At 36.9% G+C, this 115,343-nt stretch carries 96 protein-coding genes (2 of these 96 running past the window's edge); 61 read left to right on the top strand and 35 right to left on the bottom strand.

What is annotated here, in order from left to right:
• The 9 genes from B0E34_RS16205 to B0E34_RS16165 form a co-directional block, all read left to right on the top strand.
• Positions 1 to 191, top strand: the end of a protein-coding gene (locus B0E34_RS16205; RefSeq protein WP_087711129.1) for a hypothetical protein. Its footprint begins 196 nt before the window's first position; the window shows 191 of its 387 coding nt (coding positions 197-387); the start codon falls outside the window, past its left edge; it ends in the stop codon at positions 189 to 191.
• A 75-nt stretch (positions 192 to 266) separates the two neighbouring features.
• On the top strand, positions 267 to 710 hold the full coding sequence (locus tag B0E34_RS16200; RefSeq protein ID WP_087711127.1) for a thioredoxin family protein: 444 nt from the start codon (positions 267 to 269) through the stop codon (positions 708 to 710).
• Positions 711 to 719: 9 nt separating this feature from the next.
• Positions 720 to 1,646 carry an FAD:protein FMN transferase gene (locus B0E34_RS16195; protein WP_087711125.1) on the top strand — a complete coding sequence of 309 codons (927 nt, stop codon included), beginning with the start codon at positions 720 to 722 and terminating at the stop codon, positions 1,644 to 1,646.
• A 97-nt stretch (positions 1,647 to 1,743) separates the two neighbouring features.
• Positions 1,744 to 2,100 (top strand): DUF4266 domain-containing protein, encoded by a 357-nt coding sequence (locus B0E34_RS22555; protein WP_442547608.1) that lies wholly within the window; start codon positions 1,744 to 1,746, stop codon positions 2,098 to 2,100.
• 35 nt (positions 2,101 to 2,135) lie between these two features.
• Positions 2,136 to 3,326, top strand: a complete 1,191-nt coding sequence (locus B0E34_RS16185) for a DUF3570 domain-containing protein (protein WP_087711123.1) — start codon at positions 2,136 to 2,138, stop codon at positions 3,324 to 3,326.
• Positions 3,327 to 3,396: 70 nt separating this feature from the next.
• Entirely contained in the window at positions 3,397 to 4,092 is a 696-nt protein-coding gene (locus B0E34_RS16180; protein ID WP_087711121.1) for a VIT1/CCC1 transporter family protein, read from the top strand.
• Positions 4,093 to 4,404: 312 nt separating this feature from the next.
• Positions 4,405 to 7,188, top strand: coding sequence for a SusC/RagA family TonB-linked outer membrane protein (locus tag B0E34_RS16175; RefSeq protein ID WP_087711119.1), 2,784 nt, complete (start codon positions 4,405 to 4,407; stop codon positions 7,186 to 7,188).
• A gap of 11 nt (positions 7,189 to 7,199) precedes the next feature.
• Positions 7,200 to 8,612 carry a RagB/SusD family nutrient uptake outer membrane protein gene (locus B0E34_RS16170; protein ID WP_087711117.1) on the top strand — a complete coding sequence of 471 codons (1,413 nt, stop codon included), beginning with the start codon at positions 7,200 to 7,202 and terminating at the stop codon, positions 8,610 to 8,612.
• Positions 8,613 to 9,156: 544 nt separating this feature from the next.
• A complete protein-coding gene (locus B0E34_RS16165) occupies positions 9,157 to 10,320 on the top strand; it encodes a cytochrome-c peroxidase (RefSeq protein WP_087711115.1) in 1,164 nt (387 codons plus the stop codon).
• A 194-nt stretch (positions 10,321 to 10,514) separates the two neighbouring features.
• Here B0E34_RS16165 and B0E34_RS16160 read toward each other — a convergent pair whose 3' ends face one another.
• Entirely contained in the window at positions 10,515 to 10,859 is a 345-nt protein-coding gene (locus tag B0E34_RS16160) for a MerR family transcriptional regulator (RefSeq protein WP_076392608.1), read from the bottom strand.
• Between the two features lie 166 nt (positions 10,860 to 11,025).
• Between B0E34_RS16160 and B0E34_RS16155 the strand changes: the two genes are divergently transcribed.
• Entirely contained in the window at positions 11,026 to 11,907 is an 882-nt protein-coding gene (locus B0E34_RS16155) for an AraC family transcriptional regulator (protein WP_087711113.1), read from the top strand.
• An 84-nt stretch (positions 11,908 to 11,991) separates the two neighbouring features.
• Here B0E34_RS16155 and ccoG read toward each other — a convergent pair whose 3' ends face one another.
• Positions 11,992 to 13,434 carry a cytochrome c oxidase accessory protein CcoG gene (ccoG, locus tag B0E34_RS16150; protein WP_087711111.1) on the bottom strand — a complete coding sequence of 481 codons (1,443 nt, stop codon included), beginning with the start codon at positions 13,432 to 13,434 and terminating at the stop codon, positions 11,992 to 11,994.
• 261 nt (positions 13,435 to 13,695) lie between these two features.
• Between ccoG and B0E34_RS16145 the strand changes: the two genes are divergently transcribed.
• On the top strand, positions 13,696 to 14,589 hold the full coding sequence (locus B0E34_RS16145; RefSeq protein WP_076392558.1) for an SMP-30/gluconolactonase/LRE family protein: 894 nt from the start codon (positions 13,696 to 13,698) through the stop codon (positions 14,587 to 14,589).
• Positions 14,590 to 14,676: 87 nt separating this feature from the next.
• On the opposite strand, the gene B0E34_RS16140 is transcribed toward B0E34_RS16145, so the two are convergent.
• Positions 14,677 to 15,984, bottom strand: coding sequence for a DEAD/DEAH box helicase (locus B0E34_RS16140; protein WP_087711109.1), 1,308 nt, complete (start codon positions 15,982 to 15,984; stop codon positions 14,677 to 14,679).
• A 200-nt stretch (positions 15,985 to 16,184) separates the two neighbouring features.
• Here B0E34_RS16140 and B0E34_RS16135 point away from each other — a divergent pair, with 200 nt between their 5' ends.
• The 6 genes from B0E34_RS16135 (at position 16,185) to B0E34_RS16110 (ending at position 27,688) form a co-directional block, all read left to right on the top strand.
• Positions 16,185 to 18,074 (top strand): site-specific DNA-methyltransferase, encoded by a 1,890-nt coding sequence (locus tag B0E34_RS16135; protein WP_087711107.1) that lies wholly within the window; start codon positions 16,185 to 16,187, stop codon positions 18,072 to 18,074.
• Between the two features lie 4 nt (positions 18,075 to 18,078).
• Complete coding sequence (locus B0E34_RS16130) at positions 18,079 to 20,631, top strand: DEAD/DEAH box helicase family protein (protein WP_087711105.1); 2,553 nt, start codon at positions 18,079 to 18,081, stop codon at positions 20,629 to 20,631.
• Between the two features lie 225 nt (positions 20,632 to 20,856).
• The gene (gene rpsA, locus B0E34_RS16125) at positions 20,857 to 22,653 is read left to right on the top strand and encodes a 30S ribosomal protein S1 (RefSeq protein ID WP_087711103.1); all 1,797 of its coding nucleotides are present in this window, start codon (positions 20,857 to 20,859) and stop codon (positions 22,651 to 22,653) included.
• A 223-nt stretch (positions 22,654 to 22,876) separates the two neighbouring features.
• Positions 22,877 to 25,519: a T9SS-dependent M36 family metallopeptidase gene (locus B0E34_RS16120; protein ID WP_185117466.1), complete on the top strand. Its 2,643-nt coding sequence runs from the start codon at positions 22,877 to 22,879 to the stop codon at positions 25,517 to 25,519.
• 123 nt (positions 25,520 to 25,642) lie between these two features.
• On the top strand, positions 25,643 to 26,620 hold the full coding sequence (locus tag B0E34_RS16115) for an EamA family transporter (protein ID WP_087711101.1): 978 nt from the start codon (positions 25,643 to 25,645) through the stop codon (positions 26,618 to 26,620).
• Between the two features lie 72 nt (positions 26,621 to 26,692).
• Positions 26,693 to 27,688, top strand: coding sequence for an alpha/beta fold hydrolase (locus B0E34_RS16110; protein WP_087711099.1), 996 nt, complete (start codon positions 26,693 to 26,695; stop codon positions 27,686 to 27,688).
• Between the two features lie 290 nt (positions 27,689 to 27,978).
• Here B0E34_RS16110 and rplS read toward each other — a convergent pair whose 3' ends face one another.
• Positions 27,979 to 28,335, bottom strand: coding sequence for a 50S ribosomal protein L19 (rplS, locus tag B0E34_RS16105; protein WP_034709455.1), 357 nt, complete (start codon positions 28,333 to 28,335; stop codon positions 27,979 to 27,981).
• 298 nt (positions 28,336 to 28,633) lie between these two features.
• Here rplS and B0E34_RS16100 point away from each other — a divergent pair, with 298 nt between their 5' ends.
• Positions 28,634 to 31,372 carry a fibronectin type III domain-containing protein gene (locus tag B0E34_RS16100; protein ID WP_087711097.1) on the top strand — a complete coding sequence of 913 codons (2,739 nt, stop codon included), beginning with the start codon at positions 28,634 to 28,636 and terminating at the stop codon, positions 31,370 to 31,372.
• Positions 31,373 to 31,658: 286 nt separating this feature from the next.
• Here the strand turns inward: B0E34_RS16100 and B0E34_RS16095 are convergent, their stop codons facing one another.
• The gene (locus tag B0E34_RS16095) at positions 31,659 to 32,036 is read right to left on the bottom strand and encodes a DoxX family protein (RefSeq protein ID WP_076393154.1); all 378 of its coding nucleotides are present in this window, start codon (positions 32,034 to 32,036) and stop codon (positions 31,659 to 31,661) included.
• 129 nt (positions 32,037 to 32,165) lie between these two features.
• On the opposite strand from B0E34_RS16095, the gene B0E34_RS16090 reads away from it, so the two are divergent.
• Positions 32,166 to 32,867 (top strand): CoA transferase subunit A, encoded by a 702-nt coding sequence (locus B0E34_RS16090; RefSeq protein ID WP_029297233.1) that lies wholly within the window; start codon positions 32,166 to 32,168, stop codon positions 32,865 to 32,867.
• Between the two features lie 208 nt (positions 32,868 to 33,075).
• Here the strand turns inward: B0E34_RS16090 and B0E34_RS16085 are convergent, their stop codons facing one another.
• Positions 33,076 to 34,869 carry an ABC transporter ATP-binding protein gene (locus B0E34_RS16085; RefSeq protein WP_087711095.1) on the bottom strand — a complete coding sequence of 598 codons (1,794 nt, stop codon included), beginning with the start codon at positions 34,867 to 34,869 and terminating at the stop codon, positions 33,076 to 33,078.
• Positions 34,870 to 34,990: 121 nt separating this feature from the next.
• Between B0E34_RS16085 and B0E34_RS16080 the strand changes: the two genes are divergently transcribed.
• Entirely contained in the window at positions 34,991 to 35,644 is a 654-nt protein-coding gene (locus B0E34_RS16080) for a CoA transferase subunit B (protein ID WP_087711093.1), read from the top strand.
• A 55-nt stretch (positions 35,645 to 35,699) separates the two neighbouring features.
• Here B0E34_RS16080 and B0E34_RS16075 read toward each other — a convergent pair whose 3' ends face one another.
• The 3 genes from B0E34_RS16075 to B0E34_RS16065 form a co-directional block, all read right to left on the bottom strand.
• Entirely contained in the window at positions 35,700 to 37,346 is a 1,647-nt protein-coding gene (locus tag B0E34_RS16075; RefSeq protein ID WP_087711091.1) for a RagB/SusD family nutrient uptake outer membrane protein, read from the bottom strand.
• A 10-nt stretch (positions 37,347 to 37,356) separates the two neighbouring features.
• A complete protein-coding gene (locus tag B0E34_RS16070) occupies positions 37,357 to 40,470 on the bottom strand; it encodes a SusC/RagA family TonB-linked outer membrane protein (RefSeq protein WP_087711089.1) in 3,114 nt (1,037 codons plus the stop codon).
• Positions 40,471 to 41,366: 896 nt separating this feature from the next.
• On the bottom strand, positions 41,367 to 42,176 hold the full coding sequence (locus tag B0E34_RS16065) for a DUF4197 domain-containing protein (RefSeq protein ID WP_087711087.1): 810 nt from the start codon (positions 42,174 to 42,176) through the stop codon (positions 41,367 to 41,369).
• Positions 42,177 to 42,279: 103 nt separating this feature from the next.
• Between B0E34_RS16065 and B0E34_RS16060 the strand changes: the two genes are divergently transcribed.
• From B0E34_RS16060 to gldG, 19 genes are all read left to right on the top strand, one after another.
• The gene (locus B0E34_RS16060) at positions 42,280 to 44,550 is read left to right on the top strand and encodes a beta-N-acetylhexosaminidase (protein ID WP_087711085.1); all 2,271 of its coding nucleotides are present in this window, start codon (positions 42,280 to 42,282) and stop codon (positions 44,548 to 44,550) included.
• Positions 44,551 to 44,566: 16 nt separating this feature from the next.
• Positions 44,567 to 45,196 carry a Crp/Fnr family transcriptional regulator gene (locus B0E34_RS16055; RefSeq protein ID WP_087711083.1) on the top strand — a complete coding sequence of 210 codons (630 nt, stop codon included), beginning with the start codon at positions 44,567 to 44,569 and terminating at the stop codon, positions 45,194 to 45,196.
• A 394-nt stretch (positions 45,197 to 45,590) separates the two neighbouring features.
• Positions 45,591 to 46,385: a sulfite exporter TauE/SafE family protein gene (locus B0E34_RS16050; protein ID WP_087711081.1), complete on the top strand. Its 795-nt coding sequence runs from the start codon at positions 45,591 to 45,593 to the stop codon at positions 46,383 to 46,385.
• Between the two features lie 566 nt (positions 46,386 to 46,951).
• The gene (locus tag B0E34_RS16045) at positions 46,952 to 48,364 is read left to right on the top strand and encodes an MBL fold metallo-hydrolase (protein ID WP_087711079.1); all 1,413 of its coding nucleotides are present in this window, start codon (positions 46,952 to 46,954) and stop codon (positions 48,362 to 48,364) included.
• A gap of 216 nt (positions 48,365 to 48,580) precedes the next feature.
• On the top strand, positions 48,581 to 49,144 hold the full coding sequence (locus B0E34_RS16040; RefSeq protein WP_087711077.1) for a YeeE/YedE family protein: 564 nt from the start codon (positions 48,581 to 48,583) through the stop codon (positions 49,142 to 49,144).
• Between the two features lie 9 nt (positions 49,145 to 49,153).
• A complete protein-coding gene (locus B0E34_RS16035; RefSeq protein WP_087711076.1) occupies positions 49,154 to 49,636 on the top strand; it encodes a DUF6691 family protein in 483 nt (160 codons plus the stop codon).
• A gap of 97 nt (positions 49,637 to 49,733) precedes the next feature.
• Positions 49,734 to 50,729 carry an isoaspartyl peptidase/L-asparaginase family protein gene (locus B0E34_RS16030; RefSeq protein WP_087711537.1) on the top strand — a complete coding sequence of 332 codons (996 nt, stop codon included), beginning with the start codon at positions 49,734 to 49,736 and terminating at the stop codon, positions 50,727 to 50,729.
• 106 nt (positions 50,730 to 50,835) lie between these two features.
• The gene (locus B0E34_RS16025) at positions 50,836 to 51,498 is read left to right on the top strand and encodes a copper homeostasis protein CutC (protein ID WP_087711074.1); all 663 of its coding nucleotides are present in this window, start codon (positions 50,836 to 50,838) and stop codon (positions 51,496 to 51,498) included.
• 203 nt (positions 51,499 to 51,701) lie between these two features.
• The gene (locus B0E34_RS16020; RefSeq protein WP_087711072.1) at positions 51,702 to 52,079 is read left to right on the top strand and encodes a GxxExxY protein; all 378 of its coding nucleotides are present in this window, start codon (positions 51,702 to 51,704) and stop codon (positions 52,077 to 52,079) included.
• Entirely contained in the window at positions 52,079 to 54,559 is a 2,481-nt protein-coding gene (locus B0E34_RS16015; protein WP_087711070.1) for a beta-mannosidase, read from the top strand. Before B0E34_RS16020 ends, B0E34_RS16015 begins: the two co-directional genes overlap by 1 nt.
• A 199-nt stretch (positions 54,560 to 54,758) precedes the next feature.
• A complete protein-coding gene (locus B0E34_RS16010; protein ID WP_087711068.1) occupies positions 54,759 to 55,673 on the top strand; it encodes an AEC family transporter in 915 nt (304 codons plus the stop codon).
• A gap of 1,042 nt (positions 55,674 to 56,715) precedes the next feature.
• Positions 56,716 to 59,163: a replication restart helicase PriA gene (gene priA, locus B0E34_RS16005; protein WP_087711066.1), complete on the top strand. Its 2,448-nt coding sequence runs from the start codon at positions 56,716 to 56,718 to the stop codon at positions 59,161 to 59,163.
• A gap of 159 nt (positions 59,164 to 59,322) precedes the next feature.
• Positions 59,323 to 60,795: a D-alanyl-D-alanine carboxypeptidase/D-alanyl-D-alanine endopeptidase gene (dacB, locus tag B0E34_RS16000; RefSeq protein ID WP_087711064.1), complete on the top strand. Its 1,473-nt coding sequence runs from the start codon at positions 59,323 to 59,325 to the stop codon at positions 60,793 to 60,795.
• An 87-nt stretch (positions 60,796 to 60,882) separates the two neighbouring features.
• Positions 60,883 to 62,805, top strand: a complete 1,923-nt coding sequence (locus B0E34_RS15995; protein WP_087711062.1) for a M1 family metallopeptidase — start codon at positions 60,883 to 60,885, stop codon at positions 62,803 to 62,805.
• An 87-nt stretch (positions 62,806 to 62,892) separates the two neighbouring features.
• Entirely contained in the window at positions 62,893 to 64,089 is a 1,197-nt protein-coding gene (gene kbl, locus B0E34_RS15990; protein ID WP_059136536.1) for a glycine C-acetyltransferase, read from the top strand.
• A gap of 177 nt (positions 64,090 to 64,266) precedes the next feature.
• Positions 64,267 to 64,749: a hypothetical protein gene (locus tag B0E34_RS15985; protein WP_123956658.1), complete on the top strand. Its 483-nt coding sequence runs from the start codon at positions 64,267 to 64,269 to the stop codon at positions 64,747 to 64,749.
• A 9-nt stretch (positions 64,750 to 64,758) separates the two neighbouring features.
• Positions 64,759 to 65,307 (top strand): CopD family protein, encoded by a 549-nt coding sequence (locus B0E34_RS15980; RefSeq protein WP_087711058.1) that lies wholly within the window; start codon positions 64,759 to 64,761, stop codon positions 65,305 to 65,307.
• A gap of 115 nt (positions 65,308 to 65,422) precedes the next feature.
• Entirely contained in the window at positions 65,423 to 66,151 is a 729-nt protein-coding gene (locus B0E34_RS15975; protein ID WP_087711056.1) for an ABC transporter permease, read from the top strand.
• Between the two features lie 4 nt (positions 66,152 to 66,155).
• Entirely contained in the window at positions 66,156 to 67,826 is a 1,671-nt protein-coding gene (gene gldG / locus B0E34_RS15970) for a gliding motility-associated ABC transporter substrate-binding protein GldG (protein ID WP_087711054.1), read from the top strand.
• 73 nt (positions 67,827 to 67,899) lie between these two features.
• Here gldG and B0E34_RS15965 read toward each other — a convergent pair whose 3' ends face one another.
• From B0E34_RS15965 to B0E34_RS15940, 6 genes are all read right to left on the bottom strand, one after another.
• Positions 67,900 to 68,964 carry an adenylate/guanylate cyclase domain-containing protein gene (locus B0E34_RS15965; RefSeq protein WP_087711052.1) on the bottom strand — a complete coding sequence of 355 codons (1,065 nt, stop codon included), beginning with the start codon at positions 68,962 to 68,964 and terminating at the stop codon, positions 67,900 to 67,902.
• Between the two features lie 97 nt (positions 68,965 to 69,061).
• The gene (locus tag B0E34_RS15960; protein ID WP_087711050.1) at positions 69,062 to 69,976 is read right to left on the bottom strand and encodes a helix-turn-helix domain-containing protein; all 915 of its coding nucleotides are present in this window, start codon (positions 69,974 to 69,976) and stop codon (positions 69,062 to 69,064) included.
• Positions 69,977 to 70,240: 264 nt separating this feature from the next.
• Positions 70,241 to 71,080, bottom strand: a complete 840-nt coding sequence (locus B0E34_RS15955) for an SDR family oxidoreductase (protein ID WP_087711048.1) — start codon at positions 71,078 to 71,080, stop codon at positions 70,241 to 70,243.
• A gap of 162 nt (positions 71,081 to 71,242) precedes the next feature.
• Positions 71,243 to 72,064 (bottom strand): DUF2314 domain-containing protein, encoded by an 822-nt coding sequence (locus tag B0E34_RS15950; RefSeq protein ID WP_076393210.1) that lies wholly within the window; start codon positions 72,062 to 72,064, stop codon positions 71,243 to 71,245.
• 830 nt (positions 72,065 to 72,894) lie between these two features.
• Positions 72,895 to 73,209 carry a hypothetical protein gene (locus B0E34_RS15945; RefSeq protein ID WP_087711046.1) on the bottom strand — a complete coding sequence of 105 codons (315 nt, stop codon included), beginning with the start codon at positions 73,207 to 73,209 and terminating at the stop codon, positions 72,895 to 72,897.
• A 34-nt stretch (positions 73,210 to 73,243) separates the two neighbouring features.
• A complete protein-coding gene (locus B0E34_RS15940; RefSeq protein ID WP_076393214.1) occupies positions 73,244 to 73,672 on the bottom strand; it encodes a DUF4268 domain-containing protein in 429 nt (142 codons plus the stop codon).
• A 140-nt stretch (positions 73,673 to 73,812) separates the two neighbouring features.
• Between B0E34_RS15940 and B0E34_RS15935 the strand changes: the two genes are divergently transcribed.
• The 6 genes from B0E34_RS15935 to B0E34_RS15910 all read left to right on the top strand — a co-directional run bounded on the left by B0E34_RS15935 (position 73,813) and on the right by B0E34_RS15910 (position 78,834).
• Positions 73,813 to 74,220, top strand: coding sequence for an RrF2 family transcriptional regulator (locus B0E34_RS15935; RefSeq protein ID WP_087711044.1), 408 nt, complete (start codon positions 73,813 to 73,815; stop codon positions 74,218 to 74,220).
• An 89-nt stretch (positions 74,221 to 74,309) separates the two neighbouring features.
• The gene (locus B0E34_RS15930; RefSeq protein ID WP_087711042.1) at positions 74,310 to 75,002 is read left to right on the top strand and encodes a phosphoadenylyl-sulfate reductase; all 693 of its coding nucleotides are present in this window, start codon (positions 74,310 to 74,312) and stop codon (positions 75,000 to 75,002) included.
• Between the two features lie 16 nt (positions 75,003 to 75,018).
• Entirely contained in the window at positions 75,019 to 75,927 is a 909-nt protein-coding gene (gene cysD, locus B0E34_RS15925; protein WP_087711040.1) for a sulfate adenylyltransferase subunit CysD, read from the top strand.
• A gap of 276 nt (positions 75,928 to 76,203) precedes the next feature.
• Complete coding sequence (locus B0E34_RS15920; protein ID WP_087711038.1) at positions 76,204 to 77,445, top strand: sulfate adenylyltransferase subunit 1; 1,242 nt, start codon at positions 76,204 to 76,206, stop codon at positions 77,443 to 77,445.
• 121 nt (positions 77,446 to 77,566) lie between these two features.
• Entirely contained in the window at positions 77,567 to 78,451 is an 885-nt protein-coding gene (locus tag B0E34_RS15915) for a sulfite exporter TauE/SafE family protein (protein ID WP_087711036.1), read from the top strand.
• 92 nt (positions 78,452 to 78,543) lie between these two features.
• Positions 78,544 to 78,834: a putative quinol monooxygenase gene (locus tag B0E34_RS15910; RefSeq protein WP_087711034.1), complete on the top strand. Its 291-nt coding sequence runs from the start codon at positions 78,544 to 78,546 to the stop codon at positions 78,832 to 78,834.
• Between the two features lie 159 nt (positions 78,835 to 78,993).
• Here B0E34_RS15910 and B0E34_RS15905 read toward each other — a convergent pair whose 3' ends face one another.
• Entirely contained in the window at positions 78,994 to 79,794 is an 801-nt protein-coding gene (locus B0E34_RS15905; RefSeq protein WP_087711032.1) for a T9SS type A sorting domain-containing protein, read from the bottom strand.
• Between the two features lie 96 nt (positions 79,795 to 79,890).
• Between B0E34_RS15905 and B0E34_RS15900 the strand changes: the two genes are divergently transcribed.
• The 9 genes from B0E34_RS15900 to B0E34_RS15860 all read left to right on the top strand — a co-directional run bounded on the left by B0E34_RS15900 (position 79,891) and on the right by B0E34_RS15860 (position 89,827).
• Entirely contained in the window at positions 79,891 to 82,008 is a 2,118-nt protein-coding gene (locus B0E34_RS15900) for a TonB-dependent receptor plug domain-containing protein (RefSeq protein ID WP_087711030.1), read from the top strand.
• A 14-nt stretch (positions 82,009 to 82,022) separates the two neighbouring features.
• Entirely contained in the window at positions 82,023 to 83,111 is a 1,089-nt protein-coding gene (locus B0E34_RS15895) for an HmuY family protein (protein WP_087711028.1), read from the top strand.
• 27 nt (positions 83,112 to 83,138) lie between these two features.
• Positions 83,139 to 84,014 carry a heme/hemin ABC transporter substrate-binding protein gene (locus B0E34_RS15890; RefSeq protein WP_087711027.1) on the top strand — a complete coding sequence of 292 codons (876 nt, stop codon included), beginning with the start codon at positions 83,139 to 83,141 and terminating at the stop codon, positions 84,012 to 84,014.
• The gene (locus B0E34_RS15885; RefSeq protein ID WP_087711025.1) at positions 83,998 to 85,041 is read left to right on the top strand and encodes a FecCD family ABC transporter permease; all 1,044 of its coding nucleotides are present in this window, start codon (positions 83,998 to 84,000) and stop codon (positions 85,039 to 85,041) included. The genes B0E34_RS15890 and B0E34_RS15885 overlap by 17 nt, the downstream gene beginning before the upstream one ends.
• On the top strand, positions 85,038 to 85,808 hold the full coding sequence (locus tag B0E34_RS15880) for a heme ABC transporter ATP-binding protein (protein ID WP_087711023.1): 771 nt from the start codon (positions 85,038 to 85,040) through the stop codon (positions 85,806 to 85,808). Before B0E34_RS15885 ends, B0E34_RS15880 begins: the two co-directional genes overlap by 4 nt.
• 1 nt (position 85,809) lies before the next feature.
• A complete protein-coding gene (locus tag B0E34_RS15875) occupies positions 85,810 to 86,460 on the top strand; it encodes a class I SAM-dependent methyltransferase (RefSeq protein WP_087711021.1) in 651 nt (216 codons plus the stop codon).
• 4 nt (positions 86,461 to 86,464) lie between these two features.
• The gene (locus tag B0E34_RS15870; RefSeq protein WP_087711019.1) at positions 86,465 to 87,493 is read left to right on the top strand and encodes a hemin-degrading factor; all 1,029 of its coding nucleotides are present in this window, start codon (positions 86,465 to 86,467) and stop codon (positions 87,491 to 87,493) included.
• Between the two features lie 604 nt (positions 87,494 to 88,097).
• A complete protein-coding gene (locus tag B0E34_RS15865) occupies positions 88,098 to 88,970 on the top strand; it encodes a ChaN family lipoprotein (RefSeq protein ID WP_087711017.1) in 873 nt (290 codons plus the stop codon).
• Positions 88,971 to 89,197: 227 nt separating this feature from the next.
• The gene (locus B0E34_RS15860; protein WP_087711015.1) at positions 89,198 to 89,827 is read left to right on the top strand and encodes a peptide deformylase; all 630 of its coding nucleotides are present in this window, start codon (positions 89,198 to 89,200) and stop codon (positions 89,825 to 89,827) included.
• A 1-nt stretch (position 89,828) separates the two neighbouring features.
• On the opposite strand, the gene B0E34_RS15855 is transcribed toward B0E34_RS15860, so the two are convergent.
• The 5 genes from B0E34_RS15855 to B0E34_RS15835 form a co-directional block, all read right to left on the bottom strand.
• Entirely contained in the window at positions 89,829 to 90,143 is a 315-nt protein-coding gene (locus B0E34_RS15855; RefSeq protein WP_087711013.1) for an aminoacyl-tRNA hydrolase, read from the bottom strand.
• A gap of 167 nt (positions 90,144 to 90,310) precedes the next feature.
• The gene (locus tag B0E34_RS15850; RefSeq protein ID WP_087711011.1) at positions 90,311 to 91,432 is read right to left on the bottom strand and encodes a lactonase family protein; all 1,122 of its coding nucleotides are present in this window, start codon (positions 91,430 to 91,432) and stop codon (positions 90,311 to 90,313) included.
• Positions 91,433 to 91,779: 347 nt separating this feature from the next.
• Positions 91,780 to 92,202 (bottom strand): organic hydroperoxide resistance protein, encoded by a 423-nt coding sequence (locus B0E34_RS15845; RefSeq protein WP_076393248.1) that lies wholly within the window; start codon positions 92,200 to 92,202, stop codon positions 91,780 to 91,782.
• The gene (locus B0E34_RS15840) at positions 92,203 to 92,637 is read right to left on the bottom strand and encodes a MarR family winged helix-turn-helix transcriptional regulator (RefSeq protein WP_076393251.1); all 435 of its coding nucleotides are present in this window, start codon (positions 92,635 to 92,637) and stop codon (positions 92,203 to 92,205) included. It abuts the gene before it with no gap.
• A 23-nt stretch (positions 92,638 to 92,660) separates the two neighbouring features.
• Complete coding sequence (locus B0E34_RS15835; protein WP_087711009.1) at positions 92,661 to 93,293, bottom strand: NAD(P)H-dependent oxidoreductase; 633 nt, start codon at positions 93,291 to 93,293, stop codon at positions 92,661 to 92,663.
• A gap of 182 nt (positions 93,294 to 93,475) precedes the next feature.
• Here B0E34_RS15835 and B0E34_RS15830 point away from each other — a divergent pair, with 182 nt between their 5' ends.
• Positions 93,476 to 94,228: an SDR family oxidoreductase gene (locus tag B0E34_RS15830; protein WP_087711007.1), complete on the top strand. Its 753-nt coding sequence runs from the start codon at positions 93,476 to 93,478 to the stop codon at positions 94,226 to 94,228.
• 15 nt (positions 94,229 to 94,243) lie between these two features.
• Here the strand turns inward: B0E34_RS15830 and B0E34_RS15825 are convergent, their stop codons facing one another.
• The 11 genes from B0E34_RS15825 to B0E34_RS15775 all read right to left on the bottom strand — a co-directional run bounded on the left by B0E34_RS15825 (position 94,244) and on the right by B0E34_RS15775 (position 104,917).
• Positions 94,244 to 94,555 carry a hypothetical protein gene (locus tag B0E34_RS15825; RefSeq protein WP_123956656.1) on the bottom strand — a complete coding sequence of 104 codons (312 nt, stop codon included), beginning with the start codon at positions 94,553 to 94,555 and terminating at the stop codon, positions 94,244 to 94,246.
• Between the two features lie 66 nt (positions 94,556 to 94,621).
• Entirely contained in the window at positions 94,622 to 95,581 is a 960-nt protein-coding gene (locus B0E34_RS15820; RefSeq protein ID WP_087711003.1) for a protein-glutamine glutaminase, read from the bottom strand.
• An 801-nt stretch (positions 95,582 to 96,382) separates the two neighbouring features.
• Positions 96,383 to 97,111, bottom strand: a complete 729-nt coding sequence (lipB, locus tag B0E34_RS15815) for a lipoyl(octanoyl) transferase LipB (protein WP_087711001.1) — start codon at positions 97,109 to 97,111, stop codon at positions 96,383 to 96,385.
• Positions 97,112 to 97,143: 32 nt separating this feature from the next.
• A complete protein-coding gene (trpA, locus tag B0E34_RS15810; protein WP_087710999.1) occupies positions 97,144 to 97,878 on the bottom strand; it encodes a tryptophan synthase subunit alpha in 735 nt (244 codons plus the stop codon).
• Positions 97,879 to 98,241: 363 nt separating this feature from the next.
• The gene (gene trpB, locus B0E34_RS15805) at positions 98,242 to 99,420 is read right to left on the bottom strand and encodes a tryptophan synthase subunit beta (RefSeq protein WP_087710997.1); all 1,179 of its coding nucleotides are present in this window, start codon (positions 99,418 to 99,420) and stop codon (positions 98,242 to 98,244) included.
• Positions 99,410 to 99,973, bottom strand: a complete 564-nt coding sequence (locus B0E34_RS15800; RefSeq protein ID WP_123956654.1) for a hypothetical protein — start codon at positions 99,971 to 99,973, stop codon at positions 99,410 to 99,412. Before B0E34_RS15800 ends, trpB begins: the two co-directional genes overlap by 11 nt.
• 249 nt (positions 99,974 to 100,222) lie before the next feature.
• Positions 100,223 to 100,897, bottom strand: a complete 675-nt coding sequence (locus tag B0E34_RS15795; RefSeq protein ID WP_087710993.1) for a phosphoribosylanthranilate isomerase — start codon at positions 100,895 to 100,897, stop codon at positions 100,223 to 100,225.
• A gap of 10 nt (positions 100,898 to 100,907) precedes the next feature.
• Positions 100,908 to 101,687: an indole-3-glycerol phosphate synthase TrpC gene (gene trpC, locus B0E34_RS15790; RefSeq protein ID WP_087711535.1), complete on the bottom strand. Its 780-nt coding sequence runs from the start codon at positions 101,685 to 101,687 to the stop codon at positions 100,908 to 100,910.
• Between the two features lie 11 nt (positions 101,688 to 101,698).
• Entirely contained in the window at positions 101,699 to 102,685 is a 987-nt protein-coding gene (trpD, locus tag B0E34_RS15785) for an anthranilate phosphoribosyltransferase (RefSeq protein WP_087710991.1), read from the bottom strand.
• Positions 102,686 to 102,723: 38 nt separating this feature from the next.
• Positions 102,724 to 103,335 (bottom strand): anthranilate synthase component II, encoded by a 612-nt coding sequence (locus B0E34_RS15780; protein ID WP_076393270.1) that lies wholly within the window; start codon positions 103,333 to 103,335, stop codon positions 102,724 to 102,726.
• A gap of 157 nt (positions 103,336 to 103,492) precedes the next feature.
• Positions 103,493 to 104,917 carry an anthranilate synthase component I family protein gene (locus B0E34_RS15775; protein ID WP_087710989.1) on the bottom strand — a complete coding sequence of 475 codons (1,425 nt, stop codon included), beginning with the start codon at positions 104,915 to 104,917 and terminating at the stop codon, positions 103,493 to 103,495.
• A 538-nt stretch (positions 104,918 to 105,455) separates the two neighbouring features.
• Between B0E34_RS15775 and B0E34_RS15770 the strand changes: the two genes are divergently transcribed.
• Genes B0E34_RS15770 through rlmF form a run of 3 tightly spaced genes read left to right on the top strand, consistent with a single transcriptional unit; the run spans position 105,456 to position 106,966 of the window.
• Positions 105,456 to 105,677 (top strand): hypothetical protein, encoded by a 222-nt coding sequence (locus tag B0E34_RS15770; protein WP_076393272.1) that lies wholly within the window; start codon positions 105,456 to 105,458, stop codon positions 105,675 to 105,677.
• On the top strand, positions 105,677 to 106,051 hold the full coding sequence (locus B0E34_RS15765) for a c-type cytochrome (protein ID WP_087710987.1): 375 nt from the start codon (positions 105,677 to 105,679) through the stop codon (positions 106,049 to 106,051). Before B0E34_RS15770 ends, B0E34_RS15765 begins: the two co-directional genes overlap by 1 nt.
• A 3-nt stretch (positions 106,052 to 106,054) precedes the next feature.
• Entirely contained in the window at positions 106,055 to 106,966 is a 912-nt protein-coding gene (gene rlmF / locus B0E34_RS15760; RefSeq protein WP_165763003.1) for a 23S rRNA (adenine(1618)-N(6))-methyltransferase RlmF, read from the top strand.
• Between the two features lie 69 nt (positions 106,967 to 107,035).
• Here rlmF and B0E34_RS15755 read toward each other — a convergent pair whose 3' ends face one another.
• Positions 107,036 to 108,742, bottom strand: coding sequence for a beta strand repeat-containing protein (locus B0E34_RS15755; protein ID WP_123956652.1), 1,707 nt, complete (start codon positions 108,740 to 108,742; stop codon positions 107,036 to 107,038).
• 230 nt (positions 108,743 to 108,972) lie between these two features.
• Between B0E34_RS15755 and lysS the strand changes: the two genes are divergently transcribed.
• The gene (gene lysS / locus B0E34_RS15750; RefSeq protein WP_087710981.1) at positions 108,973 to 110,670 is read left to right on the top strand and encodes a lysine--tRNA ligase; all 1,698 of its coding nucleotides are present in this window, start codon (positions 108,973 to 108,975) and stop codon (positions 110,668 to 110,670) included.
• 114 nt (positions 110,671 to 110,784) lie between these two features.
• Entirely contained in the window at positions 110,785 to 111,603 is an 819-nt protein-coding gene (locus B0E34_RS15745) for an OmpA family protein (RefSeq protein WP_087710980.1), read from the top strand.
• A gap of 56 nt (positions 111,604 to 111,659) precedes the next feature.
• Here the strand turns inward: B0E34_RS15745 and B0E34_RS15740 are convergent, their stop codons facing one another.
• Positions 111,660 to 112,664, bottom strand: a complete 1,005-nt coding sequence (locus B0E34_RS15740; protein ID WP_087710978.1) for a cytochrome d ubiquinol oxidase subunit II — start codon at positions 112,662 to 112,664, stop codon at positions 111,660 to 111,662.
• Entirely contained in the window at positions 112,661 to 114,004 is a 1,344-nt protein-coding gene (locus B0E34_RS15735) for a cytochrome ubiquinol oxidase subunit I (RefSeq protein WP_087710976.1), read from the bottom strand. Before B0E34_RS15735 ends, B0E34_RS15740 begins: the two co-directional genes overlap by 4 nt.
• A 232-nt stretch (positions 114,005 to 114,236) precedes the next feature.
• On the opposite strand from B0E34_RS15735, the gene gyrB reads away from it, so the two are divergent.
• Positions 114,237 to 115,343, top strand: the 5' portion of a protein-coding gene (gene gyrB / locus B0E34_RS15730) for a DNA topoisomerase (ATP-hydrolyzing) subunit B (protein ID WP_087710974.1). The gene runs 828 nt beyond the window's last position; 1,107 of the gene's 1,935 nt are visible here — the first part of the coding sequence; the start codon lies at positions 114,237 to 114,239; its stop codon lies beyond the right edge, outside the window.

Raw genomic sequence — 115,343 nt, 5'->3', positions numbered from 1 at the left:
GAAAACTGCCGTTTGTAATTCATTCTGCACCGCTGAATTTGGTTTTTACCATCAATCCGGGCTTTTATTTTGAAACAAAAACGGAAAATTTCAGATCACTGAAATCGCATAAAATTCATTCAAAAGACGAAGATTTCTGCTACAAAGGATTCGCGGGATCAGTCTGGGAACCGCCGAAATCATTTTCTTAATCCATTTACAATCTGATTATATCATAATCAGAACACATCATTTATTCTAAAAAATCATTATAACATTTTACAGTAATGAAAACAATAGTTTCAGCCATACTTATGGTTGTATTTTCCTTTGGTTTCCACGCACAAAACAGACTGGAAATCGCAAAAAAAACCGCTGCAGAAAACAAAGAACTTATTCTGCTTAATTTTTCCGGTTCAGACTGGTGTATTCCGTGCATCAAGCTTCATAAAAACATCATTGAAACAGAAGATTTCAAAAAACTGGAATCCGATAAAGTGATCGTGTACATCAATGCAGATTTCCCGAGAAATAAGAAAAATCAGCTTTCTGCCGATCTTAAAAAAGAAAACGCTTCTCTTGCCGATGTTTACAATAAAAAAGGCTTGTTTCCGTACACGCTTTTATTAAATTCAGAAGGAAAAATTCTGAAAAGCTGGGAAGGACTGCCTTCTGAAAATGCACTGGCTTTCAGTAAAGAAATCAGAGAAATTAAGGAACATCAAAAATAATTGAAAAGTATGGTCAGAGAATTTAAAAGACCTCAGAAACTGATGGGGAACGCTTTTGAAATTACCGTTGTAAGTAATAATGAAAAACTTGCACAAGATCACATTGATGCAGCCATTGCCGAAATCAGAAGGATAGAAAAACTGCTGACAACCTTCAGCGATGACAGTCAGACTAATCTCATTAATCAAAATGCGGGATTAAAACCCGTGAAAGTAGACCGTGAGATTTTTGACCTCATTGAAAGAAGCTTACGAATCAGCAGAATTACAGACGGTTACTTCGATATTTCTTACGGCGGAATCGATAAAAGTTTCTGGAATTTCGACCGTGAAATGAAAGAACTTCCCAATCCTGAAAAAATAAAAGATCATCTGAAACTCGTTAATTATCAGAATATTATTCTCGATGGTGACAATCAGACCGTTTTCCTCAAAGAAAAAGGAATGCGCATCGGTTTTGGAGGAATCGGGAAAGGATATGCCGCAGAAATGGCGAAAAGAATTCTTCAGGAAAGAAATGTACACTCCGGAATTGTAAATGCTTCGGGCGATTTAACGACTTGGGGAAATCAGGCGGACGGAAAACCCTGGACTATAGGAATCGCCGATCCCGACAATGCAAAACAGCCTTTTTCTTATATGAATATTACGGATATGGCGGTCGCAACTTCAGGAAATTACGAGAAATTCGTGGTCATCAATGGTAAAAAATATTCTCATACCATCAATCCGAAAACAGGAATGCCGGTCTCGGGCGTAAAAAGTGTTACCGTATTTTGTCCCAACGCAGAAATTGCCGACGCAATGGCGACTCCCGTCAGTATTATGGGAATCGATGCCGTGCTCGGTATGATCAACCAGATCAATCATCTGGAGTGCATCATTATCGACGATGAGGACAGAATTTATTCATCTCAAAACATTAATTTAAAATAAAATGCTTTGTTATCAGAACAAAATTGAGTTAAATAAACACACAGTATCTGATTCAGAGTAAGGCAATTAAATCAACTTTAAAAACAGATCAATACAAATGACAGACCTTATAAAAAACAGTCAGAAGCTTTTCGGATATTTATTTGGGCAGCTTTCACCGTTTTCCACTCCCGCTTTTTTGCTCGTTCCTCACAAAAAGAGCTCCGTTCAAGCCGGGCTGCGAAGATTCAACGCTTTAAATTACAGAACAATTGCAGTTCTTTCGATATTGACAATTCCGTTTTTGAATTCCTGTACCACCGTAAAAGAATACGAAAAAAATAAACTCAACGATGCCGAAATGGTGCTCGGAAACCGAACAATCGAAAAGACCGAACTGAGCTTTCAGTCTTACAGAGAAGGTTCTTCAGGAGCCAATGCCGGAAAAGTGGGCGGTGGTTGCGGATGCAATTAAGAAAAGAGAATGGTAAAAATTTAATGTGATCTACAATGAAAAAAATAATCATAAGTGTTGTTGCTCTTTTCGGAATTTTTAATGCAAAAGCACAGGAAAACACAAATAACGAACAGCCCAAAAAGCTGACTTTTGATGAAGCTAATTTAGTTTCAAGTTACTACAAACAGGACGGAAACAATTCTGCCGTTACAGGAGGAATCGGCTCAGAAAAACTGACCGATGTTTCCAACACGATTGATGTAACGATGGTAAAATACGATAAAAAAGACCGTAAAAATAAATTCAATGTAAGTGTCGGGATCGATCATTATACTTCCGCATCTTCGGATATGATTGATCTGAAAGCGAATTCATCGGCTTCGCATGCAGACAACAGAATTTATCCTGCATTAAGCTGGAGCCGCGAAAATACCGAAAAAGGAACGACTTTAATGGCGGGAGTTTCTACCTCTTTCGAATTCGATTATGCATCTTACGGTGCAAACATCGGGTTTTCGCAAAAAACAGCGGACAGAATGGGAGAGTTCACGGCGAAATTTCAGACCTATCTCGATCAGGTAAAACTCATTGCTCCGATTGAATTGAGAACCAACGGAAGCACAGGCGGCGAACACGAAAACTACGGAACCAGCGGAAGAAATACCTTTGCTTTATCTTTAGCGTACTCACAGATCATCAATCAGAATTTTCAGGTTGAATTTCTGGCAGATGGAGTTCAGCAGACCGGATATTTAAGTTTACCTTTCCACAGGGTTTACTTTAATGATAAATCGGTTCATCAGGAAGCTTTGCCGGATAAAAGATTTAAAATTCCTTTGGGAGTAAGAGCCAATTATTTCTTGGGAGACAAAGTGATTCTGAGAGCGTATTACCGTTATTATACCGACGATTGGGGCTTGAAATCCAATACTTTCAGTCTGGAAACGCCTGTAAAGATTTCTCCGTTTGTTTCGGTAAGTCCTTTCTATCGTTACTATTCGCAGACTGCAGCTAAATATTTTGCGCCTTATCAGCAGCATACCGCTTTTGACGATTTCTACACCAGTAATTACGATCTGTCCAAATTCGACAGCCATTTTTATGGGGCAGGAATCAGAATCAGTCCGAAGAACGGTTTATTCGGCGTAGAAAGACTGAATATGCTGGAAATACGATACGGACATTACACAAAATCCATCGGAATGAAGTCTGATATTATTTCGTTAAATTTAAGGTTTAAATAAAAAATCAGTTTAATTTTGACTTGTTAACACATTTAGCAAGTCATTTTTTTTAACTTAAAAACTAAAGCATATGCATCATCAGTTGGAAAAACATTATGTAAACAGAGTAGGCTGGCTTCGTGCAGCGGTTTTGGGTGCGAATGACGGATTGTTATCAACCACAAGTATCGTTATTGGTGTTGCCGCTGCTTCACCGGACAGAAATACGATTGTCCTTGCCGCACTTGCCGGAATGATTGCAGGAGCCATGTCTATGGCTGCAGGCGAATATGTATCGGTAAGTTCGCAGGAAGATACCGAAAAAGCAGATCTCCTTCGCGAAAAACGTGAACTTGAAGAAATGCCCGAAGTTGAACTTCTGGAACTGGCTAAAATTTATGAAAAAAGAGGCGTAAGCAAAGAAATAGCTTTGAAAGTAGCTACAGAACTTACGGAACACGATGCTTTGGCAGCTCACGCTCATGACGAACTGGGAATTAATGAAATTACACAGGCAAAACCATTACAGGCAGCTTTGGCGTCATTCGGTTCTTTTGCTTTGGGAGCGTTACTGCCGTTTATCGTTTCACTGGTGGCTCCCTTAAAGGAAATGGTGTATTTTCAATATGGCTTTTCTATTATATTTCTGATGATTCTGGGCGCTATTTCAGCAAGAACAGGAGGCTCAAAAATAGGAATCGCCGTTCTCAGAATTTGTTTCTGGGGAACGGTTGCGATGGGAATTACGGCTTTAATAGGGCATCTTTTCGGGGTTACGGTAGCTTAAAAGAAAAAAAAAGATGAGGGTTGGATTTTTCCAGCCCTTTTTTTGATTTAAAAAATCAGAAAATTAAAAATATAGCCTCATCACTTTTATCAAGTAATTTGATTTTAGCGTATTCAGATTTAAAAATTAAATCATAGTTTTTGTACATTCAACCAAGATAATTCTGCTCTGAAATAAAGAGACTTAAGATGAAACATGATAATTTTCATGTTCTTTTATTGTAAAGTGTAAAACTTTTCACAGAATAATAATTATTTTTGCGTGTTAATTTTATTAATTCTAAATAAATTTAGTTTACACTTTGGCTCCCAAATGAAAAGAAAAATTGCAAGCGCTATACTGATATGTGGACTGACGTCTTTAAAAGCTCAGGATCTTAAGGCTGATAACGATTCGGTAAAAACCCAGATGATTACAGAAGTAATTGTAACATCCTCTTACGGAACAAAGAAGTTAAAGGAAGAGGTAGTGGGATCTATCGTGAGTTTAACCGAAAAAGATATTGTAACAACTCAGCCTTTTGAAAGCATTGATAAAATGATTATGGGACTTACGCCCGGGGTTCAGATTGTTAATAATACGGAATTGGGGAAAGCCGTAAACATCAATATCCGTGGTTTGGGAAGTATCATTTCATTGAACGGATTAACCGGTACATCAACACAGCCGCTGATTATTGTTGACGGAATTATCATCAGAGAAGATATGGCGTTTGATGCTTCGTATTTTAACGGAGGATCTATTGCTGAAATGAATATCAATCCTTTGGCAAGATTTAATTCAGATAATATTGAAAGCATCAATATCCTGAAAGATGCAGCTGCAGTAGCTTTGTATGGAGCAGAGTCTGCTAATGGGGTGATTCTCATTACGACCAAGAAGGGAAAGAAAGGAAAGCCTTCCTATACATTTAGTACGCAATACGGAGTTTCCCAAAGCATCAATAAAATTAAATATCTCAACGGGCAGCAGTACGCCCAGGTGTTCAGCGATTACAATAAAAATAACAGTGCCAACGGAACAGGCAGCTATGTCTGGAACGGAACAGATGTAGACTGGTTCGAGGTAATGAATGGAAACGGAGATTTTTTCCGAACCAATTTTACGGCCAGCGGAGGAGGAAAATATTTTAATTATCGGGTAGGGCTGGATTATTCAAAAAACAATGAGTCTAAAATTCTCAATTCGCTGGAAAAAAAAGGAATTGACGTTTCTTTGGGATTTAACTACAAAAAGCTGAAGATAAATCTTTACGCTGCCTATAACAATTTTTTTAAACAGCAGCCCAATACATATTTTAATTTTATACTGGCTCCGGACAGAGCGATATATCAGACAAACGGAGACTATGCACTTTCCGGAAATAACGGAGTTCCCAATCCTCTGGCTGCAGCCAATCAGAATATCCTGAATGTTGATAATAATTCTCTGCTTTCCAGTCTTAATGTCAGTTACGATTTGGCAAAAGGGCTAAAAATAAGCAGTCTATTCGGAGTGGATATATCCAAAAAAAATAATGTCGACTGGAAATCAGGACTTAACCAAAGCGGAATTTCAAATAATAATTATGGGAGAAGCCGTTTGTATATTTCAGATGCTTTTAACTGGAACTGGAGTGCCCACATTTCTTATGAGAAAAACTTCGCAGGAAAAAATCATATTGACGGTATTGCAGGTTTTGAACTTAGAAAGAATAAAGACTCTAAAACAGCTCATATAGGAAGCAATTTTTCCGATTACTCCACTTATCAGGAACCTATGATCGGAAAGACATACACCTATAGTTCGCTAACGCGCCAAAATACGGGGAGAAGTACTTTCGGACAGCTTAACTATGATTATGATAAAAAATACTTTCTTTCTGCCAGTATCAGAAGGGATGAAAGCTCCACTTTTGGTCCGGATACCAATGCCTCTACCAATGGTGCAATAGGAACCTCATGGGTTTTATCGAATGAAAATTTTCTTAAGTCCAATAATATCATCAGCTTCCTGAGGCTGCGTGCATCTTGGGGAATCACAGGAAATTCGAGAATAGGAAGTTACCGCTCTTCAGGGCTTTATACAGTTTCTCAAAACGGATTTATTTACGATTACGATTATGCATATCCTGAATCTTCATCGCCTCCCAACAGGCTTCTTTCGTGGGAAAAAAATGAAAAATGGAATATGGGTCTGGACTTCAGTTTTTTCAAAAAGGTAGATTTTACCGTTGAGGTTTTCCGGAATAATCTTTCAGATATTATTGTTTCAAGAGAAGTTCCGCTGGAGACAGGATATTCTTCAGCAGAAATTAACGGTGCGGCAATGTACAACAAAGGGTTTGAAATTTCTATGCGCGGAAACTGGATCTCCAACAAAAATTTCAGATGGAATACTTCATTCAATATTTCAAAGGTTGAAAATAAAGTTACGGATATGCTGGGTTTGGAAGATAGCTTTTCCAGTGCATCACTAGCCAGAGCCCAAAAAATCGGAGCGTCAACATCGGCAATCTGGGGATATCAGTGGCTCGGAATAAATCCGGCAAACGGACAGGATATGTTTTTGGTAAACGGAGAAGTGAAAGATGCCAATCAGTTCACGCCGGATTCTTCTACTTATACAATCATTGGAAATTCTCAACCGGATTTTATCGGCGGTTTCAGTAATTCTTTAAGCTATAAAAGATTCACGCTGTCTTTTCTCGTTAATTTTGAAATAGGAGGAGATGTTTTGGTACAGGGTGAACTGATAGATAAATACAGTATTCTTTTCAACAGGAACATGAGTGTAAATGCACTTGATTATTGGAAAAATCCCGGAGATAATGCCCTGAATCATAAACCTACAAGCAAGGCAACTATTGCCAACAGCAGCAAATATGTTTATGATAATACCTTTGTGAAACTTCAGAACATCAGCCTTAATTATCAGCTTCCTGTTAATGTCATTAAAAAAAGTTTTATAAAATCTGCAAGTATATTTATGGACTGTACCAATGTGCTGTACTGGTACAGACAAAAATCGCCGGAAGGAAGAAATGGCATCAGAGAGTTCAGATATTTATATCCGGAAATGAAAACATTCAGCTTTGGATTCAAAGTTAATTTTTAATTATCAGCATTATGAAAAAAACAATTTTTACCATTATATTCTTAATCAGTTTATCGTCATGCAGAGATTTTCTTTATAACGAACCGGTTGAGAGTGTTTCTATCAATGAGCAGCTCGGAACAAAAACCGGAATGCTCGAATCTTTAAACGGAGCCTATTATCAGCTAAGATCCACCTATTTTCTGGAACCGGCTATTACTTACGGAGACCTGTTGTCTGGTAATTTCAAATTTTCTCCGGCTACATCCGGGAATATTTCAATAGATTCCCAAGTTTCCAATATATATCAGTTTGATGATCAGAAGACAGAAAGTGATCTAGCCTATTTCTACAGCAATATGTATCAGCTTATTAATAATGTGAATCTTATTCTGCAGTATGCAGACAATTTAACAGATGCAACCCTTTCTGAAATAAGCGAAATAAAAGCGGAAGCATTGGGAATGAGAGCTTTTGCGCATTTTCAGTTGTATAAATATTACGCTCAGAATTACAGCTACACAGCAGATGCCTCTCACCTCGGAATCGTTTATAACTTAAAACCGCTGAAAGTGGGAGTAGACTATCCGTCCAGAAAAACCGCAGCAGAAACATTTGTTCTGTTGGAAAATGACGTTGAGCAGGCTCTATCACTTTTTCAGTCCGAAAAAGCAATTCCGGCAGGATTAAAGAAAAACTTTCTCACCGCAAATGCGGTTAAACTGTTAGCTTCAGAAATTGCCCTTTGGAAAGGAGACTGGCAAAAAGCCATTAATTACAGTAATGATTTGATTACAAATTCTTCATACACTCTTACTCCAGGCAACGAAATGGCGGATAATTGGGCTGTCTCGGAATCTATCTTTGAACTTGCCAATGACAGTAATAATGATTTTCCTGCTTCACAGCTCTATAACTTTATAAGTTCCGGAAGCAAATCCAGCTATGTAGCTTCTCATGATGTTTACAACCTATTTTCTTCTTCAGATAAAAGAAAAACTCTTTTTGAAACCAAAAATCTTGCAACAAAGATTTCGGGAGTATCGGTATCTCTTCCTTACCACTTTACAAGAAAATATAAAATAAAAACCGGTAGTTTAATCTATCGTCTCACGCTGGCTTATTTTATTCGGGCAGAAGCAGCATTTCATGCAGGAAATAATATACAGGCACTTAATGATATCAATACCATTAGAAACAGGGCAGGACTCACAAGTCTTACCAATATCTCTCTCGATGCCATTCTCGAAGAAAAAAGAAAAGAATTTATTTTTGAGAATCAGTATTTCTTTGATCTGATGAGAAATCATAAAAATATTGTGAGAAATGATGGCTGTATATCCTTAAACTGTAATCCTGCCTATCCCAATAATAAATTTGTAGCTCCTATTCCTCAGGCAACAATAAGTGTTAATTCTGCTATGCAGCAGAATCCGGGATATTAAATAACGGTTTTTTTTAGAGCCTTTCTCATATTCTGTTAGACGTTGAAACGGTTGTCCAAAATTTTTTATATCAGGAAAAAACAGATGAACTTTACAGCGACAGTAAGAATCATGATGAAAACTTGTTTAAACTAATTTCAGAATTAACCGCAAAAGGGACAAAAGAAAATGTTAAAGCGAGTTTCCAGAATAATCAAAGCGCTCAAAAGAATAAAAATCAAAGATTTTTAAAAACTATTGTGAGCTTTTTCATTTATAATGATCAGCTTTAAATAAAAAAATAGTAGATCTTTTGTGACTTTTGAGGTTAAATAAAAGTTTAAGCTAAGCAGACTTTTAATAAAAATAAACAGAAGAAATATTTTAATTCATCAATTTTCAATGTTACTTTAAACGTTATTTATTCAGGAAAGAACTGCTTTTAAAATTAAAATTAAAAATCTAAAAAGATTTATATTATTAAAAATTACCTACGCAAAATTAAACTTAAGGTGGAAATATCACCGTTTATAATCATTAATTTTGCTTAAAATTATCAGGAAAAATGAAGAATGCATTGAGTTGGACATTAATTGTATGTGTAAGTATTTTCTTACTTAATAATTGTAAAACCACGCTACATAAAGATATTTCTCAGGATCAGTCATTTATCAGCAAAATCAGAAAGCTGTATTCCTCCGGAGATCCTTCTTTGTGGCCGAAGCCCGAGCTTAACGAACTTGCTGTTCCTCATTTTTCAGAAATCGGGCACCTTCCCAAAGTTAAGTTTCCTGAAAATAATCCCTATTCTAAAGAAAAAGTCCTCCTCGGAAAAACACTTTTTTATGATCCCAGACTTTCCGGTTCCAACCAGATTGCCTGTGCTTCCTGTCATGATCCGGAACTGGGATGGACGGATAACAAAACACAGTCTTTTGGCCATGACCGACAGTTGGGAACCAGAAACGCTATGACCATTATGAACATCGCATTTGCGAAATCATTATTCTGGGACGGAAGAGCTGAAAGCATAGAACAGCAGTCTCAGATGCCCATACAGGATCATAAAGAAATGAATGAGCATATTGATATTGCAACAGACAAGATTGCAAAAATTAAAGGATATGAATCGCTTTTTGAAAGAGCATTCGGTACCAAAACCGTTACAAAAGAAAAGATTGCAATGGCAATAGCTACTTTTGAGAGAACATTAATGAGCCCTCAGACAAAATTTGATAAATTCATTGATGGTCAGTCAGATGCATTTACAGATGACGAGGTTGCCGGAATGCATCTTTTCAGGACAAAAGGACAATGCATGAACTGTCATAATTCAGGATATTTTTCCAATAATCAGTTTGAGAATGACGGAACCGGTCTTCTGGGATCCAGACAGGAAGATTTGGGAAGATATAAAGTAACCGGTGATCCTTCGGATGCAGGGAAATTCAGAGTGCCTACTTTGCGGGAGATCACCAGAACAGGTCCCTGGATGCATAACGGAGCTTTTGGTACTTTAAGAGATGTATTGACATTTTACAATGGAGGAAATCCGGAGCCGCCTAAAAAAAGAGCAACTGTACACAATGGAGTACAGTTGGTTTCGAAAAAATCGGCGATGCTGAAACCTTTACATTTAACCGAGAAAGAAATAAGTCAGATAGAAGCATTTCTAGCTACCCTGAGTACAAGAACTCAAAGATTGGTTCCTCCCGGCTTACCCAAATAATTTAACTGAATTTATAAATGTGAGCTTTTATAATTATTACAAACTATTGAATATCTTTATTTTTTGATAATCACTTTTTAATGGTTGTGAAATATCATCAGGACAAGTTTGGAGCTTATCTCCAAAAAAATGATATTTCAAAATAAATAATGAGCTACTCATAAAGTAGCTTTTATTGTAATTTTAAAATTCAATTATTCCTCATCCCTTTCCGCCAAAGACTCCTTCAGTTTCAGCAGTTCAGCCTTCACAAATTCCAGCCTGTCGATGATGGTAATGGTTTCGGAGATCTTGCTGTTGGTGGTTAAAGCGATTTTGGCACCGTCCAAAGTGTAGCCCTTTTCTTTTACGAGATGATAAATGATCTGAAGATTTTTGATGTCTTCCGGAGTGAAATACCGGTTGCCTTTTTTGTTCTTTTTAGGCTTAATGATAGGGAATTCCTGTTCCCAATAACGTATTAATGAAGTATTTACATCAAAAGCTTTCGCTACTTCTCCTATTGAATAATACAGTTTATCAGGTAAATTTATCTTCATTTTTAGAATCGTAATGGTCAAAGATAAAAATTTTTTAAATCCCACAGCAAATTCAGAAGCCAAAAGTTCTTTTTTTACTTTGTAAATCAGGGGATAAAAGTCATTTTTATAGTACAGGAAGTTTTATTGTTTTTGTTATTTTTGAAGGATAAAAATTTCTAAAAAATTGAACTCTATCTCTGTTCTGCATATCAATCTTTTTCAACCGGGTAAAAACACTTCGGATTTTTATTTTAACCGAATGAAAGAACATCTGGTTTTGGGACACAGGCATATTGAAAAACCGCACCGTCATGATTTTTATGCCACAATTCTCTTTACCAAAGGAAGCGGAACGCATGAAATCGATTTTCAAAGATATGACGTTTCGGCAGGAAGCTTATTTTTTATGTCTCCGGGACAGATTCACAGTTGGGAACTCTCTGAGGATATCGACGGATATATTTTTTTCTGCTCACAGGATTTTTACGAAATGCATTACGTCAATCAGAAGCTCAGAAGTTTTCCCTTTTTCGGATCGGTTAATTTCCCCAGAAAATTGCAGCTTACTGAAACGGAACTAAGTGAAAATAATCACCTTTTTGCAGTATTAGAAAAAGAATATCATCTTCAAAACGTGATGAAAAATGGTTTTATCCTTTCACTGATGTCACAGATTTTTATCCACGCAACAAGAGCTTTTTCAAAAGAGCTGGGAAAAGAAAATTCTGAGGTTAATATTTCTTACTTTAAACATTATCAGCAGTTTGAAAATCTTATTGAAGAGTATTTTGCAAAAGAAAAATCCGTTGCTTTCTATGCTTCTTTATTGGAAATTTCATCCAAACATTTAAACAGAATTACCAGAACGGTCGTTCAGAAAACAGCGACTGACGTTATTACAGAAAGGATAATTCTGGAAGCCAAAAGAATGCTTATGTATCTTGATGAAAGCCTTACAGAAATTGCCTTTCGCCTTGGTTTCGAAGAATATTCCTATTTTGTGAGAGTCTTCCGGAAAACTTCTGGCATGACTCCCACGCAATTTATTAAAAAATATAAAGCTTAATTTTTGTTGATGATTGTCCGTTTTTCGTTGTGAATTTTAACTCCAAAATCTTCTCTCAAACTCTCAAACTCTCAAACTCAATACCTACAATACCAATTGAAAAGGTCCTTCAAATACCGTGTCGAAAGAATCTACGAGATTTCCTTTTTCGTCAAAAACGCCAATCGTCATATTCTGTTTCGAAAACCGGATCTCTTTTTCAGGGAAAGAAATATTGATATTTCCTTTTAAGATCTGATCCCCTTTCAATATAATTTTTTCATTGCCAAAGAAATTGATTTCCGCATTCTTAGGATTCAAGACTTTTATGGTGAGTGTTTTCTTTTCGTTGGATTTGTTTAAAAGCGTATAAATAAAAGTATTTGTAATTTTTCCGTTTTTAATGAAAAATGTTGATCCTGCCGGTTTTATGAATTTCGCTTCCATGGAACCTCTGTCATACATCAGAAATCCTAAAAATCCGATCAGTAAACCTAAAATCACCGTTGTTGCCTTCATTCTTCCGGTAAATTTGAATTTTTCCTGATTTTCAATTTCCGCTTCTGTGGCATAACGGATCAGCCCTTTCGGAAGACCTACTTTTACCATAATTTCGTCACACACATCAATACAGGCGGTGCAGTTTACGCATTCCAGTTGCTGTCCGTTTCGGATGTCAATTCCTGTAGGACAGACAACAACACATTGATTACAGTCTATACAATCTCCTTTTCCGAAGGCTTTTCGGTCTTCGTCTTTTTTCCATTTGGAGCGGTTTTCACCTCTTTTAAAATCATAATAAACGTTGATGGTCTGTTTATCGATCAGAACGCCCTGCAATCTTCCGTACGGACAAACCAAAGTACAAACCTGCTCTCTCAGCCACGAAAAAACAAAATAGAAAACCGCAGTGAAACAGATCATCGCAAGAAACTTCAGCGGATTTTCTGCGGGACCTTCGGTGATGATTCTGAAAACTTCTTCATAACCAACAATATACATGAACATGAAATTCGTAATCACCACAGAAAGAACGGCGTAAACAGACCATTTGGTGAGCCTTTTTCTTATTTTTTCGCTGTTCCATTCCTGTCGGTCCAGCTTCATCTGTTTATTACGGTCGCCCTCGATCCAGTATTCTATTTTCCGAAAAACCCCTTCCATAAAAATGGTCTGCGGACAAAGCCAGCCACAGAAAATCCTTCCGAAAACAACGGTGAAAAGCATCACAAAAATAACGGAAGTGACGGCTCCAAGTGCTAAAATGAAAAAATCCTGCAGATAAAACGGCTGTCCGAAAATAAAAAATTTTCTGTCGATAACATTAAATAAAAGAAAAGGATTATGGTTGATTTTCACAAAAGGTAAAGTGAAAAATACTGCTAAAAGCAAATAAGTTACATAATCTCTGTAGTTGGTGAATTTTCCTTTGGGTTTTCTGGGATAGACCCATTTTCTTCTTCCGGTTTCGTCCATTGTTCCTACGGAATTCCGGAAGCTTTCCTCATAAAGTTCCAGAGCCTGAAAATTGCTGTTTTGTGTGTTCATCGTTTCGGTATTATCTGAAAATTCGGGTGAGAAACATTTAAACCCTGTTAAATGCTCATTTCAAATATTTTTTACTTGAATCCTGTAGTGTTTTTCACTGATGCAAAGCTCTGCAATAATTGTTTCCGGAACTAATATGATCTGCTTCTGAAATAGTACAATTCGGACATTTTAGGTTTCGTTTTTATTTGATCAAAAAGAGAAAATAAACTTTGGATCTTGTTCTGCATATCGTAAATTGCTGACTTTAAATTGTGCGGAATGAAAAATATTTTAAAAACCGGCTCGCTTGGTTTGATTTTAGCAGTATATAGCTGTCAATCAGTAAATACCACTAAAATGTTTTATGAAGATGTAAAGCCCGAAAAAGTTTCGGATCAGTTCAGTTTTACGGAAGGTCCATCCTCGGATAAAGAAGGAAATGTGTACTTCACTGATCAGCCGAATGATAAAATTTATTATTGGGACTGGAAAACCAATAAAGTGATTGAGTTCATGAATAAAACAGGAAGAGCCAACGGAACACATTTCGATAAAGATGATAATTTAATCACCTGCTCCGATGATCAGGGTGAAATCTGGAAAATTTCAAAAGATAAAAAAGTACAGGTTCTGCTGAAAGGTTTTGAAGGCAAAAGACTGAACGGACCGAATGATGTCTGGAATGACGAGTTTGGCGGAATGTATTTTACCGATCCTCTTTATGTAAGAGATTACTGGGTGAATTTTAAGCAGGAAACTCCGCATAAAAGTTTATACTACAGAAATAAAGACGGACAGATTTCCAAACTTGAAACCTTTACACAGCCGAATGGAGTGGTAGGAAGCGAAAAATTCAGAAAATTGTATGTTTCGGATATTGATGCCGGAAAAACATATGTTTATGATATTTTGGGCGAAGGAAAATTATCCGAGAAAAAACTTTTCTGTGAAATGGGTTCCGACGGAATGACGTTAGACAAACATGGAAATCTTTATTTGACAGGAAAAGGAGTTCATGTATTCAACAGAGAAGGGAAGAAGATTTATCATATTCCCATCGAAGAAGACTGGACTTCCAACGTGACTTTCGGAGGGAAAAATAACGAAGTTCTGTTCATCACTGCTTCAAAATCTGTTTATACTTTACCGACACGAGTAAGAGGAGTGAGATAAATTTAAGGTTGAGGTTAAGATTTAGATTAAGATTAAGGCTGAGATTAAAACATAACGCTTATCTAAACCTTAGCCTTAACCTCAATCTTAATACGCCACTTCCATTTTCACTTTCTTGCCCTTTAGTTTTTCATTGGCAAGTTTTTTCAGCAGCGCATTCACTTTATTTCTCGATACAGCAACATAAGAAGTTGTGTCTTTTACTTCGATCAAGCCGACATCTTCTTTCTGGAGTTCTCCTTTTTTCAGCAGATAACCAACAATATCCACTTTATTCACTTTGTCTTTTTTTCCAGCACTGATGTACACGGTCTGGAAAGGCGTTTTTTCCGGAACTTTGGTAAATCCGGCAACGTTGTCTTCCGGCGTATTGCTTTTAATGAAAGGGAAATTTTCATCTTCCGTCATAATAAGATACGCAAAACCTTTCGCGTTCATTCTTGCTGTACGACCGTTTCTGTGGATAAAAGCATCCTCTTTCGGCGGTAACTGATAATGAACGATGGATTCTACTTCCGGAACATCTAACCCTCTTGCAGCCAGATCAGTGGTAATTAAAATTCTTGCGGAATCGTTTCTGAATTTCAGCAGGGCGCGTTCTCTTTCATCCTGTTCCATTCCTCCGTGGAAGGTTTCTCTGTCGATTCCTTTCTGGCGGAGAAGCTCGGAAATCCGGTCAACCGCTTCTCTGTGATTGCAGAAAATTAAAGTTCTTTTGTTCCCGATTTTACAGATTAAATTGAATAAAGCATCCAGCTTTTCTTCCGGCGTAGTCATTACTTTTTTAAACTGAATGTCGGGTTTCGCCTCGCTTAATTTTAGAAAGTTAATGATTTTCTCGTCTTTTAGTCCGGTAAATGCAGGAATTTCGTCCATTGCCGTTGCGGAAGTTAAAATTCTCTGAGACAAACCCTTCAATGAATTGGAAATAAATTCCATATCATCATGAAAGCCAAGTTCAAGCGCCTTATCAAACTCATCCAAAACCAGAGTTTGGATGGTTTTCGGATCAAAATTATTATTTCTCAGATGATAAACCACTCTTCCCGGTGTTCCGATTAATACAGCCGGAGCTTCAATCAGGTTATTTACCTCAATTTTTTTGTCGTGACCGCCATAACATACGGAAACTTTAAAATCGGTTCCCATCGCTTTAAAAACCTGCTCGATCTGTAAAGCCAGCTCTCGCGCCGGAACCAGAATAAGAGCCTGAATTCCTGAACTGTTTTTCTTTAAATTTCGCAGTACAGGAAACAAAAAAGCCAGTGTTTTTCCCGAACCGGTAGGAGAGAGCAGAACAACATCCTGATTGTTTTCTGTCGCTTTGTATGTAGATTTCTGCATCTGATTCATGTCCTGAATCTGCAGTTTTTCGTAGATAGATTCTAATTCCATGGTGCAAAGATAGTTATTTCGCGGATGAAGAATATTGCTGTTTGATGATGGTTTGATATTTTAGGATATTTTTCTCAATAATAAAAGATGTGGAGAAAATTCAGAAGCTTAAAATGATATTTCAAACTTATTGGAATTACGGAAATCCGTAATGTGGAAGCTTAAGTAGATGATAAATTTGGCTCAATAAATTAATCACCATGAAACTCTATCAAACTCTTGAAAATCAAATTAAAAAGGAGCCTAATTACGTTTCCGACAACGGAGAAGTTAAAAAATGGGTCGTTCTCAGCAAAGCACAGAATCTGGATGAAGAATTAATTGAACTGCTTCTGCAAGATCCGGATCTGAAGGAAAATTTTTTCATTAAGGTAAAAGATGTTATGGTCTTTAAGCAAACTCTGTTCATTCAGTTTCTGGAGCAGAAAAATTATCTTAACGACAGCTACACCCAGTTTAAAAATAAGGTTGGACTCACCATTGGAAATCAATACTTAAAGCAGAGGAACGAAGTGTCCTTAGTTTGGCCTTTTAAGGATTGTGTTCTGGAAGGCGGACAAAGCAGGGAAGAGGATAAAAGGGAAGAAATCTTTTTCAATGAAACATTGGCGCAGGACGAAATTACCGAATTGTTCGATCCTAAAGTCTTAACCAATGCCAAAAGAATTGACCAAAACGGTGAAAATAATTTTGATGAATTCAATCGTAATGAAAACGGAACGATTACCGATAATCTGATTATCAAAGGAAATAATCTTTTAGCGCTTCATTCCCTGAAAAAAGAATTTGCCGGTAAAGTAAAGCTGATTTATATTGATCCGCCTTACAATACGGGGAATGACGGGTTTAAATATAACGATAGATTCAATCATTCTACCTGGCTGACTTTTATGAGGAACAGGTTAACAATAGCAAAGGAATTGTTAAGAAATGATGGGGTAATTTTTGTTCAATGTGATGATAATGAACAGGCATATCTAAAAATATTAATGGATGAAATTTTTAAAAGAGAAAATTTTATAAGCAATATTGTTTGGAAAGGTCGTGGTGGAAGGCAGGATAGTAAATTCATTGCTCAAATTCATGAAACAATTGTTTGCTTTTCAAGAAATATTAATGAATTGGAACTCTTTAAAACAACTGTCGAGGATCTATCTAACTATAAATTTAAAGATGAAAAAGGTAATTATAAGATTCAATTAATTAGAAAATGGGGGAGTAATAGTAGAAGAGTTGATAGACCTAACTTATATTATGGAGTTGAATTTAAAAATAAGATTATTTTTCCTATTCTTCCAGACGGAACAGAGGGATGTTGGAGATGGAGCAAAAATAAAATAGAAAAATCAATTGAAAATGATTTGGTGGTTTTATTGGAAAAAGACGGAAGAACAGAGCTATATGAAAAAATATACGAGGCAGATGGTACAAAACAAACTGTTTTCAATTCGTGGATAGATGAATCTTTCTCTGGAAAAGGGGCAAAGACAGTTCAGAATATTTTCAAAGAAAAAGTATTTGATTATCCTAAACCAGAAGAATTAATATCAAAAATTATTGAAATATCAACTTCTGAAAAAGATATCGTTCTGGATTATCATCTAGGTAGCGGAACAACAGCATCAACAGCTCATAAAATGAACCGTCAATATATCGGAATTGAGCAGATGGATTATATAGAAACGGTTGCTAAAGAACGTTTGAAAAAAGTTATTGAAGGAGAACAGGGCGGCATTTCCAAATCCGTCAACTGGCAAGGTGGCGGTTCCTTCATTTATCTTGAACTAAAAAAATACAACCAGACTTTTATTGAAAAAATAGAAGCTGCGGAAGACACAGCAGAACTTCTTCAGATTTGGGAAGAAATGAAATCCAGATCCTTTCTTAATTATAATGTGGATCTCAAAAAGCAGGAGCAGCACATCGATGATTTTAAAGCATTAAGCCTGAAAGAACAGAAACAGCATCTTTGCGAACTGTTGGATAAAAACCAGCTCTACGTTAATCTTTCTTCTTTGAATGATGAAAATTTCAAATGTACTGAAGAGGAGAAAATAGTGACTCAAGATTTCTATAAAATTAAAAACTAAAGCCATGGAATTTTTACACGAGATCTTTAATAATCCTATTGCGAAAAAGTCTTTAGCGCAGGTTGTTATTCCCAACGAAATTACAGACAATTTAAAATTTAAAGTTCGTCCGTATCAGGAAGAGGCATTCAGGCGGCATCTTTATATTGAACAGGAGAATTTTGAAGGAAAACCCAACAAGCCGATTCATCTGCTGTACAATATGGCAACCGGAAGCGGAAAAACGATGGTGATGGCGGGTCTTATGCTTCATCTATTTGAAAAAGGCTACCGTAATTTTCTGTTTTTTGTCAACAGCAATAACATCATTCAGAAAACGAAAGATAATTTTCTTAATTCACAGACTTCCAAATATTTATTCACAGATAAAATTATCATCAATGGAAAAGAGGTTTTACTGAAAGAGATTGACAATTTTGACGAATCGGATCAGGAAAATATCAATATTAAGTTCACGACGATCCAACAGCTTCATACAGATTTAAATAATACCAGAGAAAACAGCGTTACGTATGAAGATTTTAAAGATAAAAAGATTGTTCTGATTGCTGATGAAGCCCATCATCTCAACAGCGGAACCAAAAGCGGAAATCTTTTCGGAAGTTGGGAAGAAACCGTTTTGCAGATCCTGAATCAGAATTATGAAAATATTCTGCTCGAATTTACGGCAACTCTGGATTATGAAAGCCGGGAAATTATGAATAAATACAGGGATAAAGTCCTTTATAAATATGATCTCGCACAGTTCAGGAAAGATAAATTTTCCAAAGAAATTAATCTTGTGCGCTCAATGTACAATGAAAAAGAAAGGATTATTCAGGCACTGATTCTCAATCTTTACCGTCAGGAACTGGCTGCAAAACATGGTATTAATATAAAGCCGGTGATACTTTTCAAAGCGAAAAAAACAATTAAAGAATCTGAACAGAACAAAGAAAATTTCCACAAGCTCATCGATGAATTTTCTGAAACGATGGTAACCAGCATCAGGAAAACTTCGTCCGTCTCGGTTGTACAGAAAGCTTTTCAGTTTTTTGAGTTAAGAAATATCTCGGAAAATGATATTGCACAGAGAGTAAAATCCTGTTTTCGGGAAGAAAACTGCCTAAGTGCAAACAATGATTCGGAAGCGGAGAAAAACCAGATCCTTCTGAATACACTTGAAGATGAAAATAACCCGATCCGTGCCATATTTGCCGTTCAGAAGCTGAATGAAGGATGGGATGTTTTAAATTTATTTGATATTGTACGTTTGTATGAAGACCGCGACGGAAAAGACGGCAATCCCGGCAAAACTACACTCTCGGAGGCGCAGTTGATCGGTCGCGGTGCGAGATATTATCCTTTTGCACTGAATGAAGGTGAAGACAAGTTCACCAGAAAATACGATGATGACATTTCAAATGATCTTAAAATTCTGGAAGAACTTTATTACCATACAAAAGAAGACAGCCGCTATATTTCCGAACTTAAAAAAGCACTGGTAGAATCCGGAATTTATGAGGATGAAGCCCATCTCGAAACAAAACAGTTAAAGCTGAAGCCCCTATTTAAAACCTCGAAATTATATCAGAAAGGAGTCGTTTTTTCCAATAAAAAAGTACCGAAAAATTTTGATAATATTAAATCTTTTGCAGATTTGGGAGTGAAAAAAACAAATTACCGTTATCAGCTTTCTTCGGGCTTCGGAAGGATCTCTAAGGTCTTTTCTGAAAATGAAAAAGAAATATCCGGTGAGGAAAAGATAAAGTCAAAAGATATAAAGATTACGGAAATACAGAATCATGTGGTAAGATATGCGCTCAGCAGAAATCCGTTTTACTGTTTTAATCGTCTTTCTCATTATTTTCCCAGTCTTGTTTCCATTTTTGAATTTATTGAAAGTGAGCAATATCTGGGAGGTCTGGAAATCACTTTTACAGGAAGCAGAAACCGTCTAGATGAGATTTCTCATTTTGATTATCTTCAGGCGCTCAATGGTTTACTGCAGGAGATCGAAACAGAGATCAAAAAGAATTCTACAGAATATGAAGGCTCGGAATTTTATGCGCGGCCTGTTCAGGATGTCTTTAAGGATAAAGAAATCAGAGTAAGTAAAGGCAGTGTAAGAGCAAATGGGCAGGAAGAGCTTGTTCTGGATGAACCATGGTATGCTTATAATGCCAATTACGGAACCGAAGAGGAAAAAAAGTTTGTTGAACTGTTTGCGAGACGTTTTGAAGGACTCAATAAAAAATATCAGAACATTCACCTGATCCGGAATGAAAGGGAAATTAAAGTTTTTGATCAATTGGGACGGGCTTTTGAACCGGATTTTATTCTTTTCTGTACCCGCCGTGAAGAAGAGGAGCTTACTTTTCAGGTATTTATAGAGCCGAAAGGAAAACATTTAACAGGACATGATAAATGGAAAGAAGATTTTCTCAAACAGATCGGAAATCAGCAGAAATCTGTGAAGATTCATACGGACAACTATTTAATTACCGCTGTACCTTTTTACAATTACAGCAATGAGAATGAGTTTAAGGAAACCTTAGAAAAGACTTTAATGGAGTAAAAAGTTATTTTGATGAAATTAAATGGTTTGAAATTCAGTTGTTTATGTTGGATTTTTTGAGCTTTGAAATAATTGTTTGTTTCAAATAAATTTCATATCTTTGCACCCACTTTTGTGGCGAAAAGGTTTGAAGAGTAAATAACTAAAAATTAATTACTTCCGTATTTTTCAATTCACATTTATTCAGACCGTTGAAAGAGAAGGAATACAAATTTTATTAGAATTATGTCAAAAGAGACAAATTCAGCTGAATTATTATTAAATCAAAACGTAGCACCTGAACAATTTGACTGGGATTCTTTCGAATCTGGTCTTGATGCTGATGCTAGAAAAGAGAAAAGCGATTTAGAAGAAATCTACAACGGATCTTTAAACAACTTAGACGATAACGACGTTCTAATTGGTAAAGTAGTAAGATTAACTGATAAAGAAGCTATCGTAGACATCAACTTCAAGTCTGAAGGTGTTATTTCTCTTAACGAATTCCGTTACAACCAAGGTCTTAAAGTAGGAGACGAGGTAGAAGTAATGGTAGACAGAAGAGAAGACAAAACAGGACAGTTACAGTTATCTCACAGAAAAGCAAGAACGCTTAAAGCTTGGGATAAAGTAAACGAACTTCACGAAACAGGTGAAATCGTTAACGGTTTTGTTAAGTCTAGAACTAAAGGAGGTATGATCGTGGACGTACACGGAATCGAAGCATTCTTACCTGGTTCTCAGATCGACGTTAAGCCAATTAAAGATTACGATCAGTTCGTAGGAAAAACTATGGAATTCAAAGTTGTGAAAATCAACCCTGAGTTCAAAAACGTAGTAGTTTCTCACAAAGCATTGATCGAAGCAGATATCGAAGGTCAGAAAAAAGAAATCATCGCTCAGTTAGAAAAAGGACAAGTTCTTGAAGGTACTGTTAAGAATATTACTTCTTACGGTGTGTTCATCGACTTAGGAGGTGTTGATGGATTGATCCACATTACAGACCTTTCTTGGTCTAGAGTGAACCACCCATCTGAAATCCTTGAGGACGGACAGACTGTAAAAGTGGTTATCCTTGATTTTGATGATGAGAAAACAAGAATCCAGTTAGGTATGAAGCAGTTAGAAGCTCATCCTTGGGATGCTCTTTCTGCTGACTTAAAAGTTGGAGATAAAGTAAAAGGAAAAGTAGTAGTTCTTGCTGACTATGGTGCATTTGTAGAAATCGCTCCTGGTGTAGAAGGATTAATCCACGTTTCTGAAATGTCTTGGTCTACTCACTTGAGATCTGCAGGAGACTTCGTAAAAGTAGGTGATGAGGTAGAAGCTGAAGTACTTACTTTAGACAGAGAAGACAGAAAAATTTCTTTGGGTATCAAGCAATTAAGCAAAGATCCATGGGAAAATATCGAAGCTAAGTATCCTGTAGGATCTAAGCACGTAGGAACTGTAAGAAACTTCACTAACTTTGGTGTATTCGTAGAGTTAGAAGAAGGTATCGACGGTTTAATCTACATTTCTGATCTTTCTTGGACTAAGAAAATCAAGCACCCATCTGAATTCTGTGCAGTTGGTGATAAATTAGATGTTGTAGTTCTTGAACTAGACATCCAGGCTAGAAGATTATCTCTAGGTCACAAACAATTAACAGAAAACCCTTGGGATGCATTCGAAACTAAATATGCTGAAGGAACAATTCACGCTGGTAAAGCGGTAGAAGTACATGATAAAGGTGCTTCTGTACAGTTCGAAGATGCTGAAGTTGAAGCATTCTGCCCATCAAGATTATTAGAGAAGGAAGACGGATCTAAAATCAAGAAAGGTGAAGAGGCTGATTTCAAAGTAATTGAATTCAACAAAGAATTCAAGAGAGTAGTAGTTTCTCATACAGGAATCTTCAGAGACGAAGAGAAGAAAAACGTAAGAGAAAACTCTAACAACAGATCTAATAATGTTTCATCATCTTCAAACGAAGAAAGATCTACTCTTGGAGATATCGATGCATTAGCAGAATTAAAAAGAAAAATGGAAGAAGGGAAATAATACCTGATTCATTTTAAATATTAAGCCACTCATTTGAGTGGCTTTTTTGCTTTTGAATAATAGACGATAATACCTCTAATAATGCGGAAATTTAAATTTGATTTATTCACAAAATGATGAAAATTTATTTACTGTTATCAAATTAAATATCTATTTAAATAATTTTAAATATAATATTGTTTTATTGTTAATTATATGTAAATTAGCGGCTTTATTAGTGTATATGAAAAAAGTAGCTTTACCCCTTTTATTTGTAGTTTCTGCAATGTTTCCTTCTGTTCTTTTCGGACAGGATAATGAGAAGTTAATTAAGGATTATATTTCTCAAAATAAGATCAGAGAATATAAAAAGTCAGATCTTGCTAATTTTAAGATTGATAATGTAGATGAGTCAAAGTCATTAAATGGAAATGTAATTAAATTCCAACAGACTTATAACGGACTTCCCGTTTACAATGCGGAAGGTACTGTTTTGGTAAGAGATAGTAAGGTAATTTATTATACAGATACTTTTTTGAAAGATTATACTTCTTCTGTATCAAATACCGCTTCTATTACGAAGGCTACTGCTCTTCAGAAAATAGCTGAAAATTTACAGAAAGATAAAATTCAGAATTATCCTATTTTAGGGTATAATGATGCAGATTTAAATAATACACCGGCTGCAAAACAGAGATTGGTATATGTACAAGATAATGGAGCTTTAAAATTAGCATATCAGTTTTCTTTTCCGGAACCGAATTCTCCAAGCTATTGGGATATTTTAGTGGATGCAAACACAGGAAATATTATCAGCAAACTAGATTTAAATCTATCTTGTAATTTCCATAATGATGCCTATTCTCATGATTATAGTCATGTTCATAATGAAACTATTGCAACAGGACCGTTAAAGCAAGAAGAAAGTAAAAATAGTTTTTCACTTTTAGCACCCGATAACGCTTCATATAATGTTTTTGCTTTACCGATAGAGGCTCCTACTTTTGGCTCCCGATCCATTGTAAGTAACCCATGGATTTTGGCAGCTTCTCCGGAAGGTTGGCATTATGATGGTACTACCCGTTATACAATTACCAGAGGTAACAATGTACATGCTTATGAGGATACATCAGCTTTAAATGTGCCAGGTTTTTCACCAGATGGAGGAGCTACAAGAAACTTTAATTATCCTTTTAACATTAATGATGATCCATTTAATAATCAGAGTGCTGCAATAACGAATTTATTTTATATCAATAATAAAATTCATGATATTTTCTATATGTTTGGATTTACTCCGGCAGCAAGGAACTTTCAGAATACTAATTTTGGATTAGGAGGTGCTGGAGGCGATTATGTACAGGCCGAAGCACAAGATGGAGGCGGTACGAATAATGCGAATTTTAATAGTCCTAGCGATGGAAATAAACCAAGAATGCAAATGTATCTTTGGTCAACTGTTAACAGGCTGTTTTATTACAATGCGCCAAGTTCGGCTGTACCTCGTCAACCAATTGCAGGGACAGCTTCATTTGGAAATGCTTTAGATGCAACGGGTGTTACAGGAAATGTTCAGTTATCCTCAGTTCTGGATGGCTGTACAGCAATACCTGCTGGATCTTTGACAGGTAAGATTGGTTTGGTAGAAAGAGGAACCTGTAGTTTTACTGTTAAGGTTAAAAATGCGCAAGATGCGGGTGCTACAGCAGTTATTATTTACAATAATACAGCTAATGGTAATACGGTTGGAAATATGTCAGGAACAGATGCGACAATTACGATTCCATCAGTTTTAATTTCAAATACAGAGGGTGAATATATTAAAAGCCAGCTTTCAGCTAATACAACTGTAAATGTAACTTTAAAAAATGATCCTGCGAGCAGTGTTACTCCAGATGGAAGTTTTGATAATGGAATTGTAGTACACGAATATGGACATGGAATTTCCAATAGATTAACAGGAACGGGTGCTGGTTGTTTGAATTTTGATGTCTCTAATGAACAAATGGGAGAAGGTTGGTCAGATTTCTTTGCTCTAATGTTAACTAATAAAGTTGGAGATAATGCTTCTGTACCAAGAGGTATCGGAACTTATGCTGTTGGACAGGCTATAACTGGAGGAGGCATTCGACCAGCACAGTATTCTCCGAATTTTACCATTAATAATTTTACATATACAGCTACAAATGGATTAACATATTTTAATACTCAATATCAACGACAGGTACCTGATGTACATTCTATAGGATTTATTTGGGCTACAATGCTTTGGGATCTTCACTGGCAGTATGTTGCTAAATATGGTTATTCTTCTGATGTAATGGCAAACACAACAAATGGTAGTTCAAGAGTTTTACAATTAGTTACGGATGCATTGAAACTTCAGGTTTGTAATCCTACATTTATTGACGGAAGAAATGCTATAATAGCTGCGGATCAGGCTAAAGGAGGTGCAGACAGATGTATGATCTGGAGAACGTTTGCAAAAAGAGGGTTGGGAGTAAATGCATCTGCAGGAAGTAAGACTCCAACAAGCTTAAGCAATGCTGCCGCTGTTAATGCAGCTCTTAACGATCAGGTAGAAGATTTTACTGTTCCTGCGGACTGCGTGTTAGCTACAGACGAAGTAAATGTTGTTAAAAATAACATTTCAATTTACCCTAATCCTGCGAAGAATGAGTTCTTCATTAATTTCCCAAGCAATACATTAGGTAAAGTAAGTGTTGAAATTTATGATATGTCTGGAAAACTAGTTTCTTCAGAAGATAAAATTTCTCCGGATGCTAAGAAATCAATTTCGACAGACAAGTTGATTAACGGAACTTACATGGTGAAAGTAAAAGGCATCGGTATTGATGCGGCATCAAAAGTTATTGTTAAAAAATAATCTGAACATTTATAAATTTTAGTTACGGCGCGAGCTTCGCTCGCGCCGTAACTTTTTTACATTAATCCCATCTCATTAATTTAATAATATATCCGTACCTTTGCGGGCTGTAAAAAATGAATTATGCAGAAGAGAAATATATTAAAGGGAGTTTTATTTGTAGGGATTGGAGCCAGTATATACGGAATGTTGGCAACGTTTGTTAAACTCGCTTATCAGGATGGGTACACCACTTCAGAAGTTACAACATCACAGTTTTTATTGGGAATCGTTGGTCTTTTAGTCTTAAATTTTATTCAGACAATCACCTCTAAAAAAGCATTACCGTCGCCAACATCAAAAGAAGTAATAAACTTAATGTTGGCTGGAACTTCATTAGGTTGCACCAGTTTGTTTTATTACATTGCCGTACAATATATTAATGTTTCGATTGCGATTGTTTTGCTGATGCAGTCGGTCTGGTTCAGTGTAGTGGTGGAAAGTTTTCTGACAAAAAAAATACCCAATGCAAGAAAAATTGTTTCTGTAATTATTGTTTTGGCGGGAACTATTTTAGCAACCAATTTAATCAACGAAAGCTTGGATTTGGATTGGAAAGGCATTTTTTGGGGATTATTGGCAGCAGCTTCCTATACGCTTACTATGTTTACTTCCAATACATTAGCGACACATTTGCCTGTTTTCAGAAAAAGTATTATAATGCTTTTGGGTGGTTCAGTTGTTGTTTTTGCATTCTTGTTTTTTGCACAGATCGGGCCGTTGCATTTCGAAGGATTAAAATCTTTTTACCTAACTTTTACAGACAATACAGAACATATCCATTCCTTTAATTATTCAATTTTATGGAAATATGGTTTAATTTTATCACTTTTCGGAACCATAATTCCACCGATTTTATTTAATGTCGGATTTCCGAATACAGGACTCGGATTGGGAAGTATCGTTTCTTCTTTGGAACTGCCGGTTTCCGTAACAATGGCATTTGTTTTATTGGGAGAAAAAGTTATTTTTATTCAGTGGGTGGGAATTATATTGATTCTTTTTGCCATTGTTTTAATGAATCTTCCCAAAAAAGACAAACAACTAGCCGAAATATCTTAAATAAATCATCATTAATACTTGAAAACCGTTTCTTTTGGAATGGTTTTTTAATTTCAGTAAATAAAATGGTTTATGAAATATTACAGAAATATATTTACCGCATTAATTTTTGTTATAAGTACGAATCTTCTATTATCACAGGTGAGACCACTGGATGCGGAATTAACGAACTATCAATATCCTTTTGAAGTTCAGTTTTTAAATTTCAAATCTCAGAAAAACGATCTGAAAATGGCCTATATGGATGTTCATCCTAAAAAGTCAAACGGTAAAACCATAATGCTTCTTCATGGTAAAAATTTTAACGGAGCTTATTGGGAAAAAACAGCAAAAGACCTTTCAGATAAAGGTTTTAGAGTAATAATTCCGGATCAGATAGGATTTGGAAAATCTTCGAAGCCTCAAAGTTACCAGTTTTCATTTTCGCAGTTGGCAGAAAATACAAAAGCCATTCTGGATAAATTACAAATCGATAAAATTATTGTTTTAGGACATTCGATGGGAGGGATGGTTGCAACAAGGTTTACTTTACAATACCCCGAAAAAGTCGAAAAATTGATCATGGAAAATCCAATCGGATTGGAAGATTATAAAACATTTGCCACTTATCAAACCATCGATCAGGCATATCAGTCGGAATTAAAGAATACCGCAGAAACTTACAAAAATTATCAGCTTAAATTTTATTATGATAATAAATGGAAAGCAGAATATCAACCCTGGTTAGACTTAATTGCAGGATGGACGTTGCATCCTGATTACCCGAAAGTTGCATGGGATGCAGCCTTAACTTCAGATATGATTTACAATCAGCCGGTTTGCTATGAATTTAAAAACATAAAAGTTCCCACTTTGCTCATTATCGGAACAAGAGACAGAACAGCAATCGGGAAAGACCGCGCTCCAAAAGAACTGCAGCCCAAAATGGGGCAATATCAGGAATTAGGAAAGAAAACACAACAACAGATTGTTGGTTCCAAGCTAGTCGAAATTGAAAACGTAGGTCACCTTCCGCATATTGAGGTCTATGATAAATTCTGGAATGCGCTGTATGAATTTATTAAGTAAAGAAGCTTAAAGTTACATGATAGACGTTTATATAAAGGAATGGAAAATTATAAAGCGTTTTTTTTGTGTAAAATTCCCCTCCTCTGGAGGGGTGGCGAAAATTTCCTGAAATTTTTGACGGGGTGGTTTTAAAATGCATCCTTTTCTTAGCCCCGATTGAAGTGAAAATCCTTTTTTTGAAAAAAAAAGATTGCAGCGGAAAGCGGGAAATAGCTCCAAATAATAGTAATTCAAATAAAAAGAGACCGCTAAAAATTAGCAGTCTCTTTTCGTATGTATTGTTGTCTGAATTATTTCTTCTTGTAAGCAGCGTCTTTAATTCTCGCTTTTTTACCTCTAAGGTCTCTGAAGTAGTAGATTCTAGATCTTCTAACTCTACCTCTTCTGTCAACTTCAATTTTTTGAAGAGCCGGCATGTTGATTGGGAATACTCTTTCTACACCTACATCACCAGACATTTTTCTGATCGTGAAAGTTTTTGTAGAACCAGTACCTCTCAATTGGATAACTGTTCCTTTGAAGAACTGAGTTCTTGTTTTTTGTCCTTCTTTAATTTCGTAGTAAACAGTGATCGTATCACCCGCTTTGAATTCAGGGAATTCTTTTTTTGTAATGTACTTGTCTTGTACGTACTTTAATAAATCCATTATTAATAAATAAAATGTTAAAGCTAAGCAACTTACACGGACTTCGTCAGAGGTTGAATAACAGGTTGCAAATGTACAAAACATTTTTGAAATTTTCCAAACAATTTTATATTAAATATCATGAAATTTTCACCCCGTTTTTCGGCTCAGATTTAATATTTCCTTCAACTTCCCATCAGACACAGTTTACATGTGAACTCTACTTTTGCACGAAAATAAAATCAGACAATAAAAATTTCGATAATTCATTGATATACAATTTTTAATCTCAATAAATCTAATAAAAAGTAAACTAAAAATGAAACATTGTTTTTTCTTTTTCCTTTTCGTCGTCCAGATGGTTTTGGGGCAGACTTTGTATCCTTACTTACAAAATCCTACGCCAACTTCCATGATTGTCAACTGGAAAACCTCTTCCAATAATGAAACTACCGTTTTTTACGGAACAAGCCCCAATAATCTGAATGTTACTTTTACAGGAACAACGAATATTTTTTCAGATACCGGGTATAACAACAATTATTTTTATCACACCGCAAAAATTGCCAATCTTCAGCCCAACACAAAATATTATTATAAAATTAAAACAGGAACCAGCGAATCTGCGGTGTATAATTTCCGAACACTTCCTTTACCGGGACAGGCGGCAACAGCCAACGGAAAAATTCGTTTTCTCATCATGGGAGACAACCAGATTAAAGCAGAACCGAGATACGATACCTTAACTTTAAATGCGTATAAAAAATTAAAGGAAAAATTCGGCGCAGCTTCTGATCCTTCAGATAATATTGCTTTGACCTTTATGGTTGGAGATCAGGTAGATGTGGGAACTTTGGATCATTACGAAAATGTTCATTTCAAAAAAAATATTAATTTATCGCCTTATCTTCCGATTCAGACTACAGTGGGAAATCACGAAACATACGGAAGTCTGGGAATGAATTCCTATTACGCACATTTTTACATCGATGAAATTCAGTATAAAAACATTAGCTCGGGAAACGAAAATTACTATGCACAACAGGCTGGAAACGTTCTGTTTATAAGTTTGAGTTCCGAACATACAGGCTCTGCACAAATGATGTGGCTGCAACAGGTTTTAAATGCTGCAAACGGTGATTCTACTGTCGACTGGATCATTTCTCTGAGCCACAGACCGTATCAGGCGGAGCAATATGTAGGAGACATTTCTACGTGGGTAAGAAACAGTGCTGTTCCCCTTTTAACCACTTCTTCAAAATATTTAATGCACGTCGGAGCGCATCACCATTTATACCACAGAGGTCAGTTGAAAAATACACCGAATTACCAGATTATTTCCGGTGGAGTTGCATGGGATCAGTATTGGGGAATGTCGACCGAACAGGACTTTGATGATGTTCAGAAAACATTAACAGACTGGACGTATCAGATCGTGGAAGTAGATGTAAACACGGGAAAAGTAGATGTGGAATCCTATTCTATCGGAGGGGTTTATCATAAAAAATATAATGAGCTGATCGATACATTCCACCGCTATAAAAATCAGCCCAAACCTGCAAAACCTTCCATTTCCAATACATTTACGGCGCCGGTTACTTTACCGCTAACTTTAAACGGAAGTACATTTTCAGGCTCAAACGGAGAATTGCTGAACACCACTCAGTTCTTAATTAGCAAAGCAGCTGATTTTTCCATCATTGAAAAAGAATTTTACAGAGACTATGAAAACTGGTTCGGAAAAGACGGAAGCGGAACTCCCGATATCACAAAAAACCTGAATGCAGGAGTAGACATTACCAAAGCGACCATTGCCGCCAACTCAATTACCAACGGAAACTATTATGTAAAAGTGCGTTACAGAGACCGCAATATGGAGTGGAGCGACTGGAGCGATGTAAAACAGTTTACAGTAACCGGAAGTGTGGTTTCCAACCCTACATTCACTTTAAATAAAACAGAATATCTTCAAAACGAGCCCATTATTGCCAATTTTACAGACGGTCCCGGAAATAATCAGGACTGGGTTGGAATTTATAAAAAAGGACAGAATCCTTCTGCCGTAACTTCTCAGGCTTTTATGTACACTAACGGACAAACCGCAGGAACAGCCACTTTCCCGAACGGAATTGCTGCCAAAGGTCAGTATTTTGCAGGATTTTTTGCCAATAATGGTTACACGGAAATTACGCCGAGAAAAAATTTCTACGTAGGTCCGAAAGTTAATTTAAGCACAACTTCAGATGTTTATCCTGTTGGCGGAACTGTAACCGTAAATTTCTCCAACGGACCGAATCTAAACAAAGACTGGATCGGAATTTATAAAATGGGACACACTCCCGGAACCATAAATTCTACACAGTGGAGTTATGTGACAACCGCTTCGGGAACGCTTAATTTTACAGGACTTGCCAAAGGATATTATTATGCACAGTACTTCTTGGAAGACGGTTATACAACGGTTGGTGAGAAAGTTTTCTTTAAAGTAGGGGATGTGGTAACCGAACTTTGGATCAACAAGCCGGTTTACAGTTTAGGAGAAAATATCACCGCTTCATGGACGGATTCTCCGGGAATCATCAAAGACTGGCTCGGAATTTATCCTCAGAATATTTCGGTTCCCGATGATCAGTTTGTTTCGTATACTTATTTTGACGGAATTACACAGGGAACCAAAACAATCACCGGAACAGCAGTTCCTGCAACGCCGGGAAATTATTATATGGTGATGTTTACCAACGATTCTTACACGGAAGTTTCAAACAGAGTTCAGTTTCAGGTAACCGGAACAACTTTAGGAACGGAAGAAACAAAAAGTACAGAAAAAAATGTGGTGCTTTATCCCAATCCTACAAAACCGGGTGAACCGACTTTCATCAAAAGTGATTATCCGATCGAAAAAATAGAACTTCTTTCTGCCAACGGAGACCTTTTATATCAGTCGAAAAATGTTAATAACCAGCGTTTTTCTCTGGTCAACGAAAATCTTCCGAAAGGAGTGTATTTTGTAAAAGTATACACAAGAAAATTATTTACCTTAAAATTAGTCATTCAGTAAAACACTTCATTTTCTTATAAATCAACAAAAACGGGCTTAGAAAAGTCCGTTTTTGTTATTTTGGTAATTTTTACATCAACTATATATTGACCCATCGCTCATCAATTATCAATCATCAATTATTGATTATCGATCATTCAAATTGGAGCTGTTTCCAGCTTTCGCTACTCGCTTTTTTTTGTTTTCGGCGGCTGCGAAGCAGCCGCCGAAAACAAAAAAAAGCTCAGACATGCCGCTCAATCTGGGCTAAAACATTCTCCGTAGCTCAATATTTGACATTCAAAAATCAATCATCAGTAGATTTCAGTGCCCATGCAATCAGCGGAGCCTGCATAAAAAGTCTTCCCAATCTCTGATTATCCGTGTTCAGTCCAAAAGAATCCCTTCTGTTCTTGTATTGGGCAATATTCCCGGGAAAAACAGCCGCGAAAAATCCCGCAACAATTCTTCCCATATTTTTTCTGTATTTTTTAGGCGTTGCGATCATTGCCGTTCCTAAAGCGATTTCGGCAACTCCCGAATAAACAACAGTATCATCTTTATCCAGAGGAACCCATTCCGGAACCTGTGCCTGAAACTCTTTCCTTGCGAAAGTAAGATGTCCTATTCCTGCGGTAATTAAAAATGCGCCGAGTGCAATTCTTGAAATATTTTTTGCTTCCATAATATAGATATTTGTGGGGTGATGATGTAGACTATCCAAATTTTAGACCATGAAAAAATCTAAAAATCCTGAACACCGGATATATGAGAAAAATTATTAAATTTAGCCAACAGAAAAATCTAATATTTCATGATAGATAAAAGAGTAAAAAATGCAAAGGAAGCCATCGAAGGCATTAAAGACGGAATGACATTAATGTTAGGCGGATTCGGACTTTGCGGAATTCCTGAAAACTCAATTAATGCTTTGGTAGAGAGTGATGTAAAAGACTTAACCTGTATTTCAAACAACGCCGGAGTAGACGATTTCGGTTTGGGATTACTGCTTCACAAAAGACAGATCAAAAAAATGATTTCGTCTTATGTGGGAGAAAATGCAGAATTCGAAAGACAGATGCTTTCAGGAGAATTGGAAGTAGAACTTACTCCGCAGGGAACTTTGGCAGAAAAATGCAGAGCGGCACAGGCAGGAATTCCCGCTTTCTATACACCGGCTGGTTTCGGAACGGAAGTAGCGGAAGGAAAAGAAGTAAAAGATTTCAAAGGAAAACCCCACATTCTGGAATATGCTTATGAAGCAGACTTCTCAATTGTAAAAGCATGGAAAGGAGATCACGCCGGAAACCTTATCTTCAAAGGATCGGCAAGAAACTTCAATCATCCGATGGCGGGAGCAGGAAAAATTACCATTGCAGAAGTAGAAGAATTGGTAGAACCGGGAGAATTGGATCCCAACCAGATTCACATTCCGGGAATCATGATCCAGAGAATTTTTCAGGGTGAAAAATTCGAAAAAAGAATTGAGCAGAGAACCGTTAGAAAAAGAGATTAATTTTAAATTTCTTCATAAAAATAATACCCCGAAATCAACATTCGGGGTAATTTATTTTAGTTATAAAAGCCTAATTGTCATTTAGGAAATAATAATGAAAAGAGAGTAAAGAATAAGGTTATCAATTGTCATTAGCCATTATGAACAAAAGTGAAGAATCTCACAATCATGTCAACTTCCATCATCCCGCTTCCAACTTCCACCTCATCTACACCAAAGTTTTTCTCTCCCCGATCTGCTGTCTCCACATGGCATAATACAAACCTTTTTCTTCAATAAGATTAAGATGAGAGCCGGTTTCTACAATTTGTCCGCGTTCTAAAACGTAAATTCTGTCGGCGTGCATAATCGTGCTTAAACGGTGTGCAATAAGAACCGTAATCTGCTCTTTTTCCTTTGAAATTTCTTTAATGGTTGTTGTAATTTCCTCTTCGGTAATACTGTCCAGTGCAGAAGTAGCTTCATCAAAGATCAGCAAATGAGGTTTTCTCAGTAACGCTCTTGCAATGGCAATTCTCTGCTTTTCACCGCCGCTTAGTTTTAGTCCGCCTTCACCAATCACGGTATTAATTCCGTTTTCAGCACGCTCCAGAAGAGCGGTACAGCTTGATTTTTTTAAAGCCAATTGCAAATCTTCTTCCGTTGCGGATGGATTTACAAACAAAAGATTTTCTTTAATAGTTCCAGCAAAAAGCTGAGTGTCCTGCGTTACAAATCCGATCTGGTTTCTCAGTTCATCAAAATCAAATTCTTTTCCGTTGATATTGTTGTATAAAATAGAGCCTTCCTGCGGTCTGTATAATCCCACCAACAGTTTTACCAAAGTACTTTTTCCCGAACCGCTTGGTCCTACAAAAGCAATGGTCTCTCCGTTTTTTACGTTAAATGAAATAGAATTTAAAGCCTTATAATGCGCAGTCTGATGCTGAAACGAAACTTTTTCAAACTCAAGCTCCTCAATAGCTCCGATTTTCTTTGGCTTTAAAGGTTTTGGTTCCACTTCTTTCTTCATCACCCGGTCGAAATTATTCAGAGAAGCCTGAGCTTCACGATAAGAAATGATGATGTTTCCAATTTCCTGCATAGGTCCGAAAATAAAGAATCCGTAAAACATTAACGATAAATACTGTCCCGGAGTTACAATATTTTTAAAAATTAATAACAACAACGTAAATGTGATGATCTGCTGTAAAAAATTAACCAGAGTTCCCTGTACAAAGCTTAAAGAACGGATGCTTTTAACCTTTCTCAGTTCCAGATTCAGAATTTTGTAGGTATTGTTGTTCAGACGTTCCACTTCCTGATTGGTCAGTCCCAGACTTTTTACGATCTCAATATTTCTGAGACTTTCCGTGGTACTTCCCGCAAGATTGGTTGTTTCGGTAACAATATTTTTCTGAATGGTTTTTATTCTCTTGCTTAACAAATTCGTTACCACTGCAATAAAAATAATTCCCACTACATAAACCGGCATAATCGACCAGTGCAGACGAATCGCGTATACAGAAACGAAAATGATACTCACTAAAATTCCAAAAAAGACATTAATGAAATTATTGATAAACCTTACAGAATCTTCACGTACTTTTGTTAAAATAGAAAGCGTTTCACCACTTCTCTGGTCTTCAAATTCCTGAAAAGGAAGTCTCATCGAATGCTTCAGACCGTCCGTAAAAATTTTAGCCCCGAATTTCTGAATAATCACATTCACCACATAATCCTGAAACGCTTTGGCGATACGGCTGATCATCGCAGTACCGATTAAAAGCCCTAAAAAGTAGAAAACACCATGGTAAATATCTGTTCCGTAGAGATATTCTTCCATATTTCTCGGAAGGGTTTTCTCTTTATCGAAAAAATTGGGATGGGTAACAAGTTTGTCTAATATATTCCCTGTAATGGCAGGTGCAAATAAAGAAAATACCTGATTTACAGCAGCTAAAAAAAGCGAAATAATAATCAGCCACTTATAAGGTTTAAGGTAATGTAATAAAATTTTCATCGTTTAAATTAAAGCGTACAAATTTACAACAATTTAAGAAGTAACATTTATCATAGGATAAGAAAGAAAATTATTTCATAATTCTGAAAAAATGGCTAATTTGGCAGGATAAGATTAAGCTATGCTGACTAAAGAACAAATTGCACAAAGAATTTCAAGAGAAGTAAAAGACGGATATTATGTAAATTTAGGAATCGGAATTCCAACATTGGTTGCCAACTACGTTCCGGACAATCTTTCGGTAGAGTTTCAGAGTGAGAACGGAGTTTTGGGAATGGGACCATTTCCTTTTGAGGGAGAAGAAGACGCAGATGTCATCAATGCCGGAAAACAGACGATTACCATCTTAGACGGAGGTTCCTTCTTCGATTCGGCGTTCAGTTTCGGGATGATCAGAGCGCAGAAAGTCGATCTTACCATTTTGGGAGCCATGGAAGTTGCCGAAAACGGAGATATTGCCAACTGGAAAATTCCGGGAAAAATGGTCAAAGGAATGGGCGGGGCAATGGATCTTGTAGCTTCGGCAGAAAATATTATCGTTGCGATGATGCACGTAAACAAAGCAGGAGAAAGCAAAATTCTGAAAAAATGTACCCTACCTTTAACCGGAGTAAACTGCGTGAAAAGAGTGGTTACAGAATTAGCAGTTTTAGATGTTACGCCTCAAGGTTTTAAACTTGTTGAAAGAGCTCCGGGAGTTTCTGTGGAGCACATCATACAATCTACAGAAGCTGATCTGATTATTGAAGGAGAAATTCCGGAAATGCAGTTTTAACATAATAAAAAAATAATCCGTCTCATAAAGGCGGATTATTTTTTTGAATAGTGTATTAATAAGCTGGGTTTTGCGGAAAATTTTTATTCTGATTAAGATCTAAAACCGTCTGCGGAATAGGTCTTAAAATTTTCTTGGCTCCGTTATTACCATTGAAGTTAGAAGCACTTGTAATTTTATAATTGTACTGTACAGTTCTCGTAATAAGAGTTCCTGTACGCTTAAGATCAAACCATCTGTTGTATTCTCCAAGCATTTCTCTGCCGCGTTCATCAAGAATATAATCGATGTTAAATTCTGCCGGTGTAGCATCCGGAACTCCCGCTCTTGCTCTTACTGCATTCAGTCTTAAAAGTCCTAAAGCAGAATTTCCTGATTTCAAATAGGCTTCTGCTGCAATAAGATACGTATCTGCAAGTCTTGAAACAATAATATCTCTCGTACTTACTGCTCCCGTACTGGATGGAGTTGAAGGGGAAGGATCATCAAACTTTTTCACAGGAATGGTCTGGTAATCCAGATTCTTCACCAAAGTATAAGCCGCATCAAAAGTTCCTTTGTCGTGGTAAACAAATCCCGGAGCGAGTTTTGAAGCATTGGCAGACAGCCACGCTGTTTTATCTGCTGCGGTATACCATAAAGGTTCATAAAAATGTTTAATTCTCAGCGTAGATTTATCTGCTACTCTGAAAAAGTCGTAATATCTTTCATACACAACGTTCATAAAGGTAGACTCCCATCTCAGATCTCCTTTTTTAAATAAATTCAATGCGTAAGATGTCGGGCAAAGATTATAACTTCTTAACGGAGCGTTACCATTAGTTTCTGCACCGCCAAGATATGAACTGAAGTAGTAAAACTGCTTGTTTCCAAGGGTAGTAGGAGATGTACTGGTAGAAGCAAAATCATACTGTACAGAAAAAATAGTTTCAGCATTAAGATCTTTACCGGGGTAAAATAAATCAGCAGGAGCAATTGTTAATCCCTGTCCTGCGATGGCTGCATCTGCATACGTTGCCGCAGTTGCAAAATCTGAAGCCGAACCGAAAGTCTCATAGCCTCGGGTAAGGTATACTTTTGCCAAAAGATCATTCACTGCTCTTTTATTAACTTTTCCGCTGGTAGAATAAGCTTGTGTTCCTACCGCTGCAAGTGAAGCTTTCAACTCATTGATGATGTACGTATATACTTGTTCTGCTGAATTTCTATCAAACTGAAGAACTGGCAAAGTAAAGTTCTCTTCTACAATCGGTACTCCGCCATACGTCTGCACCAGCAGAAAATATGCATTGGCTCTTAAAAACCTTGCTTCTCCCACCAATACCGGAACATTGGCGGTCTGTTCTGTAATTTTGGAATAATATACAGTCTTGTTTACCGCCTGAATAAGTTGATAACAGGATGTATATAACTGATCCACACCTTCTGAAGCGGGAATAAGTTGAGTATATTGGCTGAGACCTGCCGGTTCCGGCGTTCTTCCTTCCGCATACATATCTGTACCGGCTACAAAAAGCCAAGGATCTCCACCATAGATACTTTTTAACCATGCATAATCGGTGTTCACAAGTAACTGAAATCCTACCGCAGTCTTATAGGCGTCGTCTGCAGGAGCATTAGACAAACTTTCTTCTTCGAGAAAATCGCTGCAGGAATTGAAAATCGAAGCGGCGAAAATTAATGTTAAGAATATCTTTTTCATGATTGTAGAATTAAAATTTAGCACTTAGTCCTAATTGTGTAGTAATTGAAGCCGGTCTGTTGATCCCGATATTTGCGGCTGCCCATTCAGGATCATATCCGTCGAATTTGGTAAATACAAAAGGATCGAGAACATTAATGTAAACTCTGAGATTGCTCATCTTTATTTTGCTGAGGAATTCCGAATCAAAGGTATATCCAAGTGAAATGTTTTTTACCTTCACAAAAGAAATATCTCTGTAATACCCGAATCCTGTAGACCAAAATGCTCCTGCTCCTGTAGCAACCGGACCCGGTCTTGGATTTGTCGTATTGGCATTAGCAGCAAGTCCTGCACTATTAGTTGGTACAAAATATTCCATCGCCATTTTCTGACGACCTCTGTCTGAAACATCAGCAAAATTTTGATGAAAAGTACTGAGAACCGTTTGTCCCTGACTGGTAATAATAGAAAAATTGAAATCGAATTTCCCTACCGTAAGTCTGGAGTAAAAACTTCCCTGCCATTTCGGAACCGAACTGCCGATAACCGTTCTGTCATTTGCATCAAATTTTCCGTCGCCATTAAGATCTTTCGGACGTGCCATTCCCGGAGCCTGCCCGTAAGCGGCTGCCTGCGCTGCCTCACTTTCCTGCCAAACTCCGTCGTACACATAATTGAAATTCGGGTTTAAGCTGGAACCTAAAATAAGAAGATTTCCCTTATCGCTTACCTGATCCTGATTGTAAATAGATTCGAGTTTATTTACGTTTTTCGTAAAGGTAAAAGTCGTCTCCCAGTTTATGAGTTTACTTTTAATATTTTTTGTGGTCAGTAATACTTCAACCCCTTTGTTGCTTACAGATCCTACATTCGAGTAGGTATATTTAATCCCCATTTCTGCGGGAAGCTGTTGTCTGTAGATCAGATTATCGGAAAGCCTGTCGTATACATCAACAGTACCGCTGATTCTGTTTTTTAAAAATCCGAAATCCAGCCCGAAATTAAGCTCCCTTGTTTTTTCCCATGTAAGGAGCGGATTCGCGAAAACGGAGGATTGTAATCCCGGAACGAGTGTACTGCCATTAGCATAAAAAGTCTGCTGATCCAGTAATGCAAGCGACTGATAAGGTGCAACATTGTCGTTTCCGGTATATCCGATACTTGCTCTTAGTTTTAATTCTGAAATAGAAGATACATTTTCAAGAAAAGATTCCTTACTTATTTTCCATCCCAATGCTAGAGAAGGAAAAGCAGTCCACTTATTGCCTGTGGATAATACCGAAGAACCATCCCATCGGGTAGATGCCGTCAATAAATATTTGTCTTTAAACCCGTAATTCAGTCGTACAGCATAAGAATTAAGAGTTCTCTTCATGTAAGGAGCCGCCTGAAGCTGATAACTGCTCTGAAGTCCGAAGCCCAGATTATAAAATTCAGAATTAAAAGGCTGTCCGTTAGAATAGCCATAGGAAGATTCCTCTTCATTAGAGTAAATACTTTGCAGCAACAGTAGACTTACATCATGAACATCTTTAAAAGTATGTTTTATGTCAATCTGATTATCCCACGTATAATTGAAATTTTCGGTTTTGCCTACAGAAGCAGAGTTGAGTCTGTTAAGCGCAATACCTACATTTGTTTCCGCTGTGTTGGAGATTCCAAGTCTTGAGTTTGAAAATCCTGCAGAAAATGTAGTTTTTAAAGAAAGCCATTTTTTAGGCTGATATTGAAAAAATAAATTTCCCAAAGTCTGCCACACCCTTTCATTTTGTCTGGAGTTGGCAATTTCCAGAAGAGGGTTGATGGTACTTGTTTTATTAATTACCCAGGATCCGTCCGGATATGTAAGTTTTCCGGGTAATAAAAACAGTTGTCCCGGAATATCGTTTCCATTTGCATCTACTGCGTAAGGCGAAATAAGCGGACTGAAACTGAATGCCGATCTCATGGCAAGATCACTTCCGTATTCTGTAACAGTTCTTGCAACCGTTATATTAGCACCAGTTGTAAATTTAGAATTGATCTTATGATTAATTCCCAGTTTAAAAGTATACTTGTCGTTAGAATCATTGGCAATAATCCCTTCATTTCCCTGAATACCGAAAGATAAATTATATCCCAGTCCTCCTTCAGATCTTCCCGAAACATTAATGTAATGATTTTGGGTAGAACCCGGCTGAAGTACCGCATCATACCAGTCGAAATTATAGCCGTTATTGGCTCTCTGTACAAGAAGAGGACTCTGGTTTCCGGCAAGTGTTGCCAGTTGTGCAGGAGTCTGGGTCATAGGATTTGCGCTGAGATATGCTGCCTGATGAAAGCGCCACCATTCTTCTCCGGACATCATTTTCGGTAAACGGGCGGCAGTTCTTACACCATAAGAAGTTTCCAGAGAAACACTTACTCCGGATTTTACGGTAGCTCCGTTTTTAGTGGTTACCAAAACCACTCCGCTCGCTCCTCTGGAACCGTATATTGCAGCAGAAGAAGCATCCTTAAGAATGTCCATTCGGGCAATATCCTGAGGATTCAGAAAATCGATATTATCCGTAGGAACTCCGTCTACAACATATAATGGATTTCCGGATGAGATGAGAGAGTTATTTCCGCGGATCGTCATTTTAAAACCATCGCCCACTCTCCCAGAATTCGAAGTTATCTGTACTCCGGGCATACTTCCCTGAATACCTTCCAGTGCACTTGTAGTATTTCGTTCTATAATTTTGTCGGTACTTAAAGTATTTACAGATCCTGTAAGATCTGATTTTTTAACGCTGCCGTAACCTACCAGTACAATCTGCTCGATGCTTTTCGTTTTTTCTTCCTTTAGCGGAACCGCGATAAAAGAACGGTTGTTCACTGGGATAATCTGCGACTGAAATCCTTCATTTTCAACAGAAAGCGAAGACTGATCCTTAAGCAGTTTGATGATGAAATTTCCTTCAGCATCTGTAGTAACAGAATTTTCTGTACCTTCTTCCTTCACCGTTGCGTTAGGAACAGGAGCCTGTTTGTTGTTAGTAATCTTTCCGCTTACCTCTTTACCCTGCTGCGCAAAAACTGCTACAGAGGAAAACAGAAACAAAACAGCAAGCTTTTTTCGAATCAGAAAGCCGGATTTTGCTATTTTTTCAGATGACATAATTTTAGTTTTTTTTTGAATTAAATGTTTTTCTTTTCAATAAGAATCAGAGCTTAGCTACTTCCCGAAATTCTGTTGAAAAAACGAATTAAAAACTTTTGTGTAATCGATTGCGCAATTTGATTTTATTATCTGGCTTCTATATTAAACTTTTTTTAATAAAAATTTTATTTTTTTTAATATAATGTTAACTTTAAATTTTAAATAATTGATATTCAGTAATTTATTTTATTAATTGTGTATTTTAAAATGTGATTTTTATCATGTTTTATAAAATATTCTTCTTTTTAAATCTCCCAAAATCAATAGCAAGAAGGATGTTTTTTCTTAATTCTGTGAAAAAAGAAACATTTGAAAAAGTAAAAATGATTGAAAAAAAAGATCTTGCAAAAATTAGAGTTATTTTTCAGTTTCATGTTAAAATTCGTCTAACATTTCCACAACATTTTTAATGTCCTAAAAGTTCAAAATAATAACGATACAAGATTCAATAGGAGAAGGCTTTATTTCATTTTAACAATTAGGAACCAATTGGCTTTAGTCTAAACTTATCAGCATTTAAATTAAAAACAATTTAGATCACAAATCTTTGTACTGAATTAAGTCTAATATAATTAATTAACGTGAGTTCGGGATAAGTCTTCTTAACCGCAATGGTTAAACAAATAGATTCAATTATCAGGAATTCAGCTTTTAAGATATACAAAGTCATAGAACTTATCAAAGTAATACCATTTTGTCTGAAGGTTAATTAATGAAATGCAATAGTTTGATTATCAGTTAGTTTTTAAAAAAAACCGTGTAAATCTTTATCAGACATAAAAAATCCATCCTGCAGTCTGCAAGATGGATGGTATTTTTGTATTAAAAGAGAATAAAGTCTCAGTTAGCGTATATTATTTACCGTCCTGCGCTCCGAAAACCTTCTGCAAAATACTTGTGGTTCTCATGGCAGGAGTATTTCGGATTCCGCTTTCTTTTTCTGCCACCATTTTGAAAACCCCGTTGATGGTTTCTGTGGTTACATATTCATTAAGATCCGTGGTTACAGCCTGTCCGGTAAAAGTATTGTATTTAGAAATAATATTGCTCCAGACCTTATCGGCTCCCACTTTTCCCAGTGAAGCTTTTACTTTTGGCTGAAACGCTGTAAATAATTGCGATTGAGTTTTAGTCTGTAAATAGTTTGTCGCTGCATTATTACTTCCCAGTAAAATATTTTTAGCATCTGTGATCGTCATTGAAGTAATCGCTTTTGTAAAGATTGGGGCAGCTTCCGTTACGGCATCTTCCGCAGCTCTGTTCAGCAATTTTACGCCCTGGTCTGCAAGACTTCCCAACCCGATAGAGCGTAAAGTAGTGTCGATTTTTCTCAGTTTTTCGGGCATTAAGATTTTTACAGCTTCATTTTTCAGGAAACCGTCTGTAACGCCCAGTTTTTTTACTCCTTCATTTACACCCAGACTTAATGCTTCCTTTAGTCCCGAAGAAATTTGGGTTGATGTAAGACTTCCGAGATTGATTGGAGATGTGGTCGTGGTTGTTTTTGGCGTGGTTGCCGTTCCGCTGGTTTGAGCCGGAACTTTAGGATTGTTAAGATCAATTCCTGTCTGATCTTTCACGGTAGATTTTATAACATCTAAAATTTGTGCCTGTGCGGAAACTGAAAATAAAAGTCCGCCTATCAAAAGAAATGTTTTTCTCATCGTTTATTTTTTGCAAAATTAGATGTTTTGTTTCTTAATAAGTTAAATCATCTTTAAAATTTTCAGAAAATAAGTATATTCGCTTAAATCTTAAATCCACAAAATGCAGCGTTTTTTACTGATACTTTCTGTGCTTTTTTCAAGTCTCTTTTTTACTCAAACCAGATTAAATTTAATTCCCTATCCGCAAAAGGTTGAATTAAAAACAGGGAATTTCGAGATAAGCGGGAATACACTTTTCGTGGGAGACAAAAAATCGAATGAATACAAATATTTTATGGATAATTTTAAAAAAATCTATCCAAAAAATTCATCTCAAAACATAAAAAAAACAAAGCCAAATTTTATTTCGCTACTGTTAAATAAAGATTTAAAAATTGATAATAAACGAGAGTTTAATTCAAATTACATTATAAATATCAGCAACGAAATGATTATGGTTGTTGGGAAGAACCCTGAAGGTCTTTTTCAAGGCATTCAAACTCTTCTACAATTAATAAAAACTTCAGAAGACGGAAAAATTCCTGCTCTCGAAATCCATGATTCCCCAAAATTTCAATGGAGAGGAATGCATTTGGACGTTTCCAGACATTTTTTCACCGTTGAAGAAGTAAAACAATACATTGATTATCTTGCCATGTACAAACTCAATACTTTTCACTGGCATTTAACCGATGATCAGGGTTGGAGAATCGAGATCAAAAAATATCCTAAATTAACGCAGATCGGTTCAAAACGTAAAGAATCGATGATCGGAGCGTATGTTGACAATACCTTCGACGGAAAACCTTACGGACCTTATTTTTATACGCAGGATCAGATTAAAGAAGTGGTAAAATATGCTCAGGAAAGACATGTTACCATAGTTCCCGAAATTGAAATGCCGGGTCACGCTTTAGCTGCATTGTCCGCCTATCCGGATTTAGCCTGTACAAAAGGACCCTTCGAACCTGCCACAAAATGGGGCGTTTTTGATGATGTTTTCTGTCCGAAAGATGAAACTTTTACATTTTTAGAAAATGTTTTAGATGAGGTAATCGCTCTTTTTCCTTCACAATACATTCACATCGGAGGCGATGAATGCCCGAAAACAAGGTGGAAAGAATGCCCTCATTGTCAGGAATTAATCAAAAAAAATAATCTGAAAGATGAGCATGGTCTGCAAAGCTATTTTATCCAAAGAATTGAAAAATACGTGAATTCAAAAGGCAGAAAAATTATCGGCTGGGATGAAATTCTTGAAGGCGGGCTGGCTCCGAATGCCGCGGTAATGAGCTGGACAGGAATTAAAGGCGGGGTAGAAGCTGCCAAATCCGGTCATTTTGCCGTCATGACTCCCGGTTCTTACTGTTATTTCGATCATTATCAGGGAGATCCGGCGACGGAACCCAATGCTTTCGGAGGATTTACCCCTTTGGATAAAGTCTATTCTTACAATCCGATTCCCGAAGAACTGAATGCAGAACAGGCAAAATACATTTTAGGAGTTCAGGCAAATCTGTGGACGGAATACATTCTTGATTTCAACCATGTTCAGTATATGATTTTCCCAAGATTACTGGCACTTTCGGAAGTAGGTTGGGGAACTTCTGATCCTAAAAATTACAAAGAATTCGAAGGAAGAGTAATTAATGAATTCAGAAATCTGGATAAAATGGGGGTGAATTATGCGAAAAGCATTTACAATGTTTCAGGTAAAGTAATTTCTTCCGAAAATGGTGTTGCCTATGAACTTTCAACCTCACAAAATCCGGATGGAATCCGATATACAGTGGACGGAACGGATCCTTCAGCTAATTCTCAGACCTATAAAAATCCTGTTCAGATTTCAAAATCAATGACGGTTAAATCTGCCTATTTCGAAAATGGACAGCTTAAAAGCGCTGTATCTTCCCAAATTTTCACGATATCCAAAACAACCGGAAAAAAAATTACATTAGAAGAACAGCCAAGTGAAAATTATTCTTTCGGCGGAGCTTTTACTTTAATCGACGGAATTACTGGAAACCAAAAACAATTGGGAAAAACATGGCTCGGTTTTAATGGAAAAGATGTGGTGGCAACCATTGATTTCGGACAGAAAAATCAGTTTTCGGAAGTCTATTTCAATACTTTAGACAACAAAGGAAGCTGGATTCATTTCGCTAAATCGGCTCAGATTTTTGTGTCTGAAAACGGAACAGATTTTAAATTAATCAAAGAAGTCGGAAAAGAAGAAGTCCTTTCAGCAAAAGGAAAAATTAAAGTGAATGTAGGAAGCCAGAGTTCAAAATTTATTAAGGTTAAAATAGAAAATGCAGGCATTATTCCTGCGGGAAATCCTGGTGCAGATTCTAAAGCGTGGCTTTTTGTTGACGAAATTGGTGTAAATTAGCCTTAGAAATTTTATTATGCAGGATTCAGTGCTTTCTTCAGAATTTACTTCTTCGCCGGAACTGGTGGAAAAGCTTTACAGATACGGAGTGACGAAAACTTATAAGGAAGGTGATATTATTCTCGATGAAAATTCGTCCATCCGTTCCATTCCGATTGTAATGAAAGGGATGATGAAGGTGATCCGCACCGAAGAAGACGGGAGGGAAATTCTTCTGTACTACATCAAAGCAGGAGAAAGCTGCATCATGTCTTTTCTGGGCGGAATGCATAATGAAAAAAGCATCGTAAAAGCGGAAGTAGAAGAAGATACCGAAATTCTGTTTCTACCTGTTGACAAGGTTTCATTGTTTATTAAAGAATATCCGGAATGGCTCGATTATATTTTCAGGCTGTATCATAAACGCTTTGAAGAACTCTTGGATATCATCAATGCGATCGCTTTCAAAAAAGTAGATGAAAGACTGCTGAATCTTCTCCATAAAAAATCCGAAATTCTGAATTCCAAAACCATCGTCATCACCCACGAACAGCTTGCCAATGAACTCGGAACAGCCAGAGTCGTCGTTTCCCGACTCCTGAAACAGCTCGAAGACTCCGGAAAACTCCAGCTCGGACGAAATAAAATTACAATTTTAAAAGATTAGACAAAACTCTTCGCGATCTTATCTAAGTGAAAAGTTTATGCTGAACTTGTCGAAGTAACTTCGCGAACTTAAAAACATTGAGTAGTCAAAAAATCTTAGCGAACTTCGCGATCAAAAAAAATATTAATATCCTTTCAACATAACAAACGTAATTCTGTTAAATGTTTACAAAGGTTCTATATTACTTCCCTGAATTTCTTAGCGGTCTTATCTAAGTGAAACGGCTTTGCGAACTTAAAAACATTTAGTAGTCAAAAAAATCTTCGTGAACTTCGCGATCAAAAAATCTTACAAGTTCGCAAACATAAAAACACGCTATAAAAAATCCTTCTGTAACAAAAGTAGCGGTACACCTTTCCCGATATCTTCAATTTTGCATCATAAAGTTGAAAACATGGAAATTTTTGGATATCTCGCTTCTGTTTTAATAGGAATTTCGTTAGGTTTAATCGGTGGCGGCGGAAGCATTCTTACCGTTCCCGTTTTGGTTTACCTTTTCGGATTAGATGCTTTTCTGGCAACAGAATATTCCCTTTTTATTGTGGGGATCAGCAGTGTGGTCGGTTCAGTTTCCTATTTTAAAAAAGGTCTGGTAAATTTTAAAACCGCCCTTGTTTTCGGCATTCCGTCTATTATTTCTATTTTCCTGACGCGAAATTATATTGTACCCTTAATTCCCGCTAAAGTTTTTACCGTCAGCAACTTTGTGGTGACGAAAGATATTTTACTGCTTTTAATTTTTGCAGGATTAATGATTTTGGCTTCCTACAAAATGATTCAGAAAACTACAGATTGTGTTACCAAAACATCAGACTTACAGAAAAACAGTACCCTTTTGGCAGCAGGAGAAGGATCTGTTGTAGGAATTTTAACAGGTTTAGTCGGTGCAGGAGGAGGATTTATGATTATTCCCGCACTCGTTAATCTTCTTAAAACTCCAATGAAAGTAGCCATCGGAACTTCACTGGTAATCATTTCGCTGAATTCGCTTATCGGATTTTTCTCATCTATGGATGCTGTGAAAATCGATTGGAAATTATTAGCCACCATTTCATCAATTGCCATTGTAGGCATCATCATCGGTTCGCAGTTGTCCAAAAAAATCGACGGAAAAAAGCTCAAACCAGCTTTCGGATGGTTTATTCTCGTGATGGGAATGTACATCATCGTCAAAGAAATTTTCTTTTAATTTGGGCAGCTATTTCCGCCTGTAATTTATCCTGAGTTTATCGAAGGGTACCCAATCTTTTTGTTTTGTAAAAAACAAAAAGAGCTCCACTCAGGTCGGGCTGCGAAAGATTCGGGGTAAAAAATGTCAAAGTTTAAATTTCTGAATGTAGAAAATAAAATATCATAAAGTCCAATCATTTAAAAGTGTTAGCATCTTTATGATACTCAAAAAAGCCTAGTAGTTTAAAAATCTTTGGGTACATAGTGTTTTAATGTGAGTTTGATGTAAAAACAGTGCAAAAGTATCAATAGGAATGGGCTTCTGCCCATTTTAATAATCAAGAAAACAATAGGCTTTAGCCAAAACTTATACTTAAAGTTAATTTTAATTAGAATAACCATGAATTTCAATCTCTTATAAGCGTTAGCGGCTTTGTGAAGCGCAAAAATCACAATAGTTAAAAAAATCTTCGTTGTCTTTGTGTTCAAAAATAAAGCCCTTCTGTAACAAAAGTAGCGGTACAGAAAATTCCAAACCAAGAAATTTGTATCAGAAAAAATAAGTAAAATTTAAAATCATAAAAAATGAAAATAGAACAGATTTATACAGGATGTCTTGCACAGGGAGCTTATTACATTGTTTCCAACGGTGAAGCGGCAATTATAGACCCGCTAAGAGAAACCCAGCCTTATATTGAGCGTCTTGAAAAAGATAATGTTACGCTGAAATACATTTTTGAAACCCATTTTCATGCAGATTTTGTCAGCGGACATCTCGATTTAAGCAGAAAAACAAGCGCACCCATCGTTTACGGTCCCACTGCAAAACCGGAATTTGAAGCCATCATTGCAGAAGACAATCAGGTTTTTGAGGTAGGAAATATAACCATAAAAGTTCTTCACACACCCGGTCATACCATGGAAAGCTCATCTTTTCTTCTGATGGACGAAAACGGCAAAGAAACAGCCCTTTTTAGCGGAGATACTTTGTTTTTAGGTGATGTAGGCCGTCCCGATCTGGCACAGAAAGCAGCAAACATGACGCAGGAAGAATTGGCAGGCTTACTTTATGAAAGTCTTTACAGCAAAATTTTACCTTTGAATGATGATATCACTGTTTATCCTGCACACGGAGCAGGTTCTGCATGCGGAAAAAATATGCAGAAAGAAACGGTAGACTCACTTGGAAATCAGAAGAAAACCAATTACGCCTTGAATCAGAAAGATAAGGAAAGTTTCATCAAAGCGGTTACAGACGGACTTCTTCCGCCTCCTGCGTATTTTGGAATGAACGTGGCAATGAACAAAAAAGGCTACGACAGTTTCGATGAGGTCTTGTCAAAAGGTTTACAGGCATTTTCTCCTGACGAATTTGAAGAAATGGCAGAACATTCTGGTGCTTTGATTTTGGATGTACGAAATAACGAAGACTTCGCAAAAGGATTTGTTCCACAATCCATCAATATTGGATTGAATGGCGATTTTGCACCTTGGGTCGGAGCTTTGATTGTAGATGTAAAACAGCCGATTCTGCTCATAACCAACGAAAACGAAGAGGAAGAAACCGTAACCCGATTAAGCCGTGTAGGATTTGACAATGTCCTCGGATTTTTAAAAGGCAGTTTCAACGCATGGAAAGACAGCGGTAAAGAAACAGATTCTGTCAACAGAATTTCAGCGCAGCAATTTGAAAAAGAAATCAAAGGAAAACAAGCAAAAATTATTGATGTCCGCAAAGAAAGTGAATACAATGCAGAACATATAGATGAAGCATTCAACAAACCTTTGGCATACATCAACGAATGGATCAGTTCAATCGATCCGGCAGAACATTTCTATCTTCACTGTGCAGGAGGTTACAGAAGTATGATGGCTGCAAGTATTCTTCAGGCAAGAGGCTACCGCAATTTTAGTGAAATTGAAGGCGGGTTCAGCGCAATTTCTCAAACAGACATTCCGGTAAGTGATTTTGTTTGCCAGAGTAAAATTTTAAAATAGATTTAACAAAGAAAGAGACAAAAGATCTTTGGAGATCCAAAATCAGGCAGAATAAAAATCAACAGAGTTATTTTGAAAAGAAAACTTAGCGTTCCTGGCGTTTAGATCCAAAAATAGGTCAATTTCTGGTGAAGTCGATTTTATTTGCAATCTTTACATCAAACTCACGTTAAAATCATTAATCAGAATATAAAACAGTTTTAATACAAATACTTAATGTTAGAAATCATAAAAGAACCTTGGCCGTGGTACGTTGCAGGACCGTTAATCGGGCTTATTGTTCCTGCTTTGCTGATTTTGGGAAATAAATCTTTCGGGATCAGCTCATCACTCAGACATATTTGTGCAGCCTGTATTCCTGCGAATATCGGCTTCTTTAAATACGATTGGAAAAAAGAACTATGGAATTTATTCTTCGTGTTTGGAATTTTTTTAGGCGGAATGATTGCCGCCCAATTTTTAATGAACTCACAAGAAATTACCGTTAACCAGAATCTCAAAACAGAATTAGCAACCTACGGAATTACGGATTACAGCAATCTCGTTCCGACCCAACTCATGAATTTTACCAGTCTTTTTACTATAAGAGGATTTATTATGATGGTTGTCGGCGGCTTTTTGGTAGGTTTCGGAACGCGTTATGCGGGAGGATGTACAAGCGGACACGCCATCATGGGACTTTCCAACCTTCAGGGCGCTTCCTTAATTGCAACAATCTGCTTTATGGTAGGCGGTTTTTTAATGACAAATGTTATTCTGCCTATAATTCTTTCACTTTAAAATTTAAAAATGAAACAGGAAAAAGAGATAAGACATCAGGACAGTATTTGTACCAACGAAAGTCAGCTTCATCATAAATGGTACCACAATTTAAAATATATGATGGTAGGAATATTATTCGGGATCATCTTTGTAAAAGCAGAAATTATAAGCTGGTTCAGAATTCAGGAAATGTTCCGGTTACAGTCTTTTCACATGTACGGCGTTATCGGAAGTGCCGTTTTAACGGGAATGATTTCCGTATTGATCATTAAAAAATTTAATATCAAAACCATCTATGGCGAAAAAATTTCCATTGCTCCAAAGAAATTTAATAAAGGCCAAATTTATGGCGGACTGATCTTCGGATTTGGATGGGCAATTACAGGAGCCTGTCCCGGACCGCTTTTCGCACAGATCGGAACCGGAGCTTTTGCGGTAGCCATCACTTTGCTGAGTGCCATTTTCGGAACTTGGGTGTATGGATATTTCAGGGAAAAATTACCTCATTAATTTCAATAAAATCATTTTGAGCGGTAGAAAATCTACCGCTTTTTTTATTTCATCTTCATTCGAAAAATCCTTAATTTGGAGCCAAATAAATCTGAGTATGCAAAGTAGAAGAAAGTTTCTGAAAAAATCTGCCGTCGCTTCACTGGCTTTAGCGGTAAATCCGTTGGATCTGTTAGCTAAAAATCAACCTGAAAACAACAATACAATCATTAATAAACCGATCGTTCTTTCCACATGGAATTTCGGTTTAAAAGCCAATGAAGAAGCCTGGACGATTCTCGGAAAAGGAGGAAGAGCTTTGGATGCAGTGGAAAAAGGAGTCCGCCTTGTGGAAAATGATCCTGAAGAGAGAAGCGTCGGTTACGGCGGTCGTCCCGACAGAGATGGAAGAGTGACTTTAGATGCCTGTATTATGGACGAAAACTACAACATCGGATCTGTTGCCTGTCTTGAAAATATTAAAAATCCAATTTCCGTAGCAAGAGCTGTGATGGAAAAAACACCTCACGTGATGTTGGTTGGAGACGGAGCTTTGCAGTTTGCCGTTTCGCAGGGATTCAAAAAAGAAAATATTCTCACTCCGGAATCCGAAAAAGAATGGAAAGAATGGCTGAAAGACAGCAAATATCAACCGATCGTCAATATCGAAAATCACGATACAATCGGAATGATCGCTCTGGATACAAACGGAAATCTTTCCGGAGCCTGTACAACGAGCGGAATGGCTTTCAAAATGCATGGAAGAGTCGGAGATTCACCGATTATCGGGGCGGGTTTGTTTGTTGATAACGAGGTGGGTGCAGCAACGGCAACCGGTCATGGCGAAGAAGTGATCCGAACCGTAGGAACACATTTGGTGGTAGAATTAATGAGACAGGGAAGAACGCCGCAACAGGCTTGTAAAGAAGCGGTTGAAAGAATTGTAAAAATTACACAGCGTAGAAATAAAAATCTGAAGGATATTCAGGTGGGTTTTATTGCCCTTAATAAAAAAGGGGAATATGGCTCCTACTGCATTCAGGATGGGTTTAATTTTGCGGTATATGACCAGAAAGGAAACCGTCTGGAGAAACCAGGTTTTGCATTAAAATAAATAATTTCCGTAATCAAACAGTTAGTAGATATCAATAGGAACGGGCTTTAGCCCGTTTTTCAAAATAAAAAATCCATTGGCTTTAGCCAAAACTTAAATTAAAAAAATGTCAAAAATAGAAATAGCGTGCTTCAATCTGGAATCTGCATTAATCGCTTTTGAAAACGGTGCAGACCGAATAGAATTGTGTGACGGATTAAGCGAAGGCGGAACCACACCGGATTTTGAAACCGTACAACAGCTTAGAGAAAAAATCAATATTCCAATCTTTGTGATGGTTCGTCCCCGTGGCGGAGATTTTACTTACACTGATGAAGAATTTGAGCAGATGAAATCAGATCTGGTTCAATTAAAATCTTTAAACGTAGACGGTTTCGTGTTCGGAATTTTAGATGAAAATGATGAGGTGAATAGTGAGCACAATAAAATTTTGGTGGAACTGGCAAAACCTTATCCATGTACTTTTCATCGTGCCTTTGACCGCGCAAAAGATTTAGAAAAATCATTGGAAAAAGTTATTGAATGCGGCTTTACAACCATTCTGACTTCAGGACAAAAACCTAAAGTTTCGGAAGGAAAGGAAAATCTTAAAAAATTAGTAGAGTTATCCAATGGCAGAATCGAAATTCTTGTCGGTGGCGGACTTCGGTCATCCAATATCGAAGAAATCAGAGAACTTACCAAAGCTGGATATTTTCATTCTTCCGCAATTACGGACGGCGGAGCTTTTGCGAATGCTGAAGAGATTATTGCTTTGAAGAATAAATAATAAAATGAATTTTAACGCAAAGATTTATTTAACTGTATATTTACTTAAGGGAGCAAAGTATTGCGACAAAGTCGCTGATTAAGCTGAATGGCTAAAACCTTAGCTTCATAAAATCAATTTTTAATTGATTCTTCTTTGCCCACTTAAAATTTAATAATTACTAAAATTAAATCTTTGCGTAAAAAACAAAAACACAATATCAAATGTTAGAAAATGAATTATCCTATAAAATAATAGGATCAGCAATCGAAGTACACAAAAATCTTGGAGTTGGTTTATTAGAAAGTACCTACGAATCAGCTTTAGCATATGAATTGAAAAGGTCAGGATTCAATGTGAAACGGCAAATTTATCTGCCCTTACAATATAAAGAAATGAATATTGAAAATGCTTACAAAATTGATTTGCTTATCGAAGACAAAGTAATCGTTGAAGTAAAATCTGTACTGGAAATACATCCTGTTTTTAATGCCCAGTTATTAACTTATTTAAAATTGGCAAACATAAAACTTGGACTTCTTATTAACTTCAATACACCACTTATTAAAGATGGAATTCATAGAATTGTAAATAAATTATAATGAACAAAATTTTACTTTTTACTTTCCTTTTCTTACAAATCTTGACCAACGCACAATTCTCTGAGCGCAATTTATCCTCTGAAAAATGGAAATTCAAAAATTCCAAAGAGAATAATTGGTTAACTGCTTCTGTTCCGGGAACTGTTCATTTGGATTTGATGAATAACAAGATCATTCCCGATCCTTATAAAGATGAAAATGAAAAAAAAGTACAATGGATAGAAAATGAAGACTGGGATTATCAGACTTCATTTAACATTTCTTCAAAAGATTTAGAAAATCAAAATATTGAATTGATTTTTAATGGATTGGATACGTTTTCCGAGATTTATTTAAATGGGAAATTAATTCAATCAACAGATAATATGTTCAGAAAATGGACAATTCCGGTTAAACAAAGTTTAAAAAAAGGTGAAAATATTTTACAGGTAAAATTCAGATCTGCGGTAAATGTTGGAAAAGAACTAGCCCAAAAAGTTCCTTTCACCATGCCGGAATCTCCGAGAAGTTTTGTGAGAAAAGCGCAGTATCAGTTCGGTTGGGATTGGGGACCGAGACTGGTGACAGCAGGAATCTGGAAAGACGTTAAGTTGAATTTCTGGAATGCTGCAAGACTTAATAATGTAAAAATCGAACAAAAAATTTTAACAAAGCAAAAAGCAGATTTAAATATTCATGCTGAAATTTTCGCTACAGAAGAAGGGAAATACAGTTTTTCAATTAACGGAAAATCTCAAAATATTTCTTTAAAATCCGGATTGAATTTAATTTCAATTCCTTATCAGATTCAAAATCCGAAATTATGGCAACCCAACGGTTGGGGCGATCCGAACTTATACGATATCAAAGTTTCTTTGCAAAAAGATTCAAAAATGATTGCTGAAAAATCTGAAAGAATCGGACTGAGAACAATGGAATTAATTCAGGAAAAAGATGCAAAAGGAAAATCGTTTTATTTCAAGGTGAACGGAAAACCAATGTATGCAAAAGGAACGAACTGGATTCCCGGCGACAGCTTTTCTCCGAGAATGATCAAAGAAAAATACCAAAAACTCATCAAAGACTGCAAAGATGCGAATATGAATATGATTCGCGTTTGGGGCGGTGGAATTTATGAAGATGACGAATTCTACAAAGCCTGCGACGAAAATGGAATTCTGGTTTGGCAGGATTTTATGTTTGCAGGAAGCTTTTATCCGTCCGATGAAAACTTTCAGAAAAATGTAGAAATGGAAGTGAAAGATCAGGTGGAACGGCTTCAAAATCATCCGTCATTGGCGTTGTGGTGCGGAAACAATGAAATCGATGAAGCGATTGTCAATTGGGGGTATCAGAAACAATTTAAATATTCAAAGGAAGATTCTTTGCAGGTTTGGAAAGATTACAAGAAAATTTTTCACGAAGTAATTCCCAATTCCATTCAGAAATATGCGTCTTCCGATAAGCTAATCTATTGGGAAAGCTCACCGTCCATCGGATGGGGACATAAGGAAAGCCTTACGGAAGGCGATTCTCATTATTGGGGCGTTTGGTGGGGAGAACAGCCGTTTGAAATTTACAATGAAAAAGTTCCGCGTTTTGCTTCGGAATATGGTTTTCAGGGAATGCCGACGTTGGAAACCACAAAATCCATGTTTTCAGGAAATCCTGATTTAAGTTTACAAAATGCTACCATCAAAGCTCATGAAAAACATTCCAGAGGCTGGGAAATTATTGAAAATTACATGAAGCGTGATTATAAAGTTCCGACAGATTTTGTGAAGTATAATTATGTTTCGCAATTGCTTCAGGCTCGCGGAATGCAGATTGCCATTGAAGCACACCGCAGAGCAAAACCTTATAATATGGGAACTTTATACTGGCAACTCAACGATTGTTGGCCTGTCGTTTCATGGTCTTCCATAGATTATTTAGGAAACTGGAAAGCATTGCATTATCAGGTGAAAAGGAGCTTTGAAAATCAGGTGATTTTAGTGGAAGAAAAGGAGGGAATTCTAAATTTTTACGGAATTAATGACGGATCTGATACAATTAAAGACGTAAGCTTAGAGTTTGAAGTTAATAATTTTAAAGGTGAGAATATTCTTGCTGCAGTTTCAACCCCGAAACAGAATAGGGAAGGAGCTGTAAAGTTTGATTCTTCATCTATCAATGAACTAGTCGGTGAGGCTGATAAAAATGAACTGTTTTTAAATGTAATTTTAAGAGGAAGAGGTGAAAAAATAATTGCCGAAAGCAACTATTTCTTTGCAAAGCCAAAAGATTTAAAGTTAACAAAACCCAACCTCAAAATCAGGAAAATATCTGCCACTGAAATTGAAATTTCCACAGATGTTTTGGCAAAAGACGTTTATCTGATAGGAGATACCCATTTCAGCGATAATTTTTTCGATTTGCTTCCAAAAACATCCAAAAGAATTACCCTTTCAAAAGCATTGGAGAAAATAGAGGTGATGAGCTTATTTGATACGATGAATTGATATTAGATTTATATAAAGCTGCTATTCTGAATATATACAGAAAGTTTACAAACGGAGTTCAGAATCGTAATTAAAAATACTTTGTAGCCAATGCAATAGATTCTTCCTTCGTCAGAATGACAAAAATAAAGTTTTTTGATAATGGGAAATAAGCGATTAAAAAGAAATCAACCGTAAATTTGCACAATAATTCAAAACTATGGTAAATTTTGTTCTGATTGCAGTGTGTATTATTGCGGGAATGGTTTTCAAGGCAACAAAATCCATCCATCCCGATGCGCATAAAGGAATCAACACATGGATTCTTTATCTTGCACTTCCGGCTGTTTCATTCAAATATTTACCGAAAGTTCACTGGTCGGCAGAAATGCTGTTTCCGGTGTTGGCGACTTTTCTTACGGCAGTTTTCTGCTTTTTCTTTATGATGTTTTACAGCAGAAGCAAAGGCTATTCACGGCGTTCCCGAAGCACTCTGGAACTCGTAAGCGGCTACAGCAATACTTCGTTTATCGGTTTTCCGCTCATTTCGGCTTTTTACGGAGAAAGTTTACTGAGTATTGCCATTATCTGTGATCAGACCATGTTTTTTGCACTTTCAACGTTAGGCATTATTGCCGCTTTAAAAGGCGGAAGCAAATCCGGAAAGATCAGCGCAGCATTTATTCTGAAAAGATTGGTTACATTTCCGCCATTAATTGGCTGTATCGCTGCATTGGTTTTGTCTCAATTCGTCGATTTCACTCCTGCAGAACCTTTTTTCGATAAACTGGCAGCTACAGTTAGTCCGTTGGCTTTATTTTCAGTCGGATTACAACTGAAATTCAATGGCTGGAAAAAACTGATTCCCCAAATGTCGGTTTCCATGTTTTACAAACTTATTCTGGCTCCGGCAATAACGCTCGGATTAGCACTTTTACTCGGAATAAAAGGAAATATCGCCAGAATTACCATCTTCGAATCGGCAATGCCTACAGTCGTTACCTCAAGCATTATTGCGGAGCAGTACCGATTAAATACAAAACTTACCAATTTAACGATCGGTTTCAGTATTATTGCAGCGTTTTTCACTTCTGCAGTCTGGTTTTACATTATCGATTACTTCTTTGGTGGATAATGGCAACTATTGTTTTTAATGTAAAAACTGTACAAAAAAATAAGTAGCAATTTAGCCAAAACATATGCTGAATTTCGGTTAAAATCAATTTTGATTAGAAATCTTTACATTGAACTAAAGCTTAACTTTCTCAAACCCTCAAACCCTCAAACGCTTCAACATTTTTTTGGAGCTTTTTCCGGCTTTCCACTGTATCTTTTGGGTTACGGGCTCCTGAACTACGTTCGTAAACCTCCGGTTTATGCTCCGCCCGCAACCCAAAAGGATGCCGTTGCAATCCGGGCTAAATAAAACTCATATCAACGAACAACACGACGAAAATAATCTCCAATTGAACAGATAAATTTTAAAAATTTTGTATGGTTTAGATTCTTTCAGAACGAAAAAAATGATGTTTATTTGACCTGATCGGGATAAGTCTTCTTAACCGCAAGGGTAAACAATGAGATTCAATTATCAGGAATTTAGCTTTTAAGATATACAAAGTCGTAAAACTTCTCAAAGTAATACCATTTTTGTCTTTTTTAAATAAACGAAGTGCCTTTGTTTAGCTTGCAAACTTTCAATAAGTAGAAAAATCTTTTGTTTTTCTTTGCGATAAATTAATATAATGCTATAAATCAATTATCTAAATTTATTTCTTATCCCGAACTCAGGTTTATTTAAGTAAAATAGCAGAAAACTCAATAGAGTTTTATCTGTGTAGACATCATATTCGGGAAATATTCAGCGTTCCGTAGGAACGCTATCTTTAGACAATTTATCGTATTTACAGATATCAATCCTACGGATTGATGGATAGATTTATTCTTATTTCCACACAGATTCTGCTCCCAAAGAATCAAAACTCCTTTTGATAATAAGCTTTAAATATTTCATATCATTTGCTGAGTCAAACGCCTTTGCGAACGAAAAAATATACATAATCATTTAAAGAAAATCTTAGCGGTCATAGCGTTTAAAAGTATCCCATAAAAACACACCATCAAAAAAATTGCAGTTCACAAAAGAAAAAATTAATTTTACACTTTAAATCTTTCCCTTGAATTACGCCCAGATTGTTTTACCGTTAAACCTAAAAGGATCTTTCACCTATAAAGTTCCCGAAGAACTGCAAACAGGAATTCAGACAGGAATGAGGGTTTTGGTTCCTTTTGGCGGCAAAAAAATCTATACGGGAATTATTTTTGAACTTCACAACAATGCGCCAGAAACTTTCGTAGCAAAAGAAGTCATCAGTCTTCTCGACGATCAGCCGATTGTTCCGCAGGAGCAGATTAAATTCTGGAACTGGCTTTCCGACTATTACTTGTGCGGTTTGGGAGAAATTTACCGTTTTGCATTTCCTTCGTCTTTGAAACTTGAAAGTGAAACCTACCTTAAACTGAAACCGAATGTAAAAGTTGACTTTGAGAACCTCGATGTTAACGAAATGTATCTCATTCAGGCTTTGGAAGTAAGGCAATTGATTAATCTGACTGATATTGAGGCATTTATTCCCAAGAAAGATATTATTAAAACTGTCAATTCTTTAATCGATTTGCAGTACATTGAAATCGACGAAAAAATTGCCGAAAAATACAGAGCTAAAGAAATTGCGTACGTAAAAATCAATGATGAGGTTTTACAGCGGCAAAATCTTACGGAAATACTTTTATCCTTAAAAAGAGCGCAAAAGCAGAAAGATCTTTTCCTCCATATTTTAGAAAAGCAGACCGAAAATCCTGATTTGCCCATCAAAAAATCAGAGCTTTTTGAAGATGGATATTTCGGAAGTTCGCACTTTAAGGCTTTGGCAGATAAAAATCTGATCGAAGAATATTATATGCAGAAAGACCGTATCGAAAGCTATGAAGGTGAAATAGAAGAGATCGAAGAACTTTCGGAAGCCCAGAAAGAAGCGAAAAATGAAGTGGATGAAGCCTTTGAAGAAGGAAAAAATGTTCTGCTTCACGGAGTAACTTCTTCCGGAAAAACACATATTTATTTAGAAAAGATCGAAGAATGCATCAGCGAAGGAAAAAATGTGCTGTTTTTACTTCCCGAAATTTCTTTAACTAAACAGATTACCCAAAGACTGGAAAAAAAATACGGTCGGCAGTTGGGATTTTACCATCAGAAACTTACGGATTTTGAGAGGGTGGAAGTCTGGAGAAGAATCAGGCAGAATGATATTAAAGTTTTAATCGGAACACGGAATTCTCTGTTTTTACCTTTTCAGAATGTGGGATTGGTTATTGTGGATGAAGAACACGATTCTGCGTACCGTCCGAGAGAAGTTTCTCCTTATTTCAATGCAAAAGATGCTGCGCTGGTTTTTGGGAATTTTTATGGGGCAAAAGTCATTTTAGGCTCTGCAACACCTTCTGTGGAAAGCTATTACAACGCCAGAAAAGATAAAATGAAATATGTTTTTCTGGAAGAACGCTTTGGGAATGTCAATCTTCCTGAGTATGAACTCATTAATTTCAAAGAAGCTCAGGAGTCCAAAAAAGTATCCGGGAATTTTTCTTTGCAGTTGATTGACGAGATTAAAAAAGTGGTGGAAGAAAAAAATCAGGCAATTGTTCTTCATAACCGCCGCGGTTACGCCAATGTTGTGGAATGCGAAACCTGCGGTTACGTAAACTACTGTTCCAACTGCGATGTGGTGATGACGTATCATAAAGCTGCTAATGAAATGAAATGCCATTACTGCGGACAGAGAGCCTCAAAACCCAAAGTTTGCCCGAAATGTCATTCTGAAAACCTGAACGAAAGAGGAGTAGGAGTAGAGCAGATCCATGAAGAAGTTTCCAAACTATTTCCCGATCATGAAGTGGACCGAATGGATGTGGATTCCATGAGAAAGAAATTTGCCTACGAAAAATTATACGAAAAAATTGAAGATCGGGAGACCGATATCGTTGTCGGGACACAGATGATCTCAAAAGGTCTGGATTTTGATCACATCGAGCTGGTTGCCATTCCGAAAGCGGATTCCTTATTATATGTTCAGGATTTCAGAGCAGAAGAAAGAGCTTATCAACTCATTACTCAGGTTTCCGGAAGAGCGGGAAGAGTTTCCGGAAAAGGAAAAGTTTTAATACAGACTTTTAATCCGGATCATTCTGTTTTTCAGTTAATTAAAATGAATAGCCCGGCAAAAATTTACAAATATATTTTAACGGAACGCCAAAAATTCCATTATCCGCCTTTTACAAAGCTTATTATGATAGAACTGAAGCACAGGAGAGAGGATAAAGCCAACCGCGCTTCCCAGTTTTTAGGATCCATCCTTAGAAAATATCTTCCCGAAGATTGTGTTTTGGGTCCGGAAAAAGCTCAGATTGCGCGACTTAACAATCTCTATCAGTTCCAGATCATGCTAAAACTTCCCAAAGGTAAAAAGTATGAAGAGTATAAAAAAAGGGTTTTAGCAAGTCTGAAAGAATTCGATGAAATTACTGCGTACCACAGCATCAGAAAAGACGTTTTTGTAGATTTTTAACAATTTTTAACAAACTTTATACTCTTTTTATAATAGTCTACTGAACTGCCATACAACAATATTTTCTACATTTGATCGTTGATTATATGTTTGGTGTTTTGCATTTCAATTTAACCCGTTGATTTTTAAACCATCCAAACTATAGCAAAAGTAAAATAGATGGTAAATTTCAGAAAGTATATTTCAGGTGTTGCGGTGCTGGCTTCAGGATTTTTTCTTGCACAGTCTGCCGTTTCTACAGTTCTGTATTCTCCGGCTTACGACAATCAGAAGAGCAGTTTAAACTTACCTTCTCCCATCACTTCCATGGTGGAAAAAACTATTTTGTCGCCGAAAGAACTTGTGGACATTAATGTAAACACTATGATGACCGATCCTGTGCTGAAAAATGCAACTTGGGGATTCGTAGTGTACGATCCGAAAACGAAGAAAGTAATTTCTTCGTATAACGAAAATACTCCTTTGGTTCCTGCTTCCACAACGAAATTATTAACTACCGAAACAGCTATGAACATGCTGGGCGAAAGTTATCGTTGGAATACCCAATTAGAATATTCAGGAACAGTGGACGAAAACGGAGTGTTAAACGGAAATCTTTACATCGTCGGAAGCGGAGACCCTTCTTTAGGAACCAATAAAGGCGGAGCTTGGGCTTACAGAGACATTATTACAGATTTCAAAGAAGGACTTTCTCGTGAGGGAATCAAAAAGGTAAATGGGGATATTATTATCCAGACAGCGCTTTTCAAAGGCAATATTTCGAAGCTTCCGGAAAATGTTGTATGGTTGGAAAACAATAATTACTATTTGCCGGTTGGTACAACGAAAGAGATCAATCCTGCCAATGAAAAACTGATTGTAAAGAAAGGAAACAACTTTTCAACCGATAAAAAGTTTTTCTATGTTTCTCCGTACAACAACCAGATGGTGTATGCAGACAAATACGAAGGCGACGGAATTTTAACGACAAAATTACCTGATGCACCTGTTTTTCTTGCAAACTCTTTCAAAACGACCCTTGTAAAAAGCGGAATTTCTGTAACCGGAAAAGTGACTCCGAAAATGACGGATGCCAATCCTGAAGCAAGAAAACTCGTTTCCGTGTATAAATCTCCTACTTTAGCGGACATTATTTATTATACCAATCAGCACAGCGATAACGGTTTGGCTGAAGCGTTATTAAAAACAGTTGGTTTCCAGAGTCTTGGAGATCAGACGACAGAATCCGGAAGAAAAGTAGTAACGGAACATCTTAAAAATGAGGGTTTTGATATGCTTGGTTTAAATTATATCGACGGAAGCGGACTTTCGAGAAGCAATAACGTAACGCCGATTGCTCAGGCAAAATTCTTAACCTCTTTAATGGATGAAAAATATTATAAAACGTATTTAAATTCATTGCCGATTGGAGGACAGTCCGGAACGTTGAAAAGAATGTTCAACGGTCTTGGAAACGGACAGGTTTTTGCAAAAACAGGAACGCTGAATAAAGTAAAAACATTAGCAGGATACCTGAAAACGAATACAGGAAAAACGCTGGTTTTCTCTTTAATGGTGAACAACTACGCAGGATCTGTAGACATGGTAAAGAAAAGAATGGAAAAAATTCTTGAACCTGCTTTAGATTTATAGAATTGTTAAAATTTAACGAATAATAAAACCTTTTAATCATCGATTGGAAGGTTTTTTTATATCTTTGATATATTTTTTAAATTGAATATGAAAAAGTTTTACTTTTTAGTTTTGGGTATGCTTACTTTTCAGCAAATAAGTGCTCAAAACGATAATGTCGAAAGAAAAGCGATGATGGCGAAAGAAATGAAATCTTTCGCTCACAAAATGGCAGTCGGAAATGTCAACCCGAATACCCTGAATTACGATCTCCAGTATCAGAGGCTGGATCTTACTATTAATCCGGCGGTGTATAATGTTTCGGGTTCCGTAACTTCTCATTTTAAACCCAATCAGAGTGTAAGCTCTATTTATTTTGATCTGGATAATCAGATGACAGTTTCGGGAGTGCAGTATCACGGAACGCCGCTTACTTTTCAACAGTTGTCTACCAAAGAACTGAAAATCAACTTTCAGTCTGCTCTTGCGGCAAATGTTCTGGATTCTTTAACAGTTACGTATTCAGGAGCGCCTTCAACAACCAACAACGCTTTTTTTAACGGAACACAGGGCGGAACTGCGGTTTTATCTACTTTAAATGAACCTTACGGAGCGCAGGACTGGTTTCCTACAAAACAGAGTCTGAACGACAAAATCGAAAGAGTAGATATAAAAGTAACCACCCCTTCACAATACAGCGTTGCTTCCAACGGAAAGCCCATGTCTGAAACTATTTTAGGGAATGGTCAGAAACTGACGTTCTGGAGAACGCAGTATCCGACTGCAGCATATCTTATCGCTCTTTCCATCACCAATTTCGTAAAATTAACGGATACAATGGGAAATCCTCCTTTTCCGTTCATTAATTATATCTTTCCGGCAACGTCTACGAATACGACAAGTATGAATAACATCAACTGGACAAAAACGGTGATGAATACTTTTGAAACCTACTTCGGACCTTATCCTTTCAGAAATGAAAAATACGGACACATGGAATTTCAGGCGGGTGGCGGAATGGAACATCAGACCATGTCTTCCATGGCGGGATGGAGCAGAAGTCTCATTGCCCATGAGTTGGCTCACCAGTGGTTTGGCGACAAAGTAACCTGCGGTGCGTGGAACGACATCTGGCTGAATGAAGGTTTTGCCACTTTTGGAGAACATGTGGCGAATGAAAAATTGCTGATGACGAGCACAGATTTTTTAAATTATCTGCTGACTCAGAAAAACTTTGTTACAGGTTCGCCAACAGGAAGTGTATATGTTGCTGATGCCAATCTTACCAGTGTAGGAACTATTTTCAGCAGCAGACTGTCTTATTCAAAAGGAGCGTATGTGCTGAGAATGCTGAAATGGATTTTGGGAGATGCTGTCTTTTATCAGGCAATTCAGGATTACCATTCCAGACCGAATTTGGCTTATAACTATGTAAGAACTCAGGATCTGAATGCGTCTTTATTAACGTCTACCGGAAAAGATTTTACAGAATTCTTCAACGACTGGATTTACGGACAGGGTTATCCTACGTATGATATCCGTTGGAAGCAGGTAGGAAATACCGTTACTTTCAGAGCATCTCAGACGCAAAGCAGTTCAACGGTAAGTTTCTTCGAAATGCCTTTACCGATCAAAGTAAACGGAACAGGAGGGCAGGTTGCTTATTTTGCGTTGAATAATACGACCAACAACCAATATTTTACGCAGTCGGTAACATTTCCGGTGGCAAGTGTAGAATTTAATTATGAATATCAGATTCTGGACAGAAATTCTACGGTAACTCAGGATAACACATTGGGAACTGCAGATTTAGTTAAAGAAGAATTTGCTTTATATCCGAATCCTGCTAAAAATGAACTGAACTTAAAAGGCATTACTAAACCTACAGATTTTACGATTTATTTCACAGACGGTAAATTGGTAAGGCAAGGAGTTTATCAGCCCGAGAAATCAATCAATATTTCAGAATTGGTTCCGGGAACATATATTTTTAAAATTAACGATAAGAACGTGAAGTTTTTAAAGAAGTAAAAATATAAGGCAATAAATAACAAAGCTGTTTCATCATGGTGAAACGGCTTTTTTTATTAAATTAGCGCATCTTAAAAATTATTAGAAATGATCTCTAAAAAGTATCTTGAAAATTTACAGAACGAACTTCAGAATATTGAAAACGACGGACTTTACAAAAGAGAAAGAATCATCACTTCTCAGCAGAGTGCCGAAATAGAAGCCAACGGAAAAAAGCTGCTGAACTTCTGTGCGAACAATTATCTGGGATTATCCAACCATCCTGAAGTGATGAAAGCTTCACAGGAAATGATAGAATCTCACGGTTACGGAATGTCTTCGGTTCGTTTTATCTGCGGAACTCAGGATATCCATAAACAACTGGAGCAGAAAATTGCAGACTTTTTAGGTCTTGAAGATACCATTTTGTATGCTGCCTGTTTTGATGCGAACGGAGGAGTTTTTGAACCTTTATTTACGGAAGAGGACGCGATTATTTCAGATGAACTGAACCACGCTTCCATCATCGATGGTGTTCGTTTGTGTAAAGCAGCGAGATACCGTTACAAAAACAACAATATGGAAGATCTGGAAGCTCAGTTAATTGCAGCTTCCGAAAAAAATCACCGTTTTAAAATCATTGTTACAGACGGCGTTTTCTCAATGGACGGAATTGTTGCAGATCTGAAAGGAGTTTGTGATCTTGCCGATAAATACGATGCTTTGGTAATGGTAGATGATTCTCACGCAACAGGTTTCATCGGAAAAACAGGTCGCGGAACGCACGAAGCCAACGAAGTGATGGGTAGAGTAGACATCATTACTTCCACGCTTGGAAAAGCTTTGGGCGGTGCTTTAGGCGGATTTACTTCCGGTAAAAAAGAGATCATTGATATGCTTAGACAGCGTTCAAGACCGTATTTGTTTTCAAACTCTTTGGCTCCGGGAATCGTGGGAGCAGCTTTGAAGGTTTTGGACATGATTTCTGAAGATACCTCTCTTCGCGATAAAGTAATGGAAAATGCAGAATATTTCAGAGCGGAAATGAAATCTAAAGGTTTCGATATTCCGGATGGTGATGCTGCCATTGTTCCTGTAATGCTTTATGATGCGCCCTTGGCTCAGAAAATGGCTGAAAAGTTAATGGACGAAGGAATTTATGTCATCGGGTTCTTCTATCCGGTCGTTCCGAAAGGAAAAGCGAGAATCAGAGTTCAGCTTTCTGCGGCACATACAAGAGAACATCTGGATAAAGCAATTGCTGCGTTTGAAAAAGTTGGAAAAGAATTAGGCGTAATTTCTTAATTAATACTATTAAATGTAATGCTTCCACAAGTTCAGTGCGACAACGCTACAAAATAACCGCAAATAAAAGCTGTTAGTATTAGGATTGTCATGCTGAGCCTGTCGAAGCATCTTTTATAAAATTATATTTCCGAATCAAAAAGAATTTATTTTTAAAAATTATATAAAAACTTATCTTTGCGCATTATTTTTAATGAAATGTTTTTTAAATCCAAGTATATAATTGAATTTTCAAAACCAAAAGCGGAAATTTTAGATGATATAGATAAAAATTTATATAAGAAATTCTTTGATTGGAACAAGCGTTTCGCGGGAAAGGTGTCTGACAATAGTTTTGATGTTAAGTTTTTTCAGGATAAAATGTCTCCTTACTTTAAAGGGAGGTTTGTTGGAAAAGAAAATAAACCGGAAAGTATCGAATTGACTGTATATTCAGATGTTTTTTCCATTTTTGGAAGCATATTTGAAATCGTGATTTTCTTGGGATTTGCGATTGCATTTTTTCTACAAGCATATTATTTATGGACTACCGCCATGGTTATCATTTATATTTTAATTGTTTTATCACATCGGGTTAGGATTAATAATGCAAAAGATAATTTTTTTGAATATTTAAAGAAACTGGATACATTTAGTAAGATTGTTGCTGTTAAAAAATAGAATTAATACATGCTTTACACCATAATAAAAGCGCTTCATATTATCTTCATGGTAAGCTATTTTGCGGGAATTTTTTATCTCGTAAGAATTTTTGTGTACTATAAAGATACCGATGAATTTGCGGAAGAAAAGAAGAAAATCCTCAGAGAACAATATACGTTTATGGCCCGAAGGCTCTGGAACATCATCACCGTTCCTGCCGGAGTAATTATGACGGTTTGCGGACTTACGATGATTTTCCTGAATCTCGGATTGATGAAAATGCCATGGTTTCATTTAAAACTTACCTTCCTGATCGGTTTAGCGGTTTACCATTACTGGTGCTGGAAAAAAGTTTTAAAACTGAAGGAACTCAACGTAAGTACACTTGAAACCGCCAATATAAAACTGAGACAGGCAAATGAAATCGCTACTTTCATTTTGTTCCTTGTTGTTTTCACCGTGATTTTAAAAGCTCAGGTTATTGAATACTGGTGGCAATTAATCGCCGGATTTTTCGTTCTGGTATTTTTAATCATGATGACGGTGAAACTGGTAAATAAGAATAAGAAAAAGTAATGATTCGGTTGATGGTTGTGTGTTTATAGTTGCTGAATAGATTTTTACATCAAAAAAAGTCAGCTAAAAACAATCAACAATCAACTAAAAACAATCAACATTTGACAATAAAACTATGATTGCAATTTTAAAAAAAGAACTTTGGAGCTACTTCGGAAACTGGAGCGCGTGGGTAATCATCGCGGCTTTCAGTCTGATCGCGACGCTGTTTCTGTTTTTTTTCGACAACGACTCCAACATTTTTGAGATCGGAATGGCTTCACTGCAAAGTTATTTCGTTCTGGTTCCGTGGTTACTGATGTTTATTATTCCCGCACTTTCCATGAAAACTTTTGCGGAAGAGCAGCAGACCGGAACCTTAAACTGGCTGTTTTCCCAACCGCTGAAAGTTTCAGATCTGGTTTTCGGAAAATTTCTTTCAGTTTGGATTGTTGGAATTTTATGCCTGATTCCATCGTTAATTTACCTTTATACAGTATATGTTTTGGGCGTTCCTGCCGGAAATGTAGATCTGGGAATGACGTTCGGAAGTTACATCGGCTTAATTATTTTAATTGCAGCATTTTCCGGAGTGGGAATTTTGGCGTCTTCGCTTTCCCAAAACCAGATTATGGCTTATCTGTTGGGCGTTTTCATGTGTTTCATCATGTATTTCGGGATCGAGCAACTGGCAAGTTACAAATTGTTGGGAGGCGCAGATTTTATTTTGCAAAATGTTGGCTTTTACCAACATTTCTTAGGCTTTACAAGAGGGCTTATTGATTTTAAGGATGTGGCTTATTTTGCTTTAATCATCGGTGTTACATTAGTTTTGTCCAATCATTTCATTAATAAAAAGAAGTAGAATAATGAAGAAGATACAGTTCAAATCTCCGTTAGGAATTTTACTTTTCGTGGTGTTGCCATTGGTGGTTATTCTTGCCATTTCAGGAATAAGGTTGGATTTAACCAAAGAAAAAAGATATACGCTTTCCGATAATACCGTTAAGGTTCTGGAATCGGTAAATAAACCTTTAGTAGTCGATGTTTATCTGGAAGGAGACTTTCCGGCAAGTTTCAAGCAGCTTCAAAGCGAAACGAAATTTATGCTGGAAGAATTCAGAAAAATTAATCCGAAGATCGATTTTAAATTCATCGATCCGATTAAAACCAAAATGTCTAAAGATACTCTGATGGCGATGGGAATGCAGCCTTCCATGCTTCCAGACATCAAAGACGGCAAAGTTTCTCAGATCATGCTGTTTCCTTATGCAGTAGTAAAATATGATAAGAGGGGAGTTTCCATTCCTTTGGTAGTTCAGCAGACTGGAATTGATGCCGATCAGCAGCTTACGAAATCCATTGAAAATTTAGAATACAATCTGGTTTCAAACATTAAAAATATTGCGGCGCACAAAAGAAAGAAAATCGGGATTCTGGTAAATCAGGATGAGCTGAATCCAAGAGAATTTCAGGGGTTCATGCAACTGGCAACGGAAAGTTATGATGCAGGTCCTATTATTCCTAAAAATCAGACCGAACTTACCATCGCAGATATTCCGACCTTAAAACAAATGAACGCTTTGGTGATCGCAAAACCAAGAAAAGCTTTCACAGACGGTGAAAAAGTAATTCTTGACCAATACATCATGAACGGCGGAAAAACTTTGTGGATGATTGATGCCGTAAATGCGGAAATGGATACACTAATGAGGTCTCAAAAGGTAATGCCTTTTCCTGTAGACATTAACATGACTGACTTTTTCTTCAACTATGGAATCAGGATCAATCCGGCTTTGGTAAAAGATGTGAAGAAGTTTGCGCTGTTGCGATTAGTAACGGGAGAAGTGAGCGGAAATCCACAGTACACCAGTCTTCCGTGGCCATATTTTCCTTTGGGAATCGCAGAAAGCAACAATCCGATTACGAAAAATATCAATCCTGTAAAGTTTGAGTTCCCGACTTCCATCGATACACTGGGCGGAAGAAAAAACATCAAAACGAACGTTCTTTTTGAATCCAGTGAAAGAACTTTATTAAAGCAGGTTCCAAATTATGTGGATCTCAAAGAAATTTCCAGTGTCGACAGTCTCGGACAAATGGAGAAACCAAGCACACCAAAGATTTATGCAGTATCTCTGGAAGGGAAATTCAATTCTGCATATGCTTCCAGAATCGAAAGAAAATCCTACCCGAATTTCAAAAGTTCGAGCCCTGAAAATAAAATGATCGTGATCGCCGACGGAGACGTAGGAAGAAATAAAGTTCTGAAAGGCGAACCGCTTCCTTTAGGCGTAGATCTGCTTACCAACGAACAGTTTGGAAACGAACAGTTCCTGAGAAATGCATTAGATTATCTTCTGGACGACAGCAATCTTATGGATCTCAGAAACCGAAACATCGAAGAAAGGCTTCTTGACCGACAGAGAATTACGGAAGAGAAAAACAACTGGCAATGGTTTAATTTGCTGCTTCCTTTAGTGATTATCGGTATTTTGGGAGGGTTGTTCTTCTGGCTGAGAAAGAAGAGGTTTGGATAAATGATATAGAAAAAGAGAAGTTTTTGCTTCTCTTTTTTGTTTCTTTTTAGAATTTTTAATTGTTAGTCAATATTTATTGAATTTTTAACCAATCGGGTTTTTCTGTCTGAAAAGATTCATGTAATTCTATCATATATGCCAAAGCATTACCTTCATTTTTGATATTAATTTCCGAATCCGTAACTTTGATATAATTCTCACATAATCTATGAATTTCTTCTTTTGCAGGTTGATTCAATAAAGTCTGACCAGCTTTTGCTCCGCCCATTCTACATGCGTAAACAACAGGAATGCCAACAACAGTCAACTCATTTCTTGTGTTTACAAGTGTTACATTACCATAATCTATTCCAATTCCTAGACCGACATCTTTAATAAAGACATTAAAACATTCTCTTGAGTTTTCATAATGTTCTTTAAATATTTTATGACATTCTTGTGCTGCTTTCAAAGCATAAACTACAGCTTGTTCTCCACTATAAAATTTTGGAAAAAATGCAAGAATACCATCTCCTGTGAATTTATCAAAAATACCAAAATTTATTAATATGATTTCACTTAACTTTTGACTAAGTTCAGTAATGAATTTAGAAAATAATTCAGGTCTTCTAGCTTTTAACATAAGTTCTGTGGAACGTCTTATATCAATCGAAACCACAACTGCCTCGCAACTTTCACCATCTTTAAATAAATTTTTGAAATTATCATCAGATAATAACAATTCTCTTGCTTCTTCACAAATTCTAGGAATGATATGGCTAATTTTTTCTTTTGATTTAAGATTTTCCTCTAGTAACTTAAACTCCTCAATCTTTTTATCTTTATCTGAATTAGCTTTTTTTAATTCATTATATGATTCTCTTAATTGAGCTTTTAAGGTACTGATTTCGGATTCGAGCTCTATTCTTTTTAAACTACTATCTTCATCTAACCAACTATTATTTTTATATAACATCTCATCAAGACTTCTCAGATTGTCATTTTTAAATAAATTAGCATAAGTTCTTAATCCTCTCGTTTTTATCAATTCTGGATCCACATATACGTTAGTGCTTTTTTCACGTTCTATTTCTATAGGCTTTAAAATATTATTCAAATTTTTTTGATCATCTGGAAGATTTTTTTTTTCTTTGCTCATAATGAATTTATATTATTAGTTTTTCTAAATATATCAAAAATAATCGCAAAACTATATATAACATAAAAAAGGAAAACCGTAAAGATTCCCTTATATTCTAATTAAACAACCTCCTAAACTCCCCCGGAGACTGATTCGTCTTCTGCTTAAATAACTTACTAAACGACTGCGGATGCTCAAAACCCAGTTCATACGCAATTTCACTTACCGATAAATTCGTTGTACTCAGACGTTCCTTTGCGAGAGCAATCAGCTTATTCTGTATGTGTTGCTGCGTGTTCTGCTGCGTATGAATACGTAATAAACTTCCCAGATAATTGGGTGAAATATTCAGTTGTTCAGCAATGGTTTTCACAGAAGGAATACCATTTTCGAGAAGATTTCCGCTGTTGAAATACTGCGAAAGAACTTCCTCAAATTTATCCAGCAATTCGTGACTCGATTTTTTTCTGGTGAAAAACTGTCTTTCGTAAAAACGTTCAGAATAGATTAAAAATAATTCCAGTTGCGCAACAATAAGCTCCTGCGTGAATTTATCAATATTTGTCTGATACTCCTTTTCAATATTTTTAAACAGATCCACAATAATTTTTTCTTCCTTATCCGATAGAAAAAGCGCTTCATTGATCTGATAACTGAAAAATTCGTAGGATTTCATTTTTTTGATGAGCGAGGTTCCCCAAAGAAAATCAGGATGAATCAGCAAAAGATATCCGGTCGGTTCAAACTCAACATCTGGCTTCATCTCAATTCTTAGAAACTGCATCGGCGAAACAAAACACAGCACGCCTGAATCAAAATCATATTCCTGCTGCCCATAATTAAACTTCGCGTTTACATTCCTTTTCAGCCCCACCGAATAAAAATTCTGGGTCCATTTCAGTTCCGTATCATTTACGGGATAGCGAACCTTGCTGTAATCAATCAAGCTGATCAGCGGATGATCCGGACTCGGCAGATTACAGAAAGCATGAAAATCGGAGATCGAATGAAAACGGAAGGTCTCTTTCATAATAACGAAGTTAATTGTTTTTAGTGTTTTTTTATGAAATACATGTTCTTTTGTCTTGAAACAAAAAAACCAAAAATTCAAGACTTGGAACCTTTCACTAAAAATTTAAATTTAATCCTAAAATTCCCAAAACTCGCGCGGATTACTATAGATGTTTCGGTTCAAAAAAGTACCCGCGCTCAAACAGTGGAAATTTTTTAACGGATTAAATTTAAATTTTCTTAACGCTTCAGTTTCCTATGTCGTCAGCTAAAATGAAAATAATTAAATTCCAGTAGAATTTGCTAAAACCTCCCATTTCCTTGCATCCCCTGTAATCGCATCTACTTTATTGGTAAGAAATTCCATGGTTCCTACGCCTAAAAGGAAATGAACCGGCGGATTTTCCTCTTTGCTCAACTGAATCAGAACATCTGCTGCTTTTACAGGATCATTCGGCTGGTTTCCGTTGATTTCGTCAAGATGTGCCTGTTCCGAACTTCTTGCCGCTTCATAAGCCTGAATAGGATTTGCCGGAGTTTTTACCGAATCTTTAGCTAAAAAATCTGTACGGAAATATCCCGGATAAACTACCGTTGCATGAATTCCGAAATCTTTCGCTTCTTCAGCCAAAGCTGCTGTAAATCCTGCTACTGCAAATTTAGTAGAGCAGTAAATTCCCCAACCCGGAAAATTTCCCGGAAAACCTCCGATGGACGAAATATTGAAAATATTTCCCGATTTCTGCTCACGAAGATAAGGTATTGCATTTCTGATGACGTTTAAAGTTCCGAAAACATTCACCGCATAATTTTCTCTTGCTTCCTCATCCGTAAGCTCTTCCAGCGTTCCGATCTGTCCGTATCCTGCATTATTAACCACAACGTTAATCTGTCCAAAATGCTCTGTGGTTTTTGCAATGGCAGATTTTACATCATTATTGTCCGTAATATTTACACTTAAGGGCAGAAAGTTTTCCGAAGCCTCTCCGAAAGCAGAAATTAAAGAATTTACAGTGCGGCTTGTTGCAGCCACCTGAAATCCTTCGGATAATAATTTTTTAACCAGTTCAAATCCTAAACCTTTTGACGCTCCCGTTACGAACCATACTTTTTTTGTTTCCATTTTTAAATGTTTTATTGTTTTTAATTGATGGTACAAAGATGGAAAGTTGTGCAGTGGGAAATGTAGCCGAATCGGGAAAGAATGTATTCAGATCGTGAATGATATAAAAACAAAAAAGAGAAACTTTTCAGTCTCTCTTTCCGTATAATAATTAAGATAAAATCAATCTTCCAAAACAGGAATAATATGTTCCCAATTCAGTTGTCGGGCAAAGTCCAAAGCTGTTTTTCCTGATTTTGTCTTTAAATTTTTATCACCTCCTGCTGCAAGAATCACTTCCACAGAACTTAGATTTCCGGCAATCGTTTCCGCATGAAGCATAGAATAGCCGTTAATATCCTGACCTGTAATCTCATCCGGATTTTCGCTGACGAATTTTACCAGCTCTTCCTTCATATTTCTGCTCATCGGATGCTCCACAAGATTTTCAGGATGCTCTTTCTGTTCATAAACGATTTCAATATCATTAAAATCTCCGAAATCCATTTGCCATGCATTGTCATGTGCTTTTCTTTCCGCCGGAGACATATCCGAACGCATTTTCTGGATCGTAAATCCGCCATAAGCTTTCGGAGGAAGAGATTCTGAAGAAGATGAAAACAGTTTTGAAAGTCCTTTCGTTTTTTTTGCACGTTGGGGCATTGCAAAAAGCCAGTCGCTGATTTCGTTTACAGGAATTTCCACATAATCTCCGACTTCAACATTGGTGAGTTTATTCGGTTTGTTGATGAGGTAGCCTTTGATAAGATCGCCATCGAAATGGATGTCATTGATCCACATATGTTCTACAATAGGTGAGTCTGAAGAAGGATCTTCCTGAGAAAAAGCCACTTTCACGCATGAAACACTCAGTGCCGGAATAATTCTTCTGTATTCCCAAGATTGCTCTCTCCAGAAATATTTAAAAGTTTCCTGCGCTTTTTTATAAGCTTTAGACATTTCAGGATCTGCTGCGTCTGCGAAAAATATTTTATTTTCTGACATTTTGTTTTAATTATTAGTTTTTATTTTGCTGAAAATTTATTCTGTTGTTTTTATTTCGACCAAAATACAGAAAAATATAAGAACATAAGGTTGAATTTTATACAAAAATCTGTTTAAACTTTTATTTAACCGAAAAAGCTGAACTAAACGTTTATTGAAAGTTGGTGATTATAAATAAGAAGATCACAACAGTTTTTAAAAATCTTTGATTTTTATTCTTTTAAGTGCTTTGATTATTCTTGAAATTCGCTTTATCATTATCTTTTGCATCTTTTGCGGTTAATTCTGAAATTAGTTTAACCACAAGTTTAAAAATATTTAAGCGGATTCCGATCCTGATTTGAATTAAAAATTCACGATTCATCTTCTTGACACAAAATTAAACTTGAAATCTGTTTTCAAGCTTCGAACAGCAAATTTCATTTGCCTTTGCCCTCTCAAAATTATACTGATAAAAATAATCTTTGCGTTAAAAAAATAAAATTGAGAAAAGTCCTTAAATTTTTCTTTTGTTACCGCATTTCAGAATCAAAATAAGCTAATCTTAAATTAATACGATCTGTTTTCAAGCTTCACGCGGCAAATTCATTTGCCTTTACCTTCTCAAAATTATACTGATAAAAATAATCTTTGCGTTAAAAAAAATCAAATTGAGAAAAGTCCTTAAACTTTTCTTTTGTTACCGCATTTCAGAATCTAAATAGCTAATTTTAAATTAAATAAGATCTGTTTTCAAGCTTCGCGAGGCAAATTTCATTTGCCTTTGCCTTCTCAAAATTGTATTGATAAAAATAATCTTTGCGTTAAAAAAATCAAATTAAGAAAAGTCCTTAAATTTTTCTTTTGTTACCGCATTTCGGACAGAATGTAGCGGTTCCCGTTCGGTAAGGTTTTCCGCAGTTTTCACAGTCAGGACCATACATATCGATGAAATGATGCATGATGGCATTAGGATTTGTTTCTTCAAAACCGGTTAAATTATTGTAATAATCCAGCAGTTTTTTGAAATTTTCGTTTAAAGGCGTTTTTCTGGCTGTTTTAAATTCCTGAAATCCTTCAGCTAATAATTTCGAAGCGATTTTTCCCTCTTCTTCATCAAGCATGGGAACATCCATTCTGCACCTCCAGCAATATCTTATTTTCATAAAATGCTTTTTTGTAATCTTTAGGAACTATTCACTAAACATCCTTTATAAAATCCTCATATTCATAATAAAACCGTTCAAAGCCATCCATTTTTTCAACAAAAAATTCAAAAGCTTCCCGCCATGTATTTTTATTGAAAACAGAAATACCGTGCTTTTCAACCCAGATCCGGCTGATAACTTTTCCGTTTTCCAGCGTATAAAATTCTTCCTTGTGAAAATCGCCGATAAAATCCTTCAAAATATCTTCCAGTGACCATATTTTGTTGTAATACGCATCTCTGAAAACTTCATCCTTCATTTCGATATCCAGAGAAACTTCCGCTTTTTTCTTATCCGCATAAAATTTAAACGACATATCCTTGATTTTGGTATCGTACAAAATCCATTTTCTTGGAAAAGACTTTCCGAAAGCCGTCCAAAACTCTTTCTTTAACTGCTGTGCTTCCTGTTTACTGAACATAACGCAAATTTAGGGATTTTGGACGGAAGAAGGAAGCGAGAAGAGGGAAGTTATGCGGTGCCTGAAAACTCCCAGCCTCCATCTTCTAACTTCCAGTCACCCTATTATACATATCAAACAATTTTCTTATTTTTGTAGTAATGCTGTCTAAAAAATCTCAATACGCTTTCAAGGCACTGTCATATCTTGTAGAAAAGAGAAATGACGGACCGATTCTTATTTCCGAAATTGCCGAACACAAGAAAATTCCTTTAAAGTTTTTGGAAAATATCCTGCTTGAGCTTAAAAAAGCGGACATTCTCGATAGCAAAAAAGGAAAAGGAGGAGGCTATTTTTTCAAAGAAAAGCCGGAAAATGTAAAGCTGGCGAAAATTATTCGTCTCGTGAACGGACCCATCGCACTGCTTCCTTGTGTAAGTTTAAATTTTTACGAAAAATGCGACGACTGCAGTGAAGATCATTGCGGTCTGCACGACGTTCTGATTGAAGTTCGTGATGCTTCGCTGAATATTCTGGAGAAAAGAACGTTAATGGATTTGGTAGATTAATCAGATCCTTTTTTTTAAAATAATTAGTCTACTTTTTTGGTAGGATAATTATTTTATCTGATATTTGCATTACTTCAAATGAACAAAATATGATTTCAAAAGAAGATGCAGAGTTACTGAAACAGCTTTCCGCAGAAGAGGGACTGAAATTTATTTCTTCAAAAATTTCTGAAGGGGTTGTTTTCTCCACCTCACTCGGTCAGGAAGATCAGGTAATTACGGATATGATTTTCAAAAATCATCTGCCGGTAAAAGTGTTCACGCTTGATACAGGAAGACTTTTTTACGAGCACTACGAGTTGCTTTCCCAAAATAATTCCCGATACAAAACAAAAACCGAAGTCTATTTTCCGGAAAGTTCAGACGTAGAAAAATATGTGAATGAAAAAGGAATCAATGCGTTTTATCATTCCATAGAAAACAGAAAAGAATGCTGTTTTATCCGTAAGGTTAAACCTTTAAACCGCGCGTTGGAAAATGCAAAAGTCTGGATTACAGGATTGCGCTCCGAACAGTCTGAAAACAGAGAAAATATGCCGGTCATCGAATGGGACGAAGACCGGAAACTATACAAATATAACCCCTTAATTCACTGGAATTACCAGAATGTTTTAGATTATCTGAAAGAAAATAAAGTTCAGGAATTGTCTTTACACAAAAAAGGATTCATCAGTGTCGGTTGCCAACCCTGTACAAGAGCAATCGAAGAAGGAGAAAATCCGCGCGCCGGAAGATGGTGGTGGGAAAGTTCACAGAAAGAGTGCGGTCTGCATTCTCATTAATTCAAAAAAATAAAAAATGACGACACATACGTTAGATTATCTGGAGCAGTTGGAAGCAGAAAGTATCTACATTATGAGGGAAATTGCTGCTCAGTTTGAAAAACCTGCGCTGCTTTTCAGTGGCGGAAAAGATTCTATTACTTTGGTTCATCTGGCAAAAAAAGCTTTTGCTCCGATGAAAATTCCTTTTCCGTTGGTTCATATCGATACAGGACATAATTTTCCTGAAGCATTGCAGTTCAGAGATTATTTAGCAGAAAATATCGGCGCGGAACTGATTGTAAGAAAAGTGGAAGATACCATTAAAGCTAAAAATTTAACCGAACCGAAAGGAAAATTTGCTTCCAGAAACTGGCTGCAAACCCACACTTTATTAGATACAATTGAAGAATTCGGATTCGATGCATGCATTGGCGGAGCGAGAAGAGATGAAGAAAAAGCAAGAGCCAAAGAACGTTTTTTCTCTGTTCGTGATGAATTCGGACAGTGGGATCCGAAGCTGCAGCGTCCGGAATTGTGGAACATCTACAACGGAAGAATCAATAAAGGTGAAAACGTAAGAGTTTTCCCGATTTCTAACTGGACGGAGCTTGATGTCTGGAATTATATTAAAAAAGAAAATATCCAGTTGCCATCCATTTACTTCGCACATGAACGAGAGGTGATTGAATATGACGGACAGTTAATTGCCGTATCAGATTTTATTCAGATTGATGAAAATGATACAGTTGTGAATAAAAAAGTCCGTTACAGAACCGTCGGAGACATGACCTGTACCGCCGCAATAGAAAGTGCTGCCGAAACTTTGGATGAGGTTGTGAATGAAATCACCGCATCCAGAATTTCCGAGCGCGGCGAAACCCGAATCGACGATAAAGTGACGGAAGCCGCGATGGAAGACCGGAAGAAAGGAGGTTATTTTTAGGATGGAAGATGGAGGCAGGAAGATGGGAGCTAGAAGCTAGAAGATGGAAGATAGAAATTGGAGGTTGGAAGATGGAAGATGGACGTTTTGTAGTAAGTTTTCAGTCTCAGCCTTAATCCCAACCTTTATATTTAGGCAGGAAGTTGGAAGATGGAAGACAGAAGTTGGAGGCTTGATGTTGGAAGATGGAAGTTTTTTTAGTAAGCCTTTAATCTTAATCTTAATCTTAACCTCACTCTCAACCTCACTCAATTACTCATTATTAATAAAACAAACGTGGACATATTAAGATTTATCACTGCAGGAAGTGTAGACGACGGGAAAAGTACCCTGATCGGAAGACTTCTGTACGACAGTAAAAATATATTGATCGATCAGCTTGAAGCACTCGAAAAACAGTCAAAAAATAAAAACGAAAACGGAGTAGACCTTGCTATTTTAACGGATGGTTTAAGAGCAGAAAGAGAGCAGGGAATTACCATCGATGTTGCGTACCGCTATTTTTCGACGCCGAAAAGAAAGTTTATTATTGCCGATGCACCGGGACATATTCAGTATACAAGAAATATGATTACGGGAGCTTCCAATTCGCAACTGATTGTTATTCTGATTGATGCAAGACAGGGTGTGATTGAGCAAACAAGAAGACACTCCATTATTGCTTCTTTATTGAAGATGAAAAATGTGGTGGTCGCCATCAATAAAATGGATCTCGTTGAGTATTCTGAAGAAGTTTTTAAGGATATAAAAGCTCAGTATGAATTGGTTGCAGAAAAACTAGGGTTAAAAAATGTAAATTATTTCCCGATTTCGGCATTTCATGGCGACAATATTGTTGAAAGATCAGAAAATATGGCTTGGTATGAAGGTTCTACGCTGTTGGATTTCCTCGAAACGGTTGAAATCAATTCAGATCAAAACTTTCAGAGTCCGAGATTTCAGGTTCAGTATGTCATTCGTCCGCAAACGGAGGATCTGCACGATTACAGAGGATATGCAGGAGAAGTTCTTTCGGGAATTTACAAAAAAGGTGACGAAATTACGGTGCTACCTCAGAATATTCAGACTAAAATTTCAAAAATAGAAACAGGGGGCAAAGAAGTGGAATTTGTTTTTGCCAATCAGCCCGCAGTTCTGCATGTTGAAGATGATATCGATATCAGCAGAGGCGATTTTTTAGTAAAAACCGAAAGCCTTCCGAAAGTTGAAAATGAAATTGAAGCCATTGTCTGCTGGCTGGATAAAAAGGAATTAAACGAAGGAAACAAATATTTCATTCAGCACAAAAGCAAACTTTTAAAAGCGATTATCAAAGAAATCGAATACAAAATCGACGTTAATACTTTAGAAAAAACGCCGGTTTCTGAAAGCATAAAATTAAACGAAGTCGTAAAAGTCCTTTTAAAAACAGCTTCACCCCTGGTTTTCGACAGCTTTGAAGAAAGCAATGCAACAGGCAACGCTATATTGATCGACGAGACAGGCAATTCAACGGTGGGAGCCGTAATGATTTTGTAAATTAAACAAACATAATCTGAGTCATTTAGGAAAGATTTAAAAAGCTAAGCTGATTTAAAGTGAATTTTCTTAACTGCATAAATATTTCAGTAATGGTTTAAAACGATAGAAAACAGAAAAAATGGTTATTTCAAGAAAAGTTCAGTTCAGGTTAAATGTATTTTTTGTGACGATCGCACTTCTGTCGGTTGTTGCCTTTACCATGTATGAACTGGGCTATTTGGATGAACTGTTCACTGTTTTAGCCAAAGACAATTACATTTTCTACTGGATGATGTTGGTCGGAGTTTTGGCAGAAATCGTTGCAGGATCGATGGGAATGGGATACGGCGTAATTTGTACGACCACGCTTTTGTTTCTCGGAATTCCGCCTCATGCGGTGAGTGCGAGTATTCATTCTGCGGAAAGCTTTACAACAGCAGCCGGAAGCATCAGTCATATCAGACTGAAAAACGTAAGCAAAAGTCTGGTGAAAAGACTCGCCATTCCTGCGGTTTTCGGCGCAGTGATCGGGGCGGTTTCACTCACATATCTCGGAGAATATTATTCAAAAATTACCAAAACAATTATTTCCTTCTACACATTATATCTGGGAATTCAGATTTTATCCAATGCTTTTAAAAATAAGCAGGACAAAAAATTAAAACAGAAAACAAATTTAACGCGTTTGGGAGTGATCGGAGGTTTTATCGATTCCTTTGCAGGAGGAGGATGGGGACCGTTGGTAACAGGAACTTTAATTAAAAATTCCTTTACGCCGAGATTTGCGGTGGGAAGTTCTACGGTGGCAAAATTTATTTTAACCTTAACGGCAGCCATTACTTTTATTTTCACATTGGGAATTCAGCACTGGAATATTATTCTCGGACTTCTGATCGGAGGAATTTTTACCGCTCCTTTTTCTGCGATGTTAACGGCAAAACTTCCTGTGAAAAGTATGTTTATCATCATCGGAACTCTGGTCATCGTGATGAGCTCAATTACCATTTACAAATCTGTTTTTTAGTGATAAAATCTGTTAAATGTGGAAAAATAAAAGCATGAAATATCTTTTCGGTTTTGAAAATATTCTACATTTACACCACTAAAAAAATAACAATGAACATAAACGTAGTTGCGCTTTTCAGATTTAATGAGAATTATCTGATGGAAGCAGTTGAACTTTTCCAGATTCTGGTAAGAGAAACCAGAAAAGAAGAGGGATGTCTGCAGTATGATCTTATTGAAGACAAAGATAACAAAGGAACTTTTTTCATGGTGGAATTGTGGGAAAGTGAAGAACACCTGAACCGCCACAACGGGCAGGATCATTTGCTGAATTTCAGAAGAGACGTTTCTAAAATGCTGGAAAGTTCTACTCAGGTATTTAAAGGATTTAAAACTCTGTAAACTGTAAGAAGAAAGTTAGTCACTTAAAAATAACTTTACTCTTCCTGAGGGAAGCATAAAACTAAAAGGCTGTTCACTATTGCGGACAGCCTTTTATTAGAAAAAATAGAAAGTATTATCAATAAAGCTCCTGTGAACTTTTGTGATCCTGTGAAAAGTTTATTTTTTAATGAATTTTGATTTTACGATTTCTCCATCCGCCGTTTCAATCAAGATGTAATAAACTCCGGTTTGAAGCGTACTGATGTCAAACGATCTTCCGGATAATTTTCCTTCGGCTGTTTTCTGACCTCCCGCTGAATAGATCTGAATTTTTTTCGGTTCTTTTTTAGCAACAAACTGCAATGCGGTATTGTCGGAATTTACGGCAAACTGTACACTTTCCTTTGATTTTGCCTGATCTGAAACCGCAAGTATCGAACTTACCGCGTAAGAAATGTCATCCAACTGAATCGCTGTGTGATTAAGACTTCCTACAATTCTGAAGGCAATATATTGTTTATTGGATGCAGGAATCGGTACGGAATACTGCGTATCTGTTGAAGTAAGCGTAATCGTATTTCCAATCTTTGTAAAACTTGCCATATCTGCTGTTGTAACGCCGTCCACAAATCCAACTTCAATGGTTCCGGTGCTTCCTGCGGAAGATCCTGCTGTAAGGGAAGACTTGAACGTAAGTGTCTGACTTCCATTAGGTGCAACAATTTGCGGGGCAATAGCATAACCTGGTGTATTCGTTGTGAAAAAGCTGTAATACTGGATATGTTTGTCCGCTGCATTCGAATTATCAACATATACCCATGGTCCGGAACCACTTTGTACACGGTTCCAGTTATTTTGCGGCCACGCTGCGCCTGTTCCTGCAGTGAAAGATTCAAAATTCTCATTAATCGTTGTTACCTGTGCATTTCCCGAAATCGCTGTAAGCAGTAAACCTCCAATAAGTAGTCCTAGTTTCATAACATTATTTTTATTTAGAATTATTCTACAAAATTATATAATTATTTTTAATTGTTCTAAATAAAATATTATATTTGTCAAAAATTTTTTGATCCTATGAAGAAGAAATTGCTTTCTGTTCTTGCTTTAACGATGATTTTGTGGATGGACGCGCAGAAAAAAGATTCTGTAAAGCTGGAAAAAATTGAAGAAGTTGTACTTACCGGACAGTATACTCAGCAATCCATAAATAAATCAATTTATAAAGTGGAGGTTATTGATGCGCAGCAGATCAAAAATATGGCAGCAACCAACGTGGCAGATGTTTTAAACCAAAGCTTAAACATCCTGATTACTTCAGACCGCAATTCAGGAAATTCAACGGCGAGTTTACTGGGACTGGGTGGAGAATACACCAAAATCCTTATTGACAATATTCCTGTGGTGGGAGATGTAGGATTGGGAAACAATATAGATCTCACCAAACTCAATATCAATAATGTAGAACGTATAGAAGTGGTAAGAGGTTCAATGGGAGTGGATTACGGAAGCAATGCCGTTGCCGGAGTCATCAATATCATTACCAAAAAAAGCACTCAGAAAAAATTAACGTTAAATGCTTCCGTTCAGGAAGAAACCGTAGGAAAAGAATACAACTGGTACAAAAAAGGAGAGGGAAGACATATTCAAACGCTGAATGCAGGATATAACCTGAATGAAAACTGGTATATCGGAGCCAATATCAATCATAACGATTTTCAGGGATTCAAAGGAACACAGGAAGGATATAAATATTTTGAACAGGACGGAAAAAGAGGATATCTGTGGCAGCCGAAAGATGTGCTGAATATCGACGGAGTAATTCGCTACAGTAAAAATAATACTTCCGTTTTCTATAAGTTCGGATTCGTTAATGAAAAACTCAATTTTTACAGCCCGATTGTTTCAGAGCTTTACTTAGGCGAAGGAAACAGAACTTATACTTCTGCCGACAGAGATTACCTCACCACAAGATACGTCAATCAGTTAAATGTTCAGACCAAATTAGGCAGCATCAATTATACTGGAGATTTTTCATATCAGACTCAGGACAGAAAATACAGAGATTTTACCTATGATATTCCGAACAGGAAAGTAATGGGAACGAAAGAAGCATATCAGTCCTATAATAAAGCAGATGTCATTTATTCACGAGGAGTTTTCAGTAATTTTATTGATGATAAAAAAATAGATTTCCAGTTGGGTTATGAATTCGATCATACCAAAGGATACGCAGGTTTTATTGCAGGAGATTTTGCAGGAAATAATGTAGACCGAAAAATTTTCAATTACGCCAATTTTATTTCTGCAGAATGGAATCCCACAGATTGGCTTTCATTAAGACCCGGTTACCGTTTGGCGCTGAGTGATAAATTTGATACACAGCACAATTATTCCTTAACGGTAAGAGGAAAAATAGATGATTCCAGTAATATCCGACTCGTTGCAGGAAGCGCGAACCGATTTCCGAATTTTGATGAACTCTACACTTATTTTGTAGACAGCAACCACGACATCAGAGGAAATGAAGATTTAAAACCGGAAGAAGGAATCACGATCTCTTTAAACGGAGACAAAAAATTCACCACCAATTCAGGATGGAATGTTCAGGTAGGAGCTAGCGCAACGTACATGGATCTCAAAAACAGAATAGAAGTTCTGCAGATCAATCAGAGTCCGTTGCAGTACAAATACATCAACATCAATAAATTCAGATCATTACTTTTTGAAGCCAATTTTAAACTTCAGAAAAACCAGTTCAGCCTTGCAGCCAATGCCTCTTATTATGGCATCGGAAAAGAACTCTTTTCGGGAACTCTGGTTTCTCCAGATGATTTCTTTTATACATTCGAAGGAAAACTGGCTGCAAACTATACCCTCCCAAAAACCGGAACCAATGTTTCGTTGTTTTACAGACACGTCGGGAAACTTCAGATGTTTGTCTTAGACAGTCAGGATATTGCCCATCCTTTTTATTATGTGGGAGAGCGCGGCAATTTTAACATGATGGATTTCGTGGTAAGTCAGCCCTTTTTCAAAAATCATTTTGAACTCAGTGCAGGAATCAAGAACATTTTTGATGTTTCATCCGTAAGAGACACCACCGTTGCAGGAACCGCGCACGGAACCACCGATCCGAACTCGAATCTTTTCTACGGCAGAAGCTACTTCACCAGACTTACCTACAACTTTTAAAAATAATCATTGAAATGAAAAAAATACTGCTTTACCTCTTCATCGGGACATCATTCATCACCCAGTCCTGCATTAATGATAATGAAGATCCCGTTGCCATATCAAAAATTGAAGGTTCCATCGTGAATCCTACCGTTGGCGGACCTACACAGCCCAATCAGGTCTGGTTTGATCTGGGAACGGATTCTGAAGTGCTGACCAAAAGAACCGATTGGGATCTCGCTTTGTATTCAGGAAGCAACTTTAAAGTCATTCTTAATTCTTCTCTGATGATGGCAGCAGGAAAAATCCCGAATGCTGCGAATATCGATCTGGTCACAGAAGCTGAGGTTTCCGGTTTGCAGGATCTTGTACAGGTTGCGAATTTTAACCCTTCCAACACCATTTATATTGATGATGTGAAAGGAAACTTTCCTTCAGGTTATACCGCAATTGAAGAAATTAAACCCAATGAATCTGAAAATGCAGTATATCTTCTGAACATGGGAAAAGGAATTTACACAGGAAATGTTCCCGCAGGAAGCGTTACCACAGCCGGAGAAAGCAGAGGATGGATGAAAATTCAGATCTCGAGAACTTCAAACGGAGGATATAAAATAAAATATGCCCCAATAAACTCAACCTCTCACAAGGAATTAACCATCAATAAAAACTCCGCGTACAATTATAATTTTGTTAGTTTGAAAAATGAAAAAGAACTCTTCATTCAGCCTGAAAAAAAGAAATGGGATCTTTGCTTTTCGGTCTTTACCAATACCATTACAGGAGCTGGAAGCTATGTATATGCAGACTTTATTACCATCAATAATGTAGGTGGAGCAGGAGCTTATGAAGTAAAAGCTTCAGGAACCACAACCGGTGTTGAAGCCTACAATAATTTTAAAGTTTCGGATATCGATCAGTCGAAATTCATTTACAACGATCAGCGTGTTATCGGAGGAAACTGGCGGGAAGTCGGACCTTCCGGATATCAGGTGAAAGGCGATGTATTTTATGTCATCAAAGATCCGGACGGATATTACTTTAAGCTGAGATTCACCAGACTTACGAGCAGCAGCGGCGAAAGAGGCTATCCGCAGTTCGAATACAAACCCTTGTTCTAAAAATTTTAAATCAAATAAAAAGATATCATGAAAAAATTCATTCTTGCCGCATCTGTATTAATGGCAGTCTATTCCTGCAAAAAAGAAGGAACTGCTGCTGAAAATAAAACAGAACAAAGCTCTGAAGCTCCAAAATCTGCTCATAAAATCGTAACGCTGAATGGCGGAATCACCGAAATTGTAGCTGCTTTGGGTCACGAAAAAGAAATCGTGGGAACCGACGTGACAAGTACTTTTCCCGAATCTCTTAAATCGACAGCTAAAGATCTGGGACACGTAAGATCAATGACCATCGAGCCGATTATGGCAGTTTCTCCCACCTTAATTTTGGCTTCCGATAAAGACATCAATCCTGAACTGATGGGGAAAATTAAATCTTCCGGCATCAAAACAGAAATTTTTAAACAGGAATTTACCGTCGACGGAACTAAAAGACTGATCGCCGAAGTAGCGAAAGCAGTCGGAAATACAGATTATCAGAAACTGAATAATAAAATTGATGCCGATCTGAAACAGATTCAGCCGATCGCTAAAAAACCGAAAGTCCTGTTCATCTACGCAAGAGGAAATATGCTTATGGTTTCAGGAAAAAATACACCGATGGCTTCTTTAATTGAAATTGCAGGCGGACAAAATGCCATTAATGATTTTGAAGATTTCAAACCTTTAACGCCGGAAGCAGTTGTAAAAGCAAATCCGGATGTGTTATTCTTCTTCACGAGCGGACTGCAGGGAGCGGGAGGAAACGAAGGCGCGTTAAAAATGCCGGGTGTTTCCCAAACCAATGCCGGAAAAAATAAAAAAATTATTGCCATGGACGGCGGTCTTGTTTCCGGTTTCGGACCAAGATTAGGACAGGCAGCAGTAGAATTAAACCAACTTCTGATTGAAAGCACCAGGTAAATTATCCGTTTACATCATCATAAGCACCGTACTGCTTTGCATCATTGCAGTAGGGTCGCTTAACACCGGAGTTTACGATTTCGGAGGTCAGTCTGCATTCACTGTTTTACAAAAAATAATGAACGGAGATCAGTCACTCACAATGAGCGATAAATATGTAGTCTGGGACGTAAGAGCAGCCAGAATTGTGATGGCGATTCTTATCGGAAGTATGTTGGCGGTTTCGGGAACCGGTTTGCAGGGATTGTTCAGAAATCCTCTGGCAACGGGAGATTTAATCGGTCTCACTTCCGGAGCAACCCTGCTTGCAGCCATTACCATCGTTTTGGGAGGATATTTCAGAGAATTTCTTCCTGAAGCCGTACAGTTTTCATTGGTGGGGATTGCTGCTTTTATCGGATCTTTTATTTCCATGCTTCTGGTGTACAGAATTTCAACCAGCGGCGGTAAAACCAATGTCGTGATGATGTTATTATCGGGAGTTGCCATTACAGCGATCGGATTTTCCATTACAGGGTTCCTGATTTACATCTCAAAAGACGACCAGTTAAGAGATTTAACGTTCTGGAATTTAGGAAGTTTAGCTGCTGCAACATGGACGAAGAATATCATTTTGGGAATCGTATTGGTTATTTCATACACGGTTTTACTGCCAAAAGGCAAAGCGTTGAATGCAATGATGTTAGGCGAAAAAGATGCACAGCATTTGGGAATTAATGTAGAAAGATTAAAAAAGCAGATCATCCTTATTACGGCTTTAATGGTGGGAAGCTGTGTGGCATTTTCAGGAACCATTGGTTTTGTCGGGCTTATTGTTCCGTATATTTTAAGATTTTTGTTTAAATCAGACTATGTCGTTATTTTACCGTTATCAGCGGTGTGCGGAAGCATTTTATTATTAACGGCAGATACTTTCAGCAGAAGTATTGTGGAACCTTCGGAACTTCCGATCGGGATTTTAACCGCCTTAATGGGAGGTCCTGTTTTCATTGCGATTTTAGTTAAATTTAAAAAATCACTGTTATGATAAAAGCGCATCAGATCAGTTATCAGCATAAAACCTTTCATATTCTGGATTCGGTGGATGTTCATCTGGAATATGGCGAATTTCTGGCAATTGTCGGTCCGAACGGAGCAGGAAAATCGAGCCTTCTGAGTATTCTTGCCAATGAAATTAAATCTGAACAGCAGATTGTATTTAAAAACAGGCATATCAACGACTGGAATGTGAAAGAGCTTTCAAAACACAAAGCCAAATTTTCACAGCACAACAGCAACGATATTCCGCTCGAAGTAAAAGAGGTCGTGATGATGGGACGTTATCCGTACTTCGATGCACAGCCTAAAACAGAAGACCATGAATCGACAAACCGAATGATGAATGAAACGGACATTCTGCATTTAAAAGAAAGAGAATACAACACTTTATCGGGAGGCGAAAAACAGCGCGTTCATCTTTCGAGGGTTTTTGCGCAGCTTCAGAACGAAATTGCCCACAAACTTGTTTTTTTAGATGAACCTTTAAATAATTTAGACATTAAACATCAGTACAAAACATTGGAAATAATTAAAAATTTCACCAAAAAAGCCAATTCTGCGATTGTTGTTCTTCATGATCTCAATCTTGCCGCACAATATGCCGATAAAGTTTTATTAATGAAATCAGGAAAAGTTGCTGCATACGGAACTCCGGAAGAGGTTTTCACCGCTGAAAATATCCGGGAAGCCTACAATTTTCCGTGTACGATCTGCAATCATCCGGTAACTTCGCACCCAATGATTATTTTTGGATAATATGGATACAGAAAAACTGAAAATATTAGCACAGAATCTCGCCCATCCTCAAGGAGAAAAAGGAATTGAGATCGGCGAAATGATGAATGAAACCAACATAGGAATGACGTTGGAAAGCATACAAACCCTTTTAATAAAAGACAATGAACACATTCTGGAAATCGGTCATGGAAATGCAGGGCATGTCAGAAATATTTTAAACAAAGCCATTGATTTAAAATATACCGGAATTGATATTTCGGAAACCATGCATCACGAAGCCATAAAACTGAATAAAGATTTTGAAAATCAGGCTGAATTTGTCCTGTATGAAGGAACAGAACTGCCTTTTGAAGACAAAACATTCGATAAAATATTTACCGTAAACACTGTTTATTTTTGGCAGAAACCAACAGATTTCCTCAATGAAATTTACAGAGTTCTGAAAGACAACGGAACATTTGTCCTCACTTTCGGACAGCGGGATTTCATGGAAAAACTCCCTTTTACACAGTTCGGTTTTACGTTGTACAATACCGATGAAATGGAGGAAATTGTTTCCAAAAGTTATTTTAAAAGAATGAAAATTTCCGAACGGCAGGAAGAAGTAAAAAGCAAAACCGGAGAAGAAACCCTCACAAGAAATTATACAATTTTAACCATTAAAAAATAAATAAATGAGCACATTAGTAAACGATCTGAAGGAAAAATGGGAAGCTCTTAAAGCTGAAAATCCGCATCTGAGAATCCGAAATGCCGCAGCTGAACTCGGAGTAAGCGAAGCTGAACTATTGGCAACCAGCGTAGGAGAAGGCGTAACGGTTCTGAAGCCGGAATTCCAGAATATTTTAGCAGAAGTGGGGCAGTTAGGAAAAGTAATGGCGCTTACACGCAACGAAGAGTGCGTTCACGAAAGAAAAGGAGTGTATCTGAACGGCGATTTCAGCAGTCCTCATGCACAGCTTTTCGTGGGAGAAGATATTGATTTAAGGATTTTCCTGAATCACTGGAAATTTGCTTTCGCAGTAGTGGAAGGAGATAAAAAAAGCCTTCAGTTTTTCGGAAAAGACGGTTTGGCGCTGCATAAAATTTATCTTACCAAAGACAGCAACGAAGCTGCATTCGATGAAATGGCAGAAAAATATAAAGCAGAAGAGCAGAACGGATCTTTCGATTTTGAAAAAGCAGCTCCGAAAGCAGAAGAAAAACCAGATGCCGAAATTGATGTAGAAGGCTTCCAGAAAGCATGGACAAATCTGAAAGATACGCATGATTTCTTTATGATGACCCGAAAATTCGGAGTGAGCAGAACGCAGGCGTTGAGACTGGCTCCTGAAGGTTTTGCAAAGAAAATTGAAAGCTCAAAAGTTGTAAACGTACTGGAAGACGCATCGGAAAAAGAACTTCCGATCATGATTTTTGTCGGAAACAGAGGAATCATCCAGATTCATACGGGAAATGTGAAAAAAACACTTTGGCATCAGCAATGGTTCAACGTAATGGATCCCGATTTCAATCTGCATCTGGACGTTACCAAAATTGCGGAAGCATGGATTGTGAAAAAACCGACGGAAGATGGGGAAGTGACCGCCATTGAAGTTTTCAATAAAGAGGGCGATTTTATCGTTCAGTTTTTCGGAAAAAGAAAACCCGGAATCCCGGAATTACAGGAATGGAAAGACCTCGTCGCCGATCTTGAAAAATAAATTGAAATAGTTAGATAGTTTCTTTAAGCCGTTTTGTTTTTTACAGGCGGCTTTTTTTAATTTAAACGCAAATGGCACGAATGGTTTCACGAATGACACAAGGTAACGTTGATTTATTTTAATGCGAAGCTTTTTTTAAACACGAATCGCACTAATATTTTTCACAAATGATACGATATTTAACGCGAAGAACGCGAAGTCTTTTTGATCTAATTGAGCATATTTTTCGTTCGCAAGGGCACTTCGTTCAGCAAATGATAGAACGAGCCACTCAGCTAAGACATTGCCAAATGCGATCATAAAACGTTCGCTTAATAAAAGATGAAATCTGAATAACTTTGCTTACTTTAAAATATTTACCTTAAAATATCTACTTTGCGTTAAAATAAATCAACGTTACCTTGTGTCATTCGTGAAACCATTTGTGATATTAGTGTTTAAAAAAAGCTTCGCGTTAAAATAAACAATAGATCATTAAAAAATTAAAGTTTTATAGCGATATTAGTGATACCATTTGTGTTATTCGTGTTTAAAAAAAACAACAGAAAATTAAAATTATATCGTGATATTTGTAAAGCCATTCGTGTTTAAAAACAAAATTAAAATGAAAAACCTTTTCACTGCCTTTTTTCTTACTTTTTTCTGCTCATTTCAGGCACAGCAATTTAAAGCCTATCAGTTTTACGACAAAAAAGGAAAATCAATAAAGCCCGAAAAACTCATCAGACAACTGGCTGATTACGATGTGGTTTTCTTTGGTGAAAATCATAACAACTCCATCAACCACTGGTTACAGCTTAAAGTGACGGAAGGTTTGTATACTCAGAAAAACGGACAGCTTATTTTAGGTGCTGAAATGTTCGAAAGGGACAATCAGCCACAACTGAATCAATATCTCAACGGGAAAATAGACGCGAAAATACTGAAAGATTCCGCAAGACTCTGGAATAATTTCACGACCGATTATAAACCTTTGGTTGATTTTGCCAAAGCAAAAAAACTAAACTTCATCGCAACCAATATTCCCAGAAAATACGCTTCTCAAACCGCCAAAGAAGGTCTGGAATCTCTGAATAATTTATCTGAAAAAGAAAAATCTTATATCGCACAGCTTCCCATAAAAGTAACGCTCGAAACGCCGGGTTACCCTGAAATGAAAGCGATGATGGGCGATCACGCAGACGGAACCAAAGTCATGAATTTTATTTCGGCTCAGGCAACAAAAGATGCGACTATGGCAGAATCTATCCTGAAAAATCTGCAATCCGGAAAAACATTCATTCATTACAACGGAAACTATCACAGCAAGGAATTTGGCGGAATTTACTGGTACATTAAACAAAAAAATCCGAACCTGAAAATGGCGGTGATTTCTGTTTTTGAATCGGATGATCCTGAATTAAAAGTTCCTGAGAAAGACTATATTCCCACAGATTTTAATCTGATCATTCCCAGTGATATGACGAAAACGTATTGAGAAAGAGCCAGGTAAAAAGTTAAAAGTAAAAAGCTATGTTTTCATTTAGATTAAAAGTGTGTGAGAATTTAAACAGATTCTTCCTTCGTCAGAATGACAATGATTCGTTTAAAAGACAATGAGGTCTGCATATTTTTCATTGCTTTTTTATCAATATTCAAATAGGCTTTAACCAAAACAGACAAAACTTAGCCTGCAATTTTTATCTTTGCAAAACATTCAGAAAAATGAAAAAAATATCCCTTCTTTTCATCCTTTTCATCGGTTTGATGAATGCTCAAAAACTGACACCAAGCGAAATTTCCATTATCAATCAGGGAGATAAAAATTCTGCGTTGCCGATTTATCAGACTACAGACGAAAATCAGCACAAGACGTTATTAAGCCTTTCCGCAGAAATCGATCCGCTGGATAAAAACACGGCAGTTTTGGTCAGCAGAATGAAAGAATCTTTGCTTTCCACCGATGGCGGAGTGGGAATTGCCGCACCACAGGTTGGAATCAACAGAAAAGTAATCTGGGTTCAGCGTTTTGATAAAAAAGGTGAACCGTTGGAATATTTTATCAATCCTGTCATTGTCTGGAGATCAGAATTACAGAATTTAGGTCCCGAAGGCGATCTTTCGATTCCTGATTTCAGAGATCAGTTTTACCGAAGCAAAGTCATTCAGCTTGAATATGTCGATTTAAAAGGTCAGAAATATTCAGAAATTGTGGAAGGTTTTACAGCCGTTATTTTCCAGCACGAAATCGATCATCTTTTCGGAATTTTAATTTCAGACAAAAAAGAAAAAGAGAAAAACGATTCTTATCAGAAAGTAGATGCTTTTAAGAAGAGTGATTCCGGGATGAGGTAATTCAGATATTCTGTGGAGTCCACATTTTCAGAAATTTAAATTTTTTCGGATATTCCTCTCTCGGACAAAATGCCAAAGCGACTTCTCTGTTGTCTAGTGAAGATTCCGTCAGTAAAACATAATCTGTCTCATTTTTAAAACTGTTAAATTCGGTTTCGTTTACGACACAAACTACTTTTTTGAATATTCCGCTGATCCATTGAATCATATTTTCGTTGTCCTCAAATTTTTTATAACAGGCTAAATAAGCGTGTGCAGTAATTACAGGAACTAATTTGTCAGGAACAGTATTCAAAACAATGATGTACATTTTCATATACTAGCTTTTTATAATTTGAAAGATATAATAAGTTGTTTCAACTTTTATTGAACCAGAAAAGATGAGAGAAATTTTTATTCTTTTGAGAACTTCGAATATCATAAACGCGTTAATTTTCTTTGTCTCTTTTGCGGTTAAAATCGAAATTACCTAAAAAAATACAATCAATATCTTCTGATCTGCACATTCGAAACATTTCTGATCTTAATTTTTCTTCCGGCTTTTTTCAGCAAACCGGTTTCAGGATTTCTTTTAAAAACTGTGACATTATTTGTAGCCGTATTGGCGGTGATTAAAAATTGTCCGCTTGGATCGAGATTAAATGTTCTCGGATGTTTCCCTTTTACTGACTGATAACCAATTGTTTTCAGGCTTCCATCGTCCTGAATCGAAAAAATAGCAATATTATTTTCTTTTCCTCGGTTGGAAGCATACAAGAACTTTCCGTCCGACGAAATATGAACATCAGAACTTTCAAAATCTTCTTTATACATTTTAGGATGGGTAAAAATCCTCTGAAGCGGTTTCAGCTTTCCGTTTTTGTAAGCATAAACACTGACTGCACCGCCCATTTCTTCAATACAGTACGCGAATTTTCCATTCGGATGAAAGGTAAAATGCCTCGGTCCCGCTCCTAAAGTTGTTTTTATAAAAGGAATTTCAGCTTCCTGCAAAGGTGTATTTTTTTCATTGTTAAAACGATAGGCGCGAATTTTATCCGCTCCGAGATCAGGCAGAAATAGATAATCGGAATCCGGAGAAAAAACGGTGGAGTGGATGTGCGCACGATCCTGTCTGTCGGGATTTACACTTCCTTCCGAAAATTGTATATTCTGCACAAAAGGCTCAAGAGTTCCGTTTTCTGAAATCGGGTAAACAGAAACGCTTCCTTCCGTATAATTTCCGTTGATGAGCCATTTTCCGTTGGGATGAACCGTAAGATAAACAGGATTTTCACCACCGCTGCTTTGTTTACTGATGAACTGTAAAGTCTTTTTATCAGGATTAAATTCAAAACTGCTTACACTCCCGCCGTTCTTTGTTTTGCTTTCCGTACATGCAAAAAGATATTTTCCGTTCGGTGACAAAGTGAGAAAAGACGGATTTGAAATCCCCGAAACAGAAGCAATTTTTGATAATTTTCCGTTTTGAGTATTCAATTCGTACACATAAATTCCCTCCGTTTCTTTTTCCCAGTTAAAAGAACCGAAAAAAACATACGTATGTTGAGCATACGACTGAAGACAGATAAAAATTGTGATGAATAAGATGAAAAACTTTTTCAAATGATTATGGTTTTTAATGAAATTCTGTTTAAACTTTTTTACCGCAAAGATCCAAAAGATTATAACACTTTAGTAGTTTAAGTTTAATACTTAAATGGAAAAAAGAGCACATAAGTTAAAAAAAATCCAAAGATTTTTTCTCTTTGCAGACTTTTGAAATACCTTTGAATAAATCCAATAAAGACTTTTGTGTACTTTTTGCGGTTAAATTTAAAATTAGTTTACAACAAACATATAAACGTTTTTCGGATGAAACAAATTTCTGTTTAAAGTTTCTTATCCTACTAAACAAAAAAAATCTGCTTCCAAAGAAACAGATTCTGATATTTATACCGTAAAACGCTGAATTAGTTGTTCGTAACTGAAAGTTTTACTTCGATATTATTTCTTGTCGCATTAGAGTACGGACAGATTTGGTGCGCTTTCTCTGTTAAAGCCTGTGCTTCCTCAATAGAAACTTCAGGAATATTCACATCAAGCTGAACCGCCAATCCGAAACCACCGTTTTCCAATTGTCCGATGCTTACTTCCGCCGTTACTGTAGTTTCTCCGGTTTTTGTTTTAGACAAAGAAATTACTCGGTTCAGTGCGCTGTCGAAACACGCAGAATATCCTGCTGCGAAAAGCATTTCCGGATTGGTAAAATCGTCATTGGCTCCGCCTAAAGCTTTAGGCATTTTTACGTCCAGATCAAGAACCCCGTTTTCACTTTTTACGTGTCCGTTTCTTCCTCCTGTTGCAGTTACTTTTGTTGTATACAAAGTTTTCATTTATTTTTCTATTTTAGTTAATATTTTTTGAACATTTTCTTTCAGAGCTTTCCAGTCTTCTGGCGATGCTCCGATTTTCTGAAATAATTTTTCCGGAATTCCACAGGCTTTTTCCTGTAAATTTCTTCCGGATTCTGTGATGAAAACTTCCACCACACGTTCATCTTCTTTTTTTCTTTTTCTTTCGATAAATCCTTTATTTTCAAGTCTTTTAAGAAGCGGTGTAAGTGTTCCGCTGTCCAGATACAGCTTTTCGCCGATGCTGTTCACCGGAAGTCCGTCATGTTCCCAAAGCACCATCATCACAAGATACTGCGGATAGGTAATATCCAGCTCATCGAGAAAAGGACGGTAAAGCCCCGTAATTTCCTTGGCAATAACATATAAAGGAAAGCAGAGCTGGTTTTCTAATTTTAAAAATTCGGGATTTTCCATGATTTCTGAAAAATGAAGAGGTTTTATTTTTTGATGATGAATTCTTCCATCGGAATTCTTACTTTTTTCATGTGCGACAGCCAGTCGTTTTTCTCGTCTCTGTATCCTAAATACAATAAGCTCACACTCTTTAAGCCTAAATCTCTCAAGCCTAAAATTTCGTCCACCACTTCATTGCTGAAACCTTCTGCAGGAGTACTGTCTACTTTAAGTTCCGCAGCCTGAGCCATGGCAAGTCCTAAAGCAATATACGTTTGTCTTGCGGTATGCGCGAAGTGTTCTTCTGGAGTCTGCGCACCGTAGATTTCTTTAATTTTATCGGTATAGCTTGAAAATCTTCCTCTCGGCAAATCTCTTACATCGGTGTGATGATCGTACACTTTATCGATTTTCTCATCGGAATAGCTGTCCCATGCCGCGAAAACCAAAACATGAGAAGAATCTCTCATCACTTCAGGATTCAATGCTCCCTGAACCATTTTTTCTTTTAATTCCTGATTTTCCACTACGATCACACGGAAAGGCTGTAATCCGGAAGAAGTAGGAGCGAGTCTTGCGGCTTCTAAAATTTTATTTAAATCTTCTTCTGATACTTTTTTTGTTGGATCGTATGCTTTTACAGCGTGTCTCCAGTTTAAATCTTCTATTAATGACATTTTGTTAATTTTTTAATTTGAATAGTATGATGCAAAAATATTGCCAAATTAAATTGCGTGCAATTTAATTTTGTTAAATTTAATTTAAAAAATTTTAAAATCTTCTTAAAACATCGCAGGAATCGGATTTTTTCTGAAGACTGAACTTTCCATTTTTGCTGAAGAATTTTAAACCAAAAACAATGCAGAGATTTAAAAACAAAACCGCTCTGATTACAGGCGGAACCAACGGAATGGGATTCGCAACAGCACAACAGTTTATAGAAGAAGGAGGAAAGGCAATCATCACCGGAAGAAGTGAAGAAAATGTAAAAAATGCCGTAAAAAAGCTAGGCGAAAATGCGTTCGGAATTGTTTCGGATGCCGGAAAAATAAGCGATCTGATGAATCTTAGAAATGAAGTTGAAAAATTAACGGAACATATCGATTTGGTATTTGCAAATGCAGGATACGGAAGATTTGCTTCGATTGAAAATGTGGATGAACATCATTTTGATGAACTTTTCAATATGCTGGTAAAAGGCAGCTTTTTTACTATTCAGCAGATGCTTCCTTTAATGAAAGAGGGGAGTGCGGTTGTCTTTAATACTTCTTTTGTCACAGAATTCGGAATGTCTGATTTTTCAGTATATTCTGCGGCAAAAGCGGCAGTGCAAAGTTTCACTAAGACTTTTGCTTCTGAGCTTACGGACAAGGGAATCCGAGTGAATGGAATCAGTCCGGGACATATCAAAACCAATATTTTTAATAATACGGGTTTAAATTCAGAACAGATTGATGAAGCCGTACAAAATATTATTCCTGCCATTCCTTTTAAAAGACAGGGAGAACCTTCGGAAATTGCAAAAGCAGTACTTTTTCTTGCTTCCGATGAAGCATCTTACATTCACGGAGCGGAACTGAGAATTGATGCCGGAATATCCGTAATTAAATGATAATGAGGAAAAAAGTTATTTTACATCTTTGATCTGTCTGATAATATTGGTTTTATTTTCAATGCCAATATCATATTTTTTACTTGTCTTAAGACTTAAAGTTGCCTTTTCGATAAGATGAGTATAATCCTGAGATTTTTTTGAAAGATAGAAAACCTGCGCGCTGATTCCTATGGAAACACGGGCAAATTCCTGTGGCCGATCCGGATCATCTGTAATATCGGTAATCACCGAATTGTTGTACCATGTAAGGTTTTGTGAACTCTGATTGCCGGAGCAGGAAATGACCATCATTATTATGAAGAGAATATAGGTTAAGAATTTCATGAAAATAAAATTTTAAAAAGCTCCTGCAAAATAACAAATAATTGCAGGAGCTATATAAAAGATTTGTTAGAATCCGCAGCTTGCTACACTTGGAGCCGGAACTGGAGAGCATCCGGACAATGTTGAAAATGTTGTCAGTACACAATTTGTATTTATATAATTGTTATCATAAAGCAGCGAACCGGACGGGCTTCTGTAATATACATTTCCTGCCGTATTGGCATAAGACGAAACAGAGGCTGAACCACAGCTTGTATTTACGCAGGCATTTCTCCATGTGATATCGGTTACCGGACCGGATGTGAAAAGGGAAGGATCTATAATTCTTTTCTCCACCACACCGGAAGCATTTTTAAAGCTTACCAAGATGGCTACGTGATATCCCCACGAAACACAGCATGTTCCAGTAGAAGCTTTCAGGTTTCCGTAGACGAATTGTTTTTCGCAGTCATAACCTGCATTCAGAAGGATCTGTCTCATTTTATGAGCTCTTGCATAACATCCGTCTACTGCATATCTGAACGTGATACATGGTGAAGAAGCTGTAGAAGTTCCGCAGGACTGATTTTTGATCTGTGTGAAAAGATTGTTCAGAGTCGCCAGATTCGGAATTACACTTACTGCTTTGCTGGTTTCGCTTTGAGTTTCTTTGGTGAAGATAGATTTGAAGTAAGTAACATCTTCATCTGTTGCTTTTTCAACTTTGGCAATTTCGTTGGAATTTTTTTTCAGAAAAACATGAACCGGAGTTTCATTTTCGACCGCTGATTGAATCATTGAGATGAAGGCTTCATTTTCTTTACTGTCTTTAATTTCATAGAACTGCGCAGAAATGATGAAAGAAACTTTCAGGACATTGCCTTCCTTTTGAATCCCTACCGGAATAGTGCTGCCAAAGTCTCTCATGGCATTTTCATTGGTTTCTTTTACAACAAGATTCGGATCCTGATTGGCACTGGAATCTGAACAGGCATTGGAGGAAAGAACCATCACAAAAGCCATTGCGGATAGCAGAAATTTTTTCATAGTTTTAATTTTTGTGGTTAATCATGTGCAGTTTTATTATTGATAGTTCACTGCGTTGTGATTTTAAAAGTAATAAAAAATTGAATATAAATTCAAAATTTTTAAGAAATTTTATCATGCATTCAGATTACCGATGAATACTGGAAAAATTAAATTGGGCGAAAGTATTTAACGTGAGTATGATGAAATTAATTGGTTATAAATTGATCTTGTTTCATCACTCTTACCGAACTTCAGTCTGATGCGAAGATTATCAATCAAGGTTAGGTTGGGCAAAATTGATGATAAGCTTTGGCTGAAGCCTGTTTGTTTTTCTATTTAAGGTGAGTTCGGGATAAGTCTTCTTAACCGCAAGGTTAAACAAAGAGATTCAATTATCAGGAATTCAGCTTTTAAGATATACAAAGGCGTAAAACTTATCAATGTAATACCATTTTTGTCTTTTTTAAATAAACGAAGTGCCTTTGTTTAGCTTGCAAACTTTCAATAAGTAGAAAAATTTTTTGTTTTTCTTTGTGATAAATCAATACAATAATATAAATCAATTATTTAAATTTATTTCTTATCCCAAACTCAGGTTATTTAAGTTTTTTATAGTGAAAATCTTCTTCTTTAGGAGCAGAATCTGTGTAGAAATAAGAATCAGTTCATCAATCAATCCGTAGGATTGATATCTGTAATTCTCAATGAATTTTCTAAAGATAGCGTTCCTACGGAACGCCGAACGTACTTCTAATATTGATTTTTTAATTAAAAATCCCTGCACATCGCAATATGCAGGGAAATGTTATTTAGTAAAAATTACTTAGCAATAAGTTCCGCTTCGAAAACCTCCGTAAAATGCTTTCTTATCTTAGCCTTAATATTTTCCATTTCTTCAGAAGTGAGTTCTCTTTCCAGTTCTCTTTTTAAGGAAGTTACCTGTTTGTCTTTAATTCCGCACGGAATAATGTATTCAAAATAACGCATATCCGTATTTACATTTAAAGCAAATCCGTGTAAAGTTACCCAGCGGGAAGCTTTTACCCCCATTGCACAGATCTTTCTCGCATAAGGTTTTCCAACATCCAGCCAGACTCCGGTTTCTCCGGGAGAACGTTCGCCTTTCAATCCGTATTCGGCAATAGTTCTGATGATGACTTCTTCCAGATTTCTCATGTATTTATGAATATCCGTGAAGAAATTTTCAAGGTCTAAAATAGGATAACCTACAATCTGTCCGTAACCGTGATATGTAATATCTCCGCCGCGGTTTACCTTTACGAAAGTGGCATCAATCTCTTTCAGTTTATCAATTCCGGCAAGCATATTTTCTTCATGCCCGCTTTTTCCCAGTGTATACACATGAGGATGTTCCACGAGAAGAAAATGATTGGGCGTTTCGCTGTGCTGTTCCGCAGGAAGATCGCGGTTTTTAATTTTCAGATCTATGATGTTTTTCATCAGAGATTCCTGATAATCCCAAGCCGACTGATATTCCCGCGTTCCTAAGTCTTCAAATTCTACTACTTTATTCTGAATTGTATTCATATCATTTTTTGAATACACAAATTTAGTGATTTTTAGGCTTTAATGGAATGGATGAAATCTATAGCTTTGGTCTTCCAGTCTCTATTTTGAAGTAAAATGTTGACGAAAGCAGTTCCAATGATTCCGCCATCCGCTTTTTCGGTTACATTTTCGAAGTCTTCTTTTGATTTGATTCCAAAACCGATCATCACCGGATTTTTCAAAGGAAGTGAAGCTAATCTTGAAAGATATTCCTCGTTTTTGAGAACAGTCTGATCATTTCCTGTGGTTGATGAGGAACTTACCGCATACAAAAATCCGGAACTTAAGGAATCGAGGTATAAAATTCTTTCGTCCGAAGTTTCGGGAGTCACCAGAAAGGTGAAATTCAGATGGTATTTTGCTAAAACTTTCTGATAGTTTTTCTCGAATTCAATGGGAGGGAGATCGGGAATAATTAATCCTGAAACTCCGCTTTCCGAACATGCTGCACAGAATTCTTCAAATCCGAAACGCAGCACCGGATTGATGTAGCCCATTAAAATTAAAGGAACTTTTATTTCGTTTTTAATGGATTTTAATTGTGAGAACAGTTTTTCGATGGTCATTCCGTTTTTCAGGGCTAATTCATGAGCCTGCTGAATAACGGGACCGTCTGCAACAGGATCGGAATAGGGCATCCCGATTTCGATCATCTGCGCGCCGGAATCCTGAATTACCTGTATGATTTCAGCAGTATTTTCCAGTTCGGGAATTCCTGCGGTGAAGTATATATTTAGTTTTTTCATTTAAAAATGCTTTTTAATGATGTCATTTCGTAAAATCTGCTTAAAATGTTTTTTATTTTAACCGCAAAAGGTGCAAAAGATATTTATGATGTATGATTATAATATATTTTAAGCTTTCAAAAGTGTAAAAAATCAAAGATTTTTTGAAAGCTGTTGTGATCTTTTTATTGATAAACACTAATCATTTAGTTTATCTTTTATGACTTTTATGGTTAAATAAAGTGTAAGTTCATCAGTTCTTTGTAATGACAAAAATTATTTTTGATGTTGACGATGCGATCCGGCTTGAACGGAGCTCTTTTTGTGCAGCAAAGCGGAACAAAAAAGCGGGAGTGGAAGACGTAAATTATCGCCCGAATTATTTTACAAATGTTTCAAATATGTTTCCATATCTTTATCTCCGCGACCGCTGAGACAAATGACTACAATATCGTCTTCGTTGAATTTCTTTTTGTCGAAAACCGCGAGCGCGTGAGAGCTTTCCAGAGCGGGAATGATGCCTTCGAGTTTTGTGAGTTCAAACGCTGATTTCAAAGCTTCATCGTCATTGATGCTGAAAAATTCTGCTCTTTGTTCTCTGAACAAATTCGCGTGAAAAGGTCCGATTCCGGGGTAATCCAGTCCTGCGGAAATGGAGTGGGGCTCGATAACCTGTCCGTCATTGGTCTGCATCACAAGGCTTTTGCTTCCGTGAAGAATGCCTAAAGTTCCCAGAAAAGTCGTTGCGGCAGATTTTCCGGATTCTACACCGAAACCACCGGCTTCAGCAGCAATAATTTTCACATCTTTTTCGTTTACAAAATGGTAAAAAGCGCCTGCTGCATTGCTTCCGCCGCCAACACAGGCAATGATGTAATCCGGATTTTCTCTTCCTGCCTGTTCCAGAAGCTGTTCTTTTATCTCTTTTGAAATCACACTCTGAAATCTCGCCACAAGATCCGGAAAAGGATGCGGACCGACCACACTTCCGATCACGTAATGAGTGGTCACGGGATTGTTGATCCAGTCTCTTAAGGCTTCATTTACAGCGTCTTTCAGTGTTTTGGAACCTGAAGTTGCGGGAACGACTTTTGCGCCGAGCATTTTCATTCTTGCGACATTGGGAGCCTGTCTCTGAATATCGACTTCGCCCATGTAAACGATGCATTCCAGTCCTAAAAGCGCGCAGGCTGTAGCGGTGGCAACGCCGTGCTGTCCGGCTCCGGTTTCGGCAATGATTCTGTTTTTGCCGAGACGTTTTGCCAACAAAACCTGTCCTAAAGCGTTATTGATTTTATGCGCTCCGGTGTGGTTGAGATCTTCTCTTTTTAAGTAAATTTTGGTATTGTATTTCCGGCTTAAATTTTTCGCAAAATACAATGGTGTTGCACGTCCTACGTAATTTTTTAACAAATCCTGATATTCCTGTTGAAAATCTTCAGATTCAATAATGTCAAGATAGTTTTTTTGCAGTTCCTCTACGTTCGGGTAGAGCATTTCCGGGATGAAAGCGCCTCCGAATTCTCCATAATATCCTTGTTCGTCGGGGTTTCTATAATTCATTTTGTAATGTATTTATTAATGAAAGGTTATAATCAAACTGCTGTTTGCTGATCTGTCTGTTCTGATGCAGCAGATGCAGTTTTGCAGTTAAATCTATTAAAATATTTAAATCTAATTTCGAGTTGTACATGGTAATCGCAATTTCAAGATTATCAACTAGATAATAAGAATCGAATTTCTCATACAGGCAGAAAATTTTACAGTAAACGATTCCGAAATCATATTTCACACTGGCTTTTACGTTGCTGTCTAGCAATTTGTCGGCAATCACCACCAAATGATAGCTGTCCCAGAAATGAATGGTTTTAAAGAAATATTCGACATCTTCTTTGTGAAAATTTTTAATGATTTCGATGAAATCACTTAATAATCCGCCGATGTACCAATATTCTGTATTGCTGTCATTTTCAGAGACAAAATCATGCAGTCTTTCTACTTTTTCATTTTCAAATTTTTGAGAAAACAGGACTCTGTGAACGGATTTTCCGATCTCTTCAAGATTTAATTTCTTAAATTTTAAAAGCTTAAGTTTTCTCGAATAATATTTTTTCAATGTTTTTGTTTTTTTATTGTAAGCTTGTTTAAACTTTTTTAACGCAAAAGATGCAAAAGATTGTAACACTTTAGTTGTTTAAGCTTTTAATACTTAAATGGAAAAAAGAGCACATAAGTTTAAAAAAATCAAAGATTTTTTTTCTTTGCAGACTTTTGAAATACTTTAAATAAATCCAATAAATTCTTTTGTCTCTTTTGCGGTTAATTTTAAAATGAGTTTAAACAAATTTTGTGTTTTAATTGATGATCAGATCAGTTTTTCTTTAAATATTTTTATCTGATTGATGTTTTTAACTCCGGGTTCTGTTTCGAACCTCGAATTGATGTCCAGAGCAAAAGGCTTTTGTTTTAAAATGCTTATGTTTTCTATATTTTCTTCTGAAATTCCGCCACTTAAAAAATAGGGTAGGGGAATTTCAATTTCGTTTAACAGATTCCAGTCGAAGGTCTTTCCTGTTCCTCCAAATGATTTTGAATCGGTGTCGAAAAGAATATAATCGTTTGTTTGCGCATATTGATTGATTGTTTTCTGAAGTTCCTCTGAGTTTTGATTTCCAATTCGGATCACTTTGATGATTCTTATTTCAGAATTTAATTTTTTTCTTAATTCTGTAATAAAATATTCATCTTCATCGCCGTGAAGCTGTATGAAATTCAGTTTTGCTTTTTCTGCTGTTTCAACTATTTTTTCTAAGTTTTCATTTACGAAAACGCCGACTTTTCCTGAGTGTTCAACTGCTGAAATTTGTTGAAGACTCAAATATTTCAAAACATACCTGAGCGATTTTTCATAAAAGATAAAACCCAGAAAGTCTGCCTGTAAAGATATTAACTTCTGAATCTGATCAGATTGGGTTAATCCGCAAACTTTTAGCTTCGGAGCATTTTTATTCGTCAATAGATTGTTGTCTGGTAATTTCATACCTGATTTTTTAAATTCCTGTATTGGAAATAAATTCAGCTAATTTTTTTCCGGGATCTTCATGTTTCATAAAATATTCGCCCATCAGAAATCCGTCGAAACCTTCATTTTTTAAATATCTGAAATCTTCTTCGTTGTAAATTCCGCTTTCGGCAACAGACAGAATTTCTTTCGGAAGCTGATTTTTCAAAGTAACCGAATGTTGCAAATCTACTTTGAAATCTTTCAAGTTCCTGTTGTTAATTCCCACAAGATCAATGCTTTTATTAATGTGTTTCAGCTCTTCTTCGGTATGGATTTCCAGTAAAACTTCCAATCCCAACTCGTGAGAAAGTTCTGTAAATTCTGAAACCTGTTGTGGTGAAAGACAGGCTGCAATCAATAAAATAACATCTGCACCGATGCTTTTGGCTTCATAAAACTGATATTCATCGATCATGAAATCTTTTCGCAGAATCGGAATATTTACAGAATTTCTTACATTCAGAATATCCTCAGAACTTCCTCCGAAAAAATCACGATCCGTTAAAACAGAAATTCCGCTCGCTCCGAATTTTTCATATGCGGAAACCACTTCTAAAGGTGAAACTGTATCATTAATAATTCCTTTTGAGGGTGACTGTCTTTTGAATTCAGCAATGATTCTGCTTCTCTTTTTTAAGCTTTCTTTCAGTGAAAAATTTTCTCTTCCGAAAAATTCAGATTCCTTCAATGCTGAGACTGAATTATTCGATTTCGAGAAGGAAACCTCTTCTTTTTTTCTTTGTATGATTTTATCTAAAATATTCATAATCAATTTCATTATTCTAAAAGAAGTTCCAGACTTCTTAATGCTTTTCCTCCATGTAAACTTTCTTTCGCCATCAAAAGGCAATCTTCATAGCTTCCGAATTTATCGGTGTGATAAAGGGCAACCGCTGCATTTGCCAATACGACAGCATTCTGTTGTTCCGTTCCTTTTCCCTGAAGAATATTTCTGAAAATTTTTGCCGTTTCCTGAGGTGTTTCGCCTGCTTTTATGCTTTCATGCGTGATAGAATCAAAACCTAGATCTTCCGTGGAATACACTTCTTCCCCTTTTTTGGTAATAATTTTACTGTCGTGGGTAAGGCTGATCTCGTCGTAGCCGTCCATCCCGTGAACCAGAGTAAAGTGACGGTTATCTTTTTGCAATAAATACTGGTAAATTCTTGCGATTTCCAGATTGTAAACGCCGATCATGGAAAACTGAGGTTTTGCCGGATTTACAAGAGGGCCGAGAAGGTTGAAAAAAGTTCTTAGACCTAAAGCTCTTCGCAGCGCACCAACCGATTGCAGTGCCGGATGAAAATAGGGGGCATGTAAAAAACAGATGTTGGCTTTTTCAAGATCTTCCTGAAGTTTTTCCGAACTGTTTTTGAATTCGTAGCCTAGCTCTTCCAGTACATTGGAAGATCCGGTGATGGTAGAAGCTCCGTAATTTCCGTGTTTCGTTACTTTCTGTCCCGCTCCTGCCACTACAAAACTTGATAAAGTTGAAATATTGATAGTGTTTTTTCCGTCACCGCCCGTTCCTACAATATCAATGGCATCTCCGGAATCTATGTTAACGGGAACTGCCATTTGCAGAAGGGCTTCACGAAAGCCTTCGAGCTCTTTAAGCGTGATATTTCGCATCAGGAAAACACTTATAAAAGCCGTAACTTCGGTTGCATTGAATTTATTCTGGGCAATCTCAATCATAATCGCCTTTGCCTCAGATTTGGACAAGGTATGATGATTAAAAAGGTATTGCAGGATCTCTTTCATTTGTGGAGGTTTTATGGTTGAGGGAATCTGTATTGTTTTCAATTGAGTAGAAAGTTTTTGATGATGATTTCTCCCTGTGGAGTAAGAATGCTTTCCGGATGAAACTGTACGCCATGAACATCATATTTTTTGTGCTGTAACGCCATAATCATTCCATCTTTGTCTACTGCGGTAATTTCCAGTTCTTCCGGTAAATCTTCCCGGTTAACAACCCAGCTATGGTATCTTCCGACTTCAATTCCGCTGGATAGATTTTTAAAAATTTTGGTGTCTTCTTTTACGAAATCTGCGGAAGTTGCCACTCCGTGAAAAATTTCAGAAAGATTGGTTAAACTTCCTCCAAAAGCTTCTGCAATTGCCTGCTGACCGAGACATACGCCTAAAATGCTTTTTGTAGGAGCGTATTCTTTGATCAGATCCAGTAAAATTCCGGCTTCTTCCGGAATTCCGGGACCGGGTGAAAGCACGATTTTATCGTACTGATCGATTTCTTCCAGACTGATCTGGTCATTCTTTACCACATCCACTTTGGTATCCAAAACTCTCTCGATAATCTGAACCAGATTGTAGGTAAAGCTGTCGTAGTTATCGAATACAAGAACTTTAGCTGATGGCTTTTGGTTGTTTGTTGATGGTTCTGTATTATTCATTTTTATTTTTTTCTGTAATAATTAATAAATCCGTTTAGCAATTTTTTGCAAAGAATTAAAACTTCTTCTTTTAGACAATTTTTAATTGCATCATAAATTAAATTTGATAGTTTTCTGGATTCAGTCCAGACATCTAAATTCTGTCAACTAGACTCAATCAACTATTCACTAATTTCTCCGCTTTTTCCACTGCTTTTTTTAGGGCATTCAGTTTATTGTTTACTTCCTGAAGCTCACTTTCGGGGTTGGATTTTGCCACAAGTCCGGCTCCTGCCTGATAATACAGCGTATTGTTTTTACTTAAAAAAGTACGGATCATAATTGCCTGATTGCAGTCTCCGTTCAGTCCAATCATTCCGATGCATCCGCCATAATATCCTCTGGAATCTTTTTCATATTGGTTAATTAACTGCAACGCTCTGTGTTTCGGGGCTCCGCTTAAAGTTCCCTGCGGAAAAGTTGTTGCCACCATTTCGAAAGGATTTATATTTTCCTGCAGATCCGCGGTTACTTCGCTTACCATATGTATAACGTGAGAGAAAAGCTGTATTTCCTTTAATTTGGTTACCGTTACATTTTTTCCGAGTTTTCCAAGATCATTTCTTGCGAGATCCACAAGCATGGTGTGTTCTGCATTTTCTTTTTCATCGTTTTTTAAATTTTCGATAGACTGGAGATCCGTTTCAAAATGTCCTGTTCGTTTGAATGTTCCGGCAATCGGATGAATAACGGCTTTGTTGTTTTTGATGATTAACTGGCTTTCAGGGCTTGAACCGAAGAGTTTGTAGTTGCCATAATCGAAGAAAAATAAATAAGGGGAAGGATTGATGTTTCTTAATGCACGGTAGACATTGAATTCATCTCCTTTAAATTTCTGCTGAAATCTTCTGCTTAAAACCAATTGAAAAACATCGCCTCTCATGCAGTGTTTCTGGGCTGTTTTTACGAGTTCAATATATTCTTCATCCGTAATATTAGAAGTTTCTGCTCCTTCTTTTTCGAAAGGATAAATCACGGAATTCAGATTCTTGATTAAGCTTTCAAGAAGGTAAAATTCAGATTTTACACCTTCCATCTGATTTTCAATGATATGCATTTCATCGTTGTAATGATTGATGGCAATAACATATTGATACAATCTGTACCGAAGAATCGGGATTTCAACTTCGGGACTCTGTGCTTTGAACTGAATATTTTCAAAAAACTGAACCGCCTCGAAACTGGTATATCCGAAAAGACTTTGTGCCGTATGTTCTATAGGATCTGCCGTTTTTTCGCATTCGAAAAGATCTGAGAAATTCTGAAAAACATCTTCAATTTTATTTTCAATGATAAATTGTTTTACAGGTTCCTGTCCCGGAAGCTTTATTTCAAAGTCATTTAAATTTTTAATTTCAATTCCTGCAATCGCATTGATGGCAATGAAGGAGAAGTTATTATCGATATTTTTAGAATCTGAGCTTTCCAGAAGAATAGTATCTCTGAATTTGTCGCGAATCTGCAGATAGATATTCATCGGAGTCTGAAGATCTCCGAGTGTTTTTTTGGAAACGGTTTTTATTTTTATCTTTTTACTGAACATTGCAGTTGAATTTTAAAATGGATGAAACAAAAAAAGACTTCAACGGATTACGTCAAAGTCTTTATTATTTGTTATAAATTATTTCTGTTGGTTGTTTAGCATTAACAACATGACAATAACATCAGACCCGACGAAGAGTTTGAATGCCACCACCACATATTTTTGTTGTTAACCATAGTACAAATGTATATAATTTTTTTAATATGAAAACAAAAAAATTATGAAATTAAAAAAAACTTTTATGGTTGTCCGCAATTTGTCATCATTAAAAAACCTTTGAGTTCTTTGCTGAGTGAAACGCCTTTGCAAACCCAAAAACAGTTGGCATATAAAAGAATCTTAGCGAAATCTTTGCGTTAAAAAGCAATATGATTAATAACAGATCATCAAAAAACTTAATCTGAAAACTGATGACTTTCACTAATCAGAAAAATCTTTTAGCAGAAAAAAATTAATGAAATATCATTAAAAATGGAGGTTTATCATAAGCTTGAAAGTTTATTTTTTATATTTTTGTCTAAATTTTATAGGAAAAATAATGAAAAAAGTATTAGCAATCGCGTTTATCGGTGGTTTATTGGCAGCTAGCTGCTCTAAAAAGCCAAATCATGACTTACAGGACAGCAACACGATGTTGCCAGAGCCGGATGCTCCAACGGTGGTGGATTCTACTGCCAAAAAAACTGAAGCAGCAAAAGTAAATGCCGCAGAATCTCTTCCTGCAGCTGAAGCTAAAGCAGATACTCTTACAAAAAAATAATGAAAAATCTGTTTTTGACAGGATGTCTGGCAATGCTGATGTTTTCCTGTTCCAAAAAAGAAAATACACCTGTTGACGCGGCTTCTCCCGAAGGTACATCAATGAATGAACCGGCGAAAAGTAATCTTTCCGGCGACAAAATTATTGAAACGCTGGACTGTTCCGGATGTCATGCGGTGAATGAAAGAATGATAGGACCTTCTTATCAGGAAATAGCGGATAAGTATTCTGAAAAGGATGCAGAAATGCTCGCTTCCAAGATTATAGAAGGCGGAAGCGGAGTTTGGGGAGGCGTTCCGATGTCTCCACATCCACAAGTATCGAAAGAAGATGCCAAAAAAATGGTGCAGTATATTTTAAGTCTGAAAAAATAATTGATGACTGAAAAGTCTGCTTTACACCCAAGAAATCTGCATCGTGATCCTTATGATTTCGAAAAGCTTATTTCCTGTGTACCGGAACTAAAACATTATGTTTTTGTGAACGCTTATCAAAGTGTAACAATAAATTTCAGTCTTCCGAAGGCTGTAAAATTGCTTAATAAAGCTTTGTTGTTACACTTTTATAATGTTCAGGATTGGGATATTCCCGAGGGTAATCTCTGTCCTCCGATTCCCGGAAGAGCAGATTACATTCATTATATCGCCGATTTAATAGGTGAAAAAAATCCTCAGAATTCTGATGTTAAAGGACTGGATATTGGAACAGGAGCAAATCTTGTCTATCCTTTAATTGCCCATCGTTCTTACGGGTGGAAAATGCTTGGAACTGATATTAACGACATTTCCCTGAAAAACGCGGAATATATTTTAAGTCAGAATCCGGATTTACTCCCTTTCATACATCTGAAAAAACAGTCGGAACCTGAACATATTTTCAAGAATATTATTGATAAAGAAGATCGTTTTGTATTTTCGATGTGCAATCCGCCTTTTCATGATTCCGAAGAATCTGCCATGAAAGGGAATTTCAGAAAGACAAAAAATCTTAAAAAATCTACGGTTAAAAAACCATTGCTGAACTTTGGAGGACAACAGTCGGAATTATGGTGTGAAGGCGGAGAACTGGCTTTCATTACAAATATGATTCGCGAAAGTACTCTGTATTCATCTCAGGTTTTATGGTTTACCTGTCTTGTTTCCAAAAAAGAGAACCTCAGTAAATTAACTTTCCTTTTAAAGAAAATAAAAGCAGTCGATTTCAGGATTATCGAAATGTCTCAGGGACAGAAAATCAGCAGGATATTGGCTTGGACTTTTATTCCTCCCGACAAACATACAAAATGGTGATCCATTTTAAAAAACGTCCTACAAATATTTGTAAGACGTTTATTAATTATTGTGTTTTAGAATCGTATTTTAGAAATAATCTGCTTTCACATACAAATTGTCGTTTCCTGTACCGTATGTAGCACGAACCGACTGCCCACTCGAACATCCCGTTAGAGCAAAGACATCAAGTCTGTAAGTTCCCGCAGGCAAACTCAGCATAGGATTTGAAGCAGACTGATAATTTCCGGTAACATTTGTTGTAGCACCTGTTAAAGAATTGACGTGTGAAACAGATGATAGTCCCATATTATCCTGAATAATTGTTGCGCCTGTAGAATCTGAAATCCTGATCCAGCTAATTGAAATACGCGGAGAACCATCTGTAATTACTCCTCCTGCAGCATTGGCAAATGACGTGGAGACCGATGAAAATATAGAAACAATGGCAGGTCTTGCTAAAGTAAATGTGGTATTATAAACAGATTGTGTTGCCGTTCCGATGGCTGAAGCTGTCGCTGTCGCATTAAGCACGACAGGAGAAGCATTAGGAATAACATTCGTATTGAAAATCAGCATTTCTGAAGCTTTACCCTGATAAATATCTCCTGTTGCGGTATCCAGTATTAAAGGAACCGTTGTGGTAGGACTTCCTGTTGCAATTGCCTGTAAGTTACTAACTCTGATGGGAGCTGTTGCTGCATTCACTTCAAGTCTTCTTGCAGGAGTACTAGTTCCTATCCCGATATTTCCCGCCGGAGCAGCAAGAGTTCCGGTCATTCCTGTTCCGAAAATTGCATTCCCGATATTCATCTGGTTGCTTGTGGTTGCAGACTGGATCTGTGTATTGTTTCCAATCGCGATATTGGTGCTGCCTGTTGTAATATTGGTTCCTGCAGAAGCTCCCAAGATTAAGTTGTTGCTTCCCGTGGTTAATCCCGAACCGGCGATGCTTCCCAAAACAGTATTGCTTGTTCCGGTTGTTAAAGATACACCGCCCGCCGTATCTCCCAGAAGAACATTATTAGATCCGGAACTGATTGCGGTTCCGGTATTAACACCAATAGCTATATTTGAATTTCCTCCATTATTAGAAATTAAAGCATTGTCACCGATGGCAATATTTCTCTGTATAGAAGCTGCTGTTGTACTGGATAAAGCATTTCCGCCAATAGCGATGTTGGTAGAACCTGTTGTGATCCCCCGTCCTGTATTTAAACCAATTCCGACATTTCTTGCTCCGGTTGTCACTGTATTTAAGGAAGTCGATCCGAATGCGGTGTTTCCGGTTCCGGTCACAGCGATGGGAATGGAGTTATTTCCAAAAGATGTATTGGTTGTTCCCAAAATTCCGGACTGGATATTATTTCTTTTGAAGATAATATCCTGATTGTCTGTGGTTCCCATAAAGTTGGTTCCGGATGCTGTTCCGGAGTTTCCTGTAAGTCCCCAATTCTGCGCATTAACTGCTGAAGGAGTAGTAAGTCTCTGCCAAACCCCTCCTTCAAAATAATAATAACCTGTAACTGTGATATTCACAGCCTGTCCTATGGCGGATCCTGTAGCTATATCATTTACGTAAATAAGTGTACCGGAAGGAACGGAAGTCATATTTAGGGCTCTTTCGCGATCCAGACGTGGAGCGAGAAGTCCGTCTACGGTGGTTGAGGTTCCTGTAGCATTTTTTGCAACAACGTCAAATGTAGCTGTAGGAGTAGTTGTATTTATCCCTACTTGTGCTTTAGTAATTGCTCCCATTGATAAAAGGGAGGATAATAGGATAATCCTTTTTTTCATAAGTAAATTATTTTATGATTAGTGGTAAACCAAAGATAATAAATAAAACTCATTTATAATTCATCATATAGTGATTATTAATATTTAATTTAAATTAATCGTTTAAATATAGTTTTATAAGAATTATTTACATTAATGATAAAGTATTATGGTATAAAATATTTACCTTAAGTTTAAGGTGAAATTTTGTAAATAATCACTAAATTTGTACGCTTTTAGAAAAATAAGAAATGCAATTATCAGAACAAGAAATCATTAGAAGAGAAAAGCTGAATAAGCTTGTTGAAATGGGGATTAATGCATTCCCGGCGGATGAATACATCATTACAGATACTACAGAATCTATAAAACAGGATTTCGCAGAAAGTAAACAGGTGAAGATCGCGGGAAGACTTATGTCGCGAAGAATTCAGGGGAAAGCTTCTTTTGCTGAGTTGCAGGATTCTACTGGAAGAATTCAGGTGTACTTCAACAGGGATGAGATCTGTACAGGTGAAGATAAGACTTTATACAATGAAGTGTACAAACACCTTTTAGATATTGGAGATATTATCGGGATTGAAGGTGAGCTGTTTACAACACAGGTAGGAGAGAAGACGGTTTTGGTGAAAAATTTCACCCTGTTAACGAAATCTCTAAGACCGCTTCCACAGGCAAAAACCGATGAAAACGGTGTTGTTCACGATGCATTTAATGATCCGGAACTAAGATACAGACAGCGTTATGTAGATTTAACCGTAAATCCTCAAATTAAGGAAGTTTTCGTAAAAAGAACAAAACTGTTCAATGCGATGAGAACGTTCTTCAATGATGCAGGATATTTTGAGGTAGAAACTCCCATCTTGCAGGCAATTCCGGGAGGAGCTGCGGCAAGACCTTTCATTACGCATCACAATGCTTTGGATATTCCTTTATATTTAAGAATTGCCAACGAATTGTATCTGAAAAGATTGATCGTGGGTGGTTTTGACGGGGTGTATGAATTCTCCAAAAACTTCAGAAATGAAGGGATGGACAGAACTCATAATCCTGAATTTACTGCAATGGAAATCTATGTAGCATACAAAGACTACAACTGGATGATGGATTTCACGGAGAAGTTATTAGAGTTCTGTGCTATTCAGGTAAACGGAACAACAAAAGCTACTTTCGGAGAATATGAAGTGGATTTCAAAGCGCCTTACCAGAGAATTTCTATGACGGATGCGATCCTGAAATTTACAGGATTCGATATCACCGGAAAAACAGAACAGGAATTATTCGATTTTGCGAAATCTATCGGAATTGATGTGAATGAAACGATGGGGAAAGGAAAATTAATTGATGAAATTTTTGGCGAAAAATGCGAAGGAAACTTTATTCAGCCAACTTTTATTACGGATTATCCGATCGAAATGTCACCGCTTACGAAAAAACACAGAAGCAAAGAAGGTTTAACCGAGCGTTTTGAACTGATGGTTTGCGGAAAAGAAATCGCCAACGCTTATTCTGAGCTTAATGATCCGATTGACCAGAGAGAGCGTTTTGAAGAGCAGTTAAAATTATCCGAAAAAGGAGATGATGAGGCAGGACAGTTTATTGATGAAGATTTCTTAAGAGCGCTGGAATACGGAATGCCGCCAACTTCCGGTTTAGGAATCGGAATGGACAGATTAATTATGTTCCTTACGAATAATGCATCCATTCAGGAAGTTTTATTCTTCCCTCAGATGAGACCTGAAAAAGCAGTTCCTCAAATCGAACTGGGTGAAGATGAAAAAGTAATTCTTGAAATTTTAAAATCAGGAGAACAGATTGCTTTGGCAGAAGTGAAAGAGCAATCTCAACTTTCAGGAAAGAAATGGGACAAAGCATCCAAAACTTTAACGAAAAATAACCTCGTGAAAGTAGAGAAAATTGATGAGGTTCTTTTGATGAAACTGGTTTAAGATTTTATATCATATAATTTAGTTCCGGCGGAAGCAAAGCTTCCGCCGGAATTTTTTATAAAGCACAAAAAACTATTTTTGCATAATTTACGTTATTCATAAAAACTAAATGAGATGAGAATTCTTATCGTCCTTATTTTTCTGTTCGTCAATGTGAAAGCTCAGATGCTTAGTTCTGTTTATTTTGAGTACAATAGTTCTAAACTGACGAAAGAATCGCAGAGAAAACTTGACAGTCTGGCGCAACTAAAAAGCAATCTGAAATTCAGGATTTTTGGGAATTGTGATATTTCGGGAAGTTCAGAATACAATAAAAAATTATCTGAAAATCGTGCAAATACAGTTAATAATTACCTGCAGAAAAAGATCACAAATAATATAAAACTGGAAAGTGTTGTCGGTTTGGGAAAAGAAAAACCCATCAATGACAACAGTACCGAAGAACTGCGCGGTAAAAACAGAAGGGTAGATGTGTTTATTGATCGGGTGATGATTGCCGGAGAAATACATTCCGGGAAAACCTTTGAGAGTTTTTTCAGCAAAAAAGTTTCAGAAATGAAAATCGGAGAAACTTTTTCTTTGCCGAATGTTAATTTTATCGGAGGTCGCCACGTATGGCTGCCAAAAGGAAATAGTGTATTGATGCAGTTAGCGGAAATTTTAAAAAATAATCCGACAATCGAAGTAGAATTGCAGGGACATATCTGCTGTGATTATGACAATTTCGATGGTGAAGATTTAGATTTGAAAACATTTAACCTATCTTGGACGAGAGCCAATGCCATCAAAGAATTTCTGGAAAAACAGGGAATTGCTTCCATGCGCATCAAAGCAACCGGAATGGGACATCTAAATCCTGTTGTTTATCCCGAAAGAAAGGAAGAGGATTTCATGAAGAACAGAAGGGTGGAAATTGTTTTGCTTAAAAAATAGATTACAAGGTTTCGGCGCAGCTTTGCTGCGCCGAAACTATATTATACCTTATAAAATTATCTTCTCAGTTTACTAAATGAAGCCATCAGATAAAACAAAAACGGAAGGATGAAAACAGAGCCGAGCATTAACGCCCATCCCAAAGCCGAAATTGTTTTTGGTGCGGCAACATTGTCTAATAAGGAAAGATGCTCTCCGTTTGCAAACAAAATAATATTCGGATTGTGCTGATATGTGGCGGCAACCAGAATCATAATCACCTGAAATCCGGCTAAAGCTCTTACAGGCAAAAGTTTACGACGATTCATTGCTCTCAGAATCAAAAAGAGACAAATCGTGGCAAAAACCGTTGCCATAATTCCCAAAGGTTTTGAGAAAACCCACATCAGTAAAGGAATATCGGAAAAATAAGCCGTGATGAAAACCAGAAGTCCTGCGATAACAACAAAGATCATGGTCTGTTTGGATTTTCTGATCATCATACCCAGTTCAAAACGGTCGGAAGTCTCTCTCAAAGCAAAAACGGAAGCAAGATATGCACAGATGGAAACGGTAAATAACCCGACTGCAACACCAAACCAGTTCAGCCAACTGAAAATATATAAATCTAAAAAGTTGGTCGCCTCCGGATTAATAGAATGGGAGATCGTTGCTGCTGCCGTTAATCCCAGAAAAAAAGGAGTCAGTAAACTCGCAAAGTAAAAAATCTGTGTGTAAATGCGTTGCCAACTGTCTTCCACCGCATCATAATGCCGGAACGTAAAAGCTGTCCCGCGTGCAATAATTCCTACCAACATTAAAACCAAAGGAATATGAAGGTACGTGGAAAGTGTGGTGTAAACCTCCGGAAAACCGACAAAAAGAATAACAATCGCAATAATCAGCCACATATGATTGGCTTCCCAAACCGGAGCAATAGAAGTGTACATCAAAGTCTGTGTTTTGGGTCTGTTCTTTTTTCTGGTGAACTGTTCCACAATTCCCGCTCCGAAATCAGCTCCGCCTAAAATAACATACAGACATATCGATAGCCAGAGAAATCCTATAACAACGTAAATCATGACTTCTTATTTTTAGAGTTAAACTGAGGATCGGTAGGATCGTATAATTTGGGAACCATTTTAATCTGTCTTGTTAAAAGGAAAATAATAACCAAAGAGAGTGATGCGAAAATTGCAGTAAAAAAGTAAAAAGAATACTGAATTCCCGGCATTGGCGTCACGGCATCGGCTGTTTTCATAATTCCGTAAATAATCCACGGCTGTCTTCCCACTTCAGTTACTGTCCATCCCGCTTCCAGAGCAATATATCCGAAAGGAGTTGCATATAAAAATGTTTTCAGAAGCCAGTTTCTGGAAAGCCATTCTTTCCTGAAAAACGTTGCATACAGAAAAACGCTTCCAATAATAATCATCACAACACCAAAGAAAATCATGATCTGAAAAGCATAATGCACAACCGCAATCGGAGGCCATTCTTCTTTTGGAAAATCTTTCAGTCCTTTTACTTCCGCGTTAAAATCATTAGCTACTAAAAAACTCAGAACTTTCGGAATTTTTATGGCATATTTTATCTCTTCTTTTTTCTCATCCGGAATTCCGCCGATCACAAATGAAGCTCCTTTTTCTGTTTCAAAATGGGCTTCCATGGCAGCTAATTTTATCGGCTGTCTTTCTGCGACAGATTTTGCGGCAACATCACCACTTAAGGGTGCTCCGAATGCTCCGATCAAAGCAAATCCTGCCGCAATTCTGAAGGCTTTGGTATGAAATTCAACATTTTTTTTCTTTAGAATTAAAAAAGCATGAACTCCGGCAACGGCAAATCCAGTAGCACAAAACGCAGCAACCGTCATGTGTAAAGCCTGAGGAAACCACGCGTTATTGAACATGGCTTTAATAGGATCTATATTTAAATATTGTCCGTTCACATAATCGAATCCTGCCGGAGAATTCATCCACGCGTTTGCGGCAACCACTAAAATTCCAGAAGCCAAACCGCTTAATCCTACCAAAAATCCACAGAACCAATGAAACCATTTGTTAAAACGATCCCATCCGTAAAGAAAAAATCCGATTGCGATGGCTTCAATAAAAAATGCAGTTCCTTCCAGTGAAAAAGGCATTCCGAAGATGGGTCCTGCGTGTTTCATAAATTCAGGCCACAGCAGTCCAAGTTCAAAAGAGAGCATCGTTCCGGAAACGGCTCCGGTTGCAAAAAGGATTGCTACACCTTTGCTCCATGCTTTTGTGAGACCTTTATAAACTTCGTTTTTTGTTTTTAAGTATTTCCAGTGCGCAAAAGCCATAAGGAAAGGCATTACCATACCTACACAAGAGAAAATAATGTGAAAGCCGAGTGACATTGCCATCTGTGCACGAGCTGCAAGAAAGTCGTCCATAAACCATTCATTTTGAGTAAATAAATTTACGCATAAATTATAGATCGTCATTATGATTTACAACAGCATTTGTTTGAGAAATAGGTTTTAACTTTGATATTTTTTAAGAGAAAATAATCTTTGCTTTTTGTGGAAAAATCAATACTTTTTTGACACTTTTTAACTTTCGTACCTCGAAAAAAATCACGATATTTGTAAGTCTTTGCATTTAGCAGGATTTTTTAATATTTATATGAGTCAGAAACAATATACAGCTAGTAGTATTCAGGCATTGGAAGGAATGGAACACGTACGTATGCGTCCTTCAATGTACATTGGTGATGTGGGAGTAAGAGGTCTCCATCATTTGGTTTATGAAGTAGTAGATAACTCTATCGACGAAGCGTTGGCAGGATACTGCGACACGATCTTTGTCAGCATTAAAGAAGGAAACGGGATCGAGGTTAGCGATAACGGTAGAGGTATTCCTGTGGATTTCCACGAAAAAGAACAGAAATCCGCTCTTGAGGTGGTAATGACAAAAATCGGGGCAGGAGGTAAGTTTGATAAAGATTCTTATAAAGTTTCCGGAGGTCTTCACGGAGTTGGGGTATCGTGTGTAAACGCACTTTCCAACGAAATGGTAACCACAGTTTACAGAGACGGAAACGTTTATCAGCAGATATATTCAAGAGGTAAAGCTCAGACGGGAGTTGAAGAAATAGGGCACAGTGATCAGAGAGGAACCAAGCAGTTCTTCCAGCCGGATGATTCTATCTTTACAGAACTTGTCTATAATTATGATACATTAGCAAGCCGTTTAAGAGAGCTTTCTTATTTAAATAAAGGAATTACCATTACCCTTACCGACGAAAGAGAAAAACTGGAAGACGGTTCTTTCAGATCAGAAGTTTTCCATTCTGAAGGTGGTCTAAAGGAGTTTGTTGCTTTTATCGACGGAAACCGTGAGTCGATCATGGAAAACGTAATTTTCATGGAAGGTGAAAGAGACGATATTCCTGTGGAAGTAGCGATGCGTTACAATACTTCATTTAACGAGAATCTTCACTCCTACGTTAACAATATTAACACTCACGAAGGAGGAACTCACTTAGCAGGTTTCAGACGTGCTTTAACGAGAACCTTAAAGAAATATGCGGATGATTTAGGAATTCCTCAGAAAGAAAAAGTAGAAATTACTGGAGACGATTTCCGTGAAGGACTTACGGCTGTAGTTTCTGTAAAAGTAATGGAACCTCAGTTTGAAGGACAGACCAAAACAAAATTAGGAAACTCTGAAGTTTCGGGTGCTGTTGATAAAATTGTTGGGGAAATGCTGACTAACTTCTTGGAAGAAAAT

The sequence above is a fragment of the Chryseobacterium mucoviscidosis genome, assembly GCF_002177115.1.
GTDB lineage: Bacteria > Bacteroidota > Bacteroidia > Flavobacteriales > Weeksellaceae > Chryseobacterium > Chryseobacterium mucoviscidosis.
Note: the sequence above shows the minus strand (reverse complement) of the source record. Positions and strands in the feature narration are given on the sequence as shown.

Coding starts and splice junctions, on each gene's coding strand:
- B0E34_RS16200 (WP_087711127.1), top strand. CDS start 267: ATGAAAACAATAGTTTCAGCCATACTTATGGTTGTATTTTCCTTTGGT.
- B0E34_RS16195 (WP_087711125.1), top strand. CDS start 720: ATGGTCAGAGAATTTAAAAGACCTCAGAAACTGATGGGGAACGCTTTT.
- B0E34_RS22555 (WP_442547608.1), top strand. CDS start 1,744: ATGACAGACCTTATAAAAAACAGTCAGAAGCTTTTCGGATATTTATTT.
- B0E34_RS16185 (WP_087711123.1), top strand. CDS start 2,136: ATGAAAAAAATAATCATAAGTGTTGTTGCTCTTTTCGGAATTTTTAAT.
- B0E34_RS16180 (WP_087711121.1), top strand. CDS start 3,397: ATGCATCATCAGTTGGAAAAACATTATGTAAACAGAGTAGGCTGGCTT.
- B0E34_RS16175 (WP_087711119.1), top strand. CDS start 4,405: ATGAAAAGAAAAATTGCAAGCGCTATACTGATATGTGGACTGACGTCT.
- B0E34_RS16170 (WP_087711117.1), top strand. CDS start 7,200: ATGAAAAAAACAATTTTTACCATTATATTCTTAATCAGTTTATCGTCA.
- B0E34_RS16165 (WP_087711115.1), top strand. CDS start 9,157: ATGAAGAATGCATTGAGTTGGACATTAATTGTATGTGTAAGTATTTTC.
- B0E34_RS16160 (WP_076392608.1), bottom strand. CDS start 10,859: ATGAAGATAAATTTACCTGATAAACTGTATTATTCAATAGGAGAAGTA.
- ccoG (WP_087711111.1), bottom strand. CDS start 13,434: ATGAACACACAAAACAGCAATTTTCAGGCTCTGGAACTTTATGAGGAA.
- B0E34_RS16145 (WP_076392558.1), top strand. CDS start 13,696: ATGAAAAATATTTTAAAAACCGGCTCGCTTGGTTTGATTTTAGCAGTA.
- B0E34_RS16140 (WP_087711109.1), bottom strand. CDS start 15,984: ATGGAATTAGAATCTATCTACGAAAAACTGCAGATTCAGGACATGAAT.
- B0E34_RS16135 (WP_087711107.1), top strand. CDS start 16,185: ATGAAACTCTATCAAACTCTTGAAAATCAAATTAAAAAGGAGCCTAAT.
- B0E34_RS16130 (WP_087711105.1), top strand. CDS start 18,079: ATGGAATTTTTACACGAGATCTTTAATAATCCTATTGCGAAAAAGTCT.
- rpsA (WP_087711103.1), top strand. CDS start 20,857: ATGTCAAAAGAGACAAATTCAGCTGAATTATTATTAAATCAAAACGTA.
- B0E34_RS16120 (WP_185117466.1), top strand. CDS start 22,877: ATGAAAAAAGTAGCTTTACCCCTTTTATTTGTAGTTTCTGCAATGTTT.
- B0E34_RS16115 (WP_087711101.1), top strand. CDS start 25,643: ATGCAGAAGAGAAATATATTAAAGGGAGTTTTATTTGTAGGGATTGGA.
- B0E34_RS16110 (WP_087711099.1), top strand. CDS start 26,693: ATGAAATATTACAGAAATATATTTACCGCATTAATTTTTGTTATAAGT.
- rplS (WP_034709455.1), bottom strand. CDS start 28,335: ATGGATTTATTAAAGTACGTACAAGACAAGTACATTACAAAAAAAGAA.
- B0E34_RS16100 (WP_087711097.1), top strand. CDS start 28,634: ATGAAACATTGTTTTTTCTTTTTCCTTTTCGTCGTCCAGATGGTTTTG.
- B0E34_RS16095 (WP_076393154.1), bottom strand. CDS start 32,036: ATGGAAGCAAAAAATATTTCAAGAATTGCACTCGGCGCATTTTTAATT.
- B0E34_RS16090 (WP_029297233.1), top strand. CDS start 32,166: ATGATAGATAAAAGAGTAAAAAATGCAAAGGAAGCCATCGAAGGCATT.
- B0E34_RS16085 (WP_087711095.1), bottom strand. CDS start 34,869: ATGAAAATTTTATTACATTACCTTAAACCTTATAAGTGGCTGATTATT.
- B0E34_RS16080 (WP_087711093.1), top strand. CDS start 34,991: ATGCTGACTAAAGAACAAATTGCACAAAGAATTTCAAGAGAAGTAAAA.
- B0E34_RS16075 (WP_087711091.1), bottom strand. CDS start 37,346: ATGAAAAAGATATTCTTAACATTAATTTTCGCCGCTTCGATTTTCAAT.
- B0E34_RS16070 (WP_087711089.1), bottom strand. CDS start 40,470: ATGTCATCTGAAAAAATAGCAAAATCCGGCTTTCTGATTCGAAAAAAG.
- B0E34_RS16065 (WP_087711087.1), bottom strand. CDS start 42,176: ATGAGAAAAACATTTCTTTTGATAGGCGGACTTTTATTTTCAGTTTCC.
- B0E34_RS16060 (WP_087711085.1), top strand. CDS start 42,280: ATGCAGCGTTTTTTACTGATACTTTCTGTGCTTTTTTCAAGTCTCTTT.
- B0E34_RS16055 (WP_087711083.1), top strand. CDS start 44,567: ATGCAGGATTCAGTGCTTTCTTCAGAATTTACTTCTTCGCCGGAACTG.
- B0E34_RS16050 (WP_087711081.1), top strand. CDS start 45,591: ATGGAAATTTTTGGATATCTCGCTTCTGTTTTAATAGGAATTTCGTTA.
- B0E34_RS16045 (WP_087711079.1), top strand. CDS start 46,952: ATGAAAATAGAACAGATTTATACAGGATGTCTTGCACAGGGAGCTTAT.
- B0E34_RS16040 (WP_087711077.1), top strand. CDS start 48,581: ATGTTAGAAATCATAAAAGAACCTTGGCCGTGGTACGTTGCAGGACCG.
- B0E34_RS16035 (WP_087711076.1), top strand. CDS start 49,154: ATGAAACAGGAAAAAGAGATAAGACATCAGGACAGTATTTGTACCAAC.
- B0E34_RS16030 (WP_087711537.1), top strand. CDS start 49,734: ATGCAAAGTAGAAGAAAGTTTCTGAAAAAATCTGCCGTCGCTTCACTG.
- B0E34_RS16025 (WP_087711074.1), top strand. CDS start 50,836: ATGTCAAAAATAGAAATAGCGTGCTTCAATCTGGAATCTGCATTAATC.
- B0E34_RS16020 (WP_087711072.1), top strand. CDS start 51,702: ATGTTAGAAAATGAATTATCCTATAAAATAATAGGATCAGCAATCGAA.
- B0E34_RS16015 (WP_087711070.1), top strand. CDS start 52,079: ATGAACAAAATTTTACTTTTTACTTTCCTTTTCTTACAAATCTTGACC.
- B0E34_RS16010 (WP_087711068.1), top strand. CDS start 54,759: ATGGTAAATTTTGTTCTGATTGCAGTGTGTATTATTGCGGGAATGGTT.
- dacB (WP_087711064.1), top strand. CDS start 59,323: ATGGTAAATTTCAGAAAGTATATTTCAGGTGTTGCGGTGCTGGCTTCA.
- B0E34_RS15995 (WP_087711062.1), top strand. CDS start 60,883: ATGAAAAAGTTTTACTTTTTAGTTTTGGGTATGCTTACTTTTCAGCAA.
- kbl (WP_059136536.1), top strand. CDS start 62,893: ATGATCTCTAAAAAGTATCTTGAAAATTTACAGAACGAACTTCAGAAT.
- B0E34_RS15980 (WP_087711058.1), top strand. CDS start 64,759: ATGCTTTACACCATAATAAAAGCGCTTCATATTATCTTCATGGTAAGC.
- B0E34_RS15975 (WP_087711056.1), top strand. CDS start 65,423: ATGATTGCAATTTTAAAAAAAGAACTTTGGAGCTACTTCGGAAACTGG.
- gldG (WP_087711054.1), top strand. CDS start 66,156: ATGAAGAAGATACAGTTCAAATCTCCGTTAGGAATTTTACTTTTCGTG.
- B0E34_RS15965 (WP_087711052.1), bottom strand. CDS start 68,964: ATGAGCAAAGAAAAAAAAAATCTTCCAGATGATCAAAAAAATTTGAAT.
- B0E34_RS15960 (WP_087711050.1), bottom strand. CDS start 69,976: ATGAAAGAGACCTTCCGTTTTCATTCGATCTCCGATTTTCATGCTTTC.
- B0E34_RS15955 (WP_087711048.1), bottom strand. CDS start 71,080: ATGGAAACAAAAAAAGTATGGTTCGTAACGGGAGCGTCAAAAGGTTTA.
- B0E34_RS15950 (WP_076393210.1), bottom strand. CDS start 72,064: ATGTCAGAAAATAAAATATTTTTCGCAGACGCAGCAGATCCTGAAATG.
- B0E34_RS15945 (WP_087711046.1), bottom strand. CDS start 73,209: ATGAAAATAAGATATTGCTGGAGGTGCAGAATGGATGTTCCCATGCTT.
- B0E34_RS15940 (WP_076393214.1), bottom strand. CDS start 73,672: ATGTTCAGTAAACAGGAAGCACAGCAGTTAAAGAAAGAGTTTTGGACG.
- B0E34_RS15935 (WP_087711044.1), top strand. CDS start 73,813: ATGCTGTCTAAAAAATCTCAATACGCTTTCAAGGCACTGTCATATCTT.
- B0E34_RS15930 (WP_087711042.1), top strand. CDS start 74,310: ATGATTTCAAAAGAAGATGCAGAGTTACTGAAACAGCTTTCCGCAGAA.
- cysD (WP_087711040.1), top strand. CDS start 75,019: ATGACGACACATACGTTAGATTATCTGGAGCAGTTGGAAGCAGAAAGT.
- B0E34_RS15915 (WP_087711036.1), top strand. CDS start 77,567: ATGGTTATTTCAAGAAAAGTTCAGTTCAGGTTAAATGTATTTTTTGTG.
- B0E34_RS15910 (WP_087711034.1), top strand. CDS start 78,544: ATGAACATAAACGTAGTTGCGCTTTTCAGATTTAATGAGAATTATCTG.
- B0E34_RS15905 (WP_087711032.1), bottom strand. CDS start 79,794: ATGAAACTAGGACTACTTATTGGAGGTTTACTGCTTACAGCGATTTCG.
- B0E34_RS15900 (WP_087711030.1), top strand. CDS start 79,891: ATGAAGAAGAAATTGCTTTCTGTTCTTGCTTTAACGATGATTTTGTGG.
- B0E34_RS15895 (WP_087711028.1), top strand. CDS start 82,023: ATGAAAAAAATACTGCTTTACCTCTTCATCGGGACATCATTCATCACC.
- B0E34_RS15890 (WP_087711027.1), top strand. CDS start 83,139: ATGAAAAAATTCATTCTTGCCGCATCTGTATTAATGGCAGTCTATTCC.
- B0E34_RS15880 (WP_087711023.1), top strand. CDS start 85,038: ATGATAAAAGCGCATCAGATCAGTTATCAGCATAAAACCTTTCATATT.
- B0E34_RS15875 (WP_087711021.1), top strand. CDS start 85,810: ATGGATACAGAAAAACTGAAAATATTAGCACAGAATCTCGCCCATCCT.
- B0E34_RS15870 (WP_087711019.1), top strand. CDS start 86,465: ATGAGCACATTAGTAAACGATCTGAAGGAAAAATGGGAAGCTCTTAAA.
- B0E34_RS15865 (WP_087711017.1), top strand. CDS start 88,098: ATGAAAAACCTTTTCACTGCCTTTTTTCTTACTTTTTTCTGCTCATTT.
- B0E34_RS15860 (WP_087711015.1), top strand. CDS start 89,198: ATGAAAAAAATATCCCTTCTTTTCATCCTTTTCATCGGTTTGATGAAT.
- B0E34_RS15855 (WP_087711013.1), bottom strand. CDS start 90,143: ATGAAAATGTACATCATTGTTTTGAATACTGTTCCTGACAAATTAGTT.
- B0E34_RS15845 (WP_076393248.1), bottom strand. CDS start 92,202: ATGAAAACTTTGTATACAACAAAAGTAACTGCAACAGGAGGAAGAAAC.
- B0E34_RS15840 (WP_076393251.1), bottom strand. CDS start 92,637: ATGGAAAATCCCGAATTTTTAAAATTAGAAAACCAGCTCTGCTTTCCT.
- B0E34_RS15835 (WP_087711009.1), bottom strand. CDS start 93,293: ATGTCATTAATAGAAGATTTAAACTGGAGACACGCTGTAAAAGCATAC.
- B0E34_RS15830 (WP_087711007.1), top strand. CDS start 93,476: ATGCAGAGATTTAAAAACAAAACCGCTCTGATTACAGGCGGAACCAAC.
- B0E34_RS15825 (WP_123956656.1), bottom strand. CDS start 94,555: ATGAAATTCTTAACCTATATTCTCTTCATAATAATGATGGTCATTTCC.
- B0E34_RS15820 (WP_087711003.1), bottom strand. CDS start 95,581: ATGAAAAAATTTCTGCTATCCGCAATGGCTTTTGTGATGGTTCTTTCC.
- lipB (WP_087711001.1), bottom strand. CDS start 97,111: ATGAATACAATTCAGAATAAAGTAGTAGAATTTGAAGACTTAGGAACG.
- trpA (WP_087710999.1), bottom strand. CDS start 97,878: ATGAAAAAACTAAATATATACTTCACCGCAGGAATTCCCGAACTGGAA.
- trpB (WP_087710997.1), bottom strand. CDS start 99,420: ATGAATTATAGAAACCCCGACGAACAAGGATATTATGGAGAATTCGGA.
- B0E34_RS15795 (WP_087710993.1), bottom strand. CDS start 100,897: ATGAAATTACCAGACAACAATCTATTGACGAATAAAAATGCTCCGAAG.
- trpC (WP_087711535.1), bottom strand. CDS start 101,687: ATGAATATTTTAGATAAAATCATACAAAGAAAAAAAGAAGAGGTTTCC.
- trpD (WP_087710991.1), bottom strand. CDS start 102,685: ATGAAAGAGATCCTGCAATACCTTTTTAATCATCATACCTTGTCCAAA.
- B0E34_RS15780 (WP_076393270.1), bottom strand. CDS start 103,335: ATGAATAATACAGAACCATCAACAAACAACCAAAAGCCATCAGCTAAA.
- B0E34_RS15775 (WP_087710989.1), bottom strand. CDS start 104,917: ATGTTCAGTAAAAAGATAAAAATAAAAACCGTTTCCAAAAAAACACTC.
- B0E34_RS15770 (WP_076393272.1), top strand. CDS start 105,456: ATGAAAAAAGTATTAGCAATCGCGTTTATCGGTGGTTTATTGGCAGCT.
- B0E34_RS15765 (WP_087710987.1), top strand. CDS start 105,677: ATGAAAAATCTGTTTTTGACAGGATGTCTGGCAATGCTGATGTTTTCC.
- rlmF (WP_165763003.1), top strand. CDS start 106,055: ATGACTGAAAAGTCTGCTTTACACCCAAGAAATCTGCATCGTGATCCT.
- B0E34_RS15755 (WP_123956652.1), bottom strand. CDS start 108,742: ATGAAAAAAAGGATTATCCTATTATCCTCCCTTTTATCAATGGGAGCA.
- lysS (WP_087710981.1), top strand. CDS start 108,973: ATGCAATTATCAGAACAAGAAATCATTAGAAGAGAAAAGCTGAATAAG.
- B0E34_RS15745 (WP_087710980.1), top strand. CDS start 110,785: ATGAGAATTCTTATCGTCCTTATTTTTCTGTTCGTCAATGTGAAAGCT.
- B0E34_RS15740 (WP_087710978.1), bottom strand. CDS start 112,664: ATGATTTACGTTGTTATAGGATTTCTCTGGCTATCGATATGTCTGTAT.
- B0E34_RS15735 (WP_087710976.1), bottom strand. CDS start 114,004: ATGGACGACTTTCTTGCAGCTCGTGCACAGATGGCAATGTCACTCGGC.